Origin of the sequence: Paenibacillus sp. EPM92 (genome assembly GCF_016586185.1) — a bacterium.
GTDB lineage: Bacteria > Bacillota > Bacilli > Paenibacillales > NBRC-103111 > Paenibacillus_G > Paenibacillus_G validus.
The window spans coordinates 115,344-230,686 of the sequence record NZ_BCPS01000064.1 but is presented as its reverse complement, the minus strand read 5'-3'; the positions used below and the strand labels follow the sequence as shown (position 1 = coordinate 230,686).

General features: G+C 56.4%; 104 protein-coding genes (2 of these 104 cut by a window edge). 21 read left to right on the top strand and 83 right to left on the bottom strand.

The window, feature by feature from the left end; genetic code table 11:
• From JMF85_RS13370 to gpr, 8 genes are all read right to left on the bottom strand, one after another.
• On the bottom strand, positions 1 to 258 hold the start of the coding sequence (locus JMF85_RS13370) for a TCP-1/cpn60 chaperonin family protein (RefSeq protein WP_201318364.1). 1,284 nt of this gene lie to the left of the window's left edge; 258 of the gene's 1,542 nt are visible here — the first part of the coding sequence; the start codon lies at positions 256 to 258; the stop codon falls past the left edge of the window.
• Positions 255 to 1,289 carry a heat-inducible transcriptional repressor HrcA gene (gene hrcA / locus JMF85_RS13365; protein ID WP_127606899.1) on the bottom strand — a complete coding sequence of 345 codons (1,035 nt, stop codon included), beginning with the start codon at positions 1,287 to 1,289 and terminating at the stop codon, positions 255 to 257. Before hrcA ends, JMF85_RS13370 begins: the two co-directional genes overlap by 4 nt.
• 97 nt (positions 1,290 to 1,386) lie before the next feature.
• Positions 1,387 to 1,854, bottom strand: coding sequence for an N-acetyltransferase (locus JMF85_RS13360; protein ID WP_127606901.1), 468 nt, complete (start codon positions 1,852 to 1,854; stop codon positions 1,387 to 1,389).
• A gap of 74 nt (positions 1,855 to 1,928) precedes the next feature.
• Entirely contained in the window at positions 1,929 to 3,101 is a 1,173-nt protein-coding gene (hemW, locus tag JMF85_RS13355; RefSeq protein WP_127606903.1) for a radical SAM family heme chaperone HemW, read from the bottom strand.
• A gap of 75 nt (positions 3,102 to 3,176) precedes the next feature.
• Positions 3,177 to 4,988 (bottom strand): translation elongation factor 4, encoded by a 1,812-nt coding sequence (gene lepA / locus JMF85_RS13350; RefSeq protein ID WP_141336752.1) that lies wholly within the window; start codon positions 4,986 to 4,988, stop codon positions 3,177 to 3,179.
• 148 nt (positions 4,989 to 5,136) lie between these two features.
• Complete coding sequence (locus JMF85_RS13345; RefSeq protein ID WP_141336753.1) at positions 5,137 to 5,526, bottom strand: hypothetical protein; 390 nt, start codon at positions 5,524 to 5,526, stop codon at positions 5,137 to 5,139.
• A 186-nt stretch (positions 5,527 to 5,712) separates the two neighbouring features.
• Entirely contained in the window at positions 5,713 to 6,966 is a 1,254-nt protein-coding gene (locus tag JMF85_RS13340) for a stage II sporulation protein P (protein WP_127606909.1), read from the bottom strand.
• 500 nt (positions 6,967 to 7,466) lie between these two features.
• Positions 7,467 to 8,465 (bottom strand): GPR endopeptidase, encoded by a 999-nt coding sequence (gpr, locus tag JMF85_RS13335; protein ID WP_201318363.1) that lies wholly within the window; start codon positions 8,463 to 8,465, stop codon positions 7,467 to 7,469.
• 186 nt (positions 8,466 to 8,651) lie between these two features.
• On the opposite strand from gpr, the gene rpsT reads away from it, so the two are divergent.
• Positions 8,652 to 8,924 (top strand): 30S ribosomal protein S20, encoded by a 273-nt coding sequence (gene rpsT, locus JMF85_RS13330; protein ID WP_127606913.1) that lies wholly within the window; start codon positions 8,652 to 8,654, stop codon positions 8,922 to 8,924.
• Between the two features lie 83 nt (positions 8,925 to 9,007).
• Here the strand turns inward: rpsT and holA are convergent, their stop codons facing one another.
• From holA to JMF85_RS13305, 5 genes are all read right to left on the bottom strand, one after another.
• Positions 9,008 to 10,030, bottom strand: coding sequence for a DNA polymerase III subunit delta (gene holA / locus JMF85_RS13325; RefSeq protein WP_127606915.1), 1,023 nt, complete (start codon positions 10,028 to 10,030; stop codon positions 9,008 to 9,010).
• A gap of 291 nt (positions 10,031 to 10,321) precedes the next feature.
• A complete protein-coding gene (locus JMF85_RS13320) occupies positions 10,322 to 11,563 on the bottom strand; it encodes a zf-HC2 domain-containing protein (protein ID WP_201318362.1) in 1,242 nt (413 codons plus the stop codon).
• A 92-nt stretch (positions 11,564 to 11,655) separates the two neighbouring features.
• Positions 11,656 to 12,216 carry an RNA polymerase sigma factor gene (locus tag JMF85_RS13315; protein ID WP_054796708.1) on the bottom strand — a complete coding sequence of 187 codons (561 nt, stop codon included), beginning with the start codon at positions 12,214 to 12,216 and terminating at the stop codon, positions 11,656 to 11,658.
• 236 nt (positions 12,217 to 12,452) lie between these two features.
• Complete coding sequence (locus JMF85_RS13310) at positions 12,453 to 12,656, bottom strand: 2-hydroxymuconate tautomerase family protein (RefSeq protein WP_127606919.1); 204 nt, start codon at positions 12,654 to 12,656, stop codon at positions 12,453 to 12,455.
• Positions 12,657 to 12,663: 7 nt separating this feature from the next.
• A complete protein-coding gene (locus JMF85_RS13305; protein WP_141336052.1) occupies positions 12,664 to 13,878 on the bottom strand; it encodes a YbfB/YjiJ family MFS transporter in 1,215 nt (404 codons plus the stop codon).
• 138 nt (positions 13,879 to 14,016) lie between these two features.
• Between JMF85_RS13305 and JMF85_RS13300 the strand changes: the two genes are divergently transcribed.
• Positions 14,017 to 14,889, top strand: a complete 873-nt coding sequence (locus JMF85_RS13300) for a LysR family transcriptional regulator (protein ID WP_054796710.1) — start codon at positions 14,017 to 14,019, stop codon at positions 14,887 to 14,889.
• A 64-nt stretch (positions 14,890 to 14,953) separates the two neighbouring features.
• On the opposite strand, the gene JMF85_RS13295 is transcribed toward JMF85_RS13300, so the two are convergent.
• The 8 genes from JMF85_RS13295 to JMF85_RS13260 all read right to left on the bottom strand — a co-directional run bounded on the left by JMF85_RS13295 (position 14,954) and on the right by JMF85_RS13260 (position 29,763).
• Entirely contained in the window at positions 14,954 to 15,868 is a 915-nt protein-coding gene (locus JMF85_RS13295) for an EamA family transporter (RefSeq protein ID WP_141336051.1), read from the bottom strand.
• 153 nt (positions 15,869 to 16,021) lie between these two features.
• Complete coding sequence (locus JMF85_RS13290) at positions 16,022 to 16,849, bottom strand: Ig-like domain-containing protein (protein WP_236595850.1); 828 nt, start codon at positions 16,847 to 16,849, stop codon at positions 16,022 to 16,024.
• Between the two features lie 585 nt (positions 16,850 to 17,434).
• Entirely contained in the window at positions 17,435 to 23,029 is a 5,595-nt protein-coding gene (locus tag JMF85_RS13285) for a hypothetical protein (protein ID WP_201318361.1), read from the bottom strand.
• Between the two features lie 20 nt (positions 23,030 to 23,049).
• Positions 23,050 to 24,123, bottom strand: a complete 1,074-nt coding sequence (locus JMF85_RS13280; protein WP_201318360.1) for an S-layer homology domain-containing protein — start codon at positions 24,121 to 24,123, stop codon at positions 23,050 to 23,052.
• 360 nt (positions 24,124 to 24,483) lie between these two features.
• Positions 24,484 to 27,084 carry a DNA internalization-related competence protein ComEC/Rec2 gene (locus JMF85_RS13275; RefSeq protein ID WP_236595849.1) on the bottom strand — a complete coding sequence of 867 codons (2,601 nt, stop codon included), beginning with the start codon at positions 27,082 to 27,084 and terminating at the stop codon, positions 24,484 to 24,486.
• A gap of 91 nt (positions 27,085 to 27,175) precedes the next feature.
• On the bottom strand, positions 27,176 to 27,688 hold the full coding sequence (locus JMF85_RS13270; protein WP_201318358.1) for a deoxycytidylate deaminase: 513 nt from the start codon (positions 27,686 to 27,688) through the stop codon (positions 27,176 to 27,178).
• A gap of 17 nt (positions 27,689 to 27,705) precedes the next feature.
• Positions 27,706 to 28,995 carry a homocysteine synthase gene (locus JMF85_RS13265; protein WP_201318357.1) on the bottom strand — a complete coding sequence of 430 codons (1,290 nt, stop codon included), beginning with the start codon at positions 28,993 to 28,995 and terminating at the stop codon, positions 27,706 to 27,708.
• A gap of 141 nt (positions 28,996 to 29,136) precedes the next feature.
• Positions 29,137 to 29,763: a ComEA family DNA-binding protein gene (locus JMF85_RS13260; RefSeq protein WP_201318356.1), complete on the bottom strand. Its 627-nt coding sequence runs from the start codon at positions 29,761 to 29,763 to the stop codon at positions 29,137 to 29,139.
• Positions 29,764 to 29,859: 96 nt separating this feature from the next.
• Between JMF85_RS13260 and comER the strand changes: the two genes are divergently transcribed.
• Positions 29,860 to 30,693: a late competence protein ComER gene (comER, locus tag JMF85_RS13255; RefSeq protein WP_127606933.1), complete on the top strand. Its 834-nt coding sequence runs from the start codon at positions 29,860 to 29,862 to the stop codon at positions 30,691 to 30,693.
• A gap of 71 nt (positions 30,694 to 30,764) precedes the next feature.
• Here comER and leuS read toward each other — a convergent pair whose 3' ends face one another.
• From leuS to JMF85_RS13170, 17 genes are all read right to left on the bottom strand, one after another.
• Positions 30,765 to 33,215 carry a leucine--tRNA ligase gene (gene leuS, locus JMF85_RS13250; RefSeq protein WP_054796743.1) on the bottom strand — a complete coding sequence of 817 codons (2,451 nt, stop codon included), beginning with the start codon at positions 33,213 to 33,215 and terminating at the stop codon, positions 30,765 to 30,767.
• A gap of 559 nt (positions 33,216 to 33,774) precedes the next feature.
• On the bottom strand, positions 33,775 to 34,563 hold the full coding sequence (locus tag JMF85_RS13245) for a class I SAM-dependent DNA methyltransferase (RefSeq protein ID WP_201318376.1): 789 nt from the start codon (positions 34,561 to 34,563) through the stop codon (positions 33,775 to 33,777).
• Between the two features lie 48 nt (positions 34,564 to 34,611).
• Entirely contained in the window at positions 34,612 to 35,511 is a 900-nt protein-coding gene (locus JMF85_RS13240; protein ID WP_127606937.1) for a CvfB family protein, read from the bottom strand.
• Positions 35,508 to 35,855: a ribosome silencing factor gene (rsfS, locus tag JMF85_RS13235; RefSeq protein ID WP_054796727.1), complete on the bottom strand. Its 348-nt coding sequence runs from the start codon at positions 35,853 to 35,855 to the stop codon at positions 35,508 to 35,510. Before rsfS ends, JMF85_RS13240 begins: the two co-directional genes overlap by 4 nt.
• Positions 35,856 to 35,868: 13 nt before the next feature.
• Positions 35,869 to 36,465, bottom strand: coding sequence for a bis(5'-nucleosyl)-tetraphosphatase (symmetrical) YqeK (yqeK, locus tag JMF85_RS13230; RefSeq protein ID WP_054796728.1), 597 nt, complete (start codon positions 36,463 to 36,465; stop codon positions 35,869 to 35,871).
• Positions 36,455 to 37,042, bottom strand: coding sequence for a nicotinate-nucleotide adenylyltransferase (locus JMF85_RS13225; RefSeq protein WP_201318355.1), 588 nt, complete (start codon positions 37,040 to 37,042; stop codon positions 36,455 to 36,457). The genes yqeK and JMF85_RS13225 overlap by 11 nt, the downstream gene beginning before the upstream one ends.
• A gap of 39 nt (positions 37,043 to 37,081) precedes the next feature.
• The gene (gene yhbY, locus JMF85_RS13220; RefSeq protein WP_127607047.1) at positions 37,082 to 37,372 is read right to left on the bottom strand and encodes a ribosome assembly RNA-binding protein YhbY; all 291 of its coding nucleotides are present in this window, start codon (positions 37,370 to 37,372) and stop codon (positions 37,082 to 37,084) included.
• A gap of 460 nt (positions 37,373 to 37,832) precedes the next feature.
• Positions 37,833 to 38,696: a shikimate dehydrogenase gene (gene aroE / locus JMF85_RS13215; RefSeq protein ID WP_054796729.1), complete on the bottom strand. Its 864-nt coding sequence runs from the start codon at positions 38,694 to 38,696 to the stop codon at positions 37,833 to 37,835.
• 66 nt (positions 38,697 to 38,762) lie between these two features.
• Positions 38,763 to 39,893, bottom strand: coding sequence for a ribosome biogenesis GTPase YqeH (gene yqeH / locus JMF85_RS13210; RefSeq protein ID WP_127606940.1), 1,131 nt, complete (start codon positions 39,891 to 39,893; stop codon positions 38,763 to 38,765).
• 7 nt (positions 39,894 to 39,900) lie between these two features.
• Positions 39,901 to 40,395: a YqeG family HAD IIIA-type phosphatase gene (locus JMF85_RS13205; RefSeq protein ID WP_127606942.1), complete on the bottom strand. Its 495-nt coding sequence runs from the start codon at positions 40,393 to 40,395 to the stop codon at positions 39,901 to 39,903.
• A gap of 145 nt (positions 40,396 to 40,540) precedes the next feature.
• A complete protein-coding gene (locus tag JMF85_RS13200) occupies positions 40,541 to 42,769 on the bottom strand; it encodes a transglutaminase TgpA family protein (RefSeq protein ID WP_201318354.1) in 2,229 nt (742 codons plus the stop codon).
• Positions 42,766 to 44,019: a DUF58 domain-containing protein gene (locus JMF85_RS13195; RefSeq protein ID WP_236595853.1), complete on the bottom strand. Its 1,254-nt coding sequence runs from the start codon at positions 44,017 to 44,019 to the stop codon at positions 42,766 to 42,768. The genes JMF85_RS13200 and JMF85_RS13195 overlap by 4 nt, the downstream gene beginning before the upstream one ends.
• The gene (locus JMF85_RS13190; protein ID WP_127606946.1) at positions 44,016 to 44,975 is read right to left on the bottom strand and encodes an AAA family ATPase; all 960 of its coding nucleotides are present in this window, start codon (positions 44,973 to 44,975) and stop codon (positions 44,016 to 44,018) included. Before JMF85_RS13190 ends, JMF85_RS13195 begins: the two co-directional genes overlap by 4 nt.
• A gap of 219 nt (positions 44,976 to 45,194) precedes the next feature.
• Entirely contained in the window at positions 45,195 to 45,560 is a 366-nt protein-coding gene (spoVAE, locus tag JMF85_RS13185) for a stage V sporulation protein AE (RefSeq protein ID WP_054796744.1), read from the bottom strand.
• 18 nt (positions 45,561 to 45,578) lie between these two features.
• Positions 45,579 to 46,595 (bottom strand): stage V sporulation protein AD, encoded by a 1,017-nt coding sequence (spoVAD, locus tag JMF85_RS13180; protein WP_054799766.1) that lies wholly within the window; start codon positions 46,593 to 46,595, stop codon positions 45,579 to 45,581.
• Position 46,596: 1 nt separating this feature from the next.
• Positions 46,597 to 47,076, bottom strand: a complete 480-nt coding sequence (spoVAC, locus tag JMF85_RS13175) for a stage V sporulation protein AC (RefSeq protein ID WP_155613891.1) — start codon at positions 47,074 to 47,076, stop codon at positions 46,597 to 46,599.
• A gap of 23 nt (positions 47,077 to 47,099) precedes the next feature.
• On the bottom strand, positions 47,100 to 47,960 hold the full coding sequence (locus JMF85_RS13170; RefSeq protein ID WP_196426807.1) for a DUF421 domain-containing protein: 861 nt from the start codon (positions 47,958 to 47,960) through the stop codon (positions 47,100 to 47,102).
• Positions 47,961 to 48,129: 169 nt separating this feature from the next.
• On the opposite strand from JMF85_RS13170, the gene JMF85_RS13165 reads away from it, so the two are divergent.
• The gene (locus JMF85_RS13165) at positions 48,130 to 48,336 is read left to right on the top strand and encodes a DUF1657 domain-containing protein (protein WP_054796732.1); all 207 of its coding nucleotides are present in this window, start codon (positions 48,130 to 48,132) and stop codon (positions 48,334 to 48,336) included.
• Positions 48,337 to 48,681: 345 nt separating this feature from the next.
• Positions 48,682 to 49,947 (top strand): glucuronate isomerase, encoded by a 1,266-nt coding sequence (locus JMF85_RS13160; protein ID WP_155613890.1) that lies wholly within the window; start codon positions 48,682 to 48,684, stop codon positions 49,945 to 49,947.
• 378 nt (positions 49,948 to 50,325) lie between these two features.
• Here JMF85_RS13160 and JMF85_RS28395 read toward each other — a convergent pair whose 3' ends face one another.
• From JMF85_RS28395 to JMF85_RS13135, 6 genes are all read right to left on the bottom strand, one after another.
• Positions 50,326 to 50,397 carry a hypothetical protein gene (locus tag JMF85_RS28395; protein ID WP_269058644.1) on the bottom strand — a complete coding sequence of 24 codons (72 nt, stop codon included), beginning with the start codon at positions 50,395 to 50,397 and terminating at the stop codon, positions 50,326 to 50,328.
• A complete protein-coding gene (locus tag JMF85_RS13155; protein ID WP_269058640.1) occupies positions 50,391 to 50,855 on the bottom strand; it encodes a L,D-transpeptidase in 465 nt (154 codons plus the stop codon). The genes JMF85_RS28395 and JMF85_RS13155 overlap by 7 nt, the downstream gene beginning before the upstream one ends.
• Positions 50,856 to 51,008: 153 nt before the next feature.
• Positions 51,009 to 52,463, bottom strand: coding sequence for an aspartate ammonia-lyase (gene aspA, locus JMF85_RS13150; RefSeq protein WP_127606956.1), 1,455 nt, complete (start codon positions 52,461 to 52,463; stop codon positions 51,009 to 51,011).
• 146 nt (positions 52,464 to 52,609) lie between these two features.
• Positions 52,610 to 53,572, bottom strand: a complete 963-nt coding sequence (locus JMF85_RS13145) for an acetylxylan esterase (RefSeq protein ID WP_201318353.1) — start codon at positions 53,570 to 53,572, stop codon at positions 52,610 to 52,612.
• A 166-nt stretch (positions 53,573 to 53,738) separates the two neighbouring features.
• The gene (locus JMF85_RS13140; protein WP_127606960.1) at positions 53,739 to 54,557 is read right to left on the bottom strand and encodes a dienelactone hydrolase family protein; all 819 of its coding nucleotides are present in this window, start codon (positions 54,555 to 54,557) and stop codon (positions 53,739 to 53,741) included.
• A 143-nt stretch (positions 54,558 to 54,700) separates the two neighbouring features.
• A complete protein-coding gene (locus JMF85_RS13135; RefSeq protein WP_201318352.1) occupies positions 54,701 to 56,068 on the bottom strand; it encodes an MATE family efflux transporter in 1,368 nt (455 codons plus the stop codon).
• 130 nt (positions 56,069 to 56,198) lie between these two features.
• Here JMF85_RS13135 and JMF85_RS13130 point away from each other — a divergent pair, with 130 nt between their 5' ends.
• A complete protein-coding gene (locus JMF85_RS13130; RefSeq protein ID WP_236595848.1) occupies positions 56,199 to 57,068 on the top strand; it encodes an AraC family transcriptional regulator in 870 nt (289 codons plus the stop codon).
• Between the two features lie 171 nt (positions 57,069 to 57,239).
• Here JMF85_RS13130 and JMF85_RS13125 read toward each other — a convergent pair whose 3' ends face one another.
• The 4 genes from JMF85_RS13125 to JMF85_RS13110 are packed head-to-tail and all read right to left on the bottom strand — an operon-like array spanning position 57,240 to position 61,713.
• Entirely contained in the window at positions 57,240 to 58,547 is a 1,308-nt protein-coding gene (locus tag JMF85_RS13125; RefSeq protein WP_201318351.1) for a TolC family protein, read from the bottom strand.
• Positions 58,548 to 58,569: 22 nt separating this feature from the next.
• Positions 58,570 to 59,820, bottom strand: coding sequence for an ABC transporter permease (locus JMF85_RS13120; RefSeq protein ID WP_127606966.1), 1,251 nt, complete (start codon positions 59,818 to 59,820; stop codon positions 58,570 to 58,572).
• 6 nt (positions 59,821 to 59,826) lie between these two features.
• Entirely contained in the window at positions 59,827 to 61,101 is a 1,275-nt protein-coding gene (locus tag JMF85_RS13115) for an HlyD family secretion protein (RefSeq protein ID WP_201318350.1), read from the bottom strand.
• A 39-nt stretch (positions 61,102 to 61,140) separates the two neighbouring features.
• The gene (locus tag JMF85_RS13110; RefSeq protein ID WP_127606970.1) at positions 61,141 to 61,713 is read right to left on the bottom strand and encodes a TetR/AcrR family transcriptional regulator; all 573 of its coding nucleotides are present in this window, start codon (positions 61,711 to 61,713) and stop codon (positions 61,141 to 61,143) included.
• A gap of 281 nt (positions 61,714 to 61,994) precedes the next feature.
• Here JMF85_RS13110 and JMF85_RS13105 point away from each other — a divergent pair, with 281 nt between their 5' ends.
• The 6 genes from JMF85_RS13105 to JMF85_RS13080 all read left to right on the top strand — a co-directional run bounded on the left by JMF85_RS13105 (position 61,995) and on the right by JMF85_RS13080 (position 67,925).
• Positions 61,995 to 62,444, top strand: a complete 450-nt coding sequence (locus tag JMF85_RS13105; protein WP_054796747.1) for a MarR family winged helix-turn-helix transcriptional regulator — start codon at positions 61,995 to 61,997, stop codon at positions 62,442 to 62,444.
• 3 nt (positions 62,445 to 62,447) lie between these two features.
• Positions 62,448 to 62,981: a glutathione peroxidase gene (locus JMF85_RS13100; protein ID WP_054796736.1), complete on the top strand. Its 534-nt coding sequence runs from the start codon at positions 62,448 to 62,450 to the stop codon at positions 62,979 to 62,981.
• 170 nt (positions 62,982 to 63,151) lie between these two features.
• The gene (locus tag JMF85_RS13095; protein ID WP_054796737.1) at positions 63,152 to 63,514 is read left to right on the top strand and encodes a Na-translocating system protein MpsC family protein; all 363 of its coding nucleotides are present in this window, start codon (positions 63,152 to 63,154) and stop codon (positions 63,512 to 63,514) included.
• Positions 63,515 to 63,652: 138 nt separating this feature from the next.
• On the top strand, positions 63,653 to 66,007 hold the full coding sequence (locus JMF85_RS13090; protein ID WP_201318349.1) for an FdhF/YdeP family oxidoreductase: 2,355 nt from the start codon (positions 63,653 to 63,655) through the stop codon (positions 66,005 to 66,007).
• Positions 66,008 to 66,027: 20 nt separating this feature from the next.
• On the top strand, positions 66,028 to 66,831 hold the full coding sequence (gene fdhD, locus JMF85_RS13085; protein ID WP_201318348.1) for a formate dehydrogenase accessory sulfurtransferase FdhD: 804 nt from the start codon (positions 66,028 to 66,030) through the stop codon (positions 66,829 to 66,831).
• A gap of 92 nt (positions 66,832 to 66,923) precedes the next feature.
• Positions 66,924 to 67,925, top strand: a complete 1,002-nt coding sequence (locus JMF85_RS13080; protein WP_236595847.1) for an aldose 1-epimerase — start codon at positions 66,924 to 66,926, stop codon at positions 67,923 to 67,925.
• 162 nt (positions 67,926 to 68,087) lie between these two features.
• Here the strand turns inward: JMF85_RS13080 and JMF85_RS13075 are convergent, their stop codons facing one another.
• Both JMF85_RS13075 and JMF85_RS28390 read right to left on the bottom strand, forming a co-directional pair.
• Positions 68,088 to 68,966, bottom strand: coding sequence for a VOC family protein (locus tag JMF85_RS13075; RefSeq protein WP_127606978.1), 879 nt, complete (start codon positions 68,964 to 68,966; stop codon positions 68,088 to 68,090).
• Between the two features lie 52 nt (positions 68,967 to 69,018).
• Positions 69,019 to 69,144, bottom strand: a complete 126-nt coding sequence (locus tag JMF85_RS28390; RefSeq protein ID WP_269103323.1) for a hypothetical protein — start codon at positions 69,142 to 69,144, stop codon at positions 69,019 to 69,021.
• A gap of 154 nt (positions 69,145 to 69,298) precedes the next feature.
• Here JMF85_RS28390 and motA point away from each other — a divergent pair, with 154 nt between their 5' ends.
• Positions 69,299 to 70,093, top strand: a complete 795-nt coding sequence (motA, locus tag JMF85_RS13070; protein WP_127606980.1) for a flagellar motor stator protein MotA — start codon at positions 69,299 to 69,301, stop codon at positions 70,091 to 70,093.
• Positions 70,086 to 70,898 carry a flagellar motor protein MotB gene (gene motB / locus JMF85_RS13065; RefSeq protein ID WP_141336034.1) on the top strand — a complete coding sequence of 271 codons (813 nt, stop codon included), beginning with the start codon at positions 70,086 to 70,088 and terminating at the stop codon, positions 70,896 to 70,898. The genes motA and motB overlap by 8 nt, the downstream gene beginning before the upstream one ends.
• Before the next feature lie 68 nt (positions 70,899 to 70,966).
• Here the strand turns inward: motB and JMF85_RS13060 are convergent, their stop codons facing one another.
• Positions 70,967 to 71,554, bottom strand: a complete 588-nt coding sequence (locus JMF85_RS13060) for a biotin transporter BioY (protein ID WP_054800392.1) — start codon at positions 71,552 to 71,554, stop codon at positions 70,967 to 70,969.
• Between the two features lie 115 nt (positions 71,555 to 71,669).
• Between JMF85_RS13060 and JMF85_RS13055 the strand changes: the two genes are divergently transcribed.
• The 4 genes from JMF85_RS13055 (at position 71,670) to JMF85_RS13040 (ending at position 76,187) form a co-directional block, all read left to right on the top strand.
• A complete protein-coding gene (locus tag JMF85_RS13055) occupies positions 71,670 to 72,527 on the top strand; it encodes an ATP-binding cassette domain-containing protein (protein ID WP_201318346.1) in 858 nt (285 codons plus the stop codon).
• A complete protein-coding gene (locus JMF85_RS13050) occupies positions 72,518 to 74,233 on the top strand; it encodes an ATP-binding cassette domain-containing protein (RefSeq protein WP_201318345.1) in 1,716 nt (571 codons plus the stop codon). Before JMF85_RS13055 ends, JMF85_RS13050 begins: the two co-directional genes overlap by 10 nt.
• Before the next feature lie 175 nt (positions 74,234 to 74,408).
• A complete protein-coding gene (locus tag JMF85_RS13045) occupies positions 74,409 to 75,419 on the top strand; it encodes a MerR family transcriptional regulator (RefSeq protein ID WP_201318344.1) in 1,011 nt (336 codons plus the stop codon).
• A 60-nt stretch (positions 75,420 to 75,479) separates the two neighbouring features.
• The gene (locus JMF85_RS13040) at positions 75,480 to 76,187 is read left to right on the top strand and encodes a class I SAM-dependent methyltransferase (RefSeq protein WP_127606988.1); all 708 of its coding nucleotides are present in this window, start codon (positions 75,480 to 75,482) and stop codon (positions 76,185 to 76,187) included.
• Between the two features lie 28 nt (positions 76,188 to 76,215).
• Here JMF85_RS13040 and JMF85_RS13035 read toward each other — a convergent pair whose 3' ends face one another.
• From JMF85_RS13035 to xylA, 14 genes are all read right to left on the bottom strand, one after another.
• Positions 76,216 to 77,403: a glycerate kinase family protein gene (locus tag JMF85_RS13035; protein ID WP_141336148.1), complete on the bottom strand. Its 1,188-nt coding sequence runs from the start codon at positions 77,401 to 77,403 to the stop codon at positions 76,216 to 76,218.
• Between the two features lie 143 nt (positions 77,404 to 77,546).
• Complete coding sequence (locus JMF85_RS13030; protein ID WP_127606992.1) at positions 77,547 to 78,644, bottom strand: CdaR family transcriptional regulator; 1,098 nt, start codon at positions 78,642 to 78,644, stop codon at positions 77,547 to 77,549.
• Positions 78,645 to 78,969: 325 nt separating this feature from the next.
• Positions 78,970 to 81,408 carry a WG repeat-containing protein gene (locus tag JMF85_RS13025; RefSeq protein ID WP_236595845.1) on the bottom strand — a complete coding sequence of 813 codons (2,439 nt, stop codon included), beginning with the start codon at positions 81,406 to 81,408 and terminating at the stop codon, positions 78,970 to 78,972.
• Positions 81,409 to 81,571: 163 nt separating this feature from the next.
• Positions 81,572 to 82,402: a hypothetical protein gene (locus tag JMF85_RS13020; RefSeq protein WP_127606994.1), complete on the bottom strand. Its 831-nt coding sequence runs from the start codon at positions 82,400 to 82,402 to the stop codon at positions 81,572 to 81,574.
• Positions 82,403 to 82,774: 372 nt separating this feature from the next.
• Positions 82,775 to 83,971, bottom strand: coding sequence for a sn-glycerol-1-phosphate dehydrogenase (locus JMF85_RS13015; RefSeq protein WP_201318343.1), 1,197 nt, complete (start codon positions 83,969 to 83,971; stop codon positions 82,775 to 82,777).
• A gap of 329 nt (positions 83,972 to 84,300) precedes the next feature.
• Positions 84,301 to 85,710, bottom strand: coding sequence for a sedoheptulokinase (locus tag JMF85_RS13010; protein ID WP_201318342.1), 1,410 nt, complete (start codon positions 85,708 to 85,710; stop codon positions 84,301 to 84,303).
• Positions 85,711 to 85,814: 104 nt separating this feature from the next.
• On the bottom strand, positions 85,815 to 86,747 hold the full coding sequence (locus JMF85_RS13005; RefSeq protein ID WP_201318341.1) for a manganese-dependent inorganic pyrophosphatase: 933 nt from the start codon (positions 86,745 to 86,747) through the stop codon (positions 85,815 to 85,817).
• 112 nt (positions 86,748 to 86,859) lie between these two features.
• Entirely contained in the window at positions 86,860 to 88,818 is a 1,959-nt protein-coding gene (locus tag JMF85_RS13000) for an ATP-dependent DNA helicase (protein ID WP_201318340.1), read from the bottom strand.
• A gap of 160 nt (positions 88,819 to 88,978) precedes the next feature.
• Positions 88,979 to 89,413 (bottom strand): MerR family transcriptional regulator, encoded by a 435-nt coding sequence (locus tag JMF85_RS12995; protein ID WP_201318339.1) that lies wholly within the window; start codon positions 89,411 to 89,413, stop codon positions 88,979 to 88,981.
• A gap of 35 nt (positions 89,414 to 89,448) precedes the next feature.
• Entirely contained in the window at positions 89,449 to 90,471 is a 1,023-nt protein-coding gene (locus tag JMF85_RS12990) for a medium chain dehydrogenase/reductase family protein (RefSeq protein WP_201318338.1), read from the bottom strand.
• Between the two features lie 143 nt (positions 90,472 to 90,614).
• The gene (locus JMF85_RS12985) at positions 90,615 to 91,316 is read right to left on the bottom strand and encodes a PIG-L deacetylase family protein (protein ID WP_201318337.1); all 702 of its coding nucleotides are present in this window, start codon (positions 91,314 to 91,316) and stop codon (positions 90,615 to 90,617) included.
• 39 nt (positions 91,317 to 91,355) lie between these two features.
• Positions 91,356 to 91,712: an aminoacyl-tRNA hydrolase gene (locus JMF85_RS12980; RefSeq protein ID WP_127607008.1), complete on the bottom strand. Its 357-nt coding sequence runs from the start codon at positions 91,710 to 91,712 to the stop codon at positions 91,356 to 91,358.
• 72 nt (positions 91,713 to 91,784) lie between these two features.
• Positions 91,785 to 93,275, bottom strand: coding sequence for a xylulokinase (gene xylB, locus JMF85_RS12975; protein WP_127607010.1), 1,491 nt, complete (start codon positions 93,273 to 93,275; stop codon positions 91,785 to 91,787).
• Between the two features lie 84 nt (positions 93,276 to 93,359).
• Positions 93,360 to 94,673, bottom strand: a complete 1,314-nt coding sequence (gene xylA, locus JMF85_RS12970; protein WP_127607012.1) for a xylose isomerase — start codon at positions 94,671 to 94,673, stop codon at positions 93,360 to 93,362.
• A gap of 161 nt (positions 94,674 to 94,834) precedes the next feature.
• Between xylA and JMF85_RS12965 the strand changes: the two genes are divergently transcribed.
• Positions 94,835 to 96,013, top strand: a complete 1,179-nt coding sequence (locus tag JMF85_RS12965; RefSeq protein WP_155613868.1) for an ROK family transcriptional regulator — start codon at positions 94,835 to 94,837, stop codon at positions 96,011 to 96,013.
• A 376-nt stretch (positions 96,014 to 96,389) separates the two neighbouring features.
• Here the strand turns inward: JMF85_RS12965 and ptsP are convergent, their stop codons facing one another.
• Genes ptsP through JMF85_RS12935 form a run of 6 tightly spaced genes read right to left on the bottom strand, consistent with a single transcriptional unit; the run spans position 96,390 to position 102,123 of the window.
• Positions 96,390 to 98,156, bottom strand: a complete 1,767-nt coding sequence (gene ptsP, locus JMF85_RS12960) for a phosphoenolpyruvate--protein phosphotransferase (protein ID WP_201318336.1) — start codon at positions 98,154 to 98,156, stop codon at positions 96,390 to 96,392.
• A gap of 1 nt (position 98,157) precedes the next feature.
• Complete coding sequence (locus tag JMF85_RS12955) at positions 98,158 to 98,424, bottom strand: HPr family phosphocarrier protein (protein ID WP_054797513.1); 267 nt, start codon at positions 98,422 to 98,424, stop codon at positions 98,158 to 98,160.
• A gap of 55 nt (positions 98,425 to 98,479) precedes the next feature.
• Positions 98,480 to 98,944 carry a PTS sugar transporter subunit IIA gene (locus JMF85_RS12950; protein WP_127607018.1) on the bottom strand — a complete coding sequence of 155 codons (465 nt, stop codon included), beginning with the start codon at positions 98,942 to 98,944 and terminating at the stop codon, positions 98,480 to 98,482.
• Between the two features lie 33 nt (positions 98,945 to 98,977).
• Positions 98,978 to 100,366, bottom strand: a complete 1,389-nt coding sequence (locus JMF85_RS12945) for a PTS fructose transporter subunit IIC (RefSeq protein WP_127607020.1) — start codon at positions 100,364 to 100,366, stop codon at positions 98,978 to 98,980.
• 34 nt (positions 100,367 to 100,400) lie between these two features.
• Positions 100,401 to 101,342: a 1-phosphofructokinase gene (gene pfkB / locus JMF85_RS12940; protein ID WP_127607022.1), complete on the bottom strand. Its 942-nt coding sequence runs from the start codon at positions 101,340 to 101,342 to the stop codon at positions 100,401 to 100,403.
• On the bottom strand, positions 101,335 to 102,123 hold the full coding sequence (locus JMF85_RS12935; RefSeq protein ID WP_141336135.1) for a DeoR/GlpR family DNA-binding transcription regulator: 789 nt from the start codon (positions 102,121 to 102,123) through the stop codon (positions 101,335 to 101,337). The genes pfkB and JMF85_RS12935 overlap by 8 nt, the downstream gene beginning before the upstream one ends.
• A gap of 247 nt (positions 102,124 to 102,370) precedes the next feature.
• Here JMF85_RS12935 and JMF85_RS12930 point away from each other — a divergent pair, with 247 nt between their 5' ends.
• Complete coding sequence (locus tag JMF85_RS12930) at positions 102,371 to 103,231, top strand: aldo/keto reductase (protein ID WP_127607026.1); 861 nt, start codon at positions 102,371 to 102,373, stop codon at positions 103,229 to 103,231.
• Positions 103,232 to 103,283: 52 nt separating this feature from the next.
• Here the strand turns inward: JMF85_RS12930 and JMF85_RS12925 are convergent, their stop codons facing one another.
• Complete coding sequence (locus JMF85_RS12925; protein WP_054797510.1) at positions 103,284 to 104,276, bottom strand: aldo/keto reductase; 993 nt, start codon at positions 104,274 to 104,276, stop codon at positions 103,284 to 103,286.
• A 196-nt stretch (positions 104,277 to 104,472) separates the two neighbouring features.
• Here JMF85_RS12925 and JMF85_RS12920 point away from each other — a divergent pair, with 196 nt between their 5' ends.
• On the top strand, positions 104,473 to 104,625 hold the full coding sequence (locus tag JMF85_RS12920) for a hypothetical protein (RefSeq protein WP_201318335.1): 153 nt from the start codon (positions 104,473 to 104,475) through the stop codon (positions 104,623 to 104,625).
• A 17-nt stretch (positions 104,626 to 104,642) separates the two neighbouring features.
• On the opposite strand, the gene JMF85_RS12915 is transcribed toward JMF85_RS12920, so the two are convergent.
• The 11 genes from JMF85_RS12915 to JMF85_RS12865 all read right to left on the bottom strand — a co-directional run.
• On the bottom strand, positions 104,643 to 105,626 hold the full coding sequence (locus tag JMF85_RS12915; RefSeq protein WP_127607028.1) for an aldo/keto reductase: 984 nt from the start codon (positions 105,624 to 105,626) through the stop codon (positions 104,643 to 104,645).
• 334 nt (positions 105,627 to 105,960) lie between these two features.
• Positions 105,961 to 106,926: a siderophore ABC transporter substrate-binding protein gene (locus JMF85_RS12910; RefSeq protein ID WP_201318334.1), complete on the bottom strand. Its 966-nt coding sequence runs from the start codon at positions 106,924 to 106,926 to the stop codon at positions 105,961 to 105,963.
• Between the two features lie 73 nt (positions 106,927 to 106,999).
• Positions 107,000 to 107,758, bottom strand: a complete 759-nt coding sequence (locus JMF85_RS12905; RefSeq protein WP_127607031.1) for an iron ABC transporter ATP-binding protein — start codon at positions 107,756 to 107,758, stop codon at positions 107,000 to 107,002.
• Positions 107,752 to 108,696 carry an iron chelate uptake ABC transporter family permease subunit gene (locus JMF85_RS12900; RefSeq protein WP_280531813.1) on the bottom strand — a complete coding sequence of 315 codons (945 nt, stop codon included), beginning with the start codon at positions 108,694 to 108,696 and terminating at the stop codon, positions 107,752 to 107,754. The genes JMF85_RS12905 and JMF85_RS12900 overlap by 7 nt, the downstream gene beginning before the upstream one ends.
• Complete coding sequence (locus JMF85_RS12895) at positions 108,686 to 109,648, bottom strand: ABC transporter permease (protein ID WP_127607035.1); 963 nt, start codon at positions 109,646 to 109,648, stop codon at positions 108,686 to 108,688. Before JMF85_RS12895 ends, JMF85_RS12900 begins: the two co-directional genes overlap by 11 nt.
• Before the next feature lie 342 nt (positions 109,649 to 109,990).
• Positions 109,991 to 110,155 (bottom strand): hypothetical protein, encoded by a 165-nt coding sequence (locus tag JMF85_RS12890; RefSeq protein WP_155613862.1) that lies wholly within the window; start codon positions 110,153 to 110,155, stop codon positions 109,991 to 109,993.
• A complete protein-coding gene (locus tag JMF85_RS12885; RefSeq protein WP_201318375.1) occupies positions 110,152 to 110,769 on the bottom strand; it encodes an SLOG family protein in 618 nt (205 codons plus the stop codon). Before JMF85_RS12885 ends, JMF85_RS12890 begins: the two co-directional genes overlap by 4 nt.
• 143 nt (positions 110,770 to 110,912) lie before the next feature.
• Positions 110,913 to 111,326 (bottom strand): PaaI family thioesterase, encoded by a 414-nt coding sequence (locus JMF85_RS12880; protein WP_201318333.1) that lies wholly within the window; start codon positions 111,324 to 111,326, stop codon positions 110,913 to 110,915.
• 57 nt (positions 111,327 to 111,383) lie between these two features.
• On the bottom strand, positions 111,384 to 113,066 hold the full coding sequence (locus tag JMF85_RS12875) for a long-chain-fatty-acid--CoA ligase (protein ID WP_372813434.1): 1,683 nt from the start codon (positions 113,064 to 113,066) through the stop codon (positions 111,384 to 111,386).
• A 31-nt stretch (positions 113,067 to 113,097) separates the two neighbouring features.
• On the bottom strand, positions 113,098 to 114,867 hold the full coding sequence (locus JMF85_RS12870; protein ID WP_127607424.1) for an acyl-CoA dehydrogenase family protein: 1,770 nt from the start codon (positions 114,865 to 114,867) through the stop codon (positions 113,098 to 113,100).
• Between the two features lie 31 nt (positions 114,868 to 114,898).
• Positions 114,899 to 115,343 carry the end of an acetyl-CoA C-acyltransferase gene (locus tag JMF85_RS12865; RefSeq protein WP_127607426.1) on the bottom strand. 737 nt of this gene lie beyond the right edge of the window, so 445 of the gene's 1,182 nt are visible here — the last part of the coding sequence; its start codon lies off the right edge, out of view; it ends in the stop codon at positions 114,899 to 114,901.

The following is a 115,343-nucleotide window of genomic DNA, read 5'->3' as shown; positions in this document are numbered from 1 at the left end:
GATCCGCTCCTGCTGCGCCCGCGCGACTTGAATGAGCAGCTGGGCCGCGGGATGCGCGACGTCCATCTTCTCCAGAATCGTCACGCCGTCGTTCGTAATAATTACATCGCCATGAGCGCCGACGAGCATCGTATCGAGCCCTTTCGGGCCGAGCGTGCCTTCGACGGCCGAGCAAATCGCACGCACCGCATTGGCGTTATTCCGCAGGCTGGCGTACGATTCCTCGCCTTCCGGACCCGAAGGTTTCATCTGACTCATTTATACCAACGCTCCATCAACTGTGTCATATCTTTGGACAGATGGTCCAACAGCTTGATGACTTTAGCGTAATCCATTCGTGTCGGACCAAGAATGCCGATCGTGCCGAGCAGCTGCCCTTCGAGCGAATACGTCGCCGTAATCAGGCTGCAGTCGTTCACGGCCTCCATCTTGTTCTCGCTGCCGATCCGTACTTGAATGCCTCCGGCTGCGTCCGTGCCTTCGAACAATTGAATGATCTTCGGCGTCTCCGACAGCAAATCGAGAATGCTCTTCACCTTATCGACATCCTTAAACTCCGGCTGCGTCAGCATATTCGTCGTGCCTCCGAGGAACACGCGCTCTTCTTCGTCGCGTTCGAAGACGGAATCCAGCATGATCAGCAGCTCTTCGTAACCGGACAAGTAACGGCTCATTTCCGAAGCGATCTCCGTGTAAAGCTTCGATTTGAAGTGCAGCAGCGGCACGTTCTTCAACCGGGCGTTCAGAAGATTCACGAACTTCTCGATTTCCGACATCGGAATGCCTTCCGGAATCGTTACCGTCTTGTTCTCCACCTGACCGGTGTTCGTCACCACGATCGCCACGGCGGTCCGCTCGTTCAAGGGGACGATTTGCAGATGCTTCAATGTTGTGGTAAGCATCTCCGGACCCATGACGATCGAGGTGTACGGCGTCACCTGCGACAAAATCAACGCGACCTGTTGAATGACACGTTCCATCTCCTGCATGCGTTCGGCAAAGAAACGTTTCATCACGTCGACCTCTTCGCCGGCTTCTTGCGCACCTAAAGCCATCAAGTGATCCACGTAATACCGGTAACCTTTATGCGAAGGGATTCGGCCCGCCGACGTATGCGGCTGCTCCAAAAATCCCATTTCTTCCAAATCGGACATTTCGTTGCGGATGGTGGCGGGACTGAACCCCACATTGCCGCGTTTGGATATGCTGCGTGAGCCGATCGGCTCCGCGGAACGGATGTAATCGTCAACGATGGCGCTTAAAATATGTCTCTGACGTTCGGTTAGCATATTCGAAAACCACCTCCGATTCCGGGCTCGTTAGCACTCCGATCAAGCGAGTGCTAAGCTAATACAAAAATAACAGACCTCAAGGGTCTGTGTCAAGTCAATCCAGCCGTTTGAGCACGGCGATTTCGTCGCAGCAGTGCTGTTTTTTACAGTGAATGCAATCGCGCCATACTTTTTCCGGAAAGATTTCCTTCTGCACGACCGTGAAGCCGTTTCTTTCGAAGAAAGCCACCTCGTATGTCAGCGCCATGATCTTCGGAATGCCTTGAGCTCTCGCTTCTTCCACCAGCTTGTTGACTATCGATTTGCCGATGCCGAGGCCCTTGTATCCGGCCGTCACGCCGAGCGAACGGATCTCGACGAGATCCGGACCGAGACGCGTGTTAGAGCCGCAGCCGACCAGCCGACCGTCGACTTCCGCGACGACGAACGTATCCAGCTGAGCCGCTAACGTTTCTTTGGAACGCGGCAGCATAATGCCCTGCTCCGCATAGCCTTGAATAATGTCATATAAAGTATCGATATCCTGTTCGTTCGCCTTCCGGCAGGTCAGGGTCAAAGTCATACGGGCTCCCACCAATCGCATTATGAAGAAAATGAAATGATATGAATAAATATACAACAAAACGTATAAAGGCTTCAACCTATTTTTAATTCAGACGCCTCCAAAAACTCCGCGAACACCTCGTTGCCGAGCAAAACGCCCGAATCGCTCAGCCGGTAGCCGGTTTGCGTCTCTTCCAGCAGCCCTTTCGCGCACAACCGGCGTATCGTTCCGCCGAATACGGATTCCAGCGGCCGCCCGAACTGCTCTTCGAAGTCGGATCTGCGCACGCCGCGCAGCAGGCGCAAACCAACCATCATAAAGTCTTCCATCGCTTCAACCTCTTCGACCTCGCTCGTCTGCAGAAGCGGCAGGCCGCTGCGCGTAGCGTCGATGTAAGGCTGAACCCCTTTGATGTTAACGTGCCTCGTCCCGCGCACATAGCCGTGAGCGCCGGCCCCCAGACCGTAGTAGCTTTGGTTAAGCCAGTACATCGAATTGTGCCTGCTCTCGTAACCCGGTTTCGCAAAGTTGCTGATTTCGTACTGGCCGTACCCGGCCTCCTTCAACCGCTTCATTATATGAAGGAACATGCCGACCTCCTCATCCTCCTCCGGAAGCGGCAAATCGCCGCGTTCGTAGAGCGAGTGGAACAGCGTGTTCTCCTCTACCTTCAAGCTGTAGATCGAATAATGGGGCAGCTCCAGCGCGAGCGCTTCCTTCAGCGTGGCCTCCATAATATCGATCGTTTGCTTCGGCAGCCCGAACATCAAGTCGATCGACATGTTCGTAAACCCGGCCTTGCGCGCATTCTCCAGACTCCGGTACACGTCGTCCGTATTGTGAATGCGCCCGATTCGCTCGAGCAGCGCATTGTCGAACGACTGTACGCCAAAGCTGATCCGGTTCACGCCGCCCTCTTTCATCGCCTGCAGCTTCTCCAGATCGGTCGTCCCCGGGTTCGCTTCCATGGAGAACTCGATATTTGCCGCCCAATTGCCAAAATACATGCGCACGCGGCGAAGGAATACGTCCATCTGCTCCGGCGTCAGCACCGTCGGCGTCCCGCCTCCGACGAAGATCGTCTCGATCTCACCCGGCGGCACGCTCTTTACCGTCCGTTCCATCTCCCGCTCCAAGGCATCCAAATAATCCATGACCGGCTGCCCCTTCAATATATATGAGTTGAAATCGCAGTAATGGCACTTGTTCGTACAAAACGGGATATGAAGATACACCGCCTTGGGCGTTTGCGTTTGCTGCAACATGCTTAGTCCCCCCCTTAATGCCAAAAGCAGGCGTTCGCGTTATGCCGAACACCTGCTTCCCGCACTGCTTTTGATCTATTCGTCGATCTTCAAGACGGCCATGAACGCCTCCTGAGGCACTTCCACGCTGCCGACCTGCTTCATCCGTTTTTTTCCTTCTTTTTGCTTCTCCAGCAGTTTCCGCTTCCGGCTGATGTCGCCGCCGTAGCATTTGGCCAATACGTTCTTGCGCATCGCTTTGACCGTTTCGCGGGCAATGACCTTCTGCCCGATCGCCGCTTGAATCGGCACCTCGAACATTTGACGCGGAATGAGCTCGCGGAGCTTCTCGCAAATGATGCGTCCGCGGTTGTAAGCTCTGTCGCGGTGGACGATGAACGAGAGCGCGTCGACTTGCTCGTTGTTCAGCAGGATGTCCATCTTCACGAGATTTGTCCGCTTGTAGCCCGACAGCTCGTAGTCGAACGAAGCGTACCCTTTCGTGCTCGATTTCAACTGATCGAAGAAATCGTATACGATCTCCGACAGCGGAATGTCGTAGGTAAGCGTCACGCGCGTCGTATCCAGGTATTCCATGTTGACGAACTCGCCGCGCTTGCCCTGGCACAGCTCCATAATCGCGCCCACGTAATCGTTCGGCACGATGATCTTGGCTTTTACGAACGGCTCTTCGACGAAATCGATTTTGCCCGGCTCCGGGAACAGCGAAGGGTTCTCGATGTTCAGCACCTCGCCGTTCGTCTGCGTGACGCGGAACACGACGCTCGGCGCCGTTGTGATGAGCGGAATGTTGAATTCGCGCTCGATCCGCTCCTGGATGATTTCCATGTGCAGCAGCCCGAGGAAGCCGCACCGGAAGCCGAAGCCGAGCGCTGTCGACGTCTCCGGCTCGAAGCTGAGCGAAGCGTCGTTCAGCTGCAGCTTCTCCAGCGCATCGCGCAAATCGTTGTAATCGCTCGTTTCGATCGGGTACAAGCCGCAGAACACCATCGGATTGATTTTGCGGTAGCCCGGCAGCGGTTCCGGCGTCGGATTCTTCGCGTCAGTCACCGTATCCCCGACGCGGGTGTCCCCGACATTTTTGATCCCGGCCACAATAAAGCCGACATCGCCGACTTCAAGCGAATCCACGATGCCCATACGCGGTTTGAACGCGCCGACCTCAATGACTTCGAACGTTTTTTCGGTCGCCATAAACTTGATTTTCGAACCGGCCCGGATCGATCCGTCAATGACGCGGACATACACGATAACGCCCTTATAAGGGTCGAAGTGCGAGTCGAAAATGAGCGCTTTCAGCGGCTGCGTCGAATCTCCGGTCGGCGCCGGAACTTTCTGCACGACCTGCTCGAGAATTTCCTTGATGCCGATCCCGGCTTTGGCCGAAGCCAAGACCGCTTCGCTCGCATCGAGACCGATGACGTCCTCGACCTCCTGCTTCACCCGTTCCGGATCTGCGCTGGGCAGGTCGATCTTGTTGATGACCGGCAAAATCTCCAGGTTGTTGTCGAGCGCCAAGTACACGTTAGCCAGTGTCTGCGCTTCGATCCCCTGCGCCGCGTCAACGACAAGCAGGGCGCCTTCGCAGGCGGCCAGACTGCGGGATACTTCGTACGTGAAATCGACGTGTCCCGGCGTATCGATCAGATTCAATATATATTCCTCGCCGTCGTCGGCGCGGTAGTTCAAGCGTACGGCCTGCAGCTTGATCGTAATGCCCCGTTCCCGCTCCAAATCCATTTGGTCGAGCACCTGATCCTGCATCTCGCGGGATGTCAGCGCGCCGGTAAATTCCAAGATCCGGTCGGCCAGCGTCGATTTCCCGTGATCGATATGGGCGATAATGCAGAAATTTCTAATTTTCTTTTGTCTGGCTTGGATATCCATCGGCAGCAAAACCTCACTAAACTCGCTTTTTGTACAATACTTTTCATTATAGCAGTTGTGGGGTCTTGCATCAATGCACGGAAATTCCGCGCTGTTTCCGGCTTGCGGGCCCCGACAGCCTTGCAGAGAAGTCCCCCTGCCTGCGCCATTACTTCAGCATCGCCTCAAACAAAGAAACAATGGCGCGGATGCCGTGATAGGCGATGATTTGCAGCAGCTCGCCCGCCTTGTTGCCGACCCGGTTGATGCCGGTATCGGCGGCGGGCTCCTGAGGCGCTTTCGCTACAGGCTTCGTCTTCTTCTCGGCCGTTTTCTTCACCGGCTCCGACTTCTCGGGCGCAGGCGGCGCCGACTTCTTCGCCCCTGCCGGAGCTGCGCTGTTCGGGCGCACTCCGGCGGCGGAAGCTTCGCCCGGCGGCTTCGTCAGCGGACCGTGAATGCGTTCGGTTCCCTGCGTCGCAAGCGATACCCCGAAAAAAAGGCAAAAAGCCATCGCCAATGCGATGGCGCCGAATTTGAACCAGCCGCTTCCGTTCATGATCCTTTGCACGCTCCTTGCCTTGTCTCTTCAGGCCGCCTCAGCGCCCTTTCTTCTTCCCTCGTTTCGGTTTCGCATGACCAACCGTGCCAATCGGGTTCCCCGGGGTTCTCCGCGCTTCCGCCTGTAGCTTACCTGTCCGCGTCCTCAACGATTTGGCTTGGCCGCTTCATTCCCCTAGCCGTGTCAGCTTGGCTTTTTTGCTGACGTGCCGTCCGAGGCGGGCGACGGTTTCGCATCGACCTTCTCCGCGTTCAGGATGACCTCGGCGATCGCTGCAGCAAGCGCATCCGCTGTCCGGTAGCATTCCTCCAGGCTGTTATCGACCCCGCCCACTTCGACCAATACGCTGTTCGGCGAGAAGTTCTGGTTGTATACGCCGTTCCCTTCCCCCGACTTCGCATGAATGCCCTTGGAAATGCCGGGGAATTTCTCTTCCAACGCCTCATGAATTTTCTCGGCAAACTCGTAATTTTGTTTATAATTCGGGTTTTTGCCCCCGATAATGAAATAGATTTGCGCGTAGTCTACCCCTTTGATGGTTGCCGTCGTTTTCGAGCGCCGCTGCGAATCGCGATGGATGTCGAAGTAATAATCCAGATCGGGATGCCCGGCCGAAGCTTCCTGCAGCGTTTTTAACGAATATTTATAGGAAAAGTAATAATTGAAGCCTTTCTCGATAGCCGGATAGTTTTTATCCGAATGGACGGCGCCGATGCCTTCCTTTTCCAATCTCTGCGCAAGCCTGAGACCGACCTGGGTGACGTTCTTCTTCGGATCGTACGCTTTATCCGGATCCTTCTCGCCCGGCAGCTCCGGCAAATACGATTCCTGGTTGTGAGACTGATAGATAAAGGCGACATTCTTGCCTGCCGCAGCGGGAGGCTGAGCCGTCGGCGCTTGCGGTCCGAGCACCGCTCCGCCCGTTTCGCCCGCCGATCCCGGATTCGCCGTGATCGTCCCTTCGCTCCCGAGCTCCTTCCCCTCAAATACATCCGACCGCGGACTGTAATCCTCCGGCGTATCGATGCTTCCCACATTATTCAGCGGCACCGCACGGGTCTGCGACATCCCCGGCACCTCGCGGGCTATCAGCGTCTTCGGATCGTTAGGATTCAAATCCGTCACCAGCGCGAACAAAAAATTCGATACGTTCGATTGCGAGAACGTGAACGATTTGCCGCCGGCCGGCAAGCCCGGTACCTCAAGCCCCATCATATCCATAAAAAAGCGGCTGGATACGGACGCGGCAAGCCCCTTCATCGAAGCGTTCGGCGAGGCGCCCGACACCCGCGATTGCACGTAGCCGAGCACGCCCAGCACCATAAAAAAAATGAAGCACCCTATCATCAACATGGACAACGTTTTCGAATAAACCCCGAGCATTTGTCCCGTTTTGCGAACTTTGCTTAGATTGACGGTGACGGCAGACCATTTCATGTACTTGTTCCTCCTCTTTACCGGATCGCGTCGTACGACCGTTGCTGCGATGTCGGCAGGGGAACGATTCGTGATTCGTGTCCCCCGCTTCTCTAGTAACTACTCTATGAGTCTCGTTCGGGAGATAGAACCATAAATTTCATAGGGCTCGCATGGCTCCGAGCAGGCAGGCGTGCTGATTCAGGACGTGAAGGAGTACGTGGAACAAGCCGTCACAGGGTGCATGCGGTAACAACTGAAATCGATAAGGGCGGGGGAGCGGTGCAAAGCGCAGGGTCTTCGTTCCGGGAAATCGACGGTTCCATCGCCGAGTCAGGCAGGCTCATCCGCAATCGTCTACCACGCAGTTGCTTGTAAGGGCCGGTAACTTGCAGAGGCTGCTAAGCCGCTTCAAAATGACTTAACAAACAGGAAGCCATCCCTAAAGCCGCTGCGCTTTAAGGATGGCCTCTGTACGGGGACCGTAACACAATTGTGCGTGCCTCCCGCTCATACCGATGCTAGTGCGTGTAAGCCGATACATTGTCCACATCAACCGCTTCATGGAGCGCGGCGTTCAGGCCGCTGGCGATGATGTTGGCGATATCCTCGATAAATTGGTCGATTTCCTTCGGCGTCACGAGCAGATCGTGACCTAACGGATTCAACACCTCTTTGACGAGCTCAAGCCGTTCCTGCTCCTGCATCGTATCCATTAAACCGAGGATTTGTCCGGTGTTGGACGTTTGCCGCGCAAAATGGGCATGCATCAAGTCAAAGGCGTTGTTGACGATCGTGCTGGCGTAAACGACTGTCGGAACGCCGATGGCGATGACCGGCACGCCGAGCGCATCGAGCGTCAGCCCCTTGCGCTTGTTGCCGATGCCGGAGCCGGGATGGATGCCCGTGTCCGCGATCTGGATCGTCGTGTTTACCCGCTCGAGCGAACGGGAAGCCAGTGCATCGATGGCGATGACAAGATCCGGCTTGGACCGTTCAACGATGCCCTGCACAATATCGCTCGTTTCAATCCCGGTCGTGCCGAGTACGCCGGGCGCCACCGAGCTGACCGGCCGATAGCCGGGACTGACTTGACCCGGCATCAGTTCAAAGTAGTGGCGGGTAACCATCACGTTCTCAACGACCATCGGACCGAGCGCGTCGGGGGTCACATTCCAGTTGCCGAGTCCGATGATCAACACACTGGCATTAGCGGGAACATTCAGCTTGAGTAGAAATTTTTCAAATTCACGGGCAAACACGGTCGCGACGCGGTCCTGCAGATCGCTGTCTTTTTTGCGCAGCTCGGGAACATCAATCGTAATGTAATGCCCCGGCAGCTTGCCGATCACCCGGGAGCCTTCATCCGACGTGATGTCGATCAGGCTGACCCGGATGCCCTCCTCGTCTTTGCTGGACGTATGTACGCCGGGAATGGCCGAGCCGGAGGCGGAAGCCAAGTCGTGAGCTTCTAACGCGAGGTCCGTTCGCACCGAATACGCGCTTAAATCCAAATCCATGAACGTATCCCCTCTCTTCATCGTTTCGCTCGTATATTGTGTGATAAACAAGAGGGCGTTATACAAAATGTTCCGCTAACGGCCTGACGTTCTATTGCATTTTGATACCGCCCATGTTAGAATATCTAGAGTTGTCAACAAATAAGAACTTTGTTTGTTTGCAAGTTGTTGTAGGAGGTGAACGTCATGCCAAACATTAAATCCGCTATCAAACGCGTGAAAGTGAGTGAAAAGCGCCGTCTGCGCAACGCATCTCACAAATCCGCACTTCGTACTGCTGTAAAAGCTTTTGAAACGGCTGCAGCAGGTAGCAACGTGGAAACTGCTAAAGATGCTTTGATCGCTGCCAGCAAAAAGCTGGATAAAGCGGTGACCAAAGGTTTAGTCCATAAAAACACAGCTGCCCGCAAAAAGTCCCGCCTCGCGAAAAAGCTGAACGCGCTTGCCGCTCAAGGCTAAGCGTCCCGATACAAGCATGCGACAAACAAAAAGACCATGTGCCTTCAACAGGACACATGGTCTTTTTGTTTGCAAGAAGCCGCTCACGCCGCCGCTAACCGGAGCAAGAACAGCTCGAGCCCGAGCACCTTGTCAATCTTCCCGCTCTTCATGCGGTAGTCCAGATCGGCCAGCTGCTGAAGGATGCTCATCAGCCGCCCGGTATCGAAGCGTCCCGCCTGCCCCGCCGCAATTTTGACCGCATACGGGTGCACGCCGATTTGCCCCGCGATCTGCTGCTGCGAATAACCTTGCTGCGTCATATCCTTGACCTGCAGGATGATCCGGAACTGCCGGGCGATCAGCATGACGATCTTGATCGGCTCTTCCTTGCGCCGCAGCAATTCAGCCAGCATCGTGAAGGCGTCTTCCATTTTCATTTGAACGATATGTTCGACCATTTGAAAAATGTCTTGTTCCACGGTTTTGGTGACCAGCTGCCCCAAATCGTCCGTTGTGATAACCCCGCCGGAGCCAATATACAGCGAGCATTTCTCCACTTCTTTCACAAGCGTCTGCAGGCTTGTCCCGGCGTATTGAATCAATTGCTCCGCTGCTCCCGGCGCGAACGAGAAGCCTGCCTTATCGGCCTGCTGCTGCAGCCATTGCGTGAGCTCTGCTTCGCCCAGCATCCCGCAGGGAACGAGCCGGTCGGCATCCTTCAGCGCCTTGACGATTTTCTTGCGCTCATCCAGCTTGTCCGCGCTCACCGTCAACACCAGGACGGTAAATTCAGCGGGGGCTTTCAAATAGGCGGTCAACCGGTCCATGTTATGCTCGACCTTCCCGCTTTCCTTGGCCCCGGTTAAAAAGGCGGCGCCGGAAGCCACGACCAGCTTGCGCTCCGCCAGGAAAGGCAGCGTCTCCGCCTCTTCGATCACCGCGTCGATCGGCGTCTCCGCCAAATCGTATCGCCCTACCGCAAACGCCCGCTGTTCGGGCTCGATCAAATGCTCGGTCAGCCGCTGCACGAACTCCTGGATCAAATAGCTTTCCGAGCCGTAACAGACGTAAACAGGCGCAAATTGGCCCTTCGCGATTTGTTTTAACGCTTGCTTGTACTCCATCTTCCGCAACCACCGCTCCCGCTGCTAGTTCTCGCTTCTCATCATAACAACAACAAAGGGATTACGTCAAAGCCGCAAGCGGTTCGACCTAATCCCTTCGCCCGACACCCATCTATATAAAACACGCCGAGCAGGCTCTAGAAACCTGCCAATCAAAGCGTGATCATAGACGCGTTCGAATTCAATTGTTCGTCTGCTACATATTATACGCAGCAGCCCCCGATGTGTGCGCGAACGTTTGTGATTTCTTCCTCTTCCTCAACGTGTATCCTGCGTCTTGAAACTAGCTTGTCAGTTCATTTTAACTTCCGTTTCCGTAACGGATTGTGCTTGCATATTGATCTCGAACGTCCGCTTCCGATCGGAAATTTGAACCGTATATATCAGCTTGTGAGAGCTCCATTCGACCAGCTCGATGCGAGCGGCATCTTCCCACCGGTCGAATTTGGAACGGTATACTTCCGCTTCTTTGGCGTCCCGAATGACCACTTGATTCGCTTCGACCCTCGCATGATAAACATTGTCCGATGAGGACAGCTCGTGCACCGCCGCAGGTTCAGGATTGATAGCCATAAAGCCGAAGCTCGGTCCGCCCTTCTCCCGCGGATGCAGCTCGGCCTCACCGTCAGCAGCTGAACCCGGTTTCGCCGCTGATGGGCCGCTCGCTTCGGAATCCGGCACCACAGGCTCCTCCGTCCCGGCACTCCCGCCCGGCGTCTCATCCGCCGTTCCCTGTGAAGCCGGCGGCGTCGCCGGCAGCTGTTCGGACGTCCCCGCACCCGCTTGAGGCGCGTCATTCTTCTGATCCGGAGCCGATGGAGCCGCCTTGGTCGCATTCGGTTTACCGGTTGGCGCAGCTTCCCCGGCTCCCGCCGGATTCAGCGCCTCGGCCTGACCGTTCTTCCCGACCTCTTGTTCCGCCCCCTTCGCTTCGCCAGCTGCCGGGCTTCCTCCGCTTGAGCCGCCCGACGCTGCGTTCCCGTCATTGAGCACCTGTCCGGTTTCGTTTGCTCCGCCTGCGTTACCGGCCGGCTGCGCTCTCGGCGCCGCCGCTTGGTCGGCTGCGGCTTTCTGTTCCGCCTTCGAGCTCAAGCTCTCGGCCAAATTGCCCGTCGTCGATCGGTCCTGCTGGAAGATGAAAAACCCGAAGATCAATCCGGCCGCGACGACGCCGCCAAGCACCGGGAATGAAACCCACTCCCGTACCTGCTGACGCCAGCTCTCCATGCGGCGCGTTCGCTTCGGCAGCTCCCTAGCCGTCGTTCGCTCGGCGTCCTGCGAAGCCGATTCTTCCGTTGCCGTACTCGTCCAAACGGCCTCTCCGTTTCCGGAAGCGGCATCCAGCCGTTCAATCGATGGCATGATTGCATCTACCAAGCTAAACGGAGGGGTCACCTTCGGCAAATTTTCCAGCTCGGTCGATAAATTCACAAGACGTTCGAACAGTTCAGAGCAATCCGGACACTGCTGCAGATGCCCAAGCATCCGGCGGTATTCGGTTTCTTCGAGATCCCGATCAAGGTATCTCTGCATCAGTTCGATCACCTCTTGACACATCATCCCCGTACACTACCTTTCCTAACGATTCGTATATCCGTTGTTGTCCTGATGGTTCACATCGCGATCTATCCCCGTACCGCATCGCTGCGTTGCTTGCGGTTGTAATCCTTCAGTATGCCCTGCAGCTGCTGTCTTGCCCGGAACAAATACGACTTCACCGTATTGATCGGCAAATCCAGCGATTCCGCGATCTCATTATAAGAGAAGTCCTGCAAATATCTCAGGACGACCACGGAACGATGGTGCTCGGGGAGCTTGTCAATCGCTTCTCGGATGTCCTGTGCGATATACGTAGACATAACTTCGTCTTCCACCGTTTTATGGTCGGTAAAGCTCAGATCGTGCTGCTCAATGGAGATCGTCGGCTTCGTTCGACGGAATTTGTCGATGCAAAGGTTGGTGACGATCCGCTGCACCCACGTTTTAAACTGGGCTTTCTCTTCGTAGGAGTTGATTTTGGTATAAATCCGGATTAACGCTTCTTGAGCGGCGTCTAACGCATCCTGCTCATTGCCCAGAATGTAATAAGCGGTTCGATAGACGTGATTCTCAATTTCTCGCAATAGGGTAATTAGAGCGTCGCGATCGCCCATCTGGGCAGCCTTGATTAACTCTGGCGCTACCACTGGGATCCCCCTCTCTTGCAACCTAATAAACGGATTCGGTTGCAAAAATGTTGCAGCCTTGTCAACAATATCAGAATATCCAATTGTGGCTGACGGTTCTTAGACGCATGATTTTCCTATATGGACACATTTTTGCTGTTCTACTTATACGCGGCAGCACCGGTTTTGTTTCGTTAAACGCACAAACAAATAAGGACCCGGGCCACATCCGCCCGAATCCTTATAGATTTCATGTCTTAGCGCCCCTGTAAGCGCCGCTTCGTCACGCTTTCGCCGCCGATGCCCCAATTGTCCGTCTCCACCTCGTCGATGACGACGACCGTCGTTTGCGGATTTTTACCGAGCACATCGACGAGCAGTTGGGTGACGCCTTGGATCAACTCCGCTTTTTTCTCCGGCGTAACGTTTTCGTTCGTAATTTTGATATTCACAAATGGCATGCTTTTCTCATCCTTTCAAAAATTGCTTGGATTTGCGTTCCTTTAAGGGCGCCAGCAAAAAAAGCATACCGGCCGCGACAATGCATGCCGCTCCGAACAAAGCCGTCGCGTATTCGCCCGCCTCCGCGATCAGCCAGCCGGCCGCGCCCGGACCGATAAACTGCCCGGTTCCGTAAGCCGCCGTCAGGAGGCCGACCGTTCGTCCGCTCCGCTGCGGATTCAACGCCCGGCCCCAGGATACGGCCAGCGTCACAATCCCGATAAAGGTGCCGCCGAACAAGACCGCGCTCCCTATGACCCCTGCCGGCGTCGGAAAAGCTACAGGCAGGACGATGCCTATCGATTGTACGGCCAATGCGGCAGCAAGCGCATAACGGAAACCGAGGCGCTCGGCCGCATACGACCATACCCATCCCGAAGGAACGGCGGCGAGGCCGACAGCTACCCAGCTCCAGGAGGAAATCGCAGCAGCCTCGGGCAGCCGACCTGCGTAAGCGACCAGGAATGTACCGGTAACGATATAACCGAGTCCCTCTAATCCGTAGGCCGCAAGCAACCGCCCATCCCATCCTTGCCGCAAGTCATAGCGCCTGCCGGCGGGAAGAGACGCAGGCGAGGACGGCGCCGTTTCCGTCCGCTCCGCCGGTACGTCGCGCAGCCAGCGCCAAGCCAGCGCGACCCCCGGCAGGCTGATCACGCCGAGCCCCCACCAAGAGCCCTTCCAGCCGAACGCTGCGTAGAGGAAGGGCACGGCGAGGCCGGCCAGCGTGATCCCTAAGCCGACACCGGTGTACAAAGAACTGACGGCCGCGGAAGCGCGCTTCTTGAGGGACCAAACGTCCATCACGAGACTTGAAGCGTAGATGAACAGGAAGGCGCTCGCCGCTCCGGAGACGAAGCGCAGCACGTGCCAGATGGGGATGGATTCCACAGCCGCCACGAGTGCGGTCGTAGCGACGCTGACCAGCAGCCACGACTTGATGGCGAACAGCCTGCGCCGCGACGGCGGATAGAAGGCCGCGATCAACGAACCGGCCAGATAACCCAAATAATTCGCGGATGCCAGCGTGCCGGCCTCCTTCTCCCCGATGAACCCCTGCTCCATCATCTGCGGCACAATCGGCGTAAAGGCAAATCTGCCGATCCCCATCGCTATGATCAGAACGAGGATGCCGCCGATCATCACTTTGCGCTCGCTTTGGTTGTGATTACGATTCCACACGACGCTATCTCCTTATACTCCCAAATCGGTGCAATATGTTCATTGTAGCCGATTCCTGTTATCATGAACAATAAACAATACCGATCGAGCCCATCAACAATTTTGATATCAGCACTAGACAGGAGCGTGGGTAATGCCATGGATATTTCGTTATTGCAAACTTTTCGTTCGGCGGCCGAATCCGGCAGCATTTCGAAAGCCGCCCAAATGTTAAATTACGCGCAATCCAACGTCACAGCCAAAATCAAGCAGCTGGAAGCAGAGCTGCAAACCCCGCTCTTCTACCGCCATAACCGGGGCATTACGTTGACGCCTGCCGGCCAAACGCTCCTCACCTATGCGGAACAAGTTCTCCGTTTGCTCGACGAAGCCCGTAAAGCGGTCCGGGATACGGATTCGCCGGCGGGTCCGCTGTCCGTCGGCTCGATGGAAACCGCTGCCGCCGTGCGTCTTCCAGCCTTTTTGGCCAACTATCATAGGCAGTATCCGAATGTCGATCTCATCTTAAAGACAGGTCCGACGGAAGAGCTCATCGAAGCCGTGCTGTCCTACGCTTTGGAAGGAGCCTTCGTAGCCGGCCCCGTCCGGCATCCGGAGCTTATGCAGGAGCGCGTCGTCGAAGAACGGCTGGTGATGGTAACCGCCGCTTCGCAAACTTCGACGACCTCCGCCGATCTTGCTCGAACCCGCGCCATCCTTGTGTTTCGCGGCGGCTGCACGTACCGGGCCGTCTTGAAGCATTGGCTGCTGGAAGAAGGGATCGTGCCTGTCAAAATTATGGAATTCGGCAACCTGGACGCTATTCTCGGCTGTGTGGCCGCCGGGCTTGGCGTCTCTTTACTTCCCGAATCGCTCGCCGCGAGCAAAGCGAGCGCCGAAGGCCTCATCCGCATTCACGCTATACCGGAGCGGCACCGCACGGTGGAAACCGTATTCATTTATCGCAAGGATGCGTATTACTCACCGGCTTTCCAGGCATTCGTCGCAGCGTTCAAGGCGCATTCCTTCTGAAAATAAGTAAAAACCGTTCTCCCCGATGGGGAAGAACGGTTATCGCGGCGCGATTGCCAGGATGCTATGAAGTTAGGCTTCCGAGCTTCCCTTCCAAGCGGCTGTACCACTCGGAGATCACGATGCCGCCTAAGATCAGCGCCACCCCGATCCACTGCGCCGCATCCGATGATTCCTGCAGCAGCAGGCTCGAGCAGATCAAGACGACTGGCAGCTCGACGGAGCCGAGAATAGCCGTCAACCCGGTGTTTAGCTTAGGCGCGCCTTTGGCGAACAAGTACGGGGGCAAGACCATCCCGAACAAGCCCAGCACGACAGCCCACCCCCACAGCCCGTGAAGCAGTGCGCCGTTCCAAAGAAAGTGCGGAGGATACACGATCGATACGACCAACGCCGCGCCGGCCAGCATCCAGGCGCTTCGCAGCGAGGGCGGCACTTCGACGGCCACTTTACCGCTGAAATAAATAAACAGCGTATAGCAGACCGCCGAGATCAGCCCGAGCGCAATGCCGAGCCATTCGACTTTACCGGCCAGCCGTCCTTCGAGCAGTCCGGAAGCGAGCAGCGTTCCGACCCAGACGACGACGGCGCCGGCCGCTTGGGGGCGTCCCGGACGTTTGCCGTGCAGCAGCCATTCGAGCGCCATCCCCATCCATGTAAATTGAAATAAAAGCAGCACGGCGAACGACGCGTCCAGATGCTGCAGGGATTGATAATAAAAGATGCCCGTTAATCCGGTAAATACGCCGCTGCCGATCATTTTCAGCATCGAAATGACGGAGATCTCCCGAATGCGATTCCAGTACCGGGCGGAGAGCAGCCACATCGCGGCACATCCCAACAGCACTTGACTTCCTGTCACTTCCGCCGCCGTAAAGCCGCCTGCATAAGCCAGTTTCACGACAGTGGACAATACGCCGTAAGAAGCTGCGCCCAGAAGCACGTAAACGACCGCTTTCCAGCGATTGTTTTTCTCCATGATTGATCCTTCTGTAGAAATGTTCCCTCACCCACCCGCGAAGCTTCCTCCGACTTCGAAAGAACCCCACAAGTGAGAAATATAACAGAAAAAAACTGGGAAAACAAGAGAACTGCTGTCCGGGTAAAACAGGCTATACGTCATGATGCGCGATTAATGGCGAATTTGATTGACGATCACGTCGAAGACAGACCCCTCGATACGGATCGGCACGTCGTATGTTAGATGGAGTCCGTTGGACCATTGCACGTTGAACCGGAAAGTTTGGGAGCCTTGCGCCAGCGTGTACGGATGCTCGGTGTTCAGCAGCATTCCTTCGTACAATACCAGGAAGGAATCCCCTGTCAAATCGACCGATTCGCCGGTAGCAAGCAGTGTCGCCGTTACGGCCAGCGGCTTCGTCGAGCTTGTTCCGGTATCGGTCACATCTGCCGCCAGCACAAACGCTTCGCCCGCCCAGAACATATCCGAACCGCGAGGCTGCAGCGGAAACCTGGAGTTCCACAATTGCCGGTAGCTTTCCCACTCCGGGGTGTGGCTTACACGTCCGGCAAGCCCGAGCGGCAAAGCGTAGAACACGTACGTTTGCTGATACGATCCGCCGTTACCGTCATTCACAGTTAGTCGAAACGTATAGGTACCGCGGGCCAGCGGTCCGTGCGAGAACGCCTTCGGCTCTCCGGAAGGAACGCCGGACCATTGGATCAAATTCACGTAAGCGCCGCCGTTATAGCTGCTTTCGACTTGAACGTTCATCGAATCTCCGTCGGGGTCCGCGACCGCGACCGTAAACGTCGGCGTATCGTGCTCGTAGATCGGCGTGTCAAAAGCGAGCAAGCCCGTAGGTCCTCGGTTGATAAACATCCAAGCTTCCGGCGACCAGTCCGATGCTGTACCATATTGATTGGAATAGGTAAGGGTTTGATACAATCTCCGCCTTTTCCCCTCCACCACACCGTGCATGCGCGTTTCCGCGCACACGGCGTTCCATCTTCTCTTGGAAAGAAGACTTGGGGCTGTTCCTCCATACCCATTACAGGTACTTCATGAGTCGTGCCCCTGCTCTCACAAGGGTAACTGCACTTCGACTTACAGGTCTTATAGCAGCCGTCCCGAATGGCAGTTCGATGCATGGACGTCCCTTGCTTTCCTTGTTCCTTGTATCCTAGCTATCCTATGCAGGCCTTAGGTGCTGCCTCTGAGACTGTGGGCCGGATGCCGCCATCGTTCGGCATAGCGAATTTCCTATAGGACATTCGTACTTTTCGCCGCCCACACCAACGCAGGGTTGGTCCATATGTTTCCATATGTCAAGTGTATAGCCCCGTACATTCGGCAGTTTGTCAGACCGTTCGGTCATGCTCACCATAGCCTGCTTTTCAGCCGTCCGGCATATCGGTCCGCATACCTTCTCTTATCGAGCGGCTCCAGCTTACCTTCTGCCGACTTCACCTGGCGTCATACGGCAAGCGCTGCCCGCTTCCCGCATGCAGGAGTATTAACGAGATGGTTTCAGGAAACATGGATCCCTCATTCCCATCTTCGGATACAAAGTTGGATTTGATATCAAATCCCCGCATTTCCCGTATGGCACGGTTGTAGCGGAACAAGTCGCACATCCCACACTTTCACTCTCACACGCAGCTTTTGACCGGCAGGGAGATCTTCATTAAAATTGTAGCGGTTCGACACACTTGTGGTTCCGACACAAACGCCTCCCGACCATCGCTGACATACTTTACCGCTGTCTTTGATCGTGACGGTCTGATCGGCATTTGTAATTTGGAGCTGCATGTACATATAGGTTGTTCCAGGATCAGAATCGGTTTGGGCAAATATAAGATCGGGTCGTACTGTGTTTTTCAAAGTCGGGCTGCTTTCGGTTCCCCACGGATCGCTCATATAGGCGGAAGGCGGGCTGTTCGTCGACATCCAGCCGATGCCGCTCCATGGAGAGGCTAAATTGCCGTCATCGACAACTTGCACCTGCGCTTGATATTTCCTCCCCATCACCAGCGGTACGTCCATCGTCCACGCCCAAGATGTGTTTTGCGTGTACATGGCTCTGTTGGAGAGACATTCGATACAATTCCCCCACTCGTCTTTTACTGTTAGATTAAAGACGCTGAAGGTCGTATTCGGATCAGGGTCCCACTGGTTCCAAGTGATGGTCGGTTTCAAGCTTACCGGCGTTGGTGAAGCATAAGTGCCTGTCGGGAAAGTTAAAGCAACGGCAGGCGGGTTATTCGGTGCAGGCTCCAGCCAGATGAAAACCTCGTGCCAATCGCTCCAAGCCCCATATTCGTCCTTGACCGCTTGTCTGACCGTATACCAACCCCATTCTGTCGGCCTTGATAGCTGACCGTTGATCGTCGCGCCGCTTGGGGTCGTGTAGGTCCGTTTGTACTCGATAACTCCTCTGTTTGTGCGGTAATCGATACCGGTAGCTTCGGTCGAGTAATTCGACGGGCTAAGCCATCTGTCAGGGTCGTAGGATGCATCCTGCCATGCCACGCTTTTATCCGCATTGATTGTCAACGTAAAGAACGAAACCGGCCTGCGATGTATCGTGACGTAAGTGCTCGACAAATCCGAGTATTTGCGGTAAGCAGCAAATGTATTGTCCGGATACTTGTAACCAGCCGGGGCCGGATCGTCGGGGATCTGATAATCGATTTTGTACGTCCCGACCTTATCCAGCACTGCATAAGGTGATGTTACCGTATGGCCGTTTAGCGATGAGATTCCAGAGTAACCATCCCCTGCATCTAGAAATTTATTCGGCTCGGTGTGCGTGTAAGTCCATCTTGTCATGTTTTCAATCGCAGGGTCATTCTCTAGATCTGAATAGCTTTTGACATAATCGAGCTGCGTTCCTACGATACCGACATTTTGAAGCTGGTTGTTGTTGCCGATGTACTTCGTTGTTGAGAGCCCTTTAATAAGCACATAAGACGTTTCCGAGAAGGGCCCAAAAGAACCGCTAGTAAAAGTCGAATCCTGCACATCCAGCAATGGTACGCCGTTTATGTACCCCCGGATACGATTGCCGTTCAGTTTGATTTTCATGTCATAGTAATTACGATATGAAATCGCATACCCGACTTCGCCAAGCGTTGTTTTTACGCCATTTACGATTTTTACGATCCGTACCTTATCTGCGGCTAACTCCAACCTGTACATATTGCGATGGTCAGCCATTCTTGCAGAAATACCCGCGGAAGGTCCACTTGCAAAGTTGTTGTAGTTGAATTTGACCTTCTGTGCAATTTCCCCATTGTCCAATGTTTCGGATTCGTTGTAGAACTGTCCATAGTTAAAAGATTCAGCGCCTACTGGTGGAGAAGTAAAATCGGTCTTGCGAACCTCAAAGTTGGTGCCATTAGGGTAAAAGAAGTAAAGCTTGCCGTCCTCTAACATAATCGGCGCAACACCAACAGGGAAAGTAGGATCAGAAAGTTCTTGCTTAATCAGCTGGTTACCCCTAATGTCGAATAAATAATAAATAGGATTGGTAGAGTTATTCCAGGAATTAATAAACCTATCTATCAAAACTACTTTCCCATCTCTAGTTACCATTATTCGATTGTCAGACATCGGGTAAATATCCTTTTGACTAGAAGATACGTATTCTTTATCAAAATAATAATGACCTGTTTTTTGAGGTAAACCTATAGGTGTTTTTGACTTCAGATCATAAAAATTGATGAAGATGTCATAATGTATAAAAGTATAATCCTCTGTCCTTGTATGCGTGAAGTAAATCATCGTATCCCCGAAAAACTTGATTCCTTGGGCATCTGGCAGACTGACAACCAACTCACCGGAGGGTCCGTAAATCTTTTTAGCGGTTTTGGTTCCCTCTTTGACAAAGGAATATTTCTGTACTACAGGTTTCTTTTCGGGTGGTATATAAAACACATTGGACGGTGGAGGTGTGGCCTGATCGAAATATCCTATAGTTTCCGCACGCTGCCATACCGGAGCAGGCATATTAGTCGTCCCGGACGCTCCCGCCATCGCCAAATCTGAAATTCTATATACCAAACTTGTTACTTTCCACACCCATAGGCTATTTTCAGTTACATCATATTTTGTGATATACCAAACACGATCTTGCTCTACATCGTAACCTCCAATTTGAATATTATAATTGGTGGTCCATCGAGCGGCTTGGTAGTACCCTGATCCAGCCCAATTAGGGTTTGTGAAATAAACGCTATCCCAGGCTTTCACCCCAATCAAATTTGGCGAAAGAACGTCAGGTCCGCCACAATACTGAGATGCGCAACTAAAGGAATACTTTGTAAAATTGGGCGCCCCAACGGACGGAGTATGCAAATCAACAGGTGCCGTAGGAGTTTCTAAAGCGTCCTCCCCGGGATTGTATACATATTCCTTATTTGCTTTTACACCCTCATAAACGGTCGAAGTTTTCCAGTTATTTATGAGATCAGAAGTCGAATAGCTTTTGGTTACGATTTCAGGCGGGAAGAAGTCGGAACCTTGAATGTAAAAACTAGCTTCCGGCGCTTCGTTCACAACCTCGAATTGAAAATCTTTCTGGTCCGATTTCTGATACCCAACCCCCTCTTTAATGAAAATGCGAATGTTGTATTTACCTATCTTAGTTGGCGTGTAAGAGAAGTTTCCTGCTGCGTCTGTCGTTACTGCCCATGAACTTTCCCCAGAAAACGAACCATCATTGTTACTGTCGTAAGACATGGTGAGCGTATGCACACTTATTGGGTCATCATCCGGGCTGTACGAAGTATCCTTGAAATTAATTGCAGATCCTCGAGTACCGTACCCAGGATTATTCAGTCTTGCCACAGGCGGCAAATCTGGTTGTACATTTAAGGTTGCCTCAGCCGGTGATGTAGATCTGATTCCGCCGCTATCTACAACCGACAAAGTGATAGGATACCCTCCGGCTGTAGGGTAAATAGCTTGTTTACCGGTCCAGTCATACTGTACAATCGTACGATCTTTACGCGGCGAATAGCTGTCCGCGCCACTAATGTCCGGCGTAAATGGTCTGCCCTCAATGACCTTCGGCGGCAACGTGATAACAGGTATTGGCGGCGGATTCTCCGGCACTACTTTCAATGTAACGCGCTTGGGTCCGGTTACCGCGCCGCGTTTATCGATGGCCGTGACCTCGATGGTGTGTGTGCCTTCGACATCGGCAACAAACGGACCAAAGTGATCGCCATAATCCCAAAGATCATGCTTTCCCTTTAGACCTCTGATCCATGCACTGGAGCTGCCCTCCCAATTCCAATAATAGATGACGGGATCTCCATCCGGATCATACGGGGTTTTAGGGTTTGTCGTAGGATCATTTACCACGCCCAGATCAACCCTATTTCCTACAATGACTTCTTGTATTGGAGGATAACCAGCGGTGTTATACCCTTGGAAAAATGAACCATCAAACACAGGTGGACTGTTATCTGGATCCTTCGTTATTTCGAACGTCTTGGGAGTAACTATTTTTATTGTCCCGCAGGTACTCTTAATTTGCATGGTAACGCTAACCGTTCCTGCCCCCATGCTTTTCGGGTACGGCGGCCCCGAGAAGTTTACGGAATAGAGATAACCGTTTTTATATGTCTGAGTCAAGCTGCCTTGAGTTAAGGTATAGCTCAATTCAGCAAGTGAGCAGCCGTTTCCTCCTGTAACCGTAACGTTTTTGTTGTTGATGAGATTGCTTTCGCCGAATTTCATCGTTGTCTTTTCCAATACGAGTTCGCCAGTTATTACTTCCGGTGGAGAATCTTGATCACATGTTGCGCTCGGCGTATAGGTTTCAATGATGACATTATTATCTTCTCGATCCTCCGAAATGTTATTTTCAGAATCAAACGTAATCGTTATAGATTTAGCAACGGATGATGAGAATGTATAACTGAACGTTCTTCCCCATTTCAAGCCGGTCGTGTAAGTCCCATTGAAATCATCCGTTCGTAAAACGGTAGAATCGACCTTGATTTGAACCTTAAACGGCGTTGAAATATCTTGACCAATCACTCGAAACGAATATTCAAAATTAACGGTATCCCCAGCTTTAAAGCAAGCTTTGTCAGCGGTTAGCTTATCTGCTACAATGTCAGGCTTGGTTGGTATTTGATACGTGATGTCAAAATAGCCTTGGTAGAGATAGGTTTCCCCTTCCCATTCGGTGTCTACCTTCATGAAGTAATTTCGAAGCTCCGCATGTTGACTGGTAGTATCTGGAAAAGCTTCATAATCGACTACTTCTTCTAAATTATTCGATAAGTTTCGAAATACTTTAACCATACCTTTGTTATTTGCAGATGGCCCCCAATCGAAAGGAGTTGGAAGGGGAACAGCACGTACATCTGGTTTAGAACTTGCTCTTGAAATGCGAATGTTTACAACATCATTAGATGAAATCGTTGTAGCAGTTCCATTTCCAATTTTGGTTTTATCATCATAAAACTTTGTTGGCGGCTCCGCTTCATACGCAGCTGTGGCAGCAGCCCCTCTCCCGTTCCAATCAGGGGCTATCCCATCCGTACCATTGTACCGCAAATCCCGGCCATTAAGAGGGGGAGCCGAATCATAGGATTGGGGAGTGTTTGATGCCAAAGCTTGATCGGGTTGACGAATATATCCGGTCGAAGGTACTGTGCCAGGATAGTCGCTTGCTCCATCACCGTTCGTATCCGTTGATGGGTTAGCATCAAATTGCCATATCGCTGTTTTTTCCCCTTTATGCTCCCATCTTTTCCCGCTGGGCAGCCTATAGATATAATGACCCGGATTGGTGTCCATTTTTCCGTAAACGGTTTGCTGCTTACCGTCCAAATTATTAATGGACAAGCTGTATCCGTTTAAGGTAGCTACCGAGGATTTATCAGCGCCATGAAACATAAACTTCCACGATGTGATGTTACCTTTAACTAAAGAACCCACATCCACATTTACGGATTTTCTGGTATCCTTTGAATGCATCATAGGAAGTTCGGCACTTGATCCCGTTGTGTTGGAGCTGGAAAAATCAACAAAAACTCGAACGCTCTGCTCTGTAGCGGCGTTTGCAGACGGAATCAAATCCAGCGGAAGACAAGAAGTCACAATGGTTATAAGAACGATATAACGTATCGCTTTGAATATAAGTTTTTTATAAGCCATTGAAATACCGCCTTTGTGAACTACTCGTTGTACATAAGATTCAATTGTTTAGATGGTAAGTGAATCTCAATTAATGGATATCCTCCTTCTGCAAAGAACCCATCTAATTTCTCTCTCTCGAATCTAAATGAAACCCAACCAGTATATTCTCCATCTTTATTCGTTTTGAAATTTACAATGTTGTCTTGACTAGCCTTCGCTGTATTTCCAAGTAATGTAGTAATAATTTGCCTTGGCCAAATAATATTTTCTTCTTGTGTAGCTTTATTCTTTAAAGTAATGTACGCCCCCATAACATAAGGGTATCCCCAATAGTCGGAAGCCATTTCCTCAAATAAATCAAAATATGCAGAATCAGGCTTCTTTGTATCAACAACAACCATCTTGTGAATCGTTAACTCCAAATGGTCATTTATTTTTTCCGTAACAGGGAGCGTTTTAATCCTCATATTCCACACGGTTTCAAAGTTGCTACCGCGCAGATCAATTTCCGCATTACTCGCCGCGTACTTGTCCACCTGTAGCTTCTCCCCGTTATTCACCTTCAAGATCCGGTCGATGATCGTAACGGATTGCGCCCTCGTTGTGGGCGCATCCACGGCCAGTTCGCCATTGGCCAAACCTTGAATCAAGCCGGTCTTCGTCGCATTGAACATGACCGAAGCATTGTCGATATTGAATTCCTTCTTCTGCAGATCTGCATCCGTTGCGCGTACCGCAATGCGGGACATTTCCAGCCGTGTGATCGGCGCGTTCCAGTCTTCTGTAGCAAAGTCTCGGTCCCGCGTGATTCCCGCATCCGTGAGTGCCTTAACATAGGCTTTGTACCAGCCCGAACCTTGCTCAACCGAATCCAACTTGAGTTTTAAAGCTGTTGCCGTCATCTTCATGAACTCGGCACGGCTAACGCTTTGTTCAGGCTTAAACGAACCGTCAGGGTATCCATCCACAACTTTGAGTTGAATGGCCTTGTTAATCGCATCAGCGCCCCAATGTCCAGCCGTATCAGAAAAACTCGCCCGACTTTTCTCAATGCCAACGTATAGTCCCAATACTGCAACGATCGATAACGAAATAATTCTTTTTTTCCTCATAATTATTAGCTCCTTTAGTAATCAATTATTGAGCGGCCAATAAACCCGGCTAACGTTTTGCTCAGATTTAATAGTGCCATCGATGTAGCCGTCAACATACTTTTTCATCAATCGCCTGATGGATTTGATCGTCAGCCCAATGCCCGTCCACTTCGCTCAAAGTCGTTTCAGTTACATAAATAGACAATATCGATGCGTTCATCGTTAAAAAGACATGTACTGCGATATTGGATTGTTGTCGTTTTTACTCGATAATATCGATATCACCCTCAACATAAAATCCGATTTAACCCTTTCTTTCGATCTGAATATATGGGTATTTTATCCTAATTTACATATTCCTTCAATCCACTTGTCACCTCATTCCAACTTCCTGCGAACGGAGATTTGCCCCTCCTTCACCATCATTTGCACCTCCCCGTGGCGGTCCGTTCGGTGAATCAGCGTACCGCGGCTGCTTAACCGCTCCGTCACCTGCGGACTCGGGTGCCCGTACACATTGTTCGCTCCGGCGGAGATGACCGCTTGTTTCGGCCGCCAAGCTTCCAACCATGGGTCGGCGGTTGACGATTTACTTCCGTGGTGGGCGACTTTCAACACATCGATCGGCTGTTCCAGCAAATGCAAGCCTCCCCCCTGCTCCGGAGTTAGTGCGGACCAACGTTCCAGCAGCTCCAGTTCCTGCTTCACTCCGATATCTCCCGTAAAAAGCCATCGCGTTCCGCCCATCTTCATCATGAATACGAGCGAGATCGGATTTTGATCGGATTCCAACCGGACCGTCGTGCGTTCCGGCTGCGCCATCTCACTGAAGGGAAATAAAAATAACAGCTCGGTATCCGCCCCGACCTTCAACCGGTCTCCGGCTTGTATCGGGACAAGCTGAGTGCCCCGGGCAAGTGCCGTTTCAAACAACTGCTTCACCTTCGGGATTGGCTTCAACGTTCCGTTAAACAGCAGCCTTTTCACCGGAATGTCTTCCAGGACCGCCTGCAGCCCCCCGAAATGATCCTCGTCCTGATGCGTCACGATGAGCTCGTCGATCTGCTGGATGCCGCGCTTTTTCAGAAGCGGCACGAGCGTTTTGCGGCCGATCTCATATGGGTCTCTCCGCTCCTTCCATGATTCCCCGGGCTTGCGAAACGACACCGTTCCCCCGCCGTCGACCAAGATGTGTCTGGCCTCTCCAGGAGAATGGATCAAGATGCTGTCCCCTTGTCCGACGTCAATAAACTGCACCTTGCCCTGCCGCGAATATTCCTGCAGCGGACGGTACCCTGCCCACAACACCAGTCCTAAGCCAATGACAGCCCCAGGCAGCAGGACACGGCGGTTCCATCGATGCAAGCGTGTTTTCCAGTGCATAACAAGAACCGAATCCAGCATAGGCCCGCTGTCTTCCGAAGCGGATTCAACTTGCTGCTTCCTTTGCAGCCCCAGCCATACAAGCCCCGCCAGCCCTCCGTAATAGAAGACCATCCAACCGACGGTTGGACTGGGCCAAATCGTCTGAAACAACCGCAGCTCGCTGCACCAAGTCACAACCGCAAATAACAGCCCGTTGACCTTCTCCACGATCCAGGCCAGTATGCCGCCCGCCTCCATAGACACGAATCCAAGCAGCATGGCAACCGTTCCGACCGGCATGACAACTAAACTGAAAACCGGAACGAGCGCCAAGTTGGCGGCAAAGGACAGCAGCGAAAATTGATTGAAATAATAGATCGTCAGCGGAAACGATACGAATTGTGCGACAAGCGTGATCGACAAGGCGTCGCGCAGCTTCACATTCGTGACCGGAAGCAGCTTGCTCACCTTCGGCACAAGAACGATAATGCCGATCGTCACGAGAAACGAGAGCTGAAAACTGACATCGGTCAAGTAATAGGGATGCCACGCGAGCATGGCAAGTCCGGTGATGAACGCGAGGTGCAGGCCGTCCTTCAACCGGTTACGGTAAGCCGCGTACAGGCCGATCATCGCCATCATCCCGGCGCGGACGATGGAAGGAGAGCCCCCGGTTGCCGCTATATAGAGCGGGATAAAGCCCATCGCCGTCCACAGATAGGTCTCACGGGTCAATCCGATGCGCCGCAGCAGCCAGATCAGGCAGCCTAGAAAGATCGCTACGTTTAATCCGGAAATCGCAATAATATGCGTCAAACCAAGCCGGGAAAAAGCGTCGAATTGCTCCGGGTCGATCTCATCCGTCAAGCCGATCAGCATGCCTTTCATAAAGCCGCTTTGTTCTTCGGGAAACAACGCGTCCACTTTCGAAGCGAGCGCGTCCCGAAAACGGTCGTTCCACCTCCCGAGCCGCCACACTCCCCAATCGCCGCGACCTGGGGCCGTCACGACGATTGCTTCCGTTCCTTTGACGGTCAACTGCCAATGAATATGGTGCATATACAAATATCGCCGGTAATCAAACGCGCCGAAATTGCGTGCCTCTGACGGCCGTTTCAGCGTTCCCGTCATTTCAATCCGGTCCCCGCGCCGCCAGCTCGCAGCCATGAGCTGTTCCTCCTGCTTCAACAAGCGTACGGACACCTGCAGCTTCTCGCCCCTAGCTTCACCGCCCTCCTCACCTACCCTTTGCGCGTCCGGCAGCTTAACCGATTCCGCCACCGCCTGAAAGGAAACGCGATCTCCGTCCACCGTTACCGGCGTCACAAGGCGACCGCGGAAAGCGACCTGCTCCACCTCCTCGGCGGCCGGAGCGATAAGGGTCCGGTTTCGATCATCGTACGCCCCATACCAGCCGGCAGCCGTCAGCACGGTAACCGCGGCAAGCAGCCACATCCAGCCTCTCGGCTTCGCCGCCGCAAGAAGCGCGCTGAACGCGATACCGGCTAAGGCCATATATATCCCTGCGGTTTGCAGACCCCACACGTACGCCAATACATAGCCGAGCGTCCAACACAGCACGATCAGAACGACCGGTCTTTCGGCCAAACCCAAGTCCCATCTCCCCCTGCATAAGCAAAAAAAAGAACCTCCCGTCATTCGCCTGTCGGCAAATCATTTGGAGGTTCTTCCTCTTGGCAATCGATTAATTTTTCACTTCGGCTAACGTACCGGACGGCGGTTCATATTCTGCCATACGCCGGAACGTCAATCCTTTTTGGGCCATTAACGCGCTGACTTTCTCGCTGTCCTTCGGATACGCCCGATGGTACACGATCTCCACAATGCCGCTGTTCGCCAGCATGTTGGCACACGTCCAGCACGGTTGATCGGTCACATACACGCTCGAGCCTTCCCGGTCCTCGCGGTCGGTGAACAGCAGCAGGTTTTGCTCCGCATGAATCGTGCGGATGCATCGCTGCTTCTTGATTACCTGCTCTCCGCTTGCTGTATCGACGAGCTCGTATTCTTCAACGAGCATGCAGCCTGCTTCCGAGCAATCCAGCACGCCCGACGGGGCTCCGTTGTAGGCGGTGCCCAGCAGTTTTTTGCCCTGCACGAGCACAGCCCCGACGTGCCTGCGGCCGCATTGCGATCGAGTAGACGCCATATAAGCGATATCCATAAAATAAGTGTCCCAGTCTTTGCGTCGAGTCATGGTCAAGCTCTTCTCCTTTACTGCTGGCTTGCTTGGATTGCTTGGTCCAAATCATAGAGGATATCATCAATCGCCTCGGTGCCGACCGATAAACGTATCATGCCTGGCAATACACCGGCCGAAGCCTGCTCCTGCTCCGAGAGCTGCTGATGCGTCGTGCTGGCGGGGTGAATGATCAGCGACTTCGAATCGCCCACGTTAGCCAGATGAGAGAACAACTGCACCGCATTGATCAGCTTCCGGCCGGCTTCGACGCCGCCCTGAATGCCGAACGTCAGAATTGCGCCCTGGCCTTTCGGCAAATATTTCTGAGCAAGCGAGTAGGACGGATGGCTTTCCAGACCGGCATAGCTGACCCATTCCACGGACGGGTGCTTTTCCAGAAAGCGGGCCACGGCCAATGCATTGGTGCTGTGCCGCTCCATACGCAGATGCAGCGTCTCGAGTCCTTGCAGCAGCTGGAAAGAGTTGAACGGCGAGATCGCCGCCCCCATATCGCGCAGCAGCTGCACCCGAGCTTTGATAATATAGGCGATCGGTCCAACCGCTTCCGTATAGACGAGGCCATGGTAGCTCGGATCGGCTTCGGTCAAGCCCGGAAACTTACCGCTCGCTTTCCAATCGAAGCGGCCGCCGTCCACGATCACGCCCCCGATGGACGTCCCGTGTCCGCCGATAAATTTCGTCGCCGAATGAACAACGATATCGGCGCCGTGTTCGATCGGACGAAGCAAATACGGGCTTGGGAACGTGTTGTCGACGATTAACGGAATGCCGTGTTCGTGCGCAATTGCAGCAACCGCTTCCACATCGAACACATCGCCCCTTGGATTGCCGATCGTCTCGGCAAACACAGCTTTCGTGTTCGGCGTGATCGCTCGGCGGAAATTTTCCGGATCGGCGGGATCGACGAAATGGACGCGAATACCAAGCTTCGCCAGCGTAATCGCAAATAAATTATAAGTGCCGCCATACAGGCTGGAGGCGGAGACGATCTCATCTCCCGCTCCGGCAATATTTAAGATGGAGTAGGTGATCGCAGCTTGTCCGGATGCGGTAGCGAGGGCCGCCAGCCCGCCTTCAAGCGCTGCCACCCGCTTCTCGAAAACGTCCGTGGTCGGGTTCATTAAGCGGGTATATATGTTACCGAACTCTTTCAAACCGAACAAATTGGCCGCGTGATCCGTATCCCGGAATCCGTAGGACGTTGTTTGATACAAGGGTACCGCTCGGGATCTCGTCGTCGGATCGATTTCCTGGCCGGCATGAACAGCTAACGTTTCCAAAGCAAGCTTGCGTTCTGACATGAGTGCAAATCCTCCTTCAAATTGGCATGAATTGGATGAGAAACAACTCTATTGTCGCACATCTCTCGCAAAAACGAAAGCAGGCACCGCGTTAGAAACGTCCGGACCGGCCATATTTCCAAAATGATTAAAAGCAAGGCATCACTCGGTCCCGACCGTGACGAGCGGCTTCAGCTTGTTCAACGTCTTCTCGCCGATCCCCTTCACCTCCCCGAGCTGATCCACCGAGCGAAACGAACCGCCGAGCTTGCTGCGCAGCTCGATAATCGCCTGTGCGCGGCTCGGCCCGATGCCCGGCAATGCATCGAGCTGGTCGGCCGACGCCAGATTCAGGTTCAGCTTGCCGCCGCTTGCGCCCGGAGCGGGCTGCGCTGCACCGGGGTCCGTGCCTGCGGAAGGCAATTGCTTCTTCGCTCCCTCCGGCGCGTCGTTCGCCGGTTCGTTCGGCTTCCCTTTCTCCGCCTCCGCCGGCTTCAACGCCTCCGACGCAGTTCCTGCTCCCGGGCCACTCGGGGCCTTTCCATCCTCCGCTTTCTGGGCCTCCGCTTTCTGGGCCTCCGCTTTCCCATCCTCCGCTTTCCCGGTCCCCGCTTCCGCGCCCGACTGCTCTTGAAGCATACGGCGCATCGCCTCGTCGACCGTGACAAAGCCCGCGTCAGGAACTGCAAACAGAATAGGCTTCAGCGCAAAGCCGACAATCAGCAGCGCAAGCAAGCCCGCCATCCCGAGCCAAATTCCGCCGAAACGGGGAGAATGACCGTTTCCCATCTTCATCCCTTCCTTCTAACTGGAAAAATGATGCATATTTTCAAACGCCCCCCTATATAATGGAAAAAGGCTGCAATCTATTCAGGGGGGATGGTCATGCGAGTAGGATTCATAGGAACAGGCAGCATGGGGAGCATACTCATCGAAGCGTTCATCCGTTCCGGAGCGCTAAACCCGGAGCAAATCATCGCAACCAACCGCACGTTAACGAAAGTGGAACGTTTGGCACAAAGCTATCCGGGCCTTCAAGCGGCCCCTTCCAATAAACAAACGGCTGCGGAGTCCGATCTGCTGTTCCTGTGCGTAAAACCAATGGAATTCAAAGCCGTCATTGACGAAATCGAATCTGTCGTTTCGTCGCAGCAAACCGTTGTTTCGATCACAAGTCCCGTGATGATCCGCCACTTGGAGGAGCTGCTCCCTTGCAAGATCGCCAAGATCATCCCGAGCATCACCAACTACGTATTAAGCGGCGCGACGCTGTGCATTTACGGCGATCGCATGCTGCCGGAGGACGAGGATCTGCTCGAGAACCTGCTCTCCCACATCAGCGCTCCGATTCGCGTGTCCGAACAATATACGCGCATCTCCTCGGACCTGAGCAGCTGCGGCCCGGCCTTCCTGGCCTTCTTCGTGGAAAAATTCGTCGAAGCCGCGGTTCAAACGACCGGCATCTCCGAAGCGGAAGCGACGCAGCTCGCCAGCGAAATGACGCTCGGCACCGGCAAGCTGCTGACGACCGGCGGCTTCTCCCCGGCGGAGCTGCAAAAAAGAGTGGCCGTTCCGGGCGGTATTACCGCCGAAGCGCTCTTAATAATGGAAAAAGAGCTGTGCGGGGTCTTCTATGACCTGATCCGCACAACTCATGCTAAATACGAAGAAGATGTGGAAAAGGTGGAAGCCCGGTTATTCAGAACCAAGGTCGATTGAACGCGATGCTTTCACGTTTTCCGTTATGAACCGTATGCCGGTGCAACACAGGCATGCGGTTTTTTTTCATATTACCCGACAACGATATTGACGAGTTTGCCTTTGACTACAATGACTTTACGCACCGTCTTGCCCGACGTCGCTTCCTTCACTTTATCGAGCCCGAATGCGAGCTCCTGCATGGTCGCTTCGTCCGCGTCGGCGGCAATTGTCGCACGGTCGGCGATTTTGCCGTTCACTTGAACGACGATCTCCACTTCGTTGTCAACCGTCCAAGCCTCTTCGTAAGTCGGCCATGCCACGTACGTCACGCTGTCGCTGTGACCGAGCTTCTCCCACAGTTCTTCCGCGATGTGCGGAGCGAGCGGGGACAACATTTGCACGAAATGCTCCATCGCCGATTTCGGCAAGCGGTCCGTCTTGTAAGCCTCGTTGACGAAGATCATCAGCTGGCTGATCGCGGTGTTGAAACGAAGCGCCTCGAAATCTTCCGTCACTTTCTTGATCGTACGGTGCCACGTGCGCTTGAACGCTTCGCTGCCAAGCTCCTCGTTCGCATCGATCTTCGAACTCAAGGCGCCGTCTTCGCCGACAAACAACCGCCATACGCGGTTCAAGAAACGGTACGTGCCCTCTACACCGTTCACGTTCCAAGGCTTCGTCGCTTCAAGTGGACCCATAAACATCTCGTACATGCGCAGGGTGTCCGCGCCGTACTCGTTTACGATTTCGTCCGGATTGATCACGTTGCCGCGCGACTTGCTCATCTTCTCATTATTCTCGCCGAGAATCATCCCTTGGTTGACGAGCTTGTGGAACGGCTCCTTCGTATCGACTACACCGATGTCATACAGCACCTTATGCCAGAAGCGGGCGTACAGCAAGTGAAGCACGGCATGCTCGGCGCCGCCGATATACAAGTCGACCGGCAGCCATTTCTTCTGAAGCTCCGGCGAACAAATTTCTTTATCGTTCTTCGGATCGATGAAACGCAGGTAGTACCAGCAGCTTCCTGCCCATTGCGGCATCGTGTTCGTCTCGCGGCGCGCCTTCATGCCCGTTACCGGATCGATGGTATTGACCCAATCCTCGACGTTCGCCAGCGGCGATTCGCCCGTACCTGACGGTTTGATCTCGTCCACTTGCGGGAGCAGCAGCGGGAGCTGGTCTTCCGGAACGGTTGTCATCGTGCCGTCTTCCAGGTGCAGAATCGGAATCGGCTCGCCCCAGTAGCGTTGACGGCTGAACAGCCAATCGCGCAAACGGTACGTCACCTTGCCTTGCCCTTTGCCGTTGCTTTCAAGCCATTCGATCATGGCGGCAATCGCCTGCTCGTTGTTTAAGCCGTTCAAGAACCCGGAGTTCACGTGCGGGCCGTCCCCGGCATACGCTTCCTTCGTCAAGTCGCCGCCTTCAACCACCTGGACGATCGGAAGATCGAACTGCTTCGCGAACTCGTAGTCGCGCTGGTCGTGACCCGGCACCGCCATGATCGCGCCCGTTCCGTATCCGGCAAGCACATAATCGGCAATCCAGATCGGCACCTTGCCGCCGCTCACCGGGTTCACCGCATAGGCCCCGGTAAATACGCCTGTTTTCTCCTTCGCCAAATCCGTCCGCTCCAGGTCGCTCTTATGCGCCGCGCGCTCCTGATACGCCTTCACCGCATCCGCCTGCGCCGCCGTCGTAATGCGCTCCACCAGCTCATGCTCCGGCGCCAGTACGCAGTACGTCGCACCAAACAACGTGTCTGGGCGCGTGGTGAACACCTTGAGTCCCTCGCCTGCATACCCCTCGATCGGGAACGTCACTTCCGCCCCCTTCGACTTGCCGATCCAGTTGCGCTGCATATCCTTGATGCTCTCCGACCAGTCGAGCTCTTCCAGATCCTCGAGCAAACGCTCCGCGTACTCGGTGATGCGAAGCACCCATTGACGCATCGGCTTGCGGACGACCGGATGACCTCCGCGTTCGCTCTTGCCGTCGATGACTTCCTCGTTCGCGAGCACTGTGCCAAGCGCCGGACACCAGTTCACCGGCACCTCGTCGACGTAAGCCAGGCCTTTCTTATACAGCTGGATGAAAATCCACTGCGTCCATTTGTAATAATCCGGGTCGGTCGTGCTGATTTCGCGGTCCCAGTCGTACGAGAAGCCGAGAGACTTGATTTGACGGCGGAACGTATCGATGTTTTTATTCGTAAAATCGCGCGGATCGTTCCCCGTATCCAGCGCATACTGCTCGGCCGGCAGGCCGAACGCGTCCCACCCCATCGGGTGCAGCACGTTGTAACCGCGCATCCGCTTATAACGCGATACGATATCGGTAGCCGTATATCCTTCCGGGTGTCCGACGTGCAGCCCCGCTCCCGAAGGGTACGGGAACATGTCGAGCGCGTAAAATTTCGGCTTCTCGTCGTCCTCAAGCACCTTGAACGTCTTCTCTTTGTCCCATACCTGCTGCCATTTCGGCTCAATGACCAAAGGGTTGTACCCTTGGTTTTCTCTTGTTTCCTGTGTCATGTCGAGTTGATCCTCCTTCGATTTGCGAGCAAACAAAAAAGCCCCCGTCGCTAGCTGACGCTAGGGACGAGAAGCTTTGGTTTCCCGTGGTACCACCCTAGTTGACGACGGGCATGCTTTGCCCTCGTCCACTCGATCCCCTTAACGCGGGGCGCTCGATCCGGTTACGAACGTGCGGCTGCCGCTAACTTCAAGCTGCCGATACACCTTCATTCGCCATCTGGCTCCAAGACGAGTTCGCTTCACGCCGCCGCCGGTTCGCACCTTCCACCGGCTCTCTGCATGCGCTCATGATCGCTACTATTTCTTGTCACAGCCTTCAATATGAATCCAATTATCCCTCATTATATGTAAAATAAATCCCGCATGTCAAGCCGTCGATGATTACGGCTTCCCCCATCAGACCATACTTGAGGTAAAAGGGTGCAAGGAGGATTCGCCCGTGCGCGGATTGGTCAACGGTTTGCTGCTGTCGCTGCCGCTGTGGGGCATCGTGCTCTGCTTGCTGCAGCTCATACTTCACTTGCTCGGAAAGTAATCATGCGCGCGGTCGAACCCGTTATTTTTTTACCGCGACAAAAAACGCCCGCTGCGTGTCCTCCGTCGGCTTCTTCCATAGAAAGTCCGCATATACCGAGATGTCGTGAAAGCCCGCTGCCTTCAGCAGGAGCGTCACTTGATCCAGCGGATAGGCCCGCTGCCGATGCGTCTCGTCGACCCGGATGAACCTTTCGCCTGCCGACTCCCTCTTCGCGCCCTCGTCCTCCTTGACGAACACCGTCAGCTCATGCTCAATCTCGCAGCGCTCGCTATCGAAATCGCACGTCCAGATATAAGCCACATCGTCCTCGTTCAGCATGAAAGGCTGTGACTCCCAATACGATTGAAGCTGATAAGGCGTGTGCATGTCGAATGCAAATATTCCGCCCGGCGCCAAACCAGCGTAAGTTTGCCGGAACGCATCCGCCAGGTCGTCCGGCTCGAGCAAATAATTCAAACAGTCGCAGAACGATACGACCGCATCTGCAGGCTTCCCGATCGTCCACTCCCGGATGTCCTGCTGCAGCAGCGTGAGCTTGCCGCCCTTCGCGAAAGGCGCTTCCCGCTGCGCCGTATCCGCTTTCTGCTGCGCAATGGTCAGCATGTCCCCGGATAAATCGATCCCGATCACCTCGTGGCCGAGCATCGCCAGCGGTATGGCCAGGCTGCCCGTTCCGCAGCCCAAATCGACCACCGTGCGAGGGGTTCCGTATTTATCCCAGCATTGCCGCGCAAACTGCAGCCATTCCTCGTAAGGCATATCCTCCATCAGCCGATCGTACACATAAGAAAACCGCTCATAAGCCATCTTCACGCCCACCGCCTTCCCGCAAAAGAAAACCGCTTGCCCTCTGGATCAGTCGGCAACCGGTTTCGATTCATCCTTCTTTAAATACGTCCAACTGCCATCCTGATAAGCAAGCCCTTCTTTCATCAGCTTGCCAACGGCGCGTTTGAACGCCGACTTGCTCATCCCGAACCGTTGGCTGATCAAGTCAGCCGGCGTCTCGTCGGAGTACGGCATCGCCCCGTTCGGGCGCTCCCGCATGAACGCGAGCAGCTTCTCTGCGTCCTCGCCGCGTCCGACTTCCTTCGGCTCGCGCATCGAGCAATTCACATTGCCGTCCTCGCGGACGAAGGCAACGCGAACGTTCACCGCTTCGCCGAGCCTCAGCAGACGCGTGCGTTCAGTCGCGTGAATAAGCCCGATCACGCCGAAGCCTAACACTCCGCCGTCGCAAACGACGAACGTGCCCATCTGCAGCGTCTTGTATACCCGCGCGTCCACGCGGCGGTTTTTCCAATCCTGCGGCGCCGCGAAGCAAAGCTTGCGCAGCTCCTCTTCCTTCGCGAGCTTCGCGACAAGACGCCCTTGACGGTCATGCGCCAGGCTGACGAATACTTTGTCGCCGACCTTCGGACGCAGCTCCGGCAGCTCCGGCAGCTCGCGAAACGGCAGCAGCAACTGGCGTCCGAGCCCCATTTCCAGAAAACAGCCGAACCGTTGATGAAAATCGGCCACTTCGAGCAGCGCGATTTCGCCGAGCGTCAGCAGCGGCTTCTTCATCGTAGCGGTCAGCCGGTCTTCCGTATCGTGATAAATAAACACGTCCACCTGATCGCCCGGCTTCACTTCGCCGACTTTTTCACTATAATGCAGCAGCACATCCTGCTCCCCATCGGTAAGAAAGAACCCGTGCGGCGATACCTCCCGGGCCACCTCCAGCTTGCGGACCACTCCGGCTTCCAGCCTCATACCTTCTCAACCACTTTCGCATCGGACCACAGGCGCTCGATGTTGTAGTATTCCCGGTCGTCGCGATGGAACACGTGCACGACCACGTCGCCGAGGTCGAGCAGTACCCAACGCGCCGTATCCATGCCTTCCAAACCGCGAACACGCGCTCCTCGTTCTTCCGCCCGCTTGCGAATTTCCGTAGCGATCGCTTGGACCTGCGTTTCGGAGTTCCCGTGACAAATAACGAAATAGTCCGCAATCAAGGAAATTCCCCGTAAATTCAGTGTAACCAGGTTCATCGCTTTTTTGTCTTCCGCTGCTTCGACGGCGAGCGTCATCAGTTCGTCCGGTTGAATGGTCATTCCATTTCCTCCCTTAGTGTCTGTTCGTATCGTAGTGTTCCTCCTGCCGCTCCAGTTCCTCGATCAGCCCGTTGCGGGCGAACAGGGTGAGCGGGTAAATTCGCTTGCCCTTCTCCAGCAAGAAGCGAATCGTTCCGTCAAAACCGGCTATAAGCGCCTTCTCTAAACTATGTTCGGCGATTTCCCGAATATTATGCACCCCCGGGAAATCCCGGCCCGGTTCCATATAATCGGCTAAACAGACGATTTTGTCCAGCTTCGTCATCCGCTCTCGCCCGGACGTATGGTAACGGATGGCGTCCAGCACCGCTTCGTCCTTGACGCCGTATTGATGCTCGGCCACCCACGCCCCGGCATGAGCATGCCACAGCTCTTTGTCATAGCCAAGCAAGTCTTGGGGCAGCCCGTTCTCACGGATCACGCGCGCCTGCTCATCGACTCTCCAATACTTGCACACGTCATGCAAAATCGCGGCGAGCTCGGCTTTCGCCGGATCCTCTCCGTACCGCTTCGCCAGAATGACTGCCGTCTCCATCACGCCTTCCGTATGCGTCCAGCGCCGCTCCGGCATTTGCTGCTTCACCGATGCGATGATGTCTTCACGTTTCATATAAACGATTCACCTCGATATAGTTGTTTACCCGGTCGGGCACCATATAACGCACCGGCCGGCCTGCAGCCCGGCGTTCACGGATCAAGGTGGAGGACAGCTCGATTTGCGGCATGGAGGCGAGCATGACGGCTTCCTTCATAGGCGCAGGCAGCTCTTCGAGATCGGCGTCAAAGCCGGGGCGCTGCAGACCGACGAACGTCACAAGCCGTACGAGCTCGTCGATCCGATGCCACTTGGGCAAATACTGGACCATATCCGCCCCGATAATGTAGTAAAACCGATGGTCGGGATAACGTTCCCGGAGCAAGCTGACGGTTTCGATGCTGTAAGAGACGCCGCCCTTCACCAGCTCGATATCGCTTGCACGGAACACCTCGTGCCCCTCGACCGCCAAACGGACCATCTCCAAGCGCTGCCGCGCCGTGGCGCCTTGCGTTTGCTCCTTATGCGGAGGCACATTGGTCGGCATGAACCATACTTCATCCAGACCGAGCTCCTCGCAGACGCTTTGCGCCGCCAGCAGATGGCCGATATGAATCGGATCAAAGGTGCCCCCCATGATGCCAACCTTCATCCGGCTCTCCTCCTGTTCCATCGGAAAACTAGCGTTTCGTTATGGAAGCTCGATCGTTTTATGATCCCGCGATTCCTTATACAGCACGATCGTTTTGCCAATGACTTGAACGAGCTCCGCACCCGCTCCCTCTGCCAGTTGTTCGGCCACTTCGTGGCGGTCCTCCATGCAGTTGTTCAGAATGGACACTTTCATGAGTTCGCGTGTTTCGATCGCTTCTTCGATATGCCGGATCAAGTGATCGTTGACGCCCCCCTTGCCGACTTGAAAAATCGGAGTGAGGTGGTGCGCTTGCGAGCGCAGAAAACGCTTTTGTTTGCCTGTTAACATCATATTCAAAACCTTTCTTGCCTGTATCGCATCCCCCTCTTTCCCCCTTCCCGAAGGGGGAGGACCAGGGCGCGCTGCCCCTGGACCCCAGATGGTGGCGGATGAGCGACTGGGCCGTCGTTGATGGAATGTCTGTGCTGGGAGCGCTTATCGTCCCTGCCGTGTCAGCCCCTTGGGCTGACACGGCAGGGACACGCTTACGTTAGGCGCTCGTACGGGACTTATTGCCTGCATCACGTGCAGACAGGAATGCTGGACTTCTAACGTTTCGTTCGACCGTGGTACCGCCTTATGACTGCGTCATAAAGCTAACGGCGAGAGAGGGGGTGGCGGCAATCTGCTCATGCTGAGGCGAATCTGCCGCACCCCCTTTAAGGGGCCATCCGGCCCTTAAAGGATTAAAAGCCTTAAAAGACTTTAAAGCCTACCTAAAACTAAAACCGAAAGCCAAGTACAGAGCTTAACCCTCGAAGGACTCCAAAACAACAGCGCGCATCGCTTCGATGGGAGCGGGTTGGCCCGTCCAATATTCGAAGGCGTAAGCGCCCTGGTAGATGAACATGCCTAACCCGCTGTGGATCGCGGCGCCGCGCTGGTCGCGGGCTTCGCGCAAAAATCGGGTCAGCAGCGGGTTATAGATGAGGTCGCTGACGACGGTGTCCGGACGGATCAGCGAGACGTCCATCGGAACGTCGTCGACGTTCGGGTGCATGCCGAGCGACGTGTTGTTGACGATCAGCGCGGCTTCGCCGGCTAGAGCGGCGACTTCGTCGAGCCCGTGGCCGGAGACGCTCGAGAACTCGCTCATCGAAGCGGCAAGCTCCTGCGCCTTCTCTTTGGTACGGTTGGCGATGTAAATATGCGCCGCGCCTTCTTTGGCGATCGCGTAGCCGACGCCGCGGGCGGCGCCGCCCGCGCCGATCATCAGCACCTTGCGGCCGCGCAGGTCGATGCCCGTTTCCTCTTTCAAGGAGCGGATATACCCGATGCCGTCCGTGTTATAGCCGGTCAGCTTGCCGTTGTCGTTGACGATCGTATTCACCGCGCCGATCATCCGCGCGCCTTCATCGATAGCATCCAAGTATTCCATCACTTCCACTTTATGCGGAACTGTCACGTTTACGCCGCGAAACTGCAGCGCGCGGATGCCGGCAACGGCGTCTTTCAGCGTCCCCGGCACAATATGAAACGCGCCGTAAGCGGCGTTAACGCCTGTAACCTCGAACGCCCGATTCAGCATGATCGGCGATTTGGAATGGCGGATCGGATCTCCGAACACGCCGTAAAGGATCGTATGACTGTCCAGCTTATGCGACGTTAGCATTGGCCGTTGTTCCCCCCATATTCATCTTAGATCCGGTTCTCCCTCGCCCCATGAGGCACGAAAGAATTAAATCAGCGATTCGCGCAGCGCCACCTTGACGCCCTTCGGCACATGGATGACGAGATCCGCGCCTGCCTCGCTGTTCGCTTTGACCCAGCCGAGACCGGATATCGAGACGTCCGACGGCTTCCCTTTCGGAATACGGATCGTGTGCTTTACGAGCGGCGGCAGCTCCTCCAGCTCTTCAAGCGTCGGCGGCGACAGCAGCCCCCCTTTATGCTCGGCGTACAGCTCATCGGCCCGCTCCAGCTTCGTACGGTGCGCTTTCAAGCCGTTGGACGTATAGAACGTGAACGACTGCCGCTCCCCTTGCACGAAATCAAAACGCACCAAACTGCCGAAAAACACCGTCTGCTTCTCGTTCAACTGAAACACGAGCGGCTTCACAGGTTTGTCCGGCATCAGCTTCATCAAATCTTTTTTGTTCACGAGCTCCGTCAAGCGGTGTTTGTACACGATCCCCGGCGTATCGATGATCGAAGAGCCGTCGTCCATCGGAATGCGCACCAAATCGAGCGTCGTGCCCGGGTACTGGGAGACGGTGAGCTCCGCATCCAGGTCGCTGTAATCGCGAATCAGCCGGTTGATCAGCGTCGATTTGCCGACGTTGGTCGCGCCGACCACATAGATGTCGCGCCCTTCGCGGTGTTCGTCCAGCGCTTCAATAACGCGCTCGAAGCCCATGTTCTTTTTCGCCGAGCAAAGCACTACCTCGACGACCCGCAGCCCGGCTTCCTTCACCTGACGCTGCACCCAGTTCAAAATCCGGTTATAGTTCGTCACTTTGGGCAGCAGATCGATCTTGTTCACGACGAGCACGATCGGATTTTTGCCGACGAATCGGGGCAGCCCCGAAATCATGCTGCCTTCGAAATCGAACAGATCGACGATGTTCACGACCAGCGATTCGGTCGAGCCTACATGCGACAGCAGCCGCAAGAAATCGTCCTGATTCAGCGTAATGCTGGAGGACTCGTTGTAATTCTTGATGCGGAAGCACCGCTGGCAAATGATCGGCGTCCGGGTCAAAGCTTGGGCCGGCACATAGCCGAGCCGTTCGGAGTCTGCGGTTTGCAGCGTGACGCCGCAGCCTGCGCAGCGGTCGTCCTCTTGCCTGTTTTCATGGTCAAGCGTCATACGTTCCCTACCTTTTCATCATCTTTAACGCCGCTTTCTCGAGCGTCCTGTTCACTTTCGTAAAAAAGCCCTCATCCGTAGGCGAAATCGGACGGACCAGCACCGTATATAACCCCAGGCGATTGCCGCCGAGCACATCGGTCAGCATCTGATCGCCGATAACGATCGTCTGCCCCGCCTCCAGACGCATCATGTTCAGCGCTTTGCGGAACGAGGCGTGGGTCGGCTTTTTGGCCCGGTAAATAAAAGGCAGGGACAGCGGCTCCGCAAACTTGGTTACTCTGGTGCGCTGATTGTTCGATACGATCACAACCTGAAAGCCGATCTGACCCACCACTTTGAGCCATTCGATCAGTTCCGGCGTTGCGAACGGCGCTTTGGCCCCGACCAGCGTATTGTCCAAGTCCGTAATGATGCCCCGATACCCCTGCTTCCATAACGTATCCAATTCAAGTTCATAGATGCTGTTCACTTGCTCACGCGGGATTAGCTTTTTCAGCAAAACGTTCACCTCAGGGAAACAATGGCTATATACGTCAAACTATATCACACTTGTCCGGTGTGTTCAAAGAGGGAGTGCCAATCGCTTCTTTACCTTCAAAAAGCCCGCCGCCTTCCGGCAGCGGGCCCTCAGCCCTTGGCCTCATTTACATTTGGGAACGAAGCTTCTCCACAATTTGCGTAGTTTCACGGAATTCCTCTTCGGTCATATCGTCCTTGCCGTACTTGGCCTTCTCGAAATGGTGCAGCACGACATCCAGCTCGCCCTTCATCCAGCTGCTCTTGGCCGTCCATCGCCGCACCGCTTCACGGAGCGTTTCGTGCTCCTCGCGCGCGTAGCCGTGCCTGCGGAAAATGCGCAGCAGCCGTTCGCATTCCACAATGATTTTCTGCTTCAGCTGCAAGGCCCGGCGGCGGCGGGCGCGCTCCCGCACAAGATCGACCAGCTGCCAGCGCCATGCGGCAAAGCCGGCCAGCAGCAGCGCGACAAGCAGCGAGCCGCCGAACAGGTAGTGACGGCTTTGCACCGCCGGAGCCGCCTCTTCTTCCGCAACCGCAGGCAGCGATTCGACCGCCTGCGGCTCGGCGACCGGCTCTTCAACCGGAACGGCCCGCGGCATGGAGAATCCGGACGTCGGCTCGAACGGCACCCAGCCGTATCCGCTGAAATACACTTCGACCCAGGAATGCGCGTCAGAGTTGCGCACCGTATACTCGCCGGCGGCATTCGGATCGGCAAACAGCTCGCCCGGCGCGAACCCGCCCAAACCTTGCTGGTCGAGCGTCGTCGAGCCGGAGGAATAGCCCTTCACCCATCTTGCGGGCAAGCCGACCGCTCGCGACAGCACGGCCATCGACGTGGAATAATAATCGCAATAGCCTTCTTTAATCTCGAACAGGAACCGGTCGACAAAGTCGCGGCTGCGGCCCTTCGTAAAGTCGGGCTTATTCGTGTACGCGTAATTCATCGACAAATATTGCTCGATCGCTTTCGCCTTATCGTAATCGCTGCTTGCGTTTTTGGTAATTTCGAAAGCCAGATTGCGCACCCGCTCAGGCAAATGATCCGGCAGCTGCAGGAACGGCGCCAATTCCGGCCTCGGCAATTGATGCGGCAGCTTGCGCAGCGCCGCTTCGTCGATGACCGGCATTTGCGACACGATCGTGTACGTCTTCGGATACGGCTGACGCTCGCTGAAACGAAGCTCGCCCTGCTGCGCCGACCACATCAGTCCTTCAAACCCGCTGCGCGCTCCGTTCATCCCTACGACCTTCTGTATCGAATAGGCGCCGAATAGAACCGGATACCGGTCATCGTTCAGCAGCGTCACCGTTTGCGTGACCTCGATCGTTTTCATTTGGTCGCCCGGCAATCGCGTATCCGCCGGCAAGACCGCATCCGGCCGGACTGGCCCCCAGGAAGCGCGATCGAGCTCGCTTTCCTGCCACCCTCTGCCGGTATATAACGAGAGAGTCTCGCCCCGCCAATACCCGCGGTGCGTCGTGTCGATGGTCATCACCGGCGTATAATCGAACTGGAATCCGCTGCCAAGGAATCGGTCATTCCGGCTGTAGCCGGACGACGCGTCCATCGCATCGGTCGCAAGGGCAACCTGCTCCCCTTTGCCGGTGGCGAAGTTCATCGGCTCGCCGCGGTAGGCTCGCCAGGCCGTATACGGATCGGTCAGCATCGGGCCGACTTCCGGCATCGCCGCGCCGGCAAGCAGCGTCAGGCCGATCAGACCGGTCACCGGCAGGACGATCGAGAACGGGTTTTCCGCGAGCTGTCTCCAAGCCGACGGATCCTTCATCCGCAGCCGCCGGAAGTGCGCCAGAATCAGCAGGAACAGCCCGCAGCCAACCATGATGACGACCTGCGGCCACAAGTATACGCCCGAGAACGAATCGCGGATGCACAGCGCCAGCACGCTCACGACAAGCAGCGCGTAGATGCGCCACTTCGATTCCACCCACCAGATCATCGTCAGGTAGGCGACCCAGGTCCCCAGGCCGAACCATAAATAAGGCGTCAGTTCGTATAAGTTCAGAAACAGTTTGGATGAAAAAAAACTTCCAATCGTCATCGGTTCGATCGCTTCGTATCGCTCCAGCACCGTCACTTGTATCGTCAAGATCGCGATGAACTGCAGTACCCCGCGCAGCATCCAGTGCATCCACGGAATGTGCTCCAGCACGCAAACGGCAAGCAGCGTCCACGCCATGACCGCCACCGTCTCCGGCAGCAGCCAGTAATCCTCCTTCTGAAACCAAAGGAGGAGTTGAAGCAAAAATATGCCGCTAAGCAGCACCGTTAGCCGATACGGCCACTCCTCGAACAACAGCCGCTTTTTCCAAGAGAGAGGTTTCCCGTTCATCCGGCCCGACCTCCCAACTGGACAGGCAGATCGGTTAATTGACCGATCGCATAGCAAGTAATCCCTCGGGACTGCAGCTGGCTAGCCCAGGCTTCCTTGCGTACAGCCGGCGGCACGATCCAAATATGGCAAGGATTCATCTGCTGTTTCTTTAACCCCAGCAGCACCTGCAGCATCGGCTCGCCGAAGGAAGCGCTGACGATCGTCACAAAGCTGCCGGGCGCCAGCTTCTGCGCCTTGTCTTTCAATAACGAACGGATCGTGTCCGGACTGTCCGCCTCGACGTCCATCAAATGCCGCAGCACAAGCTGATGCTGATGCTGTCCTTGGCGCGGCTCGAAGTACGCGCTGTCTTTGCCCGCGGATACGAGACCAAGCGCCAGCCCTCGCTGCGAGCCATATTGAAACAGCGAGGCGGTGACGGAAACCGCAAGCTCGAATTCGTCCGACTCGCCGTAAAGGCGCTGATCCCGGTCCAACACGATATAAGTTTTCGGCAGCGATTCGCGCTCGAACTCCTTCGACTTCCACGTGCCCGTCTTGGCCGTTGCGTTCCAGTGAATCCGGGAAATGCGGTCGCCGTATATATACTCCCGAACCCCGTTGATTTGCGTCGTTTCGCGCACAGCCCGGGTCGTCGAGGAATGATGGTTCGCGCCCTTCACCATCTGGTGGTACTGCTGCCAATCGCGGATCGCGATCGTTTGCGGCAGCACGGAAATCGTTTGCGGCAGCTCCAGCTCACCCCGATGCTCGAACAAGCCGAATATATCCTCGGTCACGCATTCCGTCCGCCCGAACGTATAATGTCCCCGCCGCATCGCCGGCGTCCGGTATTCCCAATCGGCGCGGCGGCGCCAATCCGGCACGAGCGTCGCTTCGAACGTCAGCTCGCGCCCGTTCTTATGGTAGAGACGGTCTTTCACGAACACGTACGGGATCGGCCAAAAGCCCGGAATTTGCAGCTGCACCTTCACGCCGAGCGTGCTCCCGGCTTCAAGGGTGGTCGCTCCTTCCGCCGTATGAAGAACACGGGTCCCCTGCGTCCGCTTGATGCCGCTCCACTGGCCGAGCAGCAAATATACGCTCAGGATCAGCATGATGACAAATAACATCAGCGCCAGCTTGCCGCCTTGAAACAACAGGTACCCGAGGCTTCCTAAAAAAGCGGCGCCCACCGCCCAAAATTTTCGGCTGTAACGGGGGCGTTCGATCCATTTTTGAACGAGCGACGTCCTCACCCTGGTCACTTCTCCCAACGTACCGGCACCTTCACTTGTTGAAACACCGACTGCAGGACGGATGAAACAGACGCTCCTTCCATCCGCGCTTCCGCTTGCAGAATCAACCGGTGTCCCAGCACATAGGGCGCCAAAAATTTAATGTCATCCGGGATGACGTACTCTCTTTGCTGCAGCAGAGCATAGGCCTTCGAGGCTTGCACCAGCGCCAGCGTCGCCCGCGGGCTCGCGCCGAGATATACGGCCGGATGGTTGCGGGTCGCACGCGACACCGCCACCAGGTAAGCCGCGACGGCTTCGTCGAGGTGCACGAGCTTCACCTGATGCTGCAGCGCCAATATTTGCTCCACGCCCGAAACGGCTTCCAGCGTATCGAGCGGGTGCGTCACGTTTTGCGCAACGATCATCTGCGTTTCCGTCTCCGCATCCGGGTAGCCGAGGCTGAACTTCATCATGAAGCGGTCCAGCTGAGCCTCCGGCAGCGTGTACGTCCCCTCGAAATCGATCGGGTTTTGCGTCGCGAGCAGCAGGAACGGCTTCGGCAGCTCATACGTTTCCCCGTCCACCGTGACGTGACGCTCCTCCATCGCTTCCAGCAGCGCGGATTGCGTCTTCGTCGTCGCGCGGTTAATTTCATCCGCCAGCAAAATATGCGTCATGATCGGACCCGGGCGGAATATGAACGCCTCTTCCTTCGGATGGTAGATGGAAACACCGGTAATATCGGTGGGCAGCAAGTCCGGGTTGCATTGAATGCGGCGAAATTGGCCGCGGACCGATTTGGCAAGCGCCTTGATCAGGACCGTTTTGCCGGTGCCTGGAACATCTTCAAGCAGCACGTGTCCTCCTGCCAGCATCGCCGTAAGCAGCAAAGCGATTTCATCGGTTTTGCCGAGAATGCAGGATTCCAAATTCGCCTGTATGCGCTTTAACGCTTGTACATCTTCTCGAATCATCGTTTCCATCGTCCGGGCCTCCTTTATGTCGTACCTCTGTATGATCCATACTAATTCATATACGTCAGCGACTGAAAAAAGTTCGCTTGTATGGTGTAATTTTCATTGTACCGGATTCAAAATTCGCCGTATACGTGTAAAACTGATGAAATTGTTTGTAGAAATGCAAAAAAGCCCCTGATTAGGGGCTGAAACAGGTCTTGATGCCGTTCTGCGATCTCAAACGATCTAGCCTTGCGGGCGAAATACGAGCGCGGCCAGGAAGGAAAAGATGATGGCCGCGGATATGCCTGCGCTGGTCACTTCGAAAATGCCCCCGATGATGCCGATCGGCCCGTCCTCCTTCAAGGAACTGAGCGCCCCGTTGACGAGGGAGTTGCCGAAGCTCGTAATCGGCACGGTGGCGCCGGCGCCGGCAAATTCGATAAATTGGTCGTACAGCCCTTTATCTTTGTAAGGAATCGCTTCGACAAGGGCGCCGGCGACGACAAGCGTGCTCATCGTGTGCGCCGGCGTCAAACGGAGCACGTCCATCAGGATTTGTCCGATGACGCAAATGGCGCCGCCGATCAGGAAAGCCCATATAAATTGGATCCAATTGTCCATTCTCGATCACTCTCCGCTTTCTATGGCTACCGCATGCGCGATGCACGGGATGCTCTCGCCTTGCTGGAACGACAACGGCGACAGCAGCGCGCCGGTCGCTACGACGAGGATGCGCTTCAACTCGCCCTTCGCCAAACGTCTCAACAAATGGCCGTAAGTCACGGTTGCCGAACAGCCGCAGCCGCTGCCGCCGGCTTGCACAAGCGACTTCTGTTTCTCCAAGTCGTAAATCATCAGCCCGCAATCCTTGTACGTCGTCTGTTCGATAGGGACCCGATGCTTCTTCAGCAGCTCGCGGGCAATCCCGTATCCGACCTCCGCGAGGTCGCCGGTAACAATCAGATCGTAATACTCCGGCTGCCGGTCGAAATCGCGAAAATGCGACTGCAGCGTGTCCACCGCCGCCGGGGCCATCGCCGCGCCCATGTTGAACGGGTCCTTGATCCCCATATCGATAACACGGCCGATCGTCGCCCCCGTCACGACAGGGCCGCGGCCATGCTTGCCGATGACGGCGACTCCTGCACCCGTGACGGTATACTGCGCGGTAGGCGGTTTTTGCGAGCCGTACTCCGTCGGATAGCGAAACTGCTTCTCCGCGGTGCTGTTATGGCTGCACGTTCCCGCCATCGTGTGCTTGGCGTAACCCCCATCGACGATCATCGAGGCGATGGCAAGTCCTTCCATCGAGGTGGAGCATGCGCCGAAGATGCCGAGATACGGAATTTGCATCGTCCGGACCGCAAAGCTGTTGCTGATGATCTGGTTGATCAGATCGCCGCCGACGTAGAACTCGATCTTCTCCTTGGTCAGGCCCGCATTTTCCACGGCCAGCTTCGCCGCTTCCTCGAGCATCTTCTTCTCCGCCTTCTCCCAGCTGTCCTGGCCAAGGATGGCATCGGCATGCACAATGTCGAACTCATTGCCCAGCGGCCCTTCCCCTTCATCGGGGCCGACGACGGTGGCCGTGCCTAGAATGACGGGCCGGTTGCGGAACTCCCAGCTCTGATGTCCGATTAGCATCTTATTGCCCCCCTATGCCAAGCATCAGATGGATCAGGCCGACAACGAATGCCGCGACTACGCCGAAAACGATGACCGAGCCGGCCAGCTTAAATATATTGCCGCCGACACCAAGCACATATCCCTCGCTTTTGTGTTCAAGCGCCGCAGAGCACACCGAGTTCGCGAACCCTGTGACCGGAACGCTCGAGCCCCCGCCGGCCCACTGCGCGATTTTATCGTATACCCCGAGACTTGTCAGTACGACAGAGATGAAAATCAGGACGGCTACCGTCGGATCTCCGGCCGTCTTCTTGTCAAAGTCGAACCCGTGAATGAATATTTCACTAATCACCTGTCCGACGAAACAGATGGCTCCACCCACGATAAAAGCGCGTATGCAGTTTTTCAGCACCGGTCTTGCCGGTTCCCGCGTCTTCGCTAATTCCTGATACTCCTGCTGCACCCAAGTTAACTTTTTCATCTTCGATTTCGTGGACATGCGGACGGTCTCCTTTCGAATTTCTATCTCTTTAGTATGGGCTCGACTTGATCGATCATGCGTCGCAATTGTTGTGCATCTTGCTCATACATCGCTTTCGCTTCCGGACTCGCCGTGCTTAAGCTGAAGAGCGTCAAATCAGCCTCGCATTTCTTCAAAGTGGCCAGAAGCAGCGGCATGTCCGTCTGCTGCGGCACCTGAAGCTTATCGTCGTACAAATCGACATACAGCTGACCGTAAGCGTTGACTTGACCGATAAAAACATTCTCCAGCGTTACCCCTAGCTTCTCCAATTCCGTGTGAAGCCATTCCCGGCTCAGCCCCGCCGCAGCAAGCGGCTCGTCCATGATATTGCCATCGATAACGACCGCCTTCGTCTCGCGATCCGGCGCTACCCGCATGCCGAGATGCTTCGGGGTCAACGGCTGATTTTCGCTTTTTAACAGCACACTCAAATCGCCGCTCGCCTCGAGCATCGCGAATTCCACGTCGGCCACGTTAAACACGCTTTTCGTTCGCAGCTGCTCCAGCAATTCGTTCACGGTAAACCTCTCCCGCTTCAGGTTGTCTTCCAGCACTTTTCCTTCCTGGATAAACACGGTTCCCCTGCCTTCGAGCCATTCTCGGAGCCGCAAGCTTTTCAACGTAAACAGCTCGACCACGAAGGGCACCAGAAACCAGACAGCGATAGCCGTTAAGCCGTATAAATAATGAGCTTCCAAATCGGTCGAAATAAACCCGGCCAACTCCCCGAGAGTTATGCCCGTTATATATTCGAAGAACGTCAGCTGGGAAATTTGCTTTTTACCTAAAATGCGCGTTATCGCAAACAAGATGACGAGGGCCGTGAACGAACGTAATGCGATATGCATCAAATCCTGCAAAGCTTCCCTCTCCCTGCTAACAAGCACTTATTTGACCTTGCAAAACAAGGCGAACGATATAAATTATGTACCGAATCGACTTCCATTTATCCGGTGCCGTCGTCCGGTGATTTTTTCCATTCATTAGTTAAGAAAATTTGAGCACATTAGAGTTCGGGAGGTGATTCGCATGACAGTGGCATCGCAAGTGAAAACGACGCTCGCATCCTTGAAAAGCGCTCAAGCCAGCCTGGAGACGTTCGCTCTTGGCACCCAGAACCAGGAAGCCAAAACCTTGTTCGAGAATTGCGCCAAGCAAACTCAGCAAATTGTCGACCAAGTGAATTCTCGCGTTCAAGATCTCGAGAACGAAGAACCGCAGTATAAAGGCTTCTAATATTGGCCTGAAGAACAAATAAGAGCCCGGTATCGCCTCTCCGCCAAGGAGAAGCAACCGGGCTTTTAATCGACAATCCTCATATCCATATCAGCAGTAAGACCAACAGCAAAATAAACAGCACCAGGATAAGCACCACGGATTCGTATGCGACCATCGTATCTTCCTTCCGCTAACTTTTTGGCCCTCCATCCATCCTATGCGTACGCCCGGTCCGGCGAACCGGTCACTCGCCCATTGCGATTAACGATACGGAATGACCGTCTATTCAGATGACAAAGAACGTGATATAATGCCATTGTTCACGTGAACATATGCCTTTTTCTTAGGAGGACTTCGAATATCATGGCCATTCGTACAGAAGAACAGCTGATCGCTTTTGTTCAAGAGACCGTTCGCCTTACCCCCGTCACCGATATTCACACCCACTTATTCGCCGAATCGTTCGGCGACCTGCTGTTATGGGGGGTTGACGACCTGCTGACGTATCACTATTTGATCGCTGAAATGTTCCGGTTTCGTCCCGATCTGTCTTACGACGATTTCTGGCGGATGAGCAAAACGGAGCGCGCCGATCTGATTTGGCAAACATTGTTTATCGATCACTCTCCTTACAGCGAAGCATGCCGCGGCGTCGTCACGGTGCTGAACCGTCTCGGCTTCGACTTGTCCACGCGCGATTTGGAATCGTACCGGGCCTACTTCCGGGAAGTGCAGGCTAGCGATTATATCGACCGGATTCTGGAGCTGGCGGGCGTCAAGACGGTAGTCATGACGAACGATCCGTTCGACGACTACGAGCGGGAGCGTTGGTCCGGCGGAGGCAGCACCGACCCGCGGTTTTTGGCCGCGCTGCGCATCGACCCGCTGCTGAACGGCTGGGATTCGGCCTATATGAAGCTCCAGCAGCAAGGATATGCGGTAACGCAAGATTTCTCGGGAGACACGGCAGCGGAGGTGAGGCGCTTTCTTCACGATTGGATCGGCCGAATGAACCCGCTGTACATGGCCGTTTCGCTGCCGAACGATTTCGCCTACCCCGAGCCGTCATTGCGGGGACGGGTCATTGACGAATGCATCCTTCCCGTTGCCGAGGAAGCGGGCATTCCGTTCGCGCTTATGATCGGCGTCAAACGGAAGGTCAACCCTTCGCTGAAGGACGCGGGGGACAGTCTGGGCTACAGCGACATCGGGGCCGTCGAACGGATCGTGAGCGGACACCCGAACGTCAAATTTCTGGTGACGATGCTATCGCGGGAAAATCAGCACGAGCTGGCCGTGACGGCGCGAAAAAACCGCAATCTGCTCATCTTTGGCTGCTGGTGGTTTCTGAACAATCCGAGCCTCATCGAAGAAATAACCCGGATGCGGCTGGAGCTGCTCGGCGGCAGCGTCATTCCCCAGCATTCCGACTGCCGGGTGCTTGATCAGCTGCTCTACAAGTGGGATCATTCCCGGACGATTATCGCTAAGGTGCTTGGCGATAAATACACGGATTTGCTGCGGGCGGGCTGGCGCCTGGAGGAAGACGAAATTCGCCGCGACGTGGAAGGACTGCTCGGCGGCGCGTTCTGGACGTTCCTGGGGAAACCCGATCCTTCTGCCAAGTAACGAAGCTGCCGATCGAAGACTTGCCCCTTGCCTCTTGCTTCGAACCTGAATGGAATGGCTCATGGCTTTCCAGCTTGCCCGGAAGAACGCCACAGGAAAAAGGACTCCTTGCGGAGTCCTTTCCAACGGTGAATTCATGATGGTCGCTTGCCATGAATCTTGCGTAAAGCATGAGTCTTACCTCGGGTCACGTCTTGCAGTACGTTGTACTACCCTTACGTGTCTTTGGCACATCCCTCCGCTTCTATCTCGATTCAACAACAACTTCCTTGGTATAACCCGCTAATTTGCTCAACGGAACCACACCTCTCTCTTTCACCGTTGATCCTATGTTGCGCAGATGAGCCTCGTTCCATACACTTCGGGGGCCTATTTTTTTCAATCTTGAATGACGACGACCGTCCCGAGCGGGATATGCCGATACAACCATTCGATATCCCGATTCAACATGCGGATACAGCCCGACGAAACGCTCGACCCGATCGCATACGGCCGATTCGTGCGTGAATCCCGTACGTATAACCTCCGCTACCTGGCACGTTGATGCCCATCCATCGCGTCCCGAGGGGATTTTTCGGATGGCCGCCGGGAATTTGCTTTCGTACGTACCACGGCTTCACGATTTTCGTCACAATATGGAAGGTGCCCGTCGGGGTCAGCTCTCTGCGGCGTCCGGTCGCCACCGGAAACGAGCGATAGACACGTCCGTTGTGGATAAGGGACAGACGGTTTGCCTTTTTTTCAATGAGCAGGTACACCCCCTCCTCTTGCAAGCCCATGAGCAGCTCCGCATCGGCTTGTTGTCGGGTCGGAGGCGCGGCGTTACCCGCTTCAGCCGAAGCCGGGGCGGGTAACCATCCTGCAAGCAGCAACCAAACGCACAGAAGTAATGGTAGGGCCCGATTCAAACCTTCTCTCTCCTTTGAAGGTAACGATTCACATCGGCCTTATTGTTTGCCAAGAACCGCCGCGGCATGCGCCTCTGGCGATAAACGCCATTTCCAGCGTCAATAAGCCGACTTCTCCGGCGAGGTCGGCTTCGGTCATTATTCAATTGAAGCTCACGGCTTCGGCTTTTCGCTTCCTGCCGGGGGTTCCGTATGCAGCAGCGACGCGCCGGCAATGCCGGGTTTCGTCATTTCATAGGGGTCGAGGATGATGTTTAATTCGTCCTCGCGAAGCACGTCGTAGAGAAGGCACAATTCCCGCACCGATTTGCCCGTCTCGATCGCCTCGCGCGCGATTCGCGCAACCGGCTCATACCCGAGGTGCGGGTTCAATGCCGTAATGACGCCGACGCTGCGCTCCACGTAATTGCGGCACAGCTCCACGTTAGGCTCGATGCCGTCCAGGCAGTGCGTCTTGAATACTTTAAACACCTGTGTCATCATGCCGAGCGACTGCAGCAGGTTAAAGACGAGCACCGGTTCCATGACGTTCAGCTCGAGCTGCCCCGCTTCCGAAGCCAGGCAGATCGTATGGTCGTTACCGATCACTTGGAAGGCGACCTGGTTCACAACTTCGCACATCACCGGGTTCACCTTGCCGGGCATGATCGACGATCCCGGCTGCCGTGCGGGCAGGTTAATCTCGTTCAGTCCGGCCCGGGGGCCCGAAGCCATCAGCCGCAGATCGTTGGCGATCTTGGACATATTGATCATACATACCTTCAAGGCCGCGGACACTTCCGTGTAAGCATCCGTATTTTGCGTAGCGTCCACCAGATGCTCTGCGCTCACAAGCGGGTAACCCGTCAGCTCGGCCAACAGCTCGGCCACCCGTTTGATATAGCGGGGGTCGGCATTCAGTCCCGTGCCGACCGCGGTCGCGCCCATGTTAATTTCGTACAAATGCTGCCGCGCCTGACCGATTCGGGTCATGTCGCGGGAGAACACCCGCCGGTACGCTTCGAATTCCTGGCCGAGCCGGATCGGTACCCCGTCCTGCAGGTGGGTGCGGCCCATTTTGATAATGCCGTCGAATGCAACGGCCTTCGCGCGGAAGCTCTCGTGCAGGTCGTGCATCGCGGCCATCAGCTGGTCCAGCATACGCAGCACCGCAATATGAATCGCGGTCGGAAATACATCGTTCGTCGACTGCGCCATGTTGACGTGCGTATTCGGGCTCAGCATGAAGTAGTTGCCCTTCTCCCCGCCAAGCAGCTCGATCCCGCGGTTCGCGATCACTTCGTTGGCGTTCATGTTGATCGAAGTGCCGGCGCCGCCTTGAATCGGATCAACGATAAATTGGTCGTGCCATAGGCCTGCTATCATTTCGTCGGCTGCCTTCACAATCACTTCGCCGAACTTCGGCTTCAACTGCCCGGTTTCCATATTGGCAAGGGCTGCGGCTTTCTTGACGATCGCCAACGCCACGATCAATTCCCGGTGAATCCGGTAGCCCGTGATCGGGAAATTATCTACCGCGCGCAACGTTTGTACACCGTAGTATGCATGAATAGGAACCTCTTTGCTTCCCAAAAAATCTTTTTCTATCCGAAAGCCGGCTTCCGCCATACCCCTCATCCTTTCCCGCTCTTCTTTCCCGCAATATTTCAGCGTTCCCTTGCACCGATACGGCTATACCCCTTCCGAAGCAAACCAAAGAGCCGAGCCTCCCGCCAAGGGAAAGCCCGGCTCTGCACCGTTGACCTTCTGGAGCTTTACAACGCGCTTAAGAAACGAATAATTTTATCATGCATCCCCGGCAAGTTCTCATGGCCGAAGTCCGGATAAATTTCCGTGCGGACGGTCGTCTTCATCTTATTAATCGCTGCGAACTGCGTCGAAGGCGGGCACACGGTATCGGCCAATCCGACGCCGACGAGGACGTCCGCCCCGACGCGGGACGCCAGATGTTGAATATCGATATAACCGAGCTTCGTAAAAATTTCGTCCTCCCGAATATGCTGCGGATCGGCATGGCGGAAGAACGTCTTCAGCTCGGCGTAAGCGTCTTTGCACAAATCCATTTCCCAGACGCGTCTGTAGTCGCTCAGGAAAGGATAAACCGGCGCCGCCTTGCGGATACGCGGTTCGAGGGCGGCGCACGCAATCGTCAACGCGCCGCCTTGCGACCATCCGGTGGCGCCGACTCTTGCCTCGTCGACTTCCGGGAAGCCCATGACGACGGAGGCCAGCAGCGCCGTATCGAGAAAGATGTGGCGGAACAGCAGATTGCGCGGGTCCGGGTCGTTCAAGCCCCGAATGATATGACCGTGGTGCGTATTGCCCAAGACGCCGCCCGAATCTTCCGACAAGCCGGCTTGTCCGCGAACGTCGAGGGATGCGATGGAAAATCCGAGCGCCGCATACGCCAGCTTATCCGTCCAGTCGCCGCTGCTGCCTGTGTACCCGTGGAAATGCAGGACGGCCGGATGCGGTCCCTCCGATTGCTTCGGCCTGACATATTTGGCGTGAATGCGAGCGCCCCTCACACCGTTGAAATACAAATGAAAACATTCCGCGAACGGGACCTGAAACTCGGCGGGCACGAGCTCCGCCTGCGGATCGACCGCTTTCATTTCCTCAAGCGCCTGGTTCCAATAAGCGTCAAAATCGGCCGGCCGGGGGTTGCGGCCCTCATAGGTACGCAATTGGGCAAGCGGCATGTCAACTAACGGCATCATCATCATCCTTTTTTATTCACTGGAAAATTGGTTCTTCATTCCAACTATACGCGGTGACATTCCGCTTTTCAACGGTATCATGGCGCGCCCGATTCGCTCTTCCGGCAGATTTAAATAAAGCAGCCTCCGGCTCCGCATGAAGGGCGGCTCCAGAGGCTGCATCCTAGCTCAGCGTCTCCTGCAGAAATCGAAGCGTCTCGGCATAGGCCGCTCTGGCCGATGCAACGTGGTAGCTCGGGCGCGTATCGTTGAAGAAGGCGTGCGGGGCGTCCGGATAAATCCGGTAGTCGAAGCGTTTGCCCGCTTGCTCCATCGCCTCGGCGAACGCGGGAACTTCGTCCGTAATCCGCTTATCGTTCTCTCCGTATAAACCAAGCACCGGACACCGGATGGAGGACAGCGCGTCCAGGGCTGGAGCCGAGCCATAGAAAATGACGGCTCCTGCAAGCTGCTCGTCCCTCACGGCCAGCGCCGCCGACAGCGCGCCCCCCATGCAGAAGCCGACAGAAGCGACGCGCTGTCCCCGCGAGTGCTCGCACACCTCGCGCAAGTAAACGGCCGTTTCGGCAGCCTGCGTGCGAAACGCGTCCTGCAGCCCGCCCAGGTCGAAGAGCCGGTTCAGCGTAGCGGAGATCCCCGACCGCTCGTGCTCGGGGAGCCGCGCCAGCGCGGTATCCCGTTCTTCCGCATTGCGCCATGCGGACGGCGGAAGCGTGTTCAGGAACTGCTTCGCCGCCTCGATTTGACCGGCACCGAGCGCCGGCAATCGTTCGCCGTCCTTCGCGAAAAGGTCGGGTGCGAAGGCTGCGTAGCCCGCTTGCGCCAAACGCCGCGTGACGTCCTGGATATGCTCGTCCACGCCCCATATTTCCTGCAGCACGATAACGGCGGGAAGCGGCGTTTGCGCCGTAGCCAGTCTTGCGGCATACCCGGTGTACGCTCCTTCCGGGCCGTATCGGACCCAGTCCGCGATCAAACTCATGTTCGGTTCCTCCTTCGGCTTCTTCAGCATGCGCTTCACATAGGAAAGAGGCTTTACCCGGTCTTCCTCTTCCGGTATAAAGCCTCTTGTTGACCTGGTCGGATATGCTTCTTATCCGATGCGCTTATTTAATTATAACGAAGCTAAGGATGAACGGCAACTTGAGCCGCGTCCGGAGGCGTCAAGGCTTTGTTCAGCGCTTTTTTGCTGCTCCAGCGGACGGTAACGAGCAAGCCGCGCAAATATTCGTCGGCGATCATCGCCGCATAGATGCCGATCAAGCCCCACCCCGACTGAATGCCGAGCACATAGGACAGCCCTACGGCGACGATCCACATGGAGAAAAAGCCGTTATATACGACGAAGCGGGTGTCCCCGATCGCGATTAAAGCATTGCCCATCGCCATGTTGACCATTTTGCCCGGCTGTAAAATCAAATTCAACCCGAGCAGCGACAAGCCGATCACCAAGATGCCCGCATCTTGAGTGAAGAACGACAATATGCTCTCGCCTAATACATAAAGAAGCAGCGCACCGATCAAGACGATAACCAAACCGCTGCCGGTTGCCCGGTATGCGCTGCGGTAGGCCTCTTCTTTGCGCCCGGCGCCGTATAAATAGGCAATCTGGATTTGGACGGCCAAGGCCACCGAGAAGCCGAGCAGGAAGCAAAACGATTCCAGCGTATTCATATACGTTCTTGCGGCTAAGGTCGACGCGCCCAATTTGGCGACGAACGCATAAATGACCAGCTGGGAGAAAAACCAGGAGGCCATGTTCAGGCCCAGCGGCCAACCGATACGCAGCACTTCGCGAAACATCGGGCGGTCATACAGCTTCCAGTCGCTCCACTCGAGCCGACGGGAAAAGGCACCGGCCCAAACGATGACCAGCACTATCGAAGCGACCAATCGGCTCATGACCGTGGAAAGGGCCGCACCCTCCAAACCTAACGCCGGGAACCCGAATGTGCCGTAGATCAGCAAATAGTTCAGAATAATATGAACGACGTTCATCCCAATGGCGACGAACATCGGCGTGCGCGTGTCGCCCGTGCTGCGGATGACGGTGCTGAGCGTCGACATCACAGCCGTCAAAACCATGCCGCCCCCGACGATGGCGATATACGTCCTGGCAAGCGGCAGCAGCGACACCTCCAGCTGCAGCAAGGCCGCTACGCGGGCCGCGCCGAAGTAAAGAAGCACGCTCAAGCCAAGCCCGATCACGATCGACGCTTTCACCGTCATGATGCCGATCTTGCGCGCATCTTCGTTCCGCTGCGCCCCGATCCGCTGAGCGATCAGCACACCGGCTCCGCCCGCCACGGCGGCGAATAAAATCGTCACCGCGTTAAACAGCTGGTTTGAGATCCCGACAACGGCCACCGCATCGTCGGATATGCGGCTTACCATAAACGTATCCGCCGTCCCGAGCAAAAATTGCAAAAACATTTCAATAAAAACGGGCCACGCAAGCGCCCATAAGGTCATTTTTTTGTGCGTATCCGTCATGTCCGTAAATCCCTCCTGTCGTCATTACACATTATAGATGGTATACTGGGATTCATATATCATATTTGCAACCAGAACTATTAAAATTCAAACTTTACATGCCTATAGTAAGGGGGTGAAAGCGCTGTCTGTGCTACAGTTGTCCGTCCCGCCGATGCCCTATTTCATTGTGAACGGTTTCGCGGCGAACGAGCCGGGCTTCAAACATCCGAACCGTCGGAATATCGGTGTGTTCGATATGCTGCTTGTGCGCAGCGGCTGCTTGTACATCGCCGAAGAAGACCGGAAATACGAGGTTTCAGCCGGTGACATGTTGATTTTGCGCCCGGATAAACATCATTATCCGACGGCACCCTGTCAGGAGGAAACGTTGTATTATTGGCTCCACTTCCAAACGTCCGGCGAGTGGCGCGTGTCTGATCCGAACGAATCGGAAACGAGCGATGACCGGGAGGAAAAGATTCCGGATCGGCTGCGGGTTTTCATTCCGCAAACCATCAAATTTCATATCCCCCAATCTTTTCATATCCCGAAGCCGGCCAAGCTGTTCGCGCTTATGGATCAGATGATCGAACTGGGCGCCCGTTCCGACAGCTTGTCCCGCTGGAAACAGCAGACGTTGTTTCAGAACCTGCTGGAGCGGCTGCATGAGTCCTGGCAGTCCGACGAGACGGCGTCCTCCGCCAGATGCGCCGATCAGGCGGCCTCTTATTTGCGGCAGCATTACCACGAGAACGTGTCGGCTCAGGCGCTTGGCGAAGCGTTGAATTTTCATCCGGTTTATATCGCGCGCTGCATGCAGAAGCAGTTCGGCTGCTCGCCGTTCGAATACTTGATGCATTACCGGCTGGAGCAGGCCAAGCTGCTGCTGCTGCAAACGGATCTGCCGATCACGCGCATCGCCGACGACGTCGGGTTTAATCAAGCCGCCTACTTCACCTCCTGCTTCGTGAAATATGTCGGCGCGACGCCTCGCGAATACCGGCGCCGGTTCCAGTAAAGGCAACCGCGCAAGCGAAAGAAGTCGCCTCCGCTCCGTGCCAAAAGCCCCGGCATGCCTTCAAGCGAAGGCATGCCGGGGCCGGGCAGGCGGCACGTATCCGGCCCGGCGCTGCCGCTCACAAAAAAAAGACTGCGCCGGCTTGATCAGCCCGGCACAGCCCATTTCCCATTACGAGATAAACCCTTTCTCCATCGCGCGCGATTTCTCGCGAAGGACGAAATATTTCAGCTTCGCGGCTTCCAGCGTCGTCTCTTGCCCGCGCACCTTCAGCTCGAACTTTTGCAAATCGTGCCTGGACAGGACGCCTGCGTCGTAACGCACCTTCATTTTATTCAAGTCCGCCTTCACTTCGGCCGTATTCCGCGCTTCCGTCGTATAGGCCAGATAGGCGTTCTCCGCTTCCGTGTACACGGCCTCGATTTTCTTCGTCAGCTCCAGCTGCGTCTGCTCGTTCTTCATGCCCGAAATCGCCAGGTTTACGCCCAAATAGTTGCCCCCATACGTATTTTGGGTTACCGTATTGGACTGCTGCCACGCCGCTTCGTCGATATTGTTCGCGCTCATCTTCATCTGATAGGCGTTCTTCAGGATCGTTTCCGTATCCGCTCGCTGCACGGGTTCTACGGTGACGATCGCGATGTCCTTCACTTCCAGCGAAGGATTGTACGCGATCCCGATGTCGAACGAAAGCTGCACCAGCGCCAGCTTGTAATTTTGGTTCAGCAGGGCGAGCTCGTCCTTGTGCTTGTTCAGCGCTTTGGTCGCCGTCAGCACGTCTTCGTTCGAGGCCAGCCCTTGTTCGCGGAAAAGCATCGCTTTCTTCACTTCTTTGTCCAGCACGGAAGCGTAATCCTGCATAAAGGCAAGCTGCTTCTTCAAGCCGAGCAGCTGCACGTATTGGGCGGTCGTCTGCAGCCGGATGGCTTCAACCGCCTCGTCCTTCTGCAGCAGCGCGTTGCGTTGGTCCGTGCTCAACTGGTGCGCCGTCGTCTTCAATTGCTCGCGCTGCTGCTGGATGATCTCATTCATGCCGGCGCTCATCGTACCCATGCCTTGGATAAGCTGATTGATCGCCTTATTCGTGACGGTCGTCACCGGCCCGAGCCACAGGTTGTCCGCCGGATCGACGGCTACTCCTTGCGCATTCATCCCGGCGACCATCTCCTCGGGCGTATCCGGTAAATGTCCGCCTGTGAACGAGCCGCCTACCAGCGATTCCCGCTGTGCTTTTAAATCCTGCTCCTTCGAGTTTAACGCCGCATATTTCAACAGGAGCAGCTGCAGGTTGTTCGAGTCCGTCAACGCACGTTCCAGCACCGACGGCAAGTCGATCGAAGCGACCGTCTCCAGGACCGGGGCGCTCAAGTACAGGTTTTGCTTCGGATCTTCCGTTACCGTCTCGGCATAAACGGCCGGTTGGACAGCGGCAGCAATCAAAAGTGCGGCGCAAAAGCCCGCAAATGTTCTTCGGTTCATTCTCGTTCCATCTCCCTCAATATTATAGGGTAAGCCCGCTTCCGTTTCCGGTTGCGGTTCCCGTTCCCGCAGGCTCGGCGCGAACCGCAACCGGCGCAGCCGCATCCTCCGGCGTCGTCTTGCGAAACACGGCAAAGCGCGTCAGCAGCATCGCCGCCATGAACGTCACGAGTCCCATCATCACGAGCGCCAGGCAATCGTAACCGATTGCGCTGTAATCGTTCGCCTTCACGAATACGCTGCGCACCCCGTCCAGGAAATAGGTCAGCGGCAGCAGATGCCCCAGAACCTGAAGCGCCCTCGGCATCGCTTCGAACGGCCAGGTAAAGCCGGACAGCAGGAACGAAGGCACCGCGATCAGCATCGCCGTCTGCGTCGCCCCGAGCTGATTGCCCGAGAACATGCTGATCAAATACCCGATCCCGCACACCGCGAACGTGAAGGACATCACGACCGCCAGCCCGGCGAACAAACTGCCGGCAAGCGGCGCCCCGAATAAATACGACGCGATCAGCAGCGCAATCGTCGTGTTAAACAAATTGATCAGGAAATAAGGCGCCGTCTTGGCGTACGCGATCCGCCAAGGATCGCGTTTCCATGCCGCATAACGCTGCCAGGTCCCGCCGTCTTTCTCCCGCGTGACGGTCAGCGAAATGCCGAGAAACAGCACCTGCTGCAAAATGGCGCCGACCAGACCGTACATCATAAAGTCGCTGTAATTAAACGTCGGGTTGTACAGTACCCGATAGCGAAACGGAATCGGCGACAGCACGTTCGCCACCTGTTCGTCCTGCAGGCCTTGCTGCAGCTTCATTTTTTTGGCTGACAGGCCCATGCTGAACGTGGTGATGACTTCGTTCGCGCCCTTGGTCGCGGAATTCGAGTACAGCATGTTGCTGCCGTCGACCCACGTGAGCAGCGGCAGCGTCTGGCCCTGCTTCAAGCTCGCTTCGAACCGGCTCGGAATGAACAACCCGACCTTCGCTTCCCCGGAGGCGATCGCTCGCCTGACCTCCTCCTCGGTATGCGCCTCGCGCGTCACCTGGAACGATTCGCTTTCCTCGAAAGCTTGAATGATTTGACGGCTGAGCGGGCTTTGATCTTCGTCCATGACAATCGTCGTCATCTCGGTCACCTTGTGGTGGGTATAAAGCGAGCCGAACAGCAGCGTATACATGACCGGCACGATGAAAAGAATTAAGAACAGCCGCCTGTCTTTGATAATGTGTCTCCACTCGTCGGCAATGACGCCGCCTACTTTAAGCTCCGTCACGACCGATCACCCTTCCGTTTTACCGTTCCACTGCAGCGTCATGCCGATCGCAGCCGCTTCCGGAAGCTGCGGCAGCTCAACCTTCACGCCGAACGAGCGCACGTCGGTCTCGCCCGCGGTTTGCGTCGCTTTCTTGACCGCAAAATCCGGTGCCGCCGCTATCGACTGGATCTTGCCTTCGAGTTCCTGCCCCGTCGCGATCAGCTTCAGCTTGACGCGGTCTCCGTTCTTCAGTCCGGCGAGCGACGTCTCAGTCATATAAAATCTCGCCCAATGGCCGTCTGTCGCTTGAATGGTAAAAACCGGGAAGCCCGAGCCGACCAGTTCGCCGGGCTGTGCGCCCTGCGCCAGGATCACTCCGTCGCTTGGCGCGATAAGCTCGGTGTAGCTCTGATACGCTTCCGCTTCAGCCTGCGCCGCCTTGGCCTGCTGCTCGGCGGAGCCGGCCGACTGCACAGCGCCCTGCGCCTGCTGTATGGCCGCATTCGCTGCGGCAACGTCGCCTTCGCGCACGGCTACTTGCTCGCGGCCTGCCTGGGCGAGGCCGAGCGCCGCTTTGGCCTGCTCCAGCTGCGCTTCCGCTGCGCGTATTTCCTCCTCGCGCGGCCCTTGCTGAGCGAGGTTGTACTGCTGCTGCGCCAGCTCATATTTCGTTTTCGCTTCCTGATAGCTCACGCTCACTTTATCGACGTCGGCCTGCGCCACAAGGCCTTCCGCAAGCATCGCCTGCATCCGCTTCAAGTTTTGCTCGGCGAGGGCGTACACTTCCTTGGTCGCCTGCAGTTGAATTTCGGCCTGCTTCTTCTCTTCCGGACGGGCGCCGTTACGCAGCCCGTCGACCTTCGCTTGCGCCGCCTTCACCGCCGCTTCGGCCTGGGCGATTTGCTGATCCGCCGCATCGGCCGTAGCCGTCACGCCGGCGATCGCCTGCGCCTTCTTCGCCTGAGCGGTAGCGGTTGCGCCCTGCGCCTCGGCAATCTTGCCCTGGGCGAGCGCCACGGCCGCTTTGGCCTGCGCCACCTTCGCCTCCAGCTCCGTGCTTTGCAGGCGGGCCAGCACCTGGCCTTTCTTGACCGTATCCCCTTCTTTCACGAGAATCTCGGTAACGCGGCCGCCGATCTTAAAGCTGGCGCTAACCTCGTTCGATTCAATGTAAGCTGTCGGCTGCACGGCAGCTCCGGCTTGCGTGCTTCCGTTTACTTGCTTCGTAGTGAGCAGAAAGCCTCCCGTACCGATGGCCACCGACATCACTGAATAAACCAATGGTCGAATAAAGCGCATAAATACCCCTCCGCATAAAAGATGATGAAAAAAAGCAGCCTATTTCGTGGATAGGCCGTTCATTAGATACGTTTGCAGCAGCTCCAAAATGCGTTCATCCGTGAGCGGCGGATGCTGCCGTTCCCAATCGTAAACGAGCGCCAGATACAGCTTATAGACGATAAAGGCGGTAATTTTCGGATCGCAGGGCTTCATCCCCCCGGTGCTGACCGCGCGTTCGATCAGCTGCGAAATGTAGTCGACCATTTGATTCTCGATCTGGTCGAGCGCGTTCTCCGTCACCTGACTGCCGAATTCGTTCACCTCGTGCGCCAGCTTGATGAGCAGCTCCTGTTCCTTCCTGAACATAAGCGCGGCGTAGATGGCCCCGTGGATTTTCTCAAAGACGGTGGCGCCCTGCCCGATCGCTTCCTCCGCCGTTCGTTTCATATCTTCCACCAATACGCTGACAATCTCGTTCAGCAGTTCTTCCTTGCTTGTCACATATAAGTACAAAGTACCTTTGCCGACTCCTGCGATTTTGGCGATGTGCCCCATCGTCGTGCCTTTGTAGCCAAAAAGCGAGAACGATTTTTTCGCCGCATCCAAGATCGCCGTTTTTTTAGGATCCATTTATCCATCTCCTGTACTGACCAAAATAACAATTGGGTTCTGAGGTCATTTTCCACTATACCATCCGTATTTTTCTAATGCAACTGTTACATGCGCAGGGCGCCATGCTTTGCCCTTTTTATTATGGATAGGACCTGTCGGGAAAACGTCGTTCGATACAAATTCACACCGTTCGCAGCGTAAACATTGACTTCGCTCTTTACGGATGGTAAAGTAGTTTCAGTAAATAGATTTTATACAATTTAATTTCAAGCAATCTAATATAAGGAGGTTTGCAAATCCTGAATCGCGATGAACTTTTGAAGCTCGAGAATCAGTTCTGCTTCGCTGTTTATGCGTGCGCTCGCGAAATTACGAAGCTGTACCGCCCGCACCTCGACGAACTGGGCATTACGTATACGCAATATGTAGCGCTGCTGGCGCTTTGGGAACGGGATGACATTACGGTCAAGGAGCTTGGCGCACGGCTATACCTGGATTCCGGAACGCTGACCCCGCTCTTGAAGAAGCTGGAGGCCTTGAAGCTGCTTACCCGCATACGCGACCCGCAGGACGAGAGGAACGTGCGCATCCGGCTGACGCCGCAGGGCGCCGCGCTTAAAGAGAAGGCCTACGACCTTCCCGAGAAACTATTTTGTGTCACCGGCATGACGGAAGACGAAACGACAGCGCTGCGTCTGCGTCTCACTTCCTTATTGGAGCAAGTCCATCTCAAAACAACGGAGGAATAAACCATGAGCGTATACGAATTTAAAGCCAACAACATCCGCGGAGAGCAAGTTTCTTTAGAGGCATACAAAGGAAAGGTGCTCGTTATCGTAAATACGGCCAGCAAGTGCGGACTCACCCCGCAATACAACGAGCTGCAGCAGCTGTACGAAACGTACAAAGACCGCGGCTTGACAATCCTTGGCTTCCCCTGCAATCAATTCGGCGCGCAGGAGCCCGGCTCGAATGAAGAAATCAACACGTTCTGCACGCTGAATTACGGCGTCACCTTCCCGCTGTTCGACAAAGTCGAGGTGCGCGGCGAAAATAAGCATCCGCTGTTCGCCTACTTGACGGAACAAGCTCCGTTCGAAGGAATCGACCCGCAGACCGGCGGCAAGCTGGCCTCGTTCCTGGAGCAGCAAGGGCTGCTTGAAGGCAATGAGATCAAATGGAATTTCACCAAGTTCCTGATTGACCGCAGCGGCAACGTCGTGAAACGTTTCGAACCGCCCGTTACGCCGGCTGCGTTAACAGCCGATATCGAAGCGCTGCTGTAGTCCCCCGCCCCCTCCTGTTCGCCGTGTGTGCGAGCAGGAGGTTTTTTCTTGTCTTGTCACGGTAACGCTTTCTTGTTAAGATTATTTTGTTAAGACTATATCTTGCTGCTTGCCGTCAGATATGGGACAGCGCACCTGTTACCCGTTTAACGGTTATCGGAGGTCGAAGCATGAATAAATACGAAGCCGAATTCAGCAACTTGGTCAAAGCGTACCGAAAGCGTCATATGGGCAAAGGCCCGGGCCGGATCACGACCACCTTCTGCAAGAACTGGGCCATCTGCGAGATGGAAGGCAATCTCTCCCCGGTCGAGAAATTTATCGCAAACGCGGCCGACGGGAAGCAAATGCTGCGGGAAGCCCGCACGCAATGGGTCAAGGATATTTACCGCAGTCACCCTCCAACCGAGATGGAGCAGCTGCTGGGAGCTGCATTCGTCGATTTGTTCGTCGATATCGACATCGATCAGGATTTCGGCATGTCCATCTTCGTGTTTGATCAGAACATCCAAAATAAATTCGGCGACCGATAACGTCAAACGTTGGCGCTTGGCAGCGAACCTGCTGGAGACTAACCGCTGGAGATGAAGCTTTTTCATGCGAAAAAGTAACGTCTCGGCGGTTTTTTTATTGAACTTATACCAGACCGACACTTCTAAGGAGGACGTACAATGGGAAAAACGAAACATAGCGGCCGCATAAAATTGCCTGGGAAGCCCGACCCGAAGCTTTGGGTCAGCCGAATGCCGTTCGGCTTGGGACGAATTAAGCCGCATCATATTCGCGATACGCTGAAGGTCGCCTGGGAGAACCGCGACAATTTGCCGTATGCGGCCCGCATTCTGACACAGGGCGTTTGCGACGGCTGCGCGCTCGGGGTGTCCGGGTTATACGATCAGACGCTGGAAGGCCCGCATCTGTGTACGACGCGTCTGAACGTGCTGCGGCTCAACACGATGCCGGCGATCCGCCCGGACATGCTGCACGCCGATATCGACGAGCTGCGCAAGCTGGACAGCGCGCAGCTGCGCAAGCTCGGGCGGCTTCCCTACCCGCTGATGCGCGGCAAGGGAGAGCGGCGCTTCCGCCGTGTAGGCTGGGACGAAGCGCTGCAGACGATCGCCGGTAAAATACGCGCCATCGACCCGAAGCAGCTGGCGTTTTATTTGACGGCCCGCGGCATCACGAACGAGTCTTATTACGCCGCCGCCAAGGTTGCCCGTTTCATCGGCACGAACAACATCGACAACGCCTCGCGCATCTGTCACTCGCCGTCCAAGACGGCCTTGAAGCGCTCGGTCGGAATCGGAGCTTCCAGCTGCACCTATAAAGATTGGATCGGCACCGACGTGCTTGTCTTCTGGGGCAGCGTCGCCGCGAACAACCAGCCCGTCTCCACCAAATATATGTACGCCGCGAAGCGCAAGGGCACGAAAATCATCATGATCAACCCGTATCGCGAGCCGGCGATGGACGGTTACTGGATCCCGTCGATTCCGGAATCGGCGCTGTTCGGGACGAAGCTCGCCGACGATTTCTACCAGGTGCATATCGGCGGCGACATCGCCTTCATGCACGGCGTCATGAAGAGCTGGTTCGAGATGGAGACGGAAGCTCCCGGATCGGCCGTCAATCACGCCTTCATCAAGGCGCATGTAAACGGATACGAAGAGTTGAAGGCGCACGTGCTTCAGCAGGATTGGCAGGAACTGGAACGCTCCTCCGGTTTGAGCCAGGCGCGCATGCGGGAATTTGCCGAGCTGCTGGCGGAAGCCAAATCGGCCGTCTTCGTCTGGAGCATGGGGCTGACCCAGCACCGCTTCGGCACGGATAACATTTCGCAGGTCGCCAATTTGGCGCTGCTGCGAGGGTTTCTCGGCCGTGAGCATTGCGGCCTGATGCCGATTCGCGGGCATAGCGGCGTGCAGGGCTCGGGCGAAATGGGCGCCGATCCGTTCAGCCTGCCGGGCGGCGAGTTCAAGGGCGACGACATCGCGCGGATCGAGCGCGAGTGGGGCTTCGAGCTGCCGAAGTGGCAGGGCGACATCGTCGGCGTCTCGCTCGAGAATGCGCTGCTCCCGGACGATCATGAGCGGAAGCTGAAGGTGTTCTACACGTCCGGCGGCAACTTCCTCGAGACGATGCCCGAGCCGGACTTCGTCCGCTCCTGCCTGGAGCAGGTCGACATCCGCGTCCATCAAGACATCGTGCTCAACACCTCAACCCTGGTCGACGCCCGGGAAGCCGTGATCGTCTTGCCGGCGATGACCCGTTATGAACAGCCGGGCGGCGGCACGTCCACTTCCACCGAGCGGATGGTCTACTTTTCGCCGGAAATCGAAGGTCCGCGCATGCCGGAAGCGCGCGCGGAGTGGAGCATCTACGCGGAGCTTGCGGCGCTCGTGCGGCCGGATTCCGCCTCTGTGCTCGGCTTGACGGATGCGGCGGGCATCCGCCAGGAAATCGCCAGAGCCGCTCCCAATTACGACGGCATCCAGCATCTGCGCGCGAAGGGCGACGTGTTCCAATGGGGCAATGCGTGGCTGTGCGAGGATGGAATTTGCCCGACGCCGGATGGACGCGGCAGACTGATCCCGGTAGAACTGCCGGAGCGGCGCAAGCCGGAGGGGCATTTCTACGCGACGACGCGGCGCGGCAAGCAATTTAATTCCATGATTTACGGCAGCCACGACCCGTTTAATGCTGCCGACCGTTACGACGTGCTGCTGCATGCGACCGATGCGGCGAAGCTGGGGATTGCGGACGGGGATGCCCTTGTCGTTTACAACCAGTTCGGCACGTTCCACGGCCGGGCGAAAACTGCGGAGGTGGCCCCCGGCAATGTGGAGCTGTATTGGCCGGAAGGCAACATGCTGTTTCCCAAAGGCGTGTATGAGGCTTTCGCCGGCATCCCCGAATACAATACCGCCGTCGTGGTGGAAAAAGCGGAAACGTATCATGCTTTGAAAGATACGCGTTACGTTGAGAAACGAGTCGCCGAGCTCGAAATGGAAACGCTCGGCTGAAGCGATCGGAGGGCGAGTCCATGACACGAAAACTGACGACCCATTGGCATATGATGAAATTCAGCGGTCAAGGCGCAATCGAGCAAGAAGACGAGATTGCCGAGGAGTTCCCGCTAACCTTGTATGTGGACGGCGAAGAATTCGCGACGATCGTCTGCTCGCCGACCGAGCTGACCGATCTGGTCGTCGGTTTTCTGGCGTCGGAGGGCGTTATTCGGCAAGCCGGCGAGTTGAAGACGATGTCCGTCGACGAGGATCGCGGCATCGCTTACGTCGAATTGATACGCCCCCAATCCGTCGGCAAGGAATATTACGCCAAGCGGTTTATCGGTTCCTGCTGCGGCAAAAGCCGTCAGTTTTATTTTCAAAACGATGTGCGGACCGCAAAAACATCGGTCTCGCAAATTCGTATAAAGCCCGAGCAGGTTTACAGCTTGATGGAGACGCTCCAGCGAAGCTCGGTTGACTTTCGCAACACGGGGGGCCTGCACAATGCGGCCCTCTGCTCGGTCACCGATGTGCTCGCGACGCGCGCGGATATCGGGCGGCACAACGCGCTCGACAAGCTGTTCGGGCACTGCTTGCGCAACCGGTGGCGGACGAGCGATAAAATTATCGCGTTCAGCGGACGCTTATCGTCCGAAGTCGTGCTGAAGGCGGCGAAAATCGGGGTCGGCGTGATGCTCTCCAAGTCGGCGCCGACCGATCTGGCGCTCTCCTTGGCGGACGACCTCGGCATTACGTGCGTCGGCTTCATCCGCGGCTCGTCCATGAACGTTTACACGCATCGGGAGCGTATCGCTTCGCCGGACGTCGAGGTTTAAATATTAATAGTTTAGGTTGTTATTTTAATGGCAAGCTGCCCTTCCACCCGCTATGATGTAGGATGGACGAGACTAGACGGAGGGGAACTATTGTGACTTTCGCATGCAAAGCTTATGAGGATACTTATCAAGGCGAGAAGGCGGTATGGCTGCAGGCGGGCCGTTACGAAGCGGCTGTTCTGCCCGAAATCGGCGCCAATCTGATCGCGTTCCGCGATACGGAGGCCGGCTACCGCTTTTTGCACGAACCTGCGCTTGAGGAGATGGAGAGCTTCAAAGCGCGTCCGGTGATTCACGGCATGCCGGTGCTTTTCCCGCCGAACCGGATCGAGGACGGCAAGTTCCCCTGGAACGGCGCCACCTATCAATTCCCGGTGAACGAAACGGCGCGAGGCAACCATTTGCACGGTTTCTTGTTCAATATTCCCTGGGTCGTGGAAACGTACGGTACGACTTCGAACAGCAGCTACGTGACGCTCACGCAGAAGGTTGACGCCGCCCATCCGGTATACCGTTTTTGGCCGCACGCCTTTACGTTCCGGCTCACCTATACGCTGACGGAAGACGGATTGGGCCAGCACGTGCTCGTGCGCAACGACGGCACGGAACTTATGCCCTGCCTGCTCGCCTTCCATACAGCGGTCAATGCGCCATTCGCTCCGGGCAGCACCGCAGCCGACTGCCGCTTTACAATGACGATCGGCCGGCGTCGCGAGATGAGCGAACGGATGCTGCCGACGGGCAGATTCCAGACGCTGAAGCCGGAAGAAGAAGCGATCAAATCGGGCGGCATTTCGCCGTTCTTCGAGCCGATGGATAACCATTACACGGCGGAGCCGCAGAACGGCCGCAACCGGATGGAACTCACCGACTCCCGGCTTGGAGTCAAGCTCGTCTATGACGCAGGCACGTCTTACAAGCATTGGATGATCTGGAACAACAATGCAACCGAAGGCTTCTTCTGCCCCGAGCCGCAAACGAATCTCGTCAACGCTCCGAACGTCGATTTGCCGGCCGAGGAGATCGGTTTGTTCTCGCTCGCGCAAGGCGAAATCTGGGAAGCGACGAGCCGCTTGTACTGTATCCGGGCTTAACCTGAACATCGCATCGCCAAACCGTTCGCTCCCTCTGGATCGAACGGTTTTGTCATGCAGTGAGATGAAAAGAACCTTCATCCCCACTTTGAGAGTGGTTTTGAAGGTTCTTCTTTTATACTTGGTTTCGAAGTTGTACCGTTAAGATGATCGCATTGGGTTTTACCCTTTAGGGATAGCCTCTTCGCTAGTCAGCCTGACGGTAATGCCGAACGGATCGCGGGCGAACCAAGCTTCCCCGTCCTGCTCCAGCGCGATCCCGGCTTGACGCAGCCGGGCGGTCGTCCGCTCCAGCTCTTCGGGCGTCGGCGCGACCAGCGTATAATAAGCGAGCCCCGCCGCATCGTCCGCAGCAGGCGGCGCGCCAACGCCGGCCCAGGTGTTCAGCCCGACGTGATGATGGTACCCGCCGGCCGAGACGAACATCGCCGAATCCCGTGACGCCATCAGGTCGAAGCCTAACGTCTCGATATAAAACCGCCGTGCTTCAAGCAGGTCGGATACGTGAAAATGAATGTGCCCGATACTAGTTCCCGCGGGCAGCCCTTCCCACGGCGAGTCCCCCGCCTCCTTCAATAATCCGTCCACGTCGAGCGGATCGGTCGTTATCACATAACGGCCGCTCTCGTCGCGCCGCCAGGTTTCACGGGGCCGGTCGGCATAAATTTCAATGCCGTTGTTGTCCGGATCTTGAATGTACAATGCCTCGCTGACCAAGTGATCGCTATGCCCGACATGAATGCCGCACGTCAGCAAGTGGCGCAGCGACAGACCGAGCGCCCGGCGATTCGGCACCAACAGCGCAAAGTGATACAACCCCGCGGTCGTTCGGCGCGGCATGACGATAGCGTTCGGCAGCTCATGCAGAACGACCAGCGGCGACTCGTCCCCGTCGGCCGTCAACACAGCCCTCCCGGACGCGCGGTGCAGCTCGCGCAGCCCGACAACCTCGCCATAAAAGCGCACCGACCGATCCAGCTCGCTCACTTTCAAGTGGACCGGTCCAAGCCTTGTCTTCTCGTGGAGATGATTTGCCTGCATATGCTTTGTTCCCCTCTCTTCATTCATTCGGTTACGGTCATCGTCCGCTTCGTCAAGGGATGACCGCTTCGCGAACGTCTTCTTTCAATTTCCCCTGCTGACCCGGGCGCCACGCTCGTTCCGCGCGGGCTGACCGCCATGAAAAATAACGGCGGCTGCGCCCATCTGCTTCATTCATATTAACTCTCATTATACTCCAATTATTCCAAATGTGAAAAATTAAACAAAAAAACTAAGGATTCCCTAGCAGGATAACTGTCACTTTTTGTCGAAGTAATTGGAAAATGCATGAAAATGGAGAAAATAAACAGGCGGAAGGTGTTTTTAGCGAAATGGAAAAATCAACAGTTATCGGTATTGTTCTTGGCTTTGTGGCAGTCATTGTGGGGATGATTCTGAAGGGAGCAAGTCCCGTTGCCCTCGTCAACCCGGCTGCTCTTATGATCATTTTCGTAGGAACGGCGGCCTCTCTCTTTATCGGCTTTTCTTTAGAAGAACTGAAAGGCTTCCCCAAACTGATAAAGATTGCCTTCACCGAGCAAAAAACAATTCCGAAAATGGATCTGATCAACCTGTTCACGGACTGGGTGTCCATCACCCGCCGCGAAGGGCTCCTCGCGATGGAGAGCAAGGTGGAGGAAATTCAAGACCCGTTCTTGCGCAACGGTATGCGCATGATCATTGACGGCAACGATCAAGACTTTGTGCACGACGTCTTAATGGAAGATATTCAAGCAATGCAGGAGCGGCACCGTTCAGGCGCGCAAATTTTTACCCAAGCCGGCACATACGCGCCTACGCTCGGGGTACTCGGGGCCGTTATCGGCCTGATCGCGGCGCTCAGCAATTTGAACGATGTCGAGAGTCTCGGCCACTTGATCTCTGCGGCTTTCGTCGCAACGCTGCTCGGGATTTTCTCGGGTTACGTCCTCTGGCATCCGATTGCCAACAAATTGAAGCAAAAGTCGAAGAAAGAAGTGGAAATCCGGCTGATGATGGTCGAAGGACTGCTCTCCATCCAGTCGGGTATTTCGTCGACGGCCGTGAAGCAGAAGCTGATGATTTTCATACCGACTTCTCAGCGCGACGAGAAAAACGAGAGCAAGGCGGGAGACAGGGATGAGTAAAAAAAAGCACCGCGAGCATCATGAGGAGCATATCGACGAAACATGGCTCATCCCTTATGCCGATCTGTTAACCCTGCTGCTCGCGCTCTTTATTATTTTGTTCGCCTCCAGTCAGGTGGACTCCAAAAAGTACGACAGTATCATGCGTTCTCTGAACTCTGCCTTCACTGGCGGTACCGGCACCTTTGACGTGTCCAATATGATTCCGCTTCAGGTGGCGCCGAACGTTGATAAGAGCAAGTACGAGGATCCGTCGAACCCGGCAACGGCCCAGCAGCAACAGCAAGAACAGCAGGCGAAGCAGTTTCAGAAGGAACAGCACGATTTGGAGCAGCTCAAGGAAAGGCTCGATCAATACATAGCGGACAACCAGTTGTCTGCGGAGCTCGACACCCAATTGACCGACGATTTGCTGATGATTACCATTCGAGACAACGCCTTGTTCTCCTCCGGCTCCGCTACGGTAAAACCGGAAGCTACACGGCTTGCCGGCTTCATCTCCGAGATGCTGGCGCAATACCCGAATTACCGGGTCGAAGTGGCAGGTCATACGGATAATGTCCCGATCGGCAGCGCCGCATTCGAAACGAACTGGGATTTGAGCTCGAAGCGGGCACTTAATTTTATGAAAATATTGCTCGAGAACGATCAAATCGGCCCCGCCCGCTTCCGTTCCATCGGGTACGGCGAGTACCATCCAATCGACACGAACGACACGGAGGAAGGACGGTCCAAGAACCGCCGGGTGGAAGTGAGCATTTTGCGCAGCATGAAAACCCCGCAATTTGAGGAAGTGCCGAAATAAACGCAGCGCCTGCCAAAAAAAGCAAGCGGCGGAACAAATTCCGTCACTTGCTTTTTTAGTTGCTTCCGTTAATCTAAAGAAATGACGCGACTTCCGGAAGAGCCCGTTAACCGCTCCGGCGGGAACACTTGACGAACCGGCGAGATGATCAGCGTCGCCACGGCCGCTTTGATCGCATCGCCCAGCAAATACGGGTAACATCCGGCGATCATGGCTTTCTCGAACGATAACCCGGTGACGTGAGCAAGCCAAGGTACGCCGGTCACATACAGCAGCAGGGAGCCGAATACTTCCAGAACGAGGAACGCGGCTGCATAACCTAGCGCTCCTCTCATGCGAATGCGTGGCAGCAGCAAGCCGATCAACAGCGCAGCGAATGGCCACATGATGACGTAGCCGCCGGTCGGGCCAAACAATACGGGCAAGCCTCCCGTACCGTGCAGCAGCGGAAATCCGATAGCGGTCAGGACGACGACGAGCGCCATGCTGAGAAAGCCGTACCACGCGCCCAGCAAGCCTCCGGCGAGCATGACGGCGAGCGTTTGCAGCGTAATGGGGACCGGGGTGAAGCCCAGCGGGATGCTCACATAACCGAACAGCACCAATAAAGCGGCAAGGAGCGCACTAAATACGATTCCACGAAGCGATAATTTCATGATTGAACGACCCTCTCATTTTTGATATGGTTATATCGTTAACCTATATTAACACAATGTGGTTAACAATTCGAGAGTGCCTACAACATTTTTTTATACGGAAAGGTCGTTTATTATGTCTGTTTTCTCCCCTCTGATTTCTATACATGACGCCTCCGTTCACTTCGCTTCCGAATCGGAGGGCGTGCGCAAGGCATTAAACGGCTTCTCGCTGGACATCCGCCCCGGCGAATGGATCGCCGTCACCGGCTCCAACGGCAGCGGCAAAAGCACCTTGGCCGGCATACTGCTCGGCAGCTGCCCGTTGTCCCAAGGCCGCGTCATCCCGAGCGGCCGCGTCGTCGTACGCGGCGTGATGCAGCATCCGGATGCGCAGGTGCTTGGCGACACGATCGAGGAAGAGTTTCACTTCGTCCTCGGCGCCATCGGACTGCCGGCGGACGAATTCGAACGGCGGCAGCGCGAAGCGCTGCGGCGCGTCAGGCTGCCGCTGCCCGCTTCCACGCCGATCGGGGAATTGTCGGGGGGTCAGAAGCAGCTGCTGAACATCGCCCTGGCGCTCGCCGTTCGTCCGGATGTGCTTGTACTGGACGAACCGACGGCCATGCTCGATCCGGACGCCCGCGGGCAGGTGCTGGAAGCGGTGCGCGAGGCGCACCGGGACGGCGCCGCGGTCGTCTGGATCACACACCGGCTGGAGGAAGCCGCGGCAAGCGAGCGCGTCATCGCTTTGAACGAAGGCGCCCTCGCGTTCGACGGCTCGCCGCGCTTGTTTTTGTACGGCGCGGAGCGGCCGGAATCGCTCGAACGGCAGCCGTCTGCGATTCCGGCCGCGCCTTGCGAGCGGCTGGCGCTTGAGCCGCACTTCGTCGTGCGCACGGCGGCGGCCCTGCTCCGGCGGGGCGTGCCGCTGCGCGAGCTGCCGCTGCATGCGGACGACTTGGCGAAGGCGGTGGTGCCGCCATGCCGCTAAGCTTGGAGCGCGTGGCCGTCGCCGCGCCGAACGATCCGCAGCGGCTGCTGCTGGACGGCGTCGACTTAACGCTCGCGAACGGGACCGTCACGCTGCTGATCGGTCGGACCGGCTCCGGCAAATCGACCTTGCTGCAGACGCTCGCCGGGTTGAAGACGCCGACTTCGGGCGCGGTTCGGCTTGACGGGGAGCCGCTATGGCGGAAAGGCCGCGTCGCCAGCGCTCATTTGCTTCGGCTCGGTCTCGTGTTTCAATTTCCCGAGCAACAGCTGTTCGCCCGCAGCATCCGGCACGAGTTCGCATACTCGCTGCGGCCATATAAGCTGAAGCCCGAGGACTGCAAGCGGCGAATCGCCGACGCGCGGGCGGAGTGGGACTATAGCGGCACGTTCGAGCCGGACCGCTCCCCGTTCGCGCTTAGCGGCGGCCAGCGCCGCCGGCTCGCCCTGGCGAGCACGACGGCGACGAAACCGGATTGGCTGCTGATGGATGAACCGACCGCAGGTCTGGAAGCGGCTGCAGTGCAGGAGCTGCTCGCGTTCATCGAACGCCGCAGACGTGCTGCGAGCCGCGGAGGCATCGTGATCGCCACGCACGATCTCGACACGTTCCTGCCTATCGCGGATCGCGTCGTTGTGCTGCAGGACGGCGGCATCGTCGCCGATGCCACGCCGGAGGCGTTATGCCGCGAGCCCGGTTCGCTGCAGGACGCCGGCGTCGGCCTGCCGAGCTGCGTTGCGCTGGCGCAGGCGTTCGCCGCGCACGGACTGCGTCTGCCGGCCGATCGGCTCACGCCGGAAGCGGCGGCGGATGCGATCGTCGCCGCGCTTGCGGGCACGGCCGTGCCGGAAGCGGAAGCGGCTGCCCCGGCTAGCCCGGCAGCGCAAGCTCCGCCTGCGGGCACAGCCGGCGAGAAGCTCGCGCAGACGCGCATTTCCGCAGAAAGCGCGCCTTCTTCGATCGGGTACCGGCTCGACCCCCGGTCGAAATGGCTGCTGTACGTGCTGCTCGTCATCGGCACGATGATGCAGCAGCACTGGACCGGCCTGACGGTCGCGCTCATCCCCGTGCTGCTCGGCTTCGCAGGCTTGCCTCGGCCGGTATGGGCCGGCCTGCTGAAGTTCGCCCGCCTGCTGCTATTATTTTTTGCGATCTCGGTCACGCTTGCGGGGGTGACGTTAACGACGGGAGACGGATTTCCCCGGATCGGTTTCTCCCAGGCGCAGGCGATGACAACCGGCTTCAACGTGTTCCGCTTGTTCGTCGTCACCCTCGCCAGCTTATGGTTCGCCGTCACGACGCCGTACGGCCGCATGGTCGAAGGCTTAAACTGGGCGCTTGCCTATGGCAAAAAAGCCAAGCTGCCCGTCGATTCGTTCGCCCTCGCCGTATCGCTTATTTTTCGTTTCATTCCGATGATCCTGAACGAATGGCAGCGCTTCTCGGACATCGTGCGCGCCAGAGGCAAAGCTCCGCTGCAGCCGGGCACCGTCCGGCCCCGGGATATCCCGGCGCTGATCGTGCCGCTGCTGCTGTCTTTGTTTCATCGCGCCGAGAATATGACGATCGCCATGGAAATGAAAAAAATCGGACGGCGTCCGCTCGTCTCGAGCCGCAGCCGGCTGCTTGTCTGGACCCGCGCCGATAGGCTCGCCGTCATCTTCGGCCTCGTATGGCTGGCTGTATTGATCGCTTTGCGCAAATAACGGAACGCTGAGTACGCGTTGGGCCGGCCTGTATAACGAAGGCCGCTTTCGACATTCAACCATCGAAAGCGGCCCTTTTTTTCCGGCCGACGCCCACCCCCCATTCGTTTCCGCACCGGATCAGCTGTACCTTCACCTTGGGGCATCGTTTATACTAGTTGGGGGAGGCGGCTCTATGAGAATTAATGATCTTGCCAAGCGTGTTAACGTAACGCCGCGAGCGATCCGTTTATATGAACAGAAAGGATTGCTTAAACCGCAGAGAAGCACCGGCAACGGTTACCGGACTTACACGGAGCATGATGCTTGGCGGCTGCAAATGATCGCTTCACTCCGTGAAATCGGATTGGGCTTGAATCAAATCCGCAAGCTGCTGGATAAATACGATCAGGGCGACACCGCAGAGGTGCATCATGATCTTGAAATGCAAAGAATGTCCATGGTTTCAAAATGGGTGGAGCTGAAATATGCCATTGCCATGACCGACGAATTAATTGCCCGTCTTGAAGCCAAGCAGGGGCTGCACCTCGAGGATTTGTTCCAGCTTGCGGAAGATTTCAAACATCAAAAAGGCCACTCCGCATGGCAGGATAAATGGGGCTTCGACCGCATAGCCGGCGATTACGATCAATCCGCCCCTTTATTTGCGGCAGGTCCGTTTATTTCCGCACAGGAATATGAAGCCGTGTTGGAATTTATGCGGCAGTGGGTGGCCCCGCAGCGTGACGAAGCGGGTTTGGATATCGGCACGGGAACCGGCAATCTGGCGGGCAAGCTTCTGGCAACAGGCGCTTCCATGCACGCCATCGACCAGTCCAAGGAGATGCTTGCCCGGTGTCGGGACAAGTTCCCCCAGCTGCCGACCAAACTCGGCAACGCGCTATCCCTTCCTTTTCTGGATAAGCAGTTTCACTTTGTGGTCACCGCTTTTGCTTTTCACCACCTTGACGAGGCGCAGCAAATGCTTGCATTGGAGGAAATGAACAGGGTTCTTAAACCGAACGGGCGAATTTGCATATCCGGTCTCATGTTCGATCATAACCATAACCCTTTCCAAGCACGGTCCGATAAACACCCCTCGGATCGCTCCAAACTATTGGAGTGGTTCCACAACCACGAATTCATTACCGTTCAACATCAGATGAATCCATGGGTCCATGTGATCTACGCCGTCCGGAAAAATTAAAGCCTTGACCTTCACCCAAGGTCAACCCCCATTCTGGATGCAGGACTAAGCACTGGGAGGATGACAGGGATGCCGGATCATGACCACATTTACACGAACGAAGCGGCACAGTACGATTTACTCATATCGCGGGAGGACTGCCGGCACAACATCATGGAAACTTTCCGCAGGCTCCTCCCGAATCTCGAGCATCTGGACGTCGCGGATATAGGCGCGGGAACGGGAAGACTATCCTGTTTGCTCGCTCCGTATGTCCAATCGGTCGTCGCCATAGATGCCTCGCAAGCGATGCTGGACATCGCCGCAGACAAACTGAAGCGTACGGGACTAACGAATTGGGAAACCTGTGTGGCCGATAACCGGCGCTTGCCGCTGCCCGATCATTCCGTTGATGTCGTGACAGCCGGATGGACGATTTGCTATTCGGCGAATTCCAAGGTCGATCGATGGAACGTTCATTTGGAAACGATCCTTGCGCAAATTCAACGAATTTTACGCCCGTCGGGAACGGCAATCATTATGGAAAACTTCGGAACCGGCGACGAACAACCGAATCCACCGGATTTCCTTACAAGTTATTTTCATGCGCTGGAGACGGAATACGGATTTTCACATGCCTGGATTCGAACGGATTACCGATTCACATCCGTCGACGAAGCGGAGCGGTTATCGAGGTTCTTCTTTGGCCCTGATATCGCGGACAAAGTAAGCGCCGCCAATCTGCAAACCGTCCCGGAATGCACGGGTGTATGGTGGAAGAGGGTATGAATGACAACCAGCGGCTTCGCTTCCTGATTCACGCACGATTTCCCTTATCACCTGCGTTGTTGTCATTGTTGCACCCAGGACTCACCGCCTGGATCAATCTGAACAATTGCTCGGCGGTGCGCCTCAGATTATAACGCGCTTCGTCAGGTTCCATGGCTTGTTCGAGCGATACGGGACCGTTGACAATGGAAAAAAACGAGGTAATCCCCAAGTCGTTCAGGCCGGAAGCCTCTTTCGTTACCCCGCCTGCCAGCGCAATGACCGGTATGCCGTGCTTTTGCGCAAGCCGGGCGACACCTGAAGGGGCTTTCCCCATGGACGTTTGTCCATCCAGCCTTCCTTCCCCGGTGATCACGATATGGGCGCCGTGCAGCTTCTCCTCCATGCCGATGATGTCCAGCACCAGCCCGACTCCCGACTGAAGCTTGCCTTGCAAAAAGACGGCAAAAGCCGCACCGAGTCCGCCCGCCGCTCCCGCTCCCGGAATGTTCTGAACATTGACGCCGAACGCCCTCTGCACGACGCCGGCGAATCCGGCTAATCCTTCGTCCAGCACCTCTACCATCTCTGGACTCGCACCCTTTTGCGGCCCAAACACATAAGCGGCACCGTCCGGTCCGTACAGCGGATTGTCTACATCGCAAGCAATCTTGAATACGCATTGTCCTAGCTCCGGGCAGGCATGGGCCGCATCTATGCTGCGGATGCGCAGCAAGGCTTCCCCGCCATGGCCTGCATCGTTCCCCGCTTCATCCGTGAACCGGTAGCCTAAGGCTTGAAGCATGCCGATTCCCGCATCGTTCGTGGCGCTTCCGCCCAGCCCGATCACAAACTCGCGGCAGCCTTGACCGATCGCGTCGAGAATGAGCTCGCCCACGCCGTATGTGGTGGTACGCAGCGGATTCCTGTGCTCTACGGGCACAAGCGGCAGCCCGCAGGCGGCCGCCACTTCGATGACTGCCGTAAGTCCATTCCCCAGAATACCGTAGGATGCCTGTACAGGCTGCTGAAGCGGTCCTGTCACCTGAACGGAGCGGATCTGGCCGCCCGTAGCGGACACAAGCGCTTCAACTGTGCCTTCCCCGCCGTCGGCAAGCGGCAGGATAACATTGTCCGCCTCCGGGTACACCTTGTTAATGCCTGCAGCGATTTCTGTACTGGCTGCCATGGAGGAAACACTGCCCTTGAACGAATCGATCGCAATCACGACTTTCATATGATCCCGCCCCTTTATCCCTGATGAATAGACCCATTATATATGAATAGTCCCATTATAAGAGAACAGGTTCCGAAGCGGAACGTTCCGCGTACCAAAGCTTGCTCCTCCTTTTTGTTACAAGTACTGAATGTTCCCCTCGCTTACACATCTTCATCTTGAACCAGCAGCGCCAGGTACATGCTGACCGAGTCGCGGAACTGTCTTGGATCCAGCCCGGTTTTTTCCGCGATTTTATCCAGCCTGTACTGCAGCGTATTCTTGTGCATATACAAGGCGGCAGCGGTTTCTTTAAGCGATAAATTATGCAAAAAATACGTCCTCAGCAGCATCCGCTCTTCCGAAGTAAGCCCGCCCAGCCGTTTGCCGGCGAAGTCCCGCTTCACCCCCGGATCCAGGCCTGCCAGCAGCAGCCCTAATTCCAGCGATTCGTATTCGCAAATCCGCTCGCCGATGGATACCGCATACTGCAAAGCCAACCTTGCGTGCCGATACGATAAAGAAAGTTGTTCCCAAGCCGCTATACTGCCGATCCCGACCGTCAGCTTGTCCGGCCCGTGCGCCGGATGCGCCGATATGTCCTGCACGATGGCTTTATAACGGGATTGCCCGGCTATCGCAATGTATTGATTCGGGAACAGATACGTATACAGCTTTAAATGCCATTGCTGGACGACATCATGCATGGAATATGCGCTGCCCGAACGTTCTCGTCCCGGTCTGCGGTCTTCAACGACAAGGACAAACGCGCCCTCTTCCATGTCGACGCCAAGCTGACTCAGCCTTCCCCGCCAGCCATGCGTTTCCTCCGCGGCCTCGCCAAACACCAGCAGCCGGGTCACCGCCGAGCGCAGCTCATCCTGCGACTGCGTTTCCCGTGCCAGCATTTGTTCCTTAATCAGAACTTCCGTAATTTTCGTAAGCAGGAAGCCCAGGGAACGGCATTCGTCGGGGTCCCCCGAAATGCCGATAACGCCTATACGCTGACCGTCAATGATAACGGGATAATTGATACCTTGACGCGAGCCTAAATAAGCTTCGGATGCGGTTACCTCAATCGGCCGCCCTTCCCCGTGCACCTGCATCCCCGCCTGATGAAACGTGCCGATCCGCTGCTTGTCGGTACTGGCGATAATTTTGCCGTCCGGATTAATGAAATTAACGTCATGCCCGATGACTTCTTTGGCAGCTTCCACAATGGCTCCGGCCAAAGCTTCGCTCATTCGAAACGAAGAATACATGTTTCTATTCCCCCAAGTGTATGGTAAACCTTCGGAACTTCCATGTGGTCATTCCCCGTCTTTCAGCCGAATGCTTGCTAATAACGGGCTGCCGGGTTCGTGCCATTCAGTGATTGAGTATATCGTAAATAATAAGAAAGATACGGTCAACCTGTCCGGGACGATTTCTTGCAAGCTGCCGCTTAAACAGTATACCTCATTCGCTATACATCCGGACGAATCCCGGCTGCCGGTTGAGCATGTTCTTCATAAAAATACCGCCGAGGAGGTTCGTTCGGCTGCTCCAGGCGTCAGCCGAACGGTCTCGGCGATCGTTCTTCACGCATTATCGATGAAACGCCTTCCAGAATGGCTTATCGGTGCCGAGAATGCTGCGGATCTTCGAGTAAGGAATGCGGAAAGTCGGAAAACCGGCTGCATATGGCGCGATATCATACGGATTGAAATAGATGTACAGCGCATCCCCTTTGACGTAAAACGGCTGATTCGGCGCTATGCCTTTGTAACTGTCCGGAAAGACGTAGTCATACTTCGGATCGGTCCGGATTTGCTCGCCGATGATCGCGCTGAGCGTCTTCACATAGTCGGCGCCGGTTTTGAATAAATCTTTCAGCTCGTAAAACCGCCCGCTCTGCAGGTCGACATGGGGGTAAATCCGGCTGGGCATGCCGTGTGCCGCGCCATACGGGTAGTTGTATCCCGTAAGCTCCAGCACGAGCAGCCGTTTGCGGAAGAACGCGACTTCATATTCGCCCGTATAGCTGTAGATCAACTGCTCTTCGCCGATCGGCTTCACTTGCGAGAGCTCTGCCAGCTTTTGATTCGCTTTTCGCTGCGCCAATGAATTTTGCATGCCCTTGATCTGCGGGTAATAAACGAGATAGTCGCGGTTCGGCTTATACTTGAGCTCATGCAGCTCGTACGACCCGCGCAGCTTCAGCGTTTGGCTCGGTTCCCAGACGACGCGCCCCGCAGCGTCCAAATACGACGTTCGCCGGTCGACGTTCGCCTGGATCAGCGGGCCCATCAACGTCAACGTCCCGCTGCCGGGGACGGAAGGCAGTCCCGGCGCCGGACGTCCGCCGGTGTCGATGAAATAGGTGTTTCGATCGTCGTAAACCGAAGCTAGTCCTTGGGCATACTCCTGAACCCCGTAAAAAACCGGTTTCGTCAAAAAACGCCCGCGGTCGTCCGCAATCGCATATTTCGATCCGATAAAAGGCTGACTGGCATCGATCGGGTAACCGACGGCAAGCCGATGCTCGCCAAGCTGATCCAGTCGGTTGTATTGAGGCTTCAGCACGTATTCGCCCTTCGGGTCGATCAATCCGTACCGATCGCCCAGATCCCATTCCATATTTACTACCGCGCGCCCGTCCCGGAAGGGCTGCGCGAACACATACTGCGGAGCGATGACAACCTCGCCCTGCTCGTTCATATACCCGTACTTGCCGCCCTTCTCCCGCTTGAATGTGAGCAAGCCTTCCCCAAGGCCGCCGGCATATTCAAGGTTGTACGTATGCAGACGATTGCCGTCACGCCCGATTAGCGCATACTCCCCGTCTTTCACCTTGACGACGGCTTTGCCGTCCTTGAAATCTCCGGCACTTTCATATACGAAAGGAATCGCTTCGCCGCCCTGCAGGTTCAAATAACCGTATGGGCCGGCGGCCGAACCGGGCGCGGAAGCCATTGCCAGCCCGTCACGGTAAGGACTGATGAAGCTGTACGCCTTCGCCGTCAGCACGGAGCCTTGCTCGTCGATCACTTTAAAGCCGTCGCGGTCGATCGCGATCGCCCGGCCTTCGGTGAACGGGGATATCGAATCAAACTTCGGCTTTACGCGGTACTGGTTTCGGCGGTCGATCGCCCCGCTGCGTCCGTCCACACTGACGATCGCCAGTCCGTTGTCCTGAAACGGATTCGCTTCATCGTATTGCGGCGAGATGATCATTTTTCCGTTGAGATTGATATATCCCCACTTCGTACCGTTCTTTGTTTTCTCGGCTGCGGGATAGAGCTCGCCCGCCCGCATGAGTTCCCCGGATTGTGCGGAATCCCCAGCTTCGGACTGTCGGGCTTTGTTCCGGGCCTCTTGCAGATGTTCTCCGTAGAACGAATAACCCGGATACATCCACGCCAACCGTTCATAGTACTGGGCGACCTTCGGAAAATAATACGGATATACGTCGTAGGCGGGAACGAGTTCTCCTTCCTGAAGCCGGTACACGTCAACATGGTAAGCTTCTCCCGTGTCGTGCGCCCATAACGCAAGCTCTGCAATACCGTCACGTTCGTGCGCGCCAGGCAAATCCGCCGCTTCCACATACGTGAACGATACCCCCGCCGGAGCGACGTCCTTCGCCGTACCATCCTGCCAATCGTAAACGGAAAGCTCGGACCCTATAGCCCCGACCTGCCAGCCGACGACAAGATCCATCCGGTTTCGGCCGGTGACCGGAGCGGCCTGCAGCGTACTGACCGAATAACCGTTCCCCTTCAAATCCGCTGCCGGCCGCCAGTCCGCTCCGACCGCTTTTAGAACAAGAACATGGGCATCGCTGCCCTTACGATACGCAGCCGCAATCTCGGACCGTCCGTCCCCGTCGAAATCCGCTGCAACCCACATGGGATGTCCCGTCTGCCCGTACCGGATCAACTCCGCCCCCTCCGGCAGGAAGGCTTGCGCCCAAGCGGTCGCTTTACGCTCGTCATACGCCATCTTCACACGCTCCCCTCTCAATATGCCTGCTGCTACTAACATATGGGCGATCTCCCCGATTGGTGAGTACGTGCATGGTTCCGCTGCGGCGATTCACGCCTGTGCTGCCGGATACTCTGCTGAAGTCTGGACCATGACAAAACGGCCTGCCCCTTGGGCAGACCGCTTGAGCTTTCATGAGGTTGGATTCGCAGTCAGGCCGCGCTTACGCTCCCGACGCTGCGGCTGGCGCAGACTCGGCTGGCGCAGGCGCCGCAGACGATGCCGGCGGCGTTTGGCCGTCATGCTTGCGTTCGACGAATTGCTTGAGGGCCTCGTCCATGTTTTCTTTCAGCTTGGCGATCAATTGATCTTGAGAAATTCCTTTTTCCTGCGCGATTTCAGACAGCGACTTGCCTTGCTGCAAGGCCGAAGTCAGCTCTTGCTGGGTGATGCCGAGCAGGGTCGACAACGACTCCGGATTGCCGAACATTCCGAATCCGCCATGCCCGCCGTGTCCGCCCTTGCCTCCGAGGAACCCGCCCGGGCCTTTCCCCGTGCCGTTAACCGCCTGCTTCAGACGATCCGCCAAGTCCGTTTTGTGCTTATCGGCTTGCTCTTGCGTGATCGTACCGGCGCTGACGGCGTCGTCCAATTTTTGGGTCTCCGCTTCGACCAGCTTTTGCACGAACGCCTCTTCGCTTAAACCCGCCTTCTCCTGCGCGATTTGGGCGAGCGTTTTTTGCTGCTGAAGCTCGCTTTGGATCACGGATGCCTCAACTCCGAGCACAGTCGCCGTTTCCTCGATGATGCCGCCCTTCATGCCGAAGCCTCCGCGCCCGCCGCGCTCGAAGCCTTGCTCGCCTCCTTCGCGATTACCGCGTTTGCCGAAGCCGTGCTGGCCATTCGGCTTCTGCGCCTGGCTGCTGCCGTCCGTCACGCTCGTGTCCGCCGCCGTGTCCGCCGCGTAAGCCTGCGTGTAGTACAACCCTGCGCCTCCGAGTAAGAAAGCTGCTGCTACCGTACCTGCTGCGATTTTTTTGCCAATCGTATTCATGTTCATTTCTCCTTTGTGTTTTCGTTTAGTTTTTGTTCTACACTTTGAAGTATAGGCGCCCAATCTTAAACGAACATGAAGGATAGCTGAGCGCTGCTTGAACGTTGGCTGAAAATTGGCTGAAAACGTCAGGATTCTTGGTTTATTCATCGTGCTTGAAAGGCAGCCACGGTAACGAGTCTTGCCGTTTCTCTGCTGCGGTATGGGTAGCATTTCCAGCACTGCATGCAGCGTAGACCCCTTAAAGAAGACACCATTGTTCCGCTATCTCCTGCTAGTTCTATCATGTTGCAATAGTAAAATGCCGGCGGTAATCGGACTAAGCTTACTATAAAGTATAAGATTACGGATGAGATTACGGATTCTCCAAGTTTATAAACGACATGACGATTGCTCCGATGCATGAACCGCATGCAGCAGCGTGAATCGGTTCGGCCTTACCCGGGGCGCTTCGCGCAAGCTTCTGGACAGCAATTCGTCGTCGATGCCAAGCTGATCCGCCGTTTCCGGACCGCCTGCTTGCAGCAGCAGCCGCTTCAGTTCATCGGCGGTTGGAATCTCGCGCACACCGCGCCGCAGCTCTTCGCCGTGGCCCGCGGCAAGCTTGTCGAACGACTCGTCCGCGGCGAGCCGGTGATAGGTCTGCGCGATGACCGCGCAGGCAACGCCCACCTTGGCGCCATGCAGCAGCTGCTTTCGGCCGAGACGCAAATACTCCATCTCCCAATAGTGGGATAAATGGTGCTCTGCCCCCGACGCCGGATGCGACTGCCCGAACAGCTGCATCGCAAGCCCCGACTCGATCAGCGCGTTCATCAGAATGCGTAGGCCCTCCGTGCTTCGCTCCGCGATCGCTTCCGCGCTCCGGACGCAAGCGAGGAGCGCTTGCTTCGTAATTTGCGCGGCGGCCGGACAATACGGCTCGTCCCGAACGAGATGGCCGAAGCGCCAGTCGAACAGCGACGTGTACTTGCCGAGCATGTCGCCGAAGCCCGCCGCCACCAGAGGCTGCGGCGCCTCGATCAACACGTCGAGGTCGGCGAAGATAGCATCCGGCGCGATCGCAGGAATCGTTATTTTCTCTCCGCCGATGATGAGCGGCGCGCCAACGGAAGTAAAGCCGTCGACAGACGGGGCGGTCGGCACAGAGATGAACGGCTTGCCCATCTTGAAGGCGATAAACCGAACCATATCGTGCAAGGTGCCGGACCCGACGGCCAGCAGCGCATCGGTCCCCTCTTGCGGGATGTCGAGCATGAGCCGAATTAAGCCCGCTTCGTCGGCCACGACGTCTCCTTGCGCATCCGGCTTCGCCCCGGCGAGTACGGTGCGAATACCGGCTGCGGCAAGCTCTGAGGCGAGCCTGCCGCCCGCTGCGCGATAGGTGTTCTCATCGGACACGAGAGCGACCTGGCGGTAGCCGCGTTCTTTCAGATAAGGCGCCGCTTCGAGCAGCGCACCTCTTTCCACAACGATCCGGTCCAGCGTTAGCGGATGATGCTTGCAGCAGGGGCAGCCTGCGGCAAGCGAAGATATAGATCGGACCTGTGACGGTTCCAGTTCCTGCATGCATAGTCCTCCTCAACAGGGTAGTCTGTTTACTCTAACCGACGAAAGGACAGCCGTACGCGTCGCATACGTCTGTCCTTCTCGTCGGATTCGGGATGCCCCGTTACCGGGTCAGGCTTCTTCCTTGATCGCTTTGCAGTCCGCCTGTGCCAAGGTAGCCTCCCGGAGCTATCACAATGCCAAAGGTCTGCCAAACAAATCGGCCGCTCATCTCCAACCGGCGCAAATTCGGATCACTTCCACTTTCGTAAACGCGGCTGGCAGCGAAAAAGTTCCACCCCTATGTTTCCAGCCGATACTGTCCTGACACGCCCGTGCGCTTATTCGAGTCAGGTCTGATCGCAGCCTCTATGCATCCCGAGCAGAGCCGCTTCATGGTCGTTGTAATAGCCCGCAGCCACCGCCGCATGAAGGGCTGCGCCAAACGCCGCCTCCTCCTCCACGTCCGCGACGAATAGCTGCTGCCCCAGCCTCGCTTGCAGCAGCCGCCGCATCGCCGGATTGCGGCGTATGCCGTTGCCCGAAGCGCTGACGGACGTCACGCCGGCACGCAGCTGCTGCGGGATCGCCTCCACGAACCCGAGCAGCTCCTCGATGATCCCGTTCATCCATCCGACGATCAGATGCTTCGGCGTCAAGTTCGACGGCCGCAAGCCGGTGATGTAACCCGTCGCTCCCGGCGACTGCCGCGTCCCGTACAACAAAGTCCCGACCTGCGGCCCATTCGCAAGCCCCGCCGGGAAGTCCGGCCCCGCTTCCGCCATCGCCTCCAGCGCCAGCTCGTTCATACGCGCGTACAAACTTCGCCCGTCGCCAAACTCCGGCATAAACGCACGGCACGTCTCCCGGAAAAACCGCTCCAGCAGGGCGTACGACTTGCCGCCGTTGAGCGATGCGCCGACCAGCAGATAACCTCCGCCCGGGCAAGGTCGCGCTTCGATGCCTTCACCTTCCATCGCTTCCGGCGAGAAGGCGGATACCTGCGCACCGGTGCCGATATTGAAGAGCAAGCTCCCCTTCAGCGTCTTCACCGCGCCGAGGAAACTTGCCTGGTTGTCGCCGATCGCGATGGCGACCAGCTTGCCGTCCGGCGTCCGGCCCGCCGTGTCGCCGGCACCGGCCACCCTCGGCAGAATGGCGGCGTCGAGCCCCGCCTTCGCCATCGCCGATAGATCGAATCGCTGCGCTCCGAGCGAGAACAGCCCGAAGCCGGCCGCATTCGAAGCATCCGTCACGGGGGCGGCCGCGCCGCAAAGCTTCATCGCCACGTAGTCGCCGATCGCGCACAGCGCCACGGCCTCAGCAGGCACTTCGCCATGCGCGGCATTGTAGGCATGCGTGACCAGCCCGTAGCCGGTCGCCAGGCGATAGCCGGTCAAAGCTTCGAGTCGGGCTGCGTACGTGCTTCCCCCCGCATCGATAAGCTCCTCGCCGCGCCGGTCCTGCCAGGTGACGAGCGGTCCGACCGCTTGTCCGCTGCCGTCGACATAGACGATGCCGTGCATCTGGCACGAAATGCCGATGGCGCCTACATGCCGCCATTCGTCGCCGCATTCGGCAATCATGGATTGCACGAGCCGGACAATCCGATCCGGCTGCTGCAGCGCCTCCCAACTGCGGGAGGACGCAAGCCCCGCATCGTTCGGACGCGTGATCGTCCGAAGCGCTTTTCCGCTAAGCACATCCGCAATGATCAGGCACAGCGACGTCGTACCGATATCGATTCCCGCAGTTTGCATCCCGCTTGCGCTCCCTTCCTTGAAATCACCTGCATACGCTGCCACCCTTGTTCAACGCCAAAAGGCTGCCGAGCATATTCGCCAGGCAGCCTTCGTGATGAAACTTACAGCTTGTTGAACGTTTCGGTCAATACCGGAACGATTTGCGATTTACGCGAGACGACGCCTTTCAGCAGCGCCTTGTTGTCGTCCAGCTTGACGTTGTACGCCTGCTCGACCGCATGAGCCGCGCGACCGAGTGCAAGTCCGACGGAATCGTTGTTCAGGATATCCGTCACGACGAATAAGAACAGATCCAGACCCTTCTCGGCGATAATGCCGTTCAGTGCCGCTTCCAATTCCGCTTGACGCGCAAGCACATCGTTCGTGTCGACGGCGTTGACTTGCGCAATCTCAACCTTGTAAGCGCCCATTTGGAATTCTTTCGCGTCCAGCGAGATCAGCTGGGCGATCGTTTTGTCGCTCAGATCGGCTCCCGCTTTCAGCATTTCCAAACCGTAGCTCTCGGCGTTCACACCGGCGATCTCGGCCAATTCGCGAGCGGCGGCTACGTCTTCTGCCGTGCAAGTCGGGGATTTGAACAACAAGGAATCCGAGATAATCGCGGACAACATCAGACCTGCGATGTTTTTATCGATGGCTATGCCGTTTTCCTTGTACATTTTATTCAGGATTGTTGCCGTGCAGCCTACCGGCTCAGCGCGGTAGTAAAGCGGATGGCTTGTCTCGAAATTTGCGATCCGGTGGTGGTCGATAACTTCGACAACGCGCACTTGATCGATGTCGTTAGCGCTTTGTTGACGCTCGTTGTGGTCGACCAGGATCACATTCTTCGCTTCGCCGGCTACCGCTTCAACCAAACGCGGCGCTTCTACACCAAATTGGTTCAATGCGTATTGCGTCTCCCCGTTTACGCTGCCCAGACGGACTGCTTCGACGTTTTGGCCTAATTTGGTTTTCAAGTCGGCGTAAGCAAGCGCCGAGCAAATGGTGTCGGTGTCGGGGTTTTTGTGCCCGAAAATAAGTGTTTTTTCCATGATACGGCTCCTTATGCGTGTATTGGCGAGAACGGCATCTCGTACTAAGTAATGCCCATACTCGATTATAACGTGAAATGCTCCTCATTCCAATGCCTTTACACAGATTTGTTTACACCATTTCGAGCGATTCCTTCAACCGGACAGCTTCCGGCAGCAATCCCATCACTTTCGCCCGCAGTTCCGGACTCTCGTGCAGCTCTTCGCTTAGAATGGCCACGAGGCCACGGTCGTCACGGGAGCGGATCAGCCGCCCGATTCCCTGCTTGAGACGCAGCAGCATATAAGGCAAATCGACCTCTTCATACGGAGATGCCGCCGACTGACGCTTCGCCATAAACACCGGATCTTGAGGCGGCCAAGGCAGCGACCATACGATGACGTTCGACAGCGACGGTCCGGGCACGTCGAGCCCCTCCCATAAGCTGACCGCGCACAGCACGCTCAGTTCGTCCTGTTGAAACGACGAGATCAAATGGCTGATCTCTTGGTCGCCCTCGAACCAAAAGCGCATCGCCGCGCATTCCGGATAATAAGCGACTTCGCGTTTAAACCGCACCAGCTCGTCTTTGGACGGGAATAAAATAAGCGCCCTGCCTTCCGTATGCTCCAGCAATTTGACGGCGGTTTTCATCTTCTCCGTGAACGTCCCCCGGTAAGACCATTTGGGAGCGATAACTTCCATTTGATGCTCGTACTCATACGGCGAAGCGACGGAGAAAGACAAGTAACGCTCCACCCCGAGGCTGTCCGTCACAAAATCGAAGGAACCGTCCACGGATAACGTAGCGGAAGAGAACACGATCGGCATATTTGCCGAAAAAACCCGTTCGCGCAGCACTTCCTTCACGGTTCTCGGCATCATGACGAGAGTAAGTCCGTTCACGCTTTCCGTCGCCCAGCAAATGAGCGATTCCGGCTGCCCGAACAAGCTTAAAGCCTTCTGCATCATCTCCAGATGCTCCTCGACGATACGCAGATGGTAGGCATTCAGGGTGTACAGCTCGCTCTCAAATACAAGCTCTTCCTCAATCGCCGTGAGAATGCTGCGGAACCGGTCCACCTCCTCAAGCAGCTGATCGCTCAAGACGATCTGCTTCCGGTCGGAGCCGGGGATTTCCCGGCTTTGCCGCTCCAGGACGCCGAACATCGCTTCGCTCTGCTCAATCGCCTCGTCGATCAGCACCGCGAGCGATTCGCGGATTTCTCCTTTTAACAAACGCGTAATCAGTTCTTCAAATACGACATGCTTCAGCTTGTAGGTCAGCGCCTTCTGGGCGGCCGACTCCAGCAAATGTCCTTCATCGAATACGACGGCGCAGTGGTCCGGCAGCAGCGGCAGCTGGCCTTCCCGCTTTCTTCCCTCATACGTCCACACATGCTCCATGTAGAAGTCGTGCGAGCAAATGATCAAATCGCCGGACCGCCGGTAGTGATCGCGGGAAAGCGTCTGCCCGCAGCGGTGCCTTTTGTCGCAGACGAAGCAGTCCTGAAAGGCGTCCCAGCCGATTTTGTTCCATTGCTCATCGTTCAGGTGCGGGTAAAACTTCCGGTCGCCGTAAGCGTAGAACGATTGCAGCGCTTCGTGCGTATGCACAAACTCCGGCAAGCTCTCGTACAGGTCCTTGTACATCTCGACATCCTCGTATCCGAATCTCGCCTCGTCGAGCTTGACCAGACACACGTACTGATCCGGCGATTTGCCGAGTCTGGCGTCTATGGCCATACCCAGATGCCGGGCCAGCTTGGCGATATCCCCCTCGGGCTTGACCAGCTGCTCGATCAACGATTCGTCGGCACAGGCGATAACCGCCGGCTTCTGCATATAACGCGCGTAACAGATCGCATACAATAAGTAAACTAGCGTTTTCCCCGTCCCTACGCCCGCTTCCGCGAAAATGGCCTGTTTCTCGGCAAACGCCCGTTCCAGCTGAAACGCCATATAAATTTGCTCGTCGCGAACCTCGAAGCCCGCTTCCGGCAATATATCGTAAAACACATCCGCGATCCATTCCGCAACCTGCTGAATGAACGGCTGCGAACGGTCGTAAGCAAAAGGATACCGCTCCACTATGATTTGGCCTCCATCCAAGTAAATTCAAGGAAGAAAACCATATTATCACACGATCCGCGTATAAAAGCAAAGAAAAAAGCAACCGGCCGCCCCTGGCAGCCCATTGCCTGAATGCCTGTTATTGCTCACGAATACATAGGCTTCTCCATACAAAGGCTCAGTTCAGATGTTGCTCTCCTGATCCTCTAAACTTTTCGCCTCGTGAAATAAGCACATCTGAATAAAATTCAATCTTCTCTCTGGTCAGGGCCATGATCTCCGATAGCTTAGCCTGCTGCGCCTCCAGCTCGGTGTAATGCTGCTGCAGAATGTCCAGGCGATTCGTTACGGCGTCCGTGAGATCCTCGTTCCCCGATGGAGCCCGATCCAGCAAGCAGCCGTCCTTGACGAAAATGGCGATATGCGCCAAAGACATGCCGGTGTCCTTCAAGCTCAACAGAAAGCGGATAAAGCGCAAATCATCTTCCGAATATAGCCGGGCTTTGCCCGGTCCGCGCCGGGCCGGCTCAGGCAGCAGCCGGATTTTCTCATAATAACGAAGCGTATAAGCGGTAATGCCTAAGCGCTCCGCAGCTTCCCCCACCGTGAGCATCTTGTAGCCTCCTTCCACGGCTGCCCTATCTATCCTCACAAGCAGTCTACTATTATTTTACCGATTGTGCGGGAGGATTCAATAAGACGGTGGGCCTCGGCCGCCTCCTGCAGCGGGATCACAGCATGGACGACCGGCTTGATCCGGCCCTCGGACAACAGCTGCAGCAGCGCTTGCAGGTCCAGCCGGAACCACGACGGATGCTCTCTTTTCCATTGCGTGACGCTGTAAGCGGAGGCCAGCACCGGCTTCTCACTGTGCCATTGCCCCTGGGAAAGCCGGGACCAGTCCCCCCGGAGCCGGGACGCAGCTTCGGCATCCGGTCCGGCCGTTAAGACGGAGGTGAAGCCAAAACCAACTAAAGCACCGCCCGGTCTTAACGTTTGAGCGGATCGCCGCCAATTGTCCCCCCCGATCGGGTCGAAAACAGCATCCACCCCGTCCGGGTACCGTTCAAGCACGGCTTGTACGAAATCTTCCGACCGGTAATCGATTCCCATGGCGCCGTAACCGCGGACCGACGCTAATTTCGGCTCGGAGGCCGTCCCGATCATCGTGAGTCCAAGCACTCGTCCCAGCTCCAGCAGCGCCGTCCCGACCCCGCCGGCAGCGCCATGAACAAGGATGCGGCGCATACCCTCCTTCTTCACGGCGCGATGCAGCAGCTGATAAGCCGTCACATAATTCAGCACGAGGCAAACGGCTTCATAAGGGTCTATGGATGCCGGGACAGGAATCGCATCCTGCTCGCGAACTCTTACATACCTGGAATAGGCGCCGGTACCGTCCAAGCAAAAGGCCACCCGCTCTCCCGCACGTAAACCGGACACCCCCTCCCCTACAGCTTCAATTCGGCCGACGCCGTCGTAGCCTGGGGTAAAAGGAGGCTTTGGCCCTCCGGGATAAACGCCTTTTCGCCGCATCACATCGCCTAGCGCCACGCCTGCGGCATCCACTCGAATCAGCACCTCGCCGGATGCCGGAGCCTGCAAGGGTTCATCCATCAACCGCAAGACGTCGGCTTCTCCGTAAGCCGTCACGATCACTCTTTGATTCATCGTTCATCCTTCCCTTCCTGATTGGATGAACCGATCATACAAGTTAGAGTCAACTCGAAGTCAATACCTGAATGCAACGCACAAAATCCCCCGAATTCGCTCATCCCTAAGCGTCATGGGGGGATTTCTCCTTGAATCTGAGATTATGAGTTCAGACGATCCATGATCCACGTCTCCGTCCGCTTCGGCCATGCTTCGCCCCGCTCCCACGCCAACACGAACGCCTCGTAGCGGCGCTGCTCGGGGAATGCGTCCAGCGGCCCGAAATACCGCTCTATCGCCAGAGCTTGCGAATCGTGTGCGCGCAGGGCTGCCGCCTTCACCGGCCAATACGGCTCCGTATCGAGACGAAACGCGGGCTGAACGCCTTTCTCGGCAAGCGGATCCGACAAAATATAATACAGCTTCTCTACGTGCGGGCACCATCCGTCCAGCACCGCCTTCGTCGCAATGCGCGAGATCGCCATATGATCGGGGTGGTAGTTGCCTCCGTCTTCGGGGAACGTCACGACGACCGGCGAACGGTGCCGGTTCAGAAACCCGGCGACGCGCCGAACGAACTCCGCTTCGTCCGCCTCCTGCAGCTTGCCGTCGGGATACGCGAGATGCTCCACCGCGGACAGCCCCAGAATTTCGGCCGCCCGGCTCATCTCCGCCTCGCGCAGCTCGGCAAGCTCCTCGTTGCTCAAGTGAGCGAACGCGCCGTTCTTTTTCCCGGCGTCTCCCTTCGTAGCAAGCAGCAGCACCGGGGCGTTTCCTTCATCAGCCAGTCGCCGGATCAAGGCGGCGCTTAGGAACGTTTCATCGTCGGGATGGGCAAATACCAATGCAATCGGCTCGGTCATCTCTTTCGTTTCTCCTTTCTCAACGGCCATAAGCGCCCGTTATAACAACTTGAGTCCGGATACGCTCTGCCCGGCAATGCTTTTCTCCATCGGGGGCAGAACAACGACGGTTAACGAGCCGGAAGGCACTTCCGTATGACCCGCGTCCCGAATGGACAAATAACCTTCGTCCGTTAGGCGCAGCAGCTCCCGCTCACTTCCTTTTAACACGATTTTTTTCTGCCCTTGATTCAGCCATGCCTGGTACGTTTCGTGAGAGCCTTGATCTTGAAGCAGCACGTGCAGGGTCATCGTGGTCGCCGCATGCGCGACCTGTGCGGCAATCTTCCCCGCAGACATCGACAGTTCTTCATTGACGACGTAATATTGCACCAAATCGCGATTCGGAGACTGCATATCAAGGACTCCTCCCCATTAGTCATTTCCATTCCATTATAGACGGTTCGGGGAGGAACTCAAAATAAACGTTTACCGGTATGCCCGGAGGCGCTCGTTCATTTCCCGAGTGTGCGCATACACGCTTTTGTAAATCTCGAACAACCCGCGATACGTCTCCACGTTCGCCGGAATCGGCTCGAAGCGGCGATCATACGCAACGAACGATGCCGCGCATTCGCTTAAGGATGCGAACCAGCCGCAGCCGACGGCGGCCAGCATTGCCGCGCCCAGCGCCGGACCCTGCTCGTTCTTCAGCTTCACAACCGGCGCGCCGAAGATGTCCGCCTGCATCTGCAGCCACACGTCGTTCTTCGCGCCGCCGCCAATCGAAACGATCGTCTCCACCGCCATGCCCGCCGCCCGGAACCGTTCGAGCGACTCATTCAGCGAGAACGTTATTCCTTCCATCACCGCGCGGGTCAGGTGCTCCCGGCGATGCGAGCCGTCCAGCCCGACGAAGCTGCCGCGGATGACCGCGTCGGCATGCGGCGTGCGCTCGCCGACCAGATAAGGGGTAAACAGCAAGCCGCCCGCACCGGCCGGCACCTCCGCGACAAGCGACAAGAAGGAATCAAAGCTTTCGTCCGGCGCTATCGTCTTCTTGAACCAATCCAGACTGTAACCGGCCGCCAGCGTCACGCCCATCGCATAGAAGCCTTCCGGCTGCGCATGGTTAAAGAAGTGCAAAGCGCCCGCAAAGTCCTGCTCCCGCTCCTCATAGGCGAGGATCACGCCGGACGTCCCGATGCTGCACAGCGTCGCGCCTTTGCCGACAATGCCTGCGCCTACCGCGCCGCATGCATTGTCCGCGCCGCCGGCGAACACCTTCGTCGACGCCGCAAGCCCGGTTTGACCGGCTATTTCCGGCAGCAGGCCGCCGACATGCTCCATCGCTTCGGCAAGCGGCGGACACAGCTTCGGATCAAGGCCGAACGCTTCGCAAATGTCGGTACTCCACCGTTTGCCGATCACATCGAGCAGCAGCGTGCCCGCCGCGTCGGTTATATCCATGTGCAGCTTGCCGGTCAGCCGGTAACGCAAATAATCTTTCGGCAGCAGGAAAACCGCAGCCTTGGCGAACAGCTCCGGCTCGTGCTCCTGCACCCATAACAATTTGGGCAGCGTAAAGCCTTCAAGCGCCGCATTTTTCGTAATATCGAGCAGCCTGGACCCCAGTTTTGCTTCAATCGCCCGGCATTGCGGGGTCGTGCGCGTATCGTTCCACAAGATCGCCGGACGCAGCACTTGACCTTGTCCGTCGAGCAGCACCAGCCCGTGCATTTGCCCGGAGAAGCTGATTCCCTCCACCTGCTCCGGCTGAACGCCGCTCGTCTGGAGCAGCTCGCGCAGCGTGCCCAGCGTTTGCGTCACCCAATCTTCCGGGTGCTGCTCGCTGTACCCCGGCTGCTCATGCTGCAGCGGATAGGTTCTCGACGCTTCGCCGCAAATCATGCCCTTCTGATCGACAAGCAGCGATTTGACCGAACCGGTACCCAAATCGATGCCGATTACATAGCTCATGCTGGAATCCTCCCCGTCATTCGAGAAAAAAGGGACTGCAGCAGTCCCTTGCTTTCGTTATTCTTCATTCTAGTATACCGCTGCTTACACCGAGAACAGGTACTCGTTCAGCTGCGCTTTGATGAGCTCCAGCTTGCCGGATTTGTTGCGGATGCGGTCTTGGGCGAGCGCGTATTGCTCCAGCTTGCGGAAGTCCGTCGTACCGTTCACGATGTCGAGGCCGATACCGCTTTGGAACGAGCTGTAACGTTCGCTGACGATGTTCTCGAAGAAGCCGTCCTCGATCAATTTCGCCGCCACCTTCAACCCTTTGGCGAACGTATCCATGCCCGCAATATGCGCGTGGAACAAATCCTCCGGCTCGAACGACGATCTTCTCACCTTCGCGTCGAAATTGACGCCGCCGGAGCCGAGTCCGCCGTTCTTGAGAATTTCGTACATCGCTAACGTTACGGCGTACAAGTCTGTCGGGAACTCGTCGGTATCCCAGCCGAGCAGCAGGTCGCCCTGGTTGGCATCGATCGAACCGAGCATACCGTTGATGCGCGCGACGCGCAGCTCATGCTCGAAGGTGTGGCCGGCCAGTGTGGCGTGGTTCGCTTCGAGGTTCAGCTTGAAGTGTCGATCCAGGCCGTACTTCTGCAGGAACGCGATGGACGTCGCCGCATCGTAATCGTACTGGTGCTTGGAAGGCTCCTTCGGCTTCGGCTCGATCAGGAATTGGCCGGTAAAGCCGATTTCCTTCGCATACGCAATCGCCATATGGTAGAACCTCGCCAGGTTGTCGAGCTCCAGCTCCAGGTTCGTATTGAGCAGCGACTCGTACCCTTCGCGTCCGCCCCAGAACACGTAGTTTTCAGCGCCGAGCTCCACGGCGGTTTCCAGACCTTTTTTCACTTGAGCAGCCGCATAGGCATACACTTCCGCATTGGACGTCGTCGCCGCCCCGTGAACGAAACGCGGGTTCGAGAACATGTTCGCCGTGTTCCACAGCAGCTTCACGCCGCTCGTTTTCATGTGTTCTTTGATTTGCGCTACAATGACGTCGAGGTTCTCGTTCGTTTCCTTCAATGAATGGCCTTCCGGCGCAATATCGCGATCATGGAAGCAGAAGTACGGGGCATCGATTTTCGTGAAAAATTCGAATGCCGCTTCAACGCGGACTTTCGCGAGGTCAAGCCCGCTGTACCCGTTCCACGGCCGAATCGCCGTATCCGCGCCGAACGGGTCGCTGCCGCCGCCGGTCATCGTGTGCCAATAGGCCACTGCGAAGCGAAGATGCTCCTCCTGCGTCTTCCCGAGCACGACTTCCGACTTGTTATAGTGCTTGAATGCGAGCGGATTCCGGGACTGTTTGCCTTCAAACTGAATGCGATTCACCGTATTAAAATAAGCCATGGATAAGTCCTCCTTATCGGTTGGAGATGAATTGGCAACGCTTTCCTTTATCCTAACATGCTCAACTTAGTTTGTCTAGTAAACAAAGTAAGTTGATGTTTTCTTTTTGTGAAAACGTGGTATGATGGAGAAAATCGACAACAAGTTCGTAAGGAGTTCGTATGAAAATTACCGGCGATCATCAGCTTATCAAAAAAATAAACACCTATATCGTGCTCGATACGATCCGGCGCGAGTTTCCGATTTCGCGCGCCGACATTTCGGCCAAAACCGGTTTGAACAAAGCGACGGTCTCGGGGCTTGTGAGTGAATTGATCGAAGCGCACTTCGTTACCGAAACCGGTCTCGGCGAATCGAGCGGCGGCCGCAAGCCCATGATGCTGCTGTTCAACCAGCAAGCCGGTTATGCGATCGGCGTCGATCTCGGGGTCAACTACATCCTCGCGATGATCACGGATCTGAGCGGCGCGATCGTCAAGGAGAAGAAGATCGAGCTCGCCGATCTCGAGGTGGAAGCCGTGACGGACAAGCTGAAGAGGACGATCCACGGTCTGATCAGAAAGGCGCCTCCCTCGCCTTACGGCATCGTCGGCATCGGCGTCGGTGTGCCCGGACTTGTCGACGATCAAGGGCGGGTGCTGTCCGCCCCGAACCTCGGCTGGGAGAGCGTGCCGCTGCGCGACATGCTGCAGGCGGAATTCGGCCTGGAGGTGTCCATCGATAACGAAGCTAACGCCGGGGCGCTCGGGGAAAAAGAATTCGGCGCCGGTCGCGCCGTCTCGAACCTGCTCTATATCAGCGTCGGCATCGGGATCGGCGCCGGCATCATACTGAACGACGCGTTGTACCGCGGTGTATCCGGGTTCTCCGGCGAAGTCGGGCATATGATGCTCGCGCAGGACGGGCCCCGCTGCGGCTGCGGCAACCGCGGCTGCTGGGAGACGTTCGCCTCGGAGAAGGCGCTGCTGCTTCAAGCGAATAAGCTCCGGCTGGGCGACGAGCCAACGCCCCGCTTGCACGCGCTGCTGGCGGCGGCCAAACAGGACGTGACCGGGGTGCGCGAGCTGTTCGCGGACACGGGACATTGGCTCGGCATCGGGATCGCCAACCTCGTCAACGTGTTCAATCCAGCGCTGATCGTGATCGGCAACCGGATGTCGCTGGCGAGCGAATGGATCGCCGATAGCATCCACGAGTCGCTGGACACGCGCAGTCTCGCGTTCCACCGCAAGCACACCTCCGTCGCCTACTCGCAGCTCGGCATGGCATCGTCCGCGCTCGGCGCCGCATCGATGGCGATCGGCCACTTTTTCTCGAAGATGAAGGCGACTTGGGAGTAGCAGCGCCTCCGCACCAAATAGCTGAACGAGGATGCTCTATTCGCACTGAAGATCGGGTAACGTATGCCGCCATGCCAAAAACGCCGCCCCTCCGCCAAATTGGCGAAGGAACGGCGTTTTTGACGTGGACCAGCTGTTCAGGTCCTGCAAGCGGTGCCTCGCTTCCGGCAAACAGCATGCCGCTCGCACGCTGCATGCTCGCCGGACACCGCTCTGGAATCGAATTACAAATCATGATGTACACGCATTCCTATTCTCACCGGCAGACGTTTGCTGTTTTTTACCGCAAAATACCGCATCGGGCGGGCCAATCTGCAGCTCCTTCAAGCTTTGCGACGCCCACCCTGCATGCGCCGCCCAGCCCTTCCGACTCCGCCTAACCCGGCTGGCGCTGCTCCTCGGTCCCGAACTTCGTCTCGTAGAAATCCTTCGCCTGCCCGCGTACTTCCGCAGCCGTGTCGCTGTCGATAGCCCGCTCCAGCAGGGCGCGGCACTCCTCGGCGTGAAGCCGGGACAATGCGAACTTTTGCTTGGCGACGGACGCCGCGTCCATGCTCCACTCGTCCAAGCCCATGGCCAGAAGCAGCGGGGCGGCAAGCGGATCCCCGGCCATCGAGCCGCACATGCCGACCCGCTTGCCTTCGCGGTGCGCAGCGTCGATCAAGCTGCGGATGGAGCGCAGCACCGCCGGATGGAAATAATCGTACAAGTGCGCGACTTTCTCGTTCATCCGGTCGACGGCCAACGTATACTGCACCAGATCGTTCGTGCCGATGCTGAAGAAATCGACTTCCTTGGCGAACCGGTCCGCAAGTTGAATGACGGAAGGAATTTCAGCCATGATGCCAAGCTCAAGCTTCTCGTCATAGGCGATTCCAGCCGCCTTCAGCTCCTGCATCGCCTGCAAGGCCAGCGCCTTTGCCTCCCGAAACTCCTGCATCGAGGACACCATCGGGAACATGATCTTCACGCAGCCGAACGCGCTGGCGCGGATAATCGCCCGCAGCTGCGTCTTAAACAGCTCGCGTTCGTGCAGGCACAGCCGGATCGCCCGCATACCGAGGAACGGATTGTCCTCGTGCGGCAGGTCCCAGTAGGACAGCTCCTTATCTCCGCCGATGTCCAGCGTCCGAATGACGACCGGCTTGCCATTCCACTGCTCCACCATCCCCCGGTAGACACGAAACTGATCCTCTTCGTCCGGAAAGCCGTCCGCGTGCATGAACAGAAATTCGGTCCGGAACAAGCCGACGCCGTCCGCTTCTTCCGCGATCCCTTCGCGCATCTCTTCCGGCATGCCTACGTTAACCGCCAGCTCCACTGTGGTGCCGTCCGCCGTGCGGGCCGGAAGCCCGCGATATGCGGAGAGCTTCTCGGCTGCAGCCTGCTCTTGCTCGAACTTCTCACGGTAGCTTGCGGTCGTCGCGGCATCGGGACACACGATGCAGACGCCTTCCGTGCCGTCCAGGATCAGCTCGTCGCCATGCTTCAAGGCGGCGAACGCCTCTCCTGTGCCGACAACCGCCGGAATGCCGAGCGAGCGGGACAAGATTGCCGTATGGGTCGTTTGGCCCCCGATACGGGTGACAAATCCGAGCACGGTTCGTTTGTCGAGCTGCACCGTAACCGAAGGCGTCAAATCTTCGGCGACCAGGATGACCGGTTCTTGAATAAACGACAAATCCGGGTACGACACTTGCTGAAGATGCGACATCAGCCGTTCTGCCACGTCTTTAATATCGTGAATGCGTTCTTTCACGTACGCATTGTTCATTTTCTCAAACACCGCGCTAAGCTGGGCGACAACCGTCTCGACGGCTTTCTCCGGCGATGCCTGCTTGCGCTTAACCTGACTGACGATTTCACCATAAAACGCCGGATCGCTCAAAAAGCTCTTCTGCCCTTGAATGATCGCGCTCTTCTCTTTGCCCAGCGTCAGCTCCGACTTCGCGATGATCGCTTCCAGCTCGGCAACCGATTGCCGCTTCGCCTGCTCCAACCGCTCAAGCTCCGCGGGCACCTGGTCCGGCTCGATCCGCTCCGCGTAAGCGGCCCGCCCCTCTCCGGCCAGCGCATAAACGAATGCACGGCCGAAGCGGATACCTTCCGAAACGCCAATGCCTTGAATGCGTAATTCGCCCATCCTACTCACCGAACCCCGACTCGAACAAGCGGGCGATTTCGTCCGCCGCCTTCTCCTCGTCCGGCCCGTCGGCCGACAGCTTGACTTCAGCGCCTTTCTCCAGCCCGAGCGCAATAATGCCGAGCACGCTCTTCAAGTTCGCTTCCATGCCGCCTTCCGTCTCCAGAAAAATATCCGATTCAAATTGTATGGCCGCATCGGCCAGCGTTTGCGCCGGACGCAAATGCATGCCCTCTTCATTGATAATCGTAAGTATTCTTGATTGCATAGGGTGAAACTCCTCTCCACCTGGTTCTTCTTACGGTGTGATCTTTATCGCTTTCTTAAGAGAGCGCGCTTTCCAAAGTACGCAGCACGTCTTCCTCGGTCTTCGCTTCGCTCAGTTCGTTGCGGAAGCTTTCGTGAATCAGCTTCCGTGAGATCGACGCCAGAACGCGCAGATGCTCTTTGCCCGCTTCGGCCTGCGGAATCGCCAGCAGGATGATCAGTGACACCGGCTGCCCGTCAAGCGCGTTCCAATCGAGCGGCCGGGATAGCCGGGCGAATGCCAGCCCCGGCTTCACGACACCCGCCGATTTGCCGTGCGGAATCGCTACGCCGAAGCCGATTGCCGTCGACGCATGCTGCTCCCGCGCCTCCACATCGGCAAGAAACAGCGCCCGGTCGGTCACGTATTGCCCGGCTTCCATGCGGGCGGCCAGCTGTTCCAGGCAGTCTTGGCGGCTTGTCGCGTTCATGTCAAGGACGATCGTCTGGGTTTGAATCAAGTCGTTTGCGTTTGCACTCATTTGTAGGTTCCTCCTGGTAATTAAAAGTTAAAGTTAAGCGACTTTCTTCTTCAACATCATGACCGAAACTGCGGTGATCACCGTACCGACGGCGATCGCTGCGGTATAAGCCGCCAAATGCGTTACGGCGTTCGGAATCGCAAGGACGAAAATTCCGCCGTGCGGCGCCTGCAGCGTCGCGCCGAACACCATCGACAGTGCTCCTGTTACCGCCGAGCCAAGCATAATCGAAGGGATGACACGCAGCGGATCGGCTGCCGCGAACGGGATCGCGCCTTCGGTAATGAAGGAAATGCCCATGACGGAAGCTACTTTACCCGCATCGCACTCTTCCTTCGTGAACTTGTTCTTCGCGATCAGCGTCGCCAGCCATAAGCCGAGCGGCGGTGTCATACCCGCTGCCATGACCGCCGCCATCGGGCCGTATACTTGGCTCGCCAGCAAACCTACGGCAAACGTGTAAGCTGCTTTGTTAACCGGTCCGCCCATATCGAAGGCCATCATAGCCCCAAGCAGCAGCCCAAGGAAAACGGCGTTGGTCGAGTTCATGGCGGTTAACCATTGCGTTAAAGCGTCCATAATCGATTTAACCGGCGTTCCAATTACGTAAATCATAAGCAAGCCAACGATAAGCGTAGATAAGACCGGAATAATCAGAATCGGTTTGACGCCTTCAAGCGTCTTCGGCAGTTTAACAGCCGTCTTCAGCCACTGGGCGATGTATCCGGCTAGGAAACCGGCAATAATCCCCCCCAAGAAACCCGCGCCGAGCTGACTGGCCAGCATGCCACCGACAAGGCCTGGCGCCAGGCCGACCCGGTCGGCAATAGAGAAGGCGATAAAGCCCGACAGAACCGGTACCATCAAAGCGAATGCCGCGCCGCCGCCGATGCTCATCAGCGCTGCAGCCAGCGTTCCTTCTTCCTTAAAAGCGTTGATGCCGAATATGAACGACAGCGCGATAATAATCCCGCCTGCAACGACGAGCGGCAGCATATTGGATACGCCCGTCATCAGGTGCTTGTAAAAGCCTGTACGCTTCGCGCTGCGCTCCTGCTTCGCCCGCTCGACCTTTGCGGCATAGTCGGCGCCGCCTGCCGCAGCGCTTGGCGATACGGCCTGCATCGAAAGTGCTTCCTCGATAAGACCGATCGGATTTTTGATGCCTTCGGCAACGCCCGCCTTCACGACCGGCTTGCCGGCGAAACGCGATTCCTCCACGTCCGTATCCGCCGCGATGATAATCGCATGCGCCGCTGCGATTTCCTGCTCGGTGATTTCGTCCTCCACGCCAAGCGCGCCGCGTTTCTCAACCTTCAACTCCACGCCTTTCTCTGCGGCCGTTTTGAGCAAAGACTCAGCAGCCATATACGTGTGGGCAATTCCGGTAGGGCATGAAGTAACCGCCAACAATTTTTTCATAGGAGATCCCCCTTCAAGATATAACTTCGTTTCCTTACAGAGCTTGAAGCTGTACCTGATTCACATGCCTTTCAATTTCTTCGAAGGTGCTTACCTGCGTTCCCGGCTTGCTTGCGGTTAACGTCCCAGCCGCCGCACTCCAGCGCGCCAGCTCCGGGAGCGGACGGTCTGCGAGCAGCGCGTGCGCCATGACGGCCACCATTGAATCTCCGGCTCCGACCGTGCTGAGTGCCTCGATCGGGAACGGACGGACGCGGTACGTTTCCGTTTCATTCATGACGATCGCGCCCTGCGCGCCCATCGAGACGAGCACAACCCGGATGCCCCGGTTCAGCAGGGAACGTCCGGCTTCGACGATATCGCGATCCGTCTCCAGCTTTGCGCCCACCAGCTGCTCAAGCTCGAACTGATTGGGCTTCACCGCATACGGGATGGCTTCGATCCCCGCAGCCAACGCCTCGCCGTCCGCATCCAGAATCGTCTTGACGCCGAAGCGGTGCGCCGTCCGGATGTAATCGTAATAGATCTGCGTATCGACGCCTTTAGGCAGGCTGCCTCCCAGCACCATCACTTCCGTTTCCGCGAGCAGCGCTTCCAAATTTTGATTCAGCGCTTTCAACGCTTCAGGAGCGATGTCGAAGCCCGGCTCATTAATCTCCGTCGTGACCCGCTTCCAGGTGTCCACCAGCTTCATGTTCGTGCGCGTTTCCCCAGCCACCTCAACGAATTCCGTGCGGATGCCGATTCCCTCCAGCTCCCGCCTGATGCGCGAGCCAAGCGTACCTGCCAGAAATCCGGCCGCGGTCACGCGAACCTGAAAGCTTTGCAAAATGCGCGCCACGTTAATCCCTTTGCCGCCGGGATCAAGCCGAATTTCTTCAGCTCGGTTCAAGCCTCCGACCTGGAGGGAGGGTAATAGCACCGTTTTGTCCATCGACGGATTTAATGTGACCGTTACCACCTGTTGTCTACCCATCTCCGAGCTCCTTCCCGGCCTCAACCGCATAAACCTCGATCCCCCGCGCCGTTAATGCCTCCATGAATTCACCGGGCATTCCGGCATCGGTAATACAGACGTCGATGTCGCTCCAATCGGCGAAACGCGAGAAGCTGACCTGATTCGCTTTACTGCTGTCGCTAAGCAGAATGACGCGGTCCGCGCGGCGAATCATTTTGCGCTTAATATCCGCTTCCATCAAGTTCGGCGTCGTCAGTCCTTCCTTCAAATCCATGCCGTTGGTCGCCATGAACGCTTTGTCAACCTTGATCATGTCGAGGCATCTTTCGGCGAACGGACCAACGAGCGACATGACGCCAGCGCGGTAAGCGCCGCCCAGGACAATGAGCTCGATGCCGAGAGGCAGGTTGACGTCTTGAGGCAAAATGATCGAGTTGGTCACAACCGTCAACTTCTGAAACGCTTCCAATTCGCGAAACATGTAGTACGTCGTCGTGCCTGCATCAAGCAATATCGTGTCGCCGTTGCGAATCATCGCCGCCGCCTTCGCCGCAATGGCTTTCTTCTCAGCGGTGCGGGAAATTTCTTTCTCCGAGAAAGACGGCTCGAACATGACGCTTTTCACGGATATAGCGCCTCCGTGCGTACGCTTCAGCAGCCCGGCCTCCTCCATCTCCCGCAAGTCCCGGCGGATCGTGGATTCGGAAACTTGATACAATTCGCATAATTCCTGCACATCGACGCTTTTTTTCTCTTCCACTAACGATAAAATATTATTTTTTCGTTCTTCTCCGAACAATGGGTTCGCCCTCCGTTTGCTTGTTTGTGGACGATTCGATCACATAATCGATCGTTTGTGATCGTTTTATATATATAACGATTATAAACGGTCATATTTTCGCTGTCAATCGGTCATTTTGGGAAATCATGTAAACATCCGCGCGCATCCAAGCATTTCCCCTCTCCCCTGTTGCTTTCTCGAAGAAGATAGGATAGCATACGGACAACACCCATTTTTTTCAAAATAATTGAAGGAGTGAGTACGCTTGGAACAACGGGATTTCGGAGCGACCGGACGACGGTTTCCGCTCCTCAGCTTCGGCGCGCAGCGCATAGTGGACGAACACGGCTGCACGGAAGAAGAAGCGGTTCGCATCATTAACCGTGCCATCGACGAGGGCATCACCTACTTCGATACGGCGCCGCGCTACTCCAACGGGCAGTCCGAAGAGCGGCTTGGCCTCGTACTGAAGCATCGCCGCAGTGAGGTGTGGGTCGCAACCAAAACGAACGACCGCACCCGCGACGGCTCCTGGAAGCTTCTGGAGGCTAGCTTGAAGCGGCTGCAAACGGACCGCGTCGACGAATGGCGCCTTCATAACATCATGACGTTCGAAGAGCTGGAGCAATGCTTCGCCAAGGGCGGCGCACTCGAAGCGCTTCGGGAAGCGAAAGAACAAGGGCTCGTCGGCAAGCTCAGCATCAGCGGACACACGAATCCGCGTGTCCAGCTCGAAGCGATTGAGCGGTTTCCGTTCGATAGCGCGCTTGTCGCGCTATCTGCGGCGGACCATCTCATCTACAGCTTTGCTCACGAATTTCTCCCCAAAGCGCAGGAGAAGGGCGTCGCGGTCATCGGCATGAAGGTGTTCGCCCTCGGCAAGCTGGCGCCTTGGTACGAACAAGCGCTTCGTTATACGCTTTCGCTGCCGATCTCGACCGCAATTGTCGGCATGGAAACGATGGAGCAGCTGGAACGAAACTTAAGCGTCGCCCGGAGCTTCCAGCCGATGTCCGACATCGAACAGCTCGAATTTTTGAAGGAAATCGCGCATCTGGCCACACCGGACGTGCTTCGCTGGAAAGCAAGCGCGTGGATGTCCGGTGAATGGCATCACAGGCCATAACACGACTTCGCCCTCCGACCGTTCAGTGAACGTTCGGAGGGCGTTTTCGATTTTAGCCTTTCAAGATATTGTCTATCTGCTGAAGCTCCTCGTCCGTAAAAGCCATATTGGCAAGCGTACCGACTGCGTCATCGATTTGGCTGACTCTGCTCGCGCCGATCAAGGCGGAGGTTACCTTTCCACCGCGAAGCACCCAAGCGAGCGCCATTTGCGACAGCTTTTGCCCGCGCCGACCGGCAAGCTCGTTCAGCTGGCGCGTCTTCGCCATCACCGCTTCGGTCAGCTCTTCCGGCTTCAAGAAGATACTAGCCCCGGCGGCTCTGGAATCCGCGGGGATGCCTTGGAAGTAGCGGTCCGTCAGCATCCCCTTGGCAAGCGGCGAGAACGCGATGCAGCCGATCCGCTCTTCCTCCAGCACGTCCAGCAGACCTTCCTCGATCTTACGCTCCAGCATCGAATACCGCACTTGATGAATCAAGCAGGGCGTACCCAGCGACTTCAAGATCGCGGACGCTTGCCGTGTCTGTTCCGGGGAGTAATTGGAAAGCGCCACGTATAACGCCTTCCCCTGACGAACAACAAGGTCCAACGCGGCCATCGTTTCTTCCAACGGTGTCTCGGGATCCGGCCGGTGATGGTAGAAGATATCGACGTAGTCCAGGTTCAGCCTTTTCAAGCTTTGATCGAGGCTGGAAATCAAATACTTCCTGGACCCCCAGTCGCCGTAAGGCCCCGGCCACATGTAATAACCGGCTTTGGTCGAGATGACCATTTCATCCCGCAGATGCCCGATATCTTGCTTCAAAATCCGCCCGAAGGTTTCCTCCGCCGAACCGGCCGGCGGCCCGTAATTGTTGGCCAAATCAAAATGTGTAATCCCGAGATCGAACGCCCGGCGCACCATCGCGCGTCCGTTCTCGTAGCTGTCGCCGCCTCCGAAATTGTGCCACAGGCCCAAGGATATCGCCGGAAGCTTTAACCCGCTAGCCCCGCTCCGATTGTAAACCATCGTCTCGTACCGTCGTTCATTTTCCAAATACCGCATCTGCTCACTCCCCTTCGGATTGAATCCTTCTATTGTATGCCAAAGCGCGCGGACAAGCCAAGCTATTTGGCGACGACGGCTGCATCCCCGGCAGCCCTGAGGTCGTTCCCGCGATAGACGGGCACTGTTCCTGTCCGCAAGCGGGCGAAATGCCGAACGGTCTCCCGGCATCGAGATCCCGCATGGCGGCATTCCTATGTACTGCATGACCAACGAAGACCAGCAGGCGATCAAGCAGCCGGCGGACACCATAGCCCAGTCCCCCCTACAGCAAGCAACCGCCCGGATCGCGGACGGTTGCTTGCTGTACCCGGAGAAGACTCCGATTTCCGGTTTCAGTCATGGCTAAAGCTTGGTGTATCCGGTTTAGTAAGCTCCGCGAATAAACGCATGGACTTCCTGCTCGTAGAAGGCGCGCAGGCGCGCAAGCTCCTCCTTCGAAAAAGGCCTTGCGCCCGAAGCGCCGAGATTGTCCTCCACCTGCCGTACGTTCTTAAAGCCCGGAATGACGCAAGTGACGTTCGGATTCTCAAGAATCCAGCGCATGGAAGCCCGCGCCATATTCCCGCGTCCTTCCGCGATCCATGCGAGCTTCCGGGACAGCGCTACGCCCTTGTCGAACGGCAGGCCGGCGAATGTTTCACCAACGTTGAACTGCTCGCCGTTCGCGTTGAAGCTGCGGTGATCGTCCGCCTCGAATGTGCTGCTCTCCGTAAATTTGCCGGTCAGCAGACCGCTCGCAAGCGGAAGTCGCGCCAGGATGCCTACGCCCGCTTGCTTCGCTTGCGGGAACAGCACTTCGGCCGGCTTCTGGCGGAACAGGTTGAAGATGACTTGCAGCGCTTTGACGCCGGGGACGCTCAGACAGAACAAGCCTTCCTCCACCGTTTCGACGCTGACGCCGAAGTGGCGGATTTTTCCTTCCTGCTGCAGCTGGCGCAGCACTTCGAACACCTGACCGTCCTGCAGCACGGCCAGCGGCGGACAGTGAATCTGATACAGATCGATCCGCTCGCGGCGCAGCCGTTTTAAGCTGTTCTCACAGTAAGCGCGAACCGATTGCTCCGAGTAAGTAGCCGGATCGTGGATGTCGCCGGCGCGGCAAAATTTCGTCGCGATGTGGATGTCGTCTTCCCGGCCGCGAGTCGCTTGCGCGAGCAGTTCCTCCGCGTGTCCGCCGCCGTACACATCCGCCGTATCGAAGAAGTTGACGCCCGCTTCCATCGCGCGCTCCAAGCCCCGTATAGACTCTTTGTCGTCCTTCTGACCCCAGCTTCCGCCGATGGCCCATGTGCCAAAGCTGATTTCGCTGACCCTCAGTCCGGTATCTCCCAATTGACGATAATTCACTCGGTTCCCCTCCGTTATTTCAAATGGCATTCGATGCGCTCCAACGCGCCGGCCGAAAGCTTGATGGCCGACGCCTTCGCGTACTGCTGAACCTGCTCCTGGCGGGCTCGCGCCGATAAGCGCCAGTCTTATTCATTGTACCATGATTCACCCATTCCCAGCCAAAAATTACCTTCTTATTATCCGCGCCTGCCGGCTCCACAATCCGTCCGAACACCCACCCGCTCGTCCGCAGCGCAGTTCAACAAAATCGTCTCCGCACCGAACATTTCCGGCACTTCCGCACATGCCAAAGAGGCCGGGAGCTAGTCCCGGCCTCGGCCTTCCAATCCAATTACTTCAAGCCTTTCTCCACCTCTTGCACCATGCCTGCAACGGAGACCAACCCGCCGCCCGACAAGTACCAGTAGTTCGGATCGAGGTACACGATATTACCATCCTTGAACGCTTTCGTATTTTTCACCAGCTCGTTCTCAACCACCTGCTTGGCGGCCGCGTTGCCTGAAGCAATTGCCGCATCGCGGTCGACGACGAACAAGTAGTCCGGATTTTTCTCGGCGATGAATTCCGGTGAAATGCTTTGGCCGTGCGGCGTCGAAGAATCGATCTTGTCGTCCACCGCTTTGAAGCCGAGCACGTCATGAATGAGTCCGAAACGGGAGCCTGGGCCGTATGCGCTCAATTTACCGCCGGTAGCCAGTACGATCAGCGCATTCTTGCCGCTGGCCGATGCAACGTCTTTCACTTTCTTCACCGTCTCGTTCACTTTCGCGAGCTCTTGATCCACAGCTTCCTGCTTGTCGAACACATATCCGAGCGTCTTCATGTTCTCCGTGAACGAATCCATGTAACGCTTGTTATCGACGCCCACAAACACCGTTGGCGCGATCTTCGAAAGCTCGGCATAAGCGGCCTGCTGCCGTCCGGAGATGAGAATCAGATCGGGGCCGATCGCGTTGATTTTCTCGAAATCCGGCTCGGTCAAGCTGCCGACGTTCTTATACTTCGCCGCATCTTTATACTTCTCCAGGTAAGGCGGGATGTTCGCTTGCGGCACGCCCGTCACTTCGACGCCGAGCTTATCGAGGGAATCCAGAACGCCGAAGTCGAACACCACGACCTTCTTCGGATTTTTCTTCAGCTTCGTTTCGCCGAGCTGATGTTTGATCGTCAGCTCTTCGACTGCCGGCGCCTTAGCCGGCTCCGACCCGGTCGTTTTGGCCGCTTCGCCGGCGTTTGACGAACCGTTCGTTCCGCACGCGACGGCAAATACCGCCATCATCACAACAAGTACAAACATGGACAACTTTCTTCTCAATTTGCTCACCTCAATAAATTTTTTATATATAAAATGATGAGAATCATTTTATTATTTAAGCGAAATAAACGCATATACGCTGCCCATCGATCTGCTCGATCGGGATGTCCATCTCATACACATGCTTCAGTACCGCGGTGTCGATGATCTCTTCGGTCGGCCCTTCCTTCACGACGCGGCCGTCCTTCAGCGCTACGATATAGTCCGAGTAACAGGAGGCGAAATTGATGTCATGAATGACCAGCACGATCGTCTTGCCCAGCTCCTCCACCATACGCCGCAGCACCTTCATAATTTGTACGGAATGCTTCATATCGAGATTGTTCAGAGGCTCGTCGAGCAGGATATACTCGGTGTTCTGCGCCAGCACCATCGCGATGTGGGCCCGCTGCCGCTGACCGCCGCTCAATTGATCGAGATATTTGTTCTGCATGTCCGCTAGATCCATGTAAGCGATCGCCTCGTCGACATGACGATTGTCTTCTTTCGTCAGCTTGCCCTGCGAGTAAGGAAAGCGGCCGAAGCTAACCAGCTCCCGTACGGTTAAACGGAGGTTGATATGGTTCGTTTGCTTCAGAATCGAAATTTTTTTCGCCAAATCGCCGGTTCGCCACTGCCCGATTTCCCGGCCGTCGATATAGACCTCGCCGCTGTCCTTCGTAAGGAGACGGCTCACCATGGAGAGCAGGGTGCTCTTGCCGGCGCCGTTCGGACCGATGAACGAAGTGATTTTTCCTTTGGCGATCTTGACGGATACGTTATCAACGACGGCTTTGTTTCCGTACCGTTTCGAAACCTTCTTGACTTCTACCACTTTTTATTCTCCTTTAATAGAAGATAGATAAAGTAAATGCCGCCGACCAGGTTAATCATGACGCTGATCGTGGTAGAGAACGTGAATACTCTCTCCACCAGCAGCTGGCCGCCTACCAAAGCGATGATGCTGATCAGCGTGGAGCCTAGAATCAAATACCGATGGCGGTACGTGCGGAGAAACTCATGCGCGACGTTCGCAACAAGCAGGCCGAGGAAGGTAATCGGTCCGACAAGCGCGGTCGAGACGGAGACGAGAATGGCTACGACGATCAGCAGCCTTTTGACCACATGATCGTAATCGATCCCCAGGTTAACCGCATGGTCGCGTCCGAGCGACAGCACATCCAAATATTTGGCGAATTTCGTAAAATAAGCAGTCGTGAGCGCCAGCAGAAGGATCGCCAGCCACAGCAAGTCCGTGTTCATCCGGTTAAAGCTGGCGAACATGCGGTCCTGCACGATCATGAACTCGTTCGGGTCGATCAGCACTTGCATGAAGGAGGTGAAGCTCGTAAACAGCGTGCCGAAAATAATGCCGATCAGCAGCAAAAAGTAAATGTTTCGCCCTTCCCGCTTCAACACCAGCTTATACAGCACGCCGGAGAACAGCACCATCAGCCCGATCGACAGCAGAAAATGCGAATGCTTGCTCATCATCGTCAAGGTGGATGCGCCGAACGCGAACACGACGAACGTTTGCATCAGCAGGTACAGCGAATCGAGGCCCAGGATGCTCGGCGTCAGGATGCGGTTGTTCGTAATCGTCTGGAACACCATCGTCGAGAGAGCGATCGAACCCCCGGTCAGTACGATGGCTGCGATTTTGACGCCGCGTTTGGGCAGCACGTAGTCCCAGTTGCCGCCGGACTGGATGACCATGAATGTCACGATCAGCGCGACGGTCAACGCAGCGAGAATCCCTAGCTTAGCCTTCATGTTGTTCATGCGCCTTTCTTCTCAGAAGTAAATAAAGAAAAATGCCGCTGCCGATAACGCCGACTGTCAGGCCGATCGGAATTTCGAACGGATAAATGAGAATGCGGCCGAGCACGTCGCAGAACATGACGAACACCGCGCCGAGCAGCGCCGTCGAGAACAAGCTTTTGCGCAGATGATCGCCTTGAAACATCGTCACGATGTTCGGGATAATCAGGCCGAGGAATGGAATCATGCCTACGGTTAGAATGACGACGGAAGTAACCAGCGCAACAAGCACCAAGCCGATATTGACGACCTGCTTGTAATTCAGCCCCAGATTGACGGAAAACTCTTCGCCCATGCCGGCCACCGTGAACCGGTCCGCGAACAGGTAAGCGACGATGACAAGCGGGATGCTGATGTACAACAGCTCATAGCGTCCTTTCATCACCATCGAGAAATCGCCGTGCAGCCAAGCGTTCATGCTCTGAATCAGATCGTACTTGTAGGCGAAGAAGGTGGTGAGCGAACCGACGATGCTGCCGAACATGAGCCCGACGAGCGGAATGAAGATCGCATCCTTGTATTTCACTTTGTCCAATATTTTCATGAAAATCAAAGTGCCGGCCAGCGCGAACACGAACGCGACGAGCATCTTCACAATCGGACTGGCCGAGGCAAACAGGAGCATGGCGACCAGAATGCCGAGCCTTGCGGAATCTTCCGTGCCGGCCGTCGTCGGCGAGACGAATTTATTACGGCTAAGCTGCTGCATAATGAGACCGATAATGCTCATGCTTACCCCGGCGATGATGAGGCTGATCAACCGCGGAATCCGGCTGATCGCAAGCACTTGCGCTTGCGCCTCCGTTAAGCGGAACAGATCAAGCGGCGAAATGTCTTTGACCCCGATGAAGACGGAACAGAACGATAAAACGATAAGCGTTGGGAGCAGGTATCTTATTCTCATGTGTCATTCCCTCGAAAATGATAATCATTATCGTTCCATATTGTTGCATGAATCTACAGGTACTGAAATGGATTTTTCTTTTTTTCAGCATGGACTTTTCTTTAGAGGCAGGGGTGGAGAGGATGCAAAAACCGCTCAGGCGATAAGCCGCCGAGCGGTTGTAGAAGGGCTGCCGGTTGCCGGCATTAGAGTAAAGGGCAGAAAGCTACACGGGGGCTTGGCCCCTCCCGTGACCGGACTTTCACCGGTTAGAAGATGCGTGCCACTGGGCACGCAGAGTAAAAAAAAGCCCGTCCGCAAGGGTCGGGCTGCCTGGAGCGGCAAACGCGTTCGCAGGAGGGACTAGTGGACGGACAGGGCCATTCGCATGGCTTGCAGCGGGACGCTTTTGCGGCAGCAAGCTTGCGCCTCGGCAGCCGCAGGCGGCACGTTGGCCCCGCTTCTGGCCATACGCCCGCCTTCAGCGCTCCGGACGCCCGCTGCTTCGGGCTGAACCGGCGCGTTCATGAAATGCCTTCGTCATCGGAGCCAGAGTCCCCGTGCTCCCGGGAATACGCCAAAGCGCCGTCGTCCCAATCGTCCAACCGCTCTTCCTCGACGATGCTTTGCAGATCGTATTCCGTAATGCTGACGATCGGATAAGGCCGCACGAGCGCTTGCCGGGCGGCCAGCTCCTTCATAAATTTCGGCGAGCCTTCCTTCTCCTCGTCATAGAGGATGACCATCCCGTCGGTATTGCGGAGCAGAAATTTGTTGCTCTCTTTAAATTGCCACCCGCCCTCATATTTCGTTTTCGTCACGCTGTTGACGTAATCGGCCCGCTGCAGTACGCCGCTGTACAGACCGCGCTTCTCTTCGCTCCACTTCTCGTCCTGCTCCAGAAACGGCGTAATGACGGCCAAACGAAGGCCCGGATACTCGGACTTCAGCTCGACCGCCGCCTCGGCCGCCCACAGCTCGACGCCCCATTGTCCGCTGACGATGACCCATTCCAGCCCATCGTCCAGCAGGGCGACCAGCTGCTTCCGGATCGCCTTCTTGATAATGCCGATGCCCGGATGCTTCAGCGAAAAAATGCCGAGCTCCGACGCTTTATAACCGGTGACAAGAACCCGCTTCATCCGCTCCCACATCCCTAGTCCGTTCATTCTCTTCCTCGTAGGTATTAGGGTAGCATAGACGAACGTGTTAATAAAGCACCGGATTTAACGCTCCTTCCCCACCCGCGCCTGAACGAAATAACGCCGAAGGCTGCTGCCCCCTCCTACTTCGTGCCTCCCCTAATGCGAAACGTGCCCGTGCCCAATGCGCACAGGTCGCCGCTTTCGTTATACGCGCGGGCTTGCGTCGTCACCATTTTGCGCGAGCTGTGCACGACTTCGGCAGTCACCCGCAGCGTACCGAGGTTCACCGGCGCCAAGTAATGGAGATGCAGGTTGGTCGTCACGACGCTCTCCCCGGGCTTCCTCGCCATCGCCGCGAGCCCCATCGCGGAGTCGATCAAGGTCGCGTGCACACCGCCATGCAGAATCCCGATCAAATTGAGATGATGCGGCTGAATGTCCAGCGTAACGACGACGCCTTCCGGCGATAACGATTCCAGCTTCGCTCCGAGGTGATCCCAGAAGGTGCCCCGGGACGACTCTTCCAGCCGCTGTATATCAGATGACGGATCCATGGCCGTCTCCTCCCGTCTCCAGCCAAAATACGGGCAAATCCGCGAACGCCCGCCTTCCTAAAGGTCTTGTTTCAGCTTTTCCGCTTCCTCCTCGATCAATTTGCGGCGCAGCACCTTCCCGACGATCGTCTTCGGCAAGCTATCGCGAAACTCGAACTGCTTCGGCACCTTGTAAGCCGCAAGCCTTTCCTTGCACCACGCTTTCAGCTCTTCCGCCCCCGCCTCCCCATCCGGCTTCAGCACGATATACGCCTTGACCGTTTCGCCGCGGTACGGATCGATGACGCCGGCGACAACCGCCTCCTCGACATCCGGGTGCTCGAACAGCACTTCCTCCACTTCGCGCGGATAAATGTTGTAACCGCCTGCAATAATCAAATCTTTGCGCCGATCCAAAATATAAAAATAACCGTCCTCGTCCATCCGCCCCAAATCACCGGTGTACAGCCAGCCGTCCTTCAATACCTTCTCCGTTTCGTCCGGTTTGTTCCAGTAGCCCTTCATCACTTGCGGTCCGCGAACGACGAGCTCGCCGATTTCCCCGACCGGCAGCTCTTCCCCGGTTTCCAGATCGACGACCCGGCTGTCTGTGTCCGGAAACGGAATTCCGATCGAGCCCAGCTTGCGCTTCTCCCAAATATTGTTCGCATGGGTGACGGGCGACGCCTCGGTCAGCCCGTACCCTTCAATCAGCTTGCCGTTCGTCATCCTCTCGAACTCCACCTGCACCTCATGAGGCAGCGAGGCCGCCCCGCTGATGCAAAATTTGATTGACGACAGATCGTACTCCTTCACTTTCGGATGATGGATCAGCGAAATGTACATCGTCGGCGCACCCGGGAAAATCGTCGGCTTCAGCTTGTGGATCGCCGCAAGCACTTGATTCACGTCATAGCGCGGCATCAGCACGAGACAACCCGCGACATAGGCGGATTGATTCATGAGCACCGTCATGCCGAACACGTGGAAGAACGGCAGCGCCGTCATATACTTTTCCTTGGCGACCTCCGTTCGATACGCCCAGAGCTTACACTGAATGGCATTCGCGATCAAATTGTAATGGGTCAGCATGACGCCCTTCGCAATTCCGGTCGTGCCTCCGGTATATTGAATCAGCGCCAAATCGTTCTCCGAATCGACCGGAACGCCGCCGGGTTCGGGCGTGGCGCGACGCAGCAGGTCCACCCACGATACAACGCCGCCGCCATACGCAACCTCGCGTTTCAGGCCGTCTTTTTTGGCCTTCAAGGGGTACAGCCAGTTTTTCGGAAAAGGCAGGTAATCTTTGATCGAGGTGACGATCACCTGTTTAATTCCGGTCTGAGGGACGACCTTCATGACGCGTTCGAATAGCAGATCAAGCGTGACGATCGTCGCCGCTCCGGCATCGTTCAACTGATGTTCCAGCTCACGCGGCATATAGAGCGGATTCGTCATGACGACGATACCGCCGATCATCAGCGTTCCGTAATACGCAATCATCGCCTGCGGGCAATTGGGCAGCATCACAGCCACCCGATCCCCCTTGCGGACGCCAAGCCCGGACAGCGCGCCGGCAAACCGATAGGCGGCATCCAGAAGCTGACGGTAGGTCATCTTTTTTCCTAGAAAATGCAGGGCGTCCCGATCCGGATAATCGGATGCGCTTTGCACCAAAAAATGCGCTAAATTTTGCTTCGGGTATTCGTAGGTCGCTGGCACTTCGGCAGGATAATGGCTTAACCATGGTTTGCTGGACAAGTCGACCACCCCATGACTCATGATGTCGGGATCAGAGCACATATTTCTCGGCTTCGATCACGCGAGAACCGATGGAACGTTTCAGTGCGATGCTGTCTACCGCCGTTCGGCGCGCCAGTTTCTTCAGCACGGACAACTGGGTACGCAGCATATCGCCGGACTCCATAGCCGCGAGCGATTGTTTCGCCCGCGCTTCGATCCGATCGAACGATTCGTGGACGAACACGGTTGTCATCTCCACAGCAAGCCGGGACTTCGCTTCCCCCGAGCGGGCCATCAGCTTCTTCGCGCGCAGCAGCGCGCTTTCCATGGCGAAGACTTCGATCATGATGTCGGCCAAACCGCTTAGTATTTCCTGTTCTTGCTCCAGCTTCATTTGATACTTCTGAACAGCTCCGGCGCCGGCCATAAGGAACACCTTTTTGGCCATCGCCAGCAGATGCGTCTCCTGCTCCAGCGCGCCTTCGAACAGCTGCCCCGGGACGAGGGACAGCAGGTCGGATTGCAGCGCCATCGCCTTCTGCATCAAAGGCAGCTCGCCTTTCATCGCGCGTTTGATCAGCGTGCCCGGGATGAGCAGACGGTTGATCTCGTTCGTGCCTTCGAAAATCCGGTTGATCCGGGAGTCCCGATAGATGCGTTCAATCCGGTACTCCTGAATAAAGCCGTACCCGCCGTGAATTTGCACGCCCTCATCGGCGACGAAATCGAGCGTTTCCGAGCCGAACACTTTGTTGATCGAGCACTCGAGCGCATATTCCGCGATTGCTTTCGCCGATTGATAGCCGGCATTCTCGCTGCCGTGACCGACTTCGGCGAGTCCTTCATCGAACAAACCGGCCGTCCGGTACACCATGCTCTCCAAGACGAAGGTGCGGATGTTCATATCCGCCAGCTTGGCGCCGATCAACGGAAAGGATGAAATTTTGCGCCCGAACTGGGAACGCCCATTCGCATACTTGGAAGCGTATTCGATCGCATCCTTGGATGCCCCGAGGCAGCCCGCCGCCAGCTTGAAGCGGCCGATGTTCAAAATATTGAAGGCGATCAAATGGCCTTTGCCGACCTCCCACAGCAGGTTTTCCGCCGGCACCTGCACGTCCTCGAGAATGAGCGGGCATGTGGACGACCCTTTAATGCCCATCTTCTTCTCTTCCGGACCGATGCTCACGCCTTCCATCGTGCGCTCGACGATAAATGTGCTGAAATCGGTGCCGTTCACCTTGGCGTATACGATGAAGACATCCGCAAATCCGGCGTTCGTAATAAACTGCTTCGTCCCGTTCAGCACGTAATGCGTTCCGTCTTCCGACAAGACGGCCGTCGTTTTGGCGCCAAGCGCGTCGGAGCCCGAGGACGGCTCTGTTAAGCAGTAGGCGGCGATTTTCTCGCCGGACGCGAGCGGCGGCAAATAGCGGCGCTTCTGCTCCTCGTTGCCGAAATACACGATCGGCAGCGTGCCGATGCCAACGTGCGCGCCGAGCGTCAGCGCAAAGGAAGACGCCTTCGTCAGCTTCTCGTTGATCAGCGTTGAGCTGATCTTATCGAGACTGAGCCCGCCGTACGCTTCCGGCACATCGGCGCCGAGCAGTCCGAGCTCGCCCGCTTTGCGCAGCAGGCTGACGGACAACGCATAGTTCAGCTTCTCCACTTCTTCCTCGTGCGGGACCACTTCGCCGGCGACGAAGTCCTCGGTCGTCTGACCGATCATGCGCTGCTCTTCCGTAAAATCTTCCGGGGTTACGACTCGGTTAAAGTCGATATCGTCGATGATAAAGCTGCCGCCGATCGTTTTGCTCATCTCGGGTTCTCTCCCTTGTACGCGATTTGGATTACGCATGAACTTCGAACACACCGGCCGCGCCCATGCCGCCGCCGATACACATCGAGACGACGCCGATGCCGCCTCCGCGGCGGCGCAGCTCGTGAATGAGCGTGGCGGACAGCTTCGTGCCCGTACACCCGAGGGGGTGGCCGAGCGCGATCGCGCCGCCGTTGACATTGACCTTCGCTTCGTCAAGCTCCAGCTGGCGAATGATGTGCACGCACTGCGAAGCGAAAGCCTCGTTAATCTCGAACAAGTCGACGTCGGCGAACGTCAGGCCTGCCATCTTCAGCGCCTTCGGGATCGCTTCGACCGGGCCGACGCCCATAATCTCCGGCTCGACGCCGGCGAGAGCGAACGAGCGGAACGTCGCCAGCGGCTGCAAGCCGAGCGCCTCGGCGCGCTCCCGGCTCATGAGCACTGCCGCAGCCGCGCCGTCGCTCATCTGCGAC

What these genes read in the sequence shown, in the direction of transcription:
- JMF85_RS12995 (WP_201318339.1), bottom strand. Translation starts at nt 89,413, where the DNA reads ATGCTCACGGTGGGGGAAGCTGCGGAGCGCTTAGGCATTACCGCTTAT.
- JMF85_RS12880 (WP_201318333.1), bottom strand. Translation starts at nt 111,326, where the DNA reads ATGGATCCGTCATCTGATATACAGCGGCTGGAAGAGTCGTCCCGGGGC.
- hrcA (WP_127606899.1), bottom strand. Translation starts at nt 1,289, where the DNA reads ATGCTAACCGAACGTCAGAGACATATTTTAAGCGCCATCGTTGACGAT.
- JMF85_RS13260 (WP_201318356.1), bottom strand. Translation starts at nt 29,763, where the DNA reads ATGGGAAACGGTCATTCTCCCCGTTTCGGCGGAATTTGGCTCGGGATG.
- JMF85_RS13010 (WP_201318342.1), bottom strand. Translation starts at nt 85,710, where the DNA reads ATGCAAACTGCGGGAATCGATATCGGTACGACGTCGCTGTGCCTGATC.
- JMF85_RS13295 (WP_141336051.1), bottom strand. Translation starts at nt 15,868, where the DNA reads ATGGAGAAAAACAATCGCTGGAAAGCGGTCGTTTACGTGCTTCTGGGC.
- JMF85_RS13310 (WP_127606919.1), bottom strand. Translation starts at nt 12,656, where the DNA reads ATGCCATTTGTGAATATCAAAATTACGAACGAAAACGTTACGCCGGAG.
- JMF85_RS13345 (WP_141336753.1), bottom strand. Translation starts at nt 5,526, where the DNA reads ATGAACGGAAGCGGCTGGTTCAAATTCGGCGCCATCGCATTGGCGATG.
- JMF85_RS12885 (WP_201318375.1), bottom strand. Translation starts at nt 110,769, where the DNA reads ATGAAGCGGGTTCTTGTCACCGGTTATAAAGCGTCGGAGCTCGGCATT.
- JMF85_RS12890 (WP_155613862.1), bottom strand. Translation starts at nt 110,155, where the DNA reads ATGAACGCGCCGGTTCAGCCCGAAGCAGCGGGCGTCCGGAGCGCTGAA.
- aroE (WP_054796729.1), bottom strand. Translation starts at nt 38,696, where the DNA reads ATGCTAACGTCGCATAAGCTGGACAGTCATACGATCCTTTACGGCGTG.
- JMF85_RS13045 (WP_201318344.1), top strand. Translation starts at nt 74,409, where the DNA reads ATGAGAATTAATGATCTTGCCAAGCGTGTTAACGTAACGCCGCGAGCG.
- JMF85_RS13040 (WP_127606988.1), top strand. Translation starts at nt 75,480, where the DNA reads ATGACAGGGATGCCGGATCATGACCACATTTACACGAACGAAGCGGCA.
- JMF85_RS13265 (WP_201318357.1), bottom strand. Translation starts at nt 28,995, where the DNA reads ATGTCAGAACGCAAGCTTGCTTTGGAAACGTTAGCTGTTCATGCCGGC.
- JMF85_RS13340 (WP_127606909.1), bottom strand. Translation starts at nt 6,966, where the DNA reads ATGAAATGGTCTGCCGTCACCGTCAATCTAAGCAAAGTTCGCAAAACG.
- spoVAD (WP_054799766.1), bottom strand. Translation starts at nt 46,595, where the DNA reads ATGCTAATCGGACATCAGAGCTGGGAGTTCCGCAACCGGCCCGTCATT.
- JMF85_RS13140 (WP_127606960.1), bottom strand. Translation starts at nt 54,557, where the DNA reads ATGAGTTTGATCGCGGACTGGGTCCGATACGGCCCGGAAGGAGCGTAC.
- JMF85_RS13190 (WP_127606946.1), bottom strand. Translation starts at nt 44,975, where the DNA reads ATGGAAACGATGATTCGAGAAGATGTACAAGCGTTAAAGCGCATACAG.
- gpr (WP_201318363.1), bottom strand. Translation starts at nt 8,465, where the DNA reads ATGGATTTGGATTTAAGCGCGTATTCGGTGCGAACGGACCTCGCGTTA.
- JMF85_RS12895 (WP_127607035.1), bottom strand. Translation starts at nt 109,648, where the DNA reads ATGAGAATAAGATACCTGCTCCCAACGCTTATCGTTTTATCGTTCTGT.
- pfkB (WP_127607022.1), bottom strand. Translation starts at nt 101,342, where the DNA reads ATGGGTAGACAACAGGTGGTAACGGTCACATTAAATCCGTCGATGGAC.
- rsfS (WP_054796727.1), bottom strand. Translation starts at nt 35,855, where the DNA reads ATGACCATTCAACCGGACGAACTGATGACGCTCGCCGTCGAAGCAGCG.
- rpsT (WP_127606913.1), top strand. Translation starts at nt 8,652, where the DNA reads ATGCCAAACATTAAATCCGCTATCAAACGCGTGAAAGTGAGTGAAAAG.
- JMF85_RS13200 (WP_201318354.1), bottom strand. Translation starts at nt 42,769, where the DNA reads ATGAACGGGAAACCTCTCTCTTGGAAAAAGCGGCTGTTGTTCGAGGAG.
- fdhD (WP_201318348.1), top strand. Translation starts at nt 66,028, where the DNA reads ATGACACGAAAACTGACGACCCATTGGCATATGATGAAATTCAGCGGT.
- JMF85_RS12985 (WP_201318337.1), bottom strand. Translation starts at nt 91,316, where the DNA reads ATGACCGAGCCGATTGCATTGGTATTTGCCCATCCCGACGATGAAACG.
- JMF85_RS12870 (WP_127607424.1), bottom strand. Translation starts at nt 114,867, where the DNA reads ATGAGCAAAACGATCGGCGGCAGCTTTATCATCGACGATATCGACTTT.
- JMF85_RS12945 (WP_127607020.1), bottom strand. Translation starts at nt 100,366, where the DNA reads ATGAAAAAATTGTTGGCGGTTACTTCATGCCCTACCGGAATTGCCCAC.
- JMF85_RS13285 (WP_201318361.1), bottom strand. Translation starts at nt 23,029, where the DNA reads ATGGCTTATAAAAAACTTATATTCAAAGCGATACGTTATATCGTTCTT.
- ptsP (WP_201318336.1), bottom strand. Translation starts at nt 98,156, where the DNA reads ATGGGCGAATTACGCATTCAAGGCATTGGCGTTTCGGAAGGTATCCGC.
- spoVAC (WP_155613891.1), bottom strand. Translation starts at nt 47,076, where the DNA reads ATGTCCACGAAATCGAAGATGAAAAAGTTAACTTGGGTGCAGCAGGAG.
- JMF85_RS13280 (WP_201318360.1), bottom strand. Translation starts at nt 24,123, where the DNA reads ATGAGGAAAAAAAGAATTATTTCGTTATCGATCGTTGCAGTATTGGGA.
- JMF85_RS13145 (WP_201318353.1), bottom strand. Translation starts at nt 53,572, where the DNA reads ATGCCGTTAGTTGACATGCCGCTTGCCCAATTGCGTACCTATGAGGGC.
- JMF85_RS12980 (WP_127607008.1), bottom strand. Translation starts at nt 91,712, where the DNA reads ATGCAGTCTCCGAATCGCGATTTGGTGCAATATTACGTCGTCAATGAA.
- leuS (WP_054796743.1), bottom strand. Translation starts at nt 33,215, where the DNA reads ATGACACAGGAAACAAGAGAAAACCAAGGGTACAACCCTTTGGTCATT.
- motB (WP_141336034.1), top strand. Translation starts at nt 70,086, where the DNA reads ATGAGTAAAAAAAAGCACCGCGAGCATCATGAGGAGCATATCGACGAA.
- JMF85_RS13225 (WP_201318355.1), bottom strand. Translation starts at nt 37,042, where the DNA reads ATGAAGGTTGGCATCATGGGGGGCACCTTTGATCCGATTCATATCGGC.
- JMF85_RS12965 (WP_155613868.1), top strand. Translation starts at nt 94,835, where the DNA reads ATGAAAATTACCGGCGATCATCAGCTTATCAAAAAAATAAACACCTAT.
- JMF85_RS13035 (WP_141336148.1), bottom strand. Translation starts at nt 77,403, where the DNA reads ATGAAAGTCGTGATTGCGATCGATTCGTTCAAGGGCAGTGTTTCCTCC.
- JMF85_RS13075 (WP_127606978.1), bottom strand. Translation starts at nt 68,966, where the DNA reads ATGCAGGCAAATCATCTCCACGAGAAGACAAGGCTTGGACCGGTCCAC.
- JMF85_RS13115 (WP_201318350.1), bottom strand. Translation starts at nt 61,101, where the DNA reads ATGCGCTTTATTCGACCATTGGTTTATTCAGTGATGTCGGTGGCCATC.
- JMF85_RS13360 (WP_127606901.1), bottom strand. Translation starts at nt 1,854, where the DNA reads ATGACTTTGACCCTGACCTGCCGGAAGGCGAACGAACAGGATATCGAT.
- hemW (WP_127606903.1), bottom strand. Translation starts at nt 3,101, where the DNA reads ATGTTGCAGCAAACGCAAACGCCCAAGGCGGTGTATCTTCATATCCCG.
- JMF85_RS13125 (WP_201318351.1), bottom strand. Translation starts at nt 58,547, where the DNA reads ATGAACCGAAGAACATTTGCGGGCTTTTGCGCCGCACTTTTGATTGCT.
- JMF85_RS13270 (WP_201318358.1), bottom strand. Translation starts at nt 27,688, where the DNA reads ATGACTCGACGCAAAGACTGGGACACTTATTTTATGGATATCGCTTAT.
- JMF85_RS12990 (WP_201318338.1), bottom strand. Translation starts at nt 90,471, where the DNA reads ATGAATCAAAGAGTGATCGTGACGGCTTACGGAGAAGCCGACGTCTTG.
- JMF85_RS13005 (WP_201318341.1), bottom strand. Translation starts at nt 86,747, where the DNA reads ATGGAAAAAACACTTATTTTCGGGCACAAAAACCCCGACACCGACACC.
- JMF85_RS13030 (WP_127606992.1), bottom strand. Translation starts at nt 78,644, where the DNA reads ATGTATTCTTCGTTTCGAATGAGCGAAGCTTTGGCCGGAGCCATTGTG.
- JMF85_RS12900 (WP_280531813.1), bottom strand. Translation starts at nt 108,696, where the DNA reads ATGAAGGCTAAGCTAGGGATTCTCGCTGCGTTGACCGTCGCGCTGATC.
- JMF85_RS12950 (WP_127607018.1), bottom strand. Translation starts at nt 98,944, where the DNA reads ATGAGTGCAAACGCAAACGACTTGATTCAAACCCAGACGATCGTCCTT.
- lepA (WP_141336752.1), bottom strand. Translation starts at nt 4,988, where the DNA reads ATGGATATCCAAGCCAGACAAAAGAAAATTAGAAATTTCTGCATTATC.
- yqeH (WP_127606940.1), bottom strand. Translation starts at nt 39,893, where the DNA reads ATGACGCTTGACCATGAAAACAGGCAAGAGGACGACCGCTGCGCAGGC.
- JMF85_RS13100 (WP_054796736.1), top strand. Translation starts at nt 62,448, where the DNA reads ATGAGCGTATACGAATTTAAAGCCAACAACATCCGCGGAGAGCAAGTT.
- JMF85_RS13015 (WP_201318343.1), bottom strand. Translation starts at nt 83,971, where the DNA reads ATGCAGGAACTGGAACCGTCACAGGTCCGATCTATATCTTCGCTTGCC.
- JMF85_RS13245 (WP_201318376.1), bottom strand. Translation starts at nt 34,563, where the DNA reads ATGGCTTATGAGCGGTTTTCTTATGTGTACGATCGGCTGATGGAGGAT.
- JMF85_RS13160 (WP_155613890.1), top strand. Translation starts at nt 48,682, where the DNA reads ATGGCCATTCGTACAGAAGAACAGCTGATCGCTTTTGTTCAAGAGACC.
- JMF85_RS12920 (WP_201318335.1), top strand. Translation starts at nt 104,473, where the DNA reads ATGTACTGCATGACCAACGAAGACCAGCAGGCGATCAAGCAGCCGGCG.
- JMF85_RS13050 (WP_201318345.1), top strand. Translation starts at nt 72,518, where the DNA reads ATGCCGCTAAGCTTGGAGCGCGTGGCCGTCGCCGCGCCGAACGATCCG.
- aspA (WP_127606956.1), bottom strand. Translation starts at nt 52,463, where the DNA reads ATGGCGGAAGCCGGCTTTCGGATAGAAAAAGATTTTTTGGGAAGCAAA.
- xylB (WP_127607010.1), bottom strand. Translation starts at nt 93,275, where the DNA reads ATGAGCTATGTAATCGGCATCGATTTGGGTACCGGTTCGGTCAAATCG.
- JMF85_RS13320 (WP_201318362.1), bottom strand. Translation starts at nt 11,563, where the DNA reads ATGCAGAGATACCTTGATCGGGATCTCGAAGAAACCGAATACCGCCGG.
- JMF85_RS13025 (WP_236595845.1), bottom strand. Translation starts at nt 81,408, where the DNA reads ATGTTAGTAGCAGCAGGCATATTGAGAGGGGAGCGTGTGAAGATGGCG.
- JMF85_RS12925 (WP_054797510.1), bottom strand. Translation starts at nt 104,276, where the DNA reads ATGCGGTATTTGGAAAATGAACGACGGTACGAGACGATGGTTTACAAT.
- JMF85_RS28390 (WP_269103323.1), bottom strand. Translation starts at nt 69,144, where the DNA reads ATGAATGAAGCAGATGGGCGCAGCCGCCGTTATTTTTCATGGCGGTCA.
- JMF85_RS13240 (WP_127606937.1), bottom strand. Translation starts at nt 35,511, where the DNA reads ATGAGGCTGGAAGCCGGAGTGGTCCGCAAGCTGGAGGTGGCCCGGGAG.
- holA (WP_127606915.1), bottom strand. Translation starts at nt 10,030, where the DNA reads ATGGAGTACAAGCAAGCGTTAAAACAAATCGCGAAGGGCCAATTTGCG.
- motA (WP_127606980.1), top strand. Translation starts at nt 69,299, where the DNA reads ATGGAAAAATCAACAGTTATCGGTATTGTTCTTGGCTTTGTGGCAGTC.
- JMF85_RS13020 (WP_127606994.1), bottom strand. Translation starts at nt 82,402, where the DNA reads ATGAATACGATTGGCAAAAAAATCGCAGCAGGTACGGTAGCAGCAGCT.
- JMF85_RS13135 (WP_201318352.1), bottom strand. Translation starts at nt 56,068, where the DNA reads ATGACGGATACGCACAAAAAAATGACCTTATGGGCGCTTGCGTGGCCC.
- JMF85_RS13060 (WP_054800392.1), bottom strand. Translation starts at nt 71,554, where the DNA reads ATGAAATTATCGCTTCGTGGAATCGTATTTAGTGCGCTCCTTGCCGCT.
- JMF85_RS12955 (WP_054797513.1), bottom strand. Translation starts at nt 98,424, where the DNA reads ATGCAATCAAGAATACTTACGATTATCAATGAAGAGGGCATGCATTTG.
- JMF85_RS13110 (WP_127606970.1), bottom strand. Translation starts at nt 61,713, where the DNA reads ATGGATCCTAAAAAAACGGCGATCTTGGATGCGGCGAAAAAATCGTTC.
- JMF85_RS13095 (WP_054796737.1), top strand. Translation starts at nt 63,152, where the DNA reads ATGAATAAATACGAAGCCGAATTCAGCAACTTGGTCAAAGCGTACCGA.
- JMF85_RS13300 (WP_054796710.1), top strand. Translation starts at nt 14,017, where the DNA reads ATGGATATTTCGTTATTGCAAACTTTTCGTTCGGCGGCCGAATCCGGC.
- JMF85_RS13055 (WP_201318346.1), top strand. Translation starts at nt 71,670, where the DNA reads ATGTCTGTTTTCTCCCCTCTGATTTCTATACATGACGCCTCCGTTCAC.
- yhbY (WP_127607047.1), bottom strand. Translation starts at nt 37,372, where the DNA reads ATGTTAACAGGCAAACAAAAGCGTTTTCTGCGCTCGCAAGCGCACCAC.
- yqeK (WP_054796728.1), bottom strand. Translation starts at nt 36,465, where the DNA reads ATGAAACGTGAAGACATCATCGCATCGGTGAAGCAGCAAATGCCGGAG.
- JMF85_RS13090 (WP_201318349.1), top strand. Translation starts at nt 63,653, where the DNA reads ATGGGAAAAACGAAACATAGCGGCCGCATAAAATTGCCTGGGAAGCCC.
- JMF85_RS12910 (WP_201318334.1), bottom strand. Translation starts at nt 106,926, where the DNA reads ATGTTTGTACTTGTTGTGATGATGGCGGTATTTGCCGTCGCGTGCGGA.
- xylA (WP_127607012.1), bottom strand. Translation starts at nt 94,673, where the DNA reads ATGGCTTATTTTAATACGGTGAATCGCATTCAGTTTGAAGGCAAACAG.
- comER (WP_127606933.1), top strand. Translation starts at nt 29,860, where the DNA reads ATGCGAGTAGGATTCATAGGAACAGGCAGCATGGGGAGCATACTCATC.
- JMF85_RS13165 (WP_054796732.1), top strand. Translation starts at nt 48,130, where the DNA reads ATGACAGTGGCATCGCAAGTGAAAACGACGCTCGCATCCTTGAAAAGC.